Raw genomic sequence first — 99,735 nt, forward strand, 5'->3', positions numbered from 1 at the left:
CTCCGGCAACCCAGCATCCGAATTGAATTTCATTCCCACCACTACCGAAGATGCCAGCTTGACGGATTTCAAGGAGGCAGAAGCCTCTGGAGCCACCGCGCGTAGGAGCATTGCAGTAGTTGGTGCTGGGGTAGCCAGAATTACTCGATCGTAGAGCCCTTCCTCGCCCCCGGATACTCGGTAGCCACGCAGCTCTCGGGTAATTCCGGTAATAAAGGCATCGAGGTGGATATCCGCCTCAGAGGCTTCAGCGAGTGCCTCATAAACCACGGCATATCCGCCTTCGAACCCAGCGAACACCGGAGCAGGCTTATCTTCAGGCTTGCGCTGTGGGCGCGCCGCTTCACAGCGAGCTACCGCCGCAGAAAGAGTGACCTTCTCCCCTGTTTGGGCCAAGGCATCAAGCGCTGCAGCCAACTGCGGGACCGTAGCCCGGACCCCTAAATCATCTGCCAAGCAGGAGTAGACCCCGCCGAGCAACGCAGAAACCACTCGGTCAACGACTTCATCGCCATAGCGTTCGCGCACGAGTCGGCCGATGCTCTGATCTTGGCCGAGCTGCCAGTCAATAGCTTCAGCTTCGCCCTCGGCATCGATCCGCGCTGCGGTATCCGCGCTCACCAGGTGGGCAACTGGTGCTGAGCTCGAAGGAATTCCCATAACTCCGCCAGTAGGAAGATCATGGAGCTGGCCGCCGCTGTAGACGGTGGAACGCAGCCCAGAAGGGCTCACCAGATACTTACTCAACCCCAGGGATTCAAAATAGGCAGTGGCATCAGCACGAATAGCCAAAAACGCCTCCGCCCCCATGTCGGTGGGGCCAGATTCAAACGGCACCGTCAGCAATTTGCCGCCGATTCGATCCTCTGCCTCATAGACATCGATGGTTGCTTCCGGGTCTGCCCGGCGAATCTCAGTAGCGCAGGTCAACCCGGAAAGGCCGGCCCCGATAATGGCATAGCGCACTAGTTTTCCTTGCTGTCGGAATGAATGATGGCCACGGCCTCAGTGACCGCCTCAGCCGGAGTGTTGGGCAAGACGCCATGCCCGAGATTGAAAATGTGCCCAGTGGCATCGCCTGCGTCAATGCCGCGTTGTGCCTCGGCTTTGATGCGCGCTACCTCGGCAGCGACGACGGAGTTTCCAGCAAAGAGCGTCGCGGGGTCCAAGTTGCCTTGAATCACCTTCGGACCACTGGCGGCCCGAATACGGGCTGCGGCAACATCCATGGGCACCCGCCAGTCCACTCCCATAACCTCGGAGCCGGCCTCACTCATGGCACCGAGCAGTTCTCCCGTGCCCACGCCGAAGTGGATCCGCGGAATACCCGCGTCTTCTACCGCCGAGAGGATCTCGATGGAATAAGGCAAAACAAACTCGCGGTAGTCGCGTTCGGTGAGGAAACCTGCCCAGGAATCAAAGAGCTGCATCGCGTCGATGCCAGCGTCGACCTGTAGTTGTAGGAAGCGAATGATCGTCGGGGTTAGGCGCCGCATCAGGGTGTGCCATGTTTCCGGTTCACCATGCATCATGGCTTTGGTCTTCTCGTGGTTCTTGCTCGGCCCGCCCTCGACCAGGTAGCTGGCCAGCGTGAAAGGAGCACCAACGAAACCGATGAGCGCCTGAGAATCAGTGAGCTCATCTAAAATGATCTCGATCCCGGCAGCGACCTCTGGGACATCGGTGTCCAAGATCGGGAACTTATCGACGTCTCCCCGGCTGCGAATGGGTGACTCCAGCACCGGCCCGCGGCCCGGAACGATTTCCACTCCGACCCCGGCGGCCTTGAGCGGCACAACAATATCGGAGAACAAAATAGCTGCGTCCACATCATGCCGGCGCACCGGCTGCATGGTGATCTCGGCCAACAGCTCTGGCATGAAACAAGAGTCGAGCATGTCAATGCCCACACGAGCCTGCCGGTACTCGGGCAGGGAACGGCCAGCCTGTCGCATGAACCACACCGGAGTGCGGGTCGGAGTGCGACCAGCCGCGGCGTCGAGAAGCGGGGCATCAGTCAAATGTCGGCGAGTCATGCTCCCCATTGTGGTCGAGAATCCATCGGAAGGCGAAACCCCTGCCCCCATAGCTCCTCGGCTCAGCGCCGGAAGGTGCGAGCGCGGTTAGAACGAGCCTCGATCAGCAGAGAAGAACCCAACATGAGCACGGTGGCAGCCATCGGGTGCAGGACGCCCGCCACTGAGGCCAACAAGGCCAAGGCGTTATAGGTCCAGGCAAGAATAATGTTGCGATCGATGATCCGGCACACGCGCCGGGCTTGCGCAATAACCTGCGGGATTGCCGAGACATCAGACCTTAAGACGATGATGTCCACGTCTGGGTGTCCAGACTGAGCGATGCGGTCGACCTGGGTGTCAGTGCCCATGAGGATAGCTACGTCAGAGACCCGCAATGAATCCAGGACCGAAACATCCCCGACCATGGCTACAGTCGCTCCGCGAGTGTGCACCGAACGCACCGTCTGAGGTTTGCGGCCCGGCGCGATGCCAGCCAACACTTGATCAATGCCGATCCGGTTGGCAATACGCCTAGCCACCGGATAGGCATCACGGGAGAGCATCATCGTGTCGATGCCCTGATTTTCTAGCTCTGCGATCGCATCCTCTGCGTCCGGTTTTACGGAGTCATAGAGGGTAATGACGCCTCGGTCACGGCCCTTCCAGCGCACCACCAATGGAGTTCCGCCGGATACGGCGGCTACTGCCAGCCGCCCCTCGAGGTCAGCCATATTCCTCGGTCGCCAGAGCATCGCATCGACTTGGTTCCGGTGCTCTACCCCCTCGCTATCAATGCTCGGAAGGTTAATGAGACCAGTGAAATCGCCATCGTGGTTGATCTCCGCATGATGGACGTCAATCCAATGGGGAATATCTTCGCCACCGGCACCAGAATCCCTGGCTTCGCGGGCGGCGCGAACGAGTGCCCGGGAGACCGGGTGATCAGATTCTAGGGCTAGCGCACCGGCTACCCGCAAAACCAGCTCAGGATTTTCTCCCCGATCGGCGGTGATGGTTTCTACCAACATGTCCGGTTCCGCTAGCGTGCCCACGCGGTTGAAGATGACGGTATCGACCATCTCGGTGCGCCGGATAGTAACGCTATCGCGGATAAGGATGCCATTACGGGCAGCTGCCTCGCCGGCGTAGCGAATAGCCAGGGCAGGTGACATGGCCAACGCCACCGGAGCCACGCTGGCCAGCACTGCCAAGGAGGTAGCAAAAGCTGCGTTGAAGTTGCCTGAGATCAATGCCCACAGTAGGAAGTCAATGGTAGCCAGACTCAGTGCTACGGGAATGAGCATGGCGGCGGTCCGCGAAGAGAGCATGGTGGACTTGTTCTGCTTCACGTTCGCATTAGCGGCCCAACGGTGAATAGCTGCCAGCCGAGTGCGGTGGCCGGTGTAGGCGACGCGAACTTTGATTCGGCCGTCGAGGTTGCGGGTACCTGCATAAACGTAGGAATTGACCTTGGCTTCTTCGACTTCTTGCTCACTGGTGGCGATCAAACCACGGCCTACCTTGCAGGAACCACCGACGACGGTCCCATCAACGGGGATAATCTGCCCGGAGGTGACGATGATGTCATCGCCGACATTGATCTCTTGAAGTGGGATCTGCTCCGGCCGAGTTTTTCCTTTGGGCGCACCTGGAGAACGGTGCCGGGGAACCATCAGCACCATTTTCTGAGCGTCTGGTCGGCGTTCCTCTATCTCATCAAGCAGGCTGACGCGACTACGCATAGTCAGCAGCCGACCGGCTAGCAGCAGCAAGGTCATCCCGCAGGCGACGTCTAAGAAGAGTTCGCCGTCAGTAATTCGATCGTGGTTGAAGGCAAACCATTGAGGGCTGGTCCGCCATCGCAGATCTCCCGCAGTGGTAAAGATCAAAATAATCAACGACCAGACATACGCCGCGATAATCGCCACCGAACTAGCAGCGTCCAACGCGGTTAAGCCACGCCGCAGGCCGCCGACCATTGCCCGGTGGAAGGGCCAGGCACCCCAAGTCACTACTGGTGTGGCCAATGCGAGGGTGACCCACTGCCAACCATCAAACTGCATGCTGGGTACATAAGACATCAACAGAACCGGGACGGTCAGGAAGAAAACAATCACCAGCCGGGTTGTGGTCAGCAAACCTCGGGCGGTAAACAACAAATCCTGGGGATGTAAATCCTCTGGTTCGCGAATCCCTTCGATGGGTTGCTTCAAAAAGCCAGCACGTCGAGCCTTCTCGAGGTTTCTTGCCTCATCATCAAGATGCCGGCGGAATTTCAACGACATCCCGCGACGACGCCGCCAGTTGCGTCTTTCTGTGCGCTGGTTAAGCCCCTCCCCTGGCAAGGCGCGTTGCACGCGACGTCGCAGTGAGGAATCAGTCAGGACCGCTGAAACATCGAAGCCAGCAATGATCTCGACGAGCACATCTGGATCCAAAGTATCTGGAGCGGTAACCCAAGCGGTGGCTTCGGGATAGACGATGCGTACCAATACCCCGGGAACCTGTTCCAAGGCAGCTTCGATATCTGCGATATCAGGGGCGTTTTTGAGACCGTCTAGTTCAAAGGCATAGGACACCTTGGGACGATCCGTCGGATCTATGTTCTGATCGAGCTGATGCGGTTGATCGTCGAAACCGGCGGCACGGGCAGCGCTGCGGGCCAGCTCAATGGAGGAGGCCACCTGTTCGTCGTTTCGGTCCATACTGTCGAAGATTAGTTGCTCCGACCGCTCATATGCACGATATAGCGGCTGGCGTCGGGGCGAAACATCAATAGCGCTGCCACTGCCAGCAGCACAACGATGACGATCATGGCTATCCCGCCAACTTGGATGGCGAAAGCGACGACATTACTAAAGATCGTCACAACGATGACCCCGACCAACACTCTTCGTGAGATCACGCTGCCGCTTTTGAGCTGTGCCACCAGCGCTGCGATCACTAGACCGGCAACGATATTAAACACACCCATGAAGCGGACATTGCTCAAAAAGGCATCAATGACTTCTTGGGAGGCCGGTGAACCCGCAGGGTAGGTGCCGGTCAGCAGCACCAAGCCCGAGACAACCATGACGATCGCTGCTGCGACTGAGAGGTAATAGCTCCACTTCAAAGAACGTGGCAAGACATCGGGAGCAGTACGCGGTGACGCGGGAGAACGGTTGAGATCATCCGGTGAGGGATACATCCCGGGGAACATGCTGGGCATGGGGTCTCAGCTCCTAGTGGTTTTGCCGGATTCAATCTCGCGGGTCCAGACGAGTACCTCCGGACGGAAGGAGAATACCAGCCCCATGGTCGCGGCGACGCCTACGAGAATCTGAAGGCTGCCATCGATGAGATACATCGCGATCGGCACGTCATTATCGGCAGGAATGGCGATGAAGATCATCAAAACCCGGAAGCCGAAGTAAATGCCGAAAAACATCAGCATGCGCCGAGCCATTCCGGCCTTTGGAGAGCGATGACGCAACTGTGAAAGCATCCAGGCTAAAAGCGCCATGATCAAGATCCCGACGGTCCCAGCAATGACGATGGAGGCATATACGGAAGTAGACACCGCGGCATCACTGACTGCCTCAGTGTCTGCATCCATGCCTTCTTTGGCTGCGGCGATAAGCACCGAAGGATCCATAAGCCCAATAGCGATATTGAGCAGCTGGTGAACGATTTCACCGCTGATGGCCGCGACCCAGAGGATGAGCAAGAGCCGAACTGATTCCGGCATGCTCTCTTTTTCTGGCGCAGCAGACTTAGGAGCCGAGTCTTTCGTGGGAGTCACTTGAGTCACTGTCCGGATAGTAAACGGGCGGCATCGGTGGCGAAATAGGTCAAGATCTGATTCGCGCCAGCACGCTTGATCGAGGTCAGTGATTCCATCATCACTGCATCCAAATCCACCCAGCCCTTGGCTCCGGCGGCTTGAATCATCGCGTACTCGCCGGAGACCTGATAAGCCGCTACTGGGACTGGGGACATATCTGCGACCGCGCGTAGAACATCGAGATAAGGAAGTGCGGGCTTAACCATGACAAAGTCCGCGCCTTCATCGATGTCTAATTGGACCTCCAGCAGAGATTCCCGGAAGTTTGCTGGGTCTTGCTGATAGGTTCGGCGATCGCCTTGTAAGGAGGAACCGACTGCTTCCCGGAAGGGACCGTAGAAGGCGGAGGCGTACTTTGCGGAATAGGCCATGATGGCGACGTCCTCGAAGCCACCTTCATCAAGCGCTTCACGAATAGCCAGCACTTGGCCGTCCATCATCCCGGAAGGCGAGACCAAATGGGCACCGGCGGCAGCCTGAGCGACCGCCATCCGCTGATAAAGCGCCAAGGTCACATCATTATCGATGACCGTGTTTCCCCGAGAATCCTGTCCCGGCACACCGCAGTGGCCATGGTCAGTGAACTCATCGAGGCAGGTATCCGCCATGATCAGCAGATCCTGGCCGAACTCCGCCCGCAATGCTGATAGCGCACGGTTGAGTACCCCTTCGGGATCCCAAGAAACTGTTCCTTCGGCGTCTTTGTCTTCCTCGCGGGGGACTCCGAACAGATCCACGCAACGCACTCCAGCATCAAGTGCCTCGTGTGCAGCTCGGAGCAAAGAGTCCGGAGTGTGCTGATAGACACCGGGCATCGAGGAAATCGGCCGAGGTTGGTCGAGGTCTTCGGCAATGAACATCGGCAGAATCAGATCCGCTGGCCGAAGAGAAGTTTCAGCCACCATCTCCCGCATAGCCGGGCTGCTACGAAGCCGGCGAGGCCGACGTAGAGGCAACGGCGGGGTGGAAGGCTGTGGCTGGGACGACGTAGTCACTGGAGAGGTCGATCCTTCCTCGCTGATGAGCGAAGTAGTCGGGGCTTGCCGCCCCATCCTAGGCTTATTGTTCTTCGACTACGGAGTCAGTGTCGATGAACTCTTCCACGATCTCTGCCGCCGAATCTTTAGCCACGTTATCAACCGGGGGACTCTGCACCGACTTGCGACGAGCGCGACGCTTTTTCCGCGGCGGAGGCAGCTGCCCTGCCGCACGAAGGTTGGCGACATGCTTTGCTAGGGCGTCGATAAGGTCGGGGACCTCGGCGACCTCCGGGACCACGTCGACGCGAAGCCCCATCTCCTTGGCAGTAGCCGCGGTCATCGGGCCAATACAGCCGATGACCGTGCGCTGATGCGGCTTGCCCGCAATTCCAACCAGGTTTTTCACCGTCGAGGATGAGGTGAAGCAGACCGCGTCGAAACCGCCGGATTTGATCAATTCGCGGATTTCCGCTGATGGCGGAGCAGCACGGACGGTGCGGTAGGCGACGACATCGTCAACTTCCCAGCCGGATTCCAAAAGCCCGTCGACGAGGACTTCGGTGGCGATATCCGCACGCGGTAGCAACACTCTCCCGACTGGATCGAGGTCTTCGATGTAATCCGGGAATACTTCAACCAGCCCAGCTGCGTTTTGGCGGTTGCTCGGCGGCAACAATTCCGGAGTCATACCCAAATCGCGAATAGCTTGGGCAGTTTTCGAGCCAACTGCGGCCAAGTGGACGCCAGCAAACGACCTAGCATCCAGGCCGATCTCGACGATCTTTTCCCACACTGCGGCAACAGCGTTGACAGAGGTAAACACGATCCACTGGTAACGCCCCTCAACGATGCCCTTGATCGCACGTTCCATCTGCGCGGGGTTACGCGGCGGTTCCACCGAAATCGTGGGTACGGACTGCGGAATCGCACCGAAAGAAGACAGCCGAGCGCTCATCGGGCCAGCTTGTTCCTTGGTACGAGGCACCAGCACGCGCCAGCCATAGAGCGGGCGGTTTTCCCACCAGGAGTACTTGGTTCGGTCATCAACGCCCTTGCCCATGGTGACCACGAGTTGGCCGGGCAGATCCACGTCCAAGCGCCCCAAGGTGCCCAACGTGGCATCATGAGTGCGCTGTAGCCGGGTCGTGCCGTTGACGGTGACCGATAATGGGGTCTCCGGGCTCATCCCTCGGGCGATGAGCTCCTGCGCAATGGTGCTCAAATCTTCCGAGGTGGCTTGAAGTACCAGCGGCTGCGGGGCGCCAACTAACTGATCCCAATCGACGTGGCCGCAGGTGACATCGGCCTCGGTGTAGGTCGAGCCGAGTGCGATACCTGCGAAAGACGGGACCGTTGAGGGCAAGGACATTCCAGGAACAACCTGGAATTCCAACCCTAAAGCTGCCACTGCGGCGATTTCCGCCATCGTGGTATCTCGGGTCAGAGGATTGCCCGCGACCAGTCGGACGACATCAGTCGAGGACTCGACGAGTGCGTCCTTGAGCTGCTGGGCGATCCCCGCGGGATCTTGAGCAACTGACACCCGAATATCAGCGGCAGTCGGCGGAGCCGGACGTACCGGGCGACGCCTGGCGCCAGCGGCTTTGGCCTCAGCGCAGATGCGCTCGTAATCAGCCTCTGCTGCGTCGAGCTTGTCTTGAGGAACAGGTAACGCAGCTGCCACGACCTCACGGACACCTGTAAGAACAGATTCCTCGGTGATAGCTATTGTGGTTGCGGCGAGCACCTCTCGGGCACGGACGGTCAGCAGATCGGGGTTGCCGGGGCCAGCGCCGACGAAGACGATCTTTCCCGGCTGGGAGGTCTGAGGGACCATGCTCATACGGATCATTTCTAGTGTCGGGCCCGCCGCCATAAACGGGCCGAGGATGGGTTTCACAACAGGTCAGGACACAAATGCACGCCCATCGCTAGCGATCACGATCAAGACCTTCGTCTCGATCGCCCGGCCCTAAAGGGGCCATATCGCTCACGGGGCGTTCACCGTGTGGTATTCACACCTTAAGTTAGGAACCCCTGAATACGAAAAACGTGGCTTTCGTTACCCGATGTATTGGGTGAGCTGCTGAGCGTAATGCTCTGCCTCAGAGGTAGAGATAATGATGTGATTGACGGTGGCCGAATCCAGATCTAAGACGATCCCTGGACCATGTCCGTGGCAAGCAGAAAAGGTGCTGTCGACGTCGCCTTCGGCCGTGGTGGTGTTGATAGTGCCGGTGACATCGTTAGGACGAGCCTGTGTGCCGCCAGCAGCCTTCTTCAGTGCGCCTGCGACCTCACAAGCATCAGCAACGACGGAGACCCCGGTGATGGCACGAATGGGAACAGACAGATGCGAACGGCGCGCAGAGATCTTCTCCCACCAATCAAGTCGGATGGTTACCTGTTGCTCAGTAATCTGGATTTTCGCCATGATGGGCCTTAATACTAGTAGATTCAGCCCGGATTACTGATTGCCATTACCTCGGCAGCACCGCGCGAGATCAAATCTCTAGCAGCCTGTTCACCGACCTCGACTGGATCCGAACCGGAGACAGTACAGGTCAGTTGGGTGTGCCCATCGAGGGAAAACACGCCAGCGTTCAACGTGATGACACCATTAACGATGCTCGAGTGCGCCGCCACTGGCGCGGTGCAACCAGCTTCAAGGCGATTGAGCACGATCCGTTCGGCAACTGCGCCGGTGTAGGCGACGGAATCAACCAGAGAGTCAATTGCGGCCCGGGCCTGTGCGTCATCGGCACGACATTCAATTGCCAATGCTCCCTGAGCCGGAGCCGGGATGATGGTCTCCGGGGAAAATACCTCGGTAGCTCGGTCGCCCTGCCCTACTCGAGATAGCCCGGCAAAGGCCAACACCACGGCGTCTAGTTCACCGGAGGTCACCTTGCCCATCCGGGTATCGATGTTGCCACGCAAGGGACGGATGTCCAGGTCGGGACGTCGCGCTCGAAGCTGAGAGATCCGGCGCGGTGCAGAAGTACCGACCTTCGCTCCGTGCGGAAGCTGCTCGAGGGTGAGCCCATCACGAGCGATCAGTGCCTCACGGTTATCTGCGCGAACTGGAACTATCAGATGGAAGCGCTCGTCCGAGGCTGTCGGTAAATCCTTGAAGGAATGAACGGCAATATCGCATTCATGATTGGCCAAAGAGTCGCGGAGAGCCTGGGTAAAGACACCGACTCCAATACGCTCGACGGGCGCCATATTGACGTCCCCCGCGGTGGTAACGATGTGCAGCTCTGCAGCAAAACCAGCCGCGATCAGTGCATCACGCATGTGCCCGGACTGAGTGGTTGCCAGCTTCGAGCCGCGCGTTCCAATCTTCAAAGTCATGTTCTCAGAGTTCCTTTTCATTGATGCCGATTTTTCCTTCGGGCAGGTCTGACACATCGACTGCGACGGCGGTGCCCTCCGCTGCTAGCCCAAATAGTTCTTGAAGTGCAGATTCATAGGAAACAACCCCAGATTCAGCAGCGAGCTTTTTCACTCGCACCGTCGGCTGGTGGAGCAGCTTATCGACGACCCGGCGTACCGTCCGAGTTACTTCTTCGAAATCCGACTCTTCCATCGTGCTCGTTCGTGAGCGCAGGCGTTCCAGCTCTGCATCCACCAGCTGAGCAGCATGTCGCCGCAAAGCAGAAACAGCCGGCACAACATCTCGAACTCGCTGTTCGGAACTGTAGGAATCAAGTTCTTCAGCGACGATATTGAGCGCCTCTTGGTGCCCAATCGCGTGTTCGCCGCGGCCGGATATCGTCTGGTGCAGGCGTTCAATATTGACCAAATGAACCCCGGCCAGAGCAGCGGTGTCATCATCGATATCGCGCGGCATAGACAAATCAATCAGCGTGAGACCTGCATGCCTTTGCTCGGGGACATCCGCAGCAGTGATGGTGAAATCATCTGCTCCGGTAGCCGAGACTGCTAGATCAACTCCAGAAAGAGCACCCGCACGGTCTTCGAAATTCACGACTTCGGCTGGCACTCCAGCTTCTCTGGAATGCTCTGCGAGCCGTTCTGCGCGGGAACGAGTTCGGTTAGCGATGACCAGCTGATCAACTCCGAGTTTGCCTAGGTAGGTAGCTGCCAATGAGGCCATCGCACCGGCACCAAGCACCAACGCGCGGCGTCCACGGAGATTGTCCACGCCAAGATGACCTAGCGCCTCATCTACAGCCACCGACACCATCGAGGCGCCCGCATCATCGACATCAGTCTCGGCGTGTACGCGCTTGCCGGTATGCAGCGCAGACTGAGCCAAGGAATGCAGGGCAGGTCCAACGGCACCTTTTCCTGCGGCCTCTTGATAGGCAGTGCGCACTTGGCCAATGATCTGCTGTTCGCCTACGACCATCGAATCCAAGCCTGCAGCCACCACCATCATGTGTTCCGCGGCGGCGTCGGCATAACGAACATAGAGGTAACCACGAAGAGTATCGATATCGACATCAGAGATTTCATGGAGCACCTCCACTACGTCTTGGACTCCCGAGTGAAAAGAACTGGTTACCGAGTAGATCTCCAGCCGGTTGCAAGTGGAGACAATCATCGCTTCACTGAGCGCGGGACGTTGCACGAGCTTGGTGGTGGTGTCATTGCGGATTGTCTCATCCATGCTCAATTTCTCGAGCAAAGCTACCGGCGCCGATCGGTGAGACATTCCCACGACAAGCACACTCACGTTTACCTTCACCGCTTTCAGCATTGACAGACCCCGTGGCGTGGCGCACCTCCGGAGCGGATCAAACAAAAGGATACCCCCGACAGCACTGAAAACCGTATCGATGCCCGCACCCTACACCCGACGGGGGTCTGGAACGGTGTGCGGAGGCTCCCCCACCAGCGCCTGCGCCAATTCCGCATCATCGACTTCCCAGCAAGCAAATTCTTCACCATCAATGACCACTACGGGGACGCGGTCACCAAACTCCACCGCCAAGCCCCGGTCCTCATCGACGTCGAGAATCTCCAAAACTGCACCCGCGGATTCGACTACCGGAGCAATCTGCGCGGCGACCCTGGCGCATGATCCGCACGAGGCTCGAACCATCAGCTCCACTGTGTGTGACATGACTACTCGCTTCCTGCTGTGAACCCGACTAGGCGATCGCGATCTGACCCCTGCGTCATAATGATGTGGAGCCTACGATAGACACGATACCGAGCCGAGGAATGGCCGCCGAACATACGCACGGCAAATCCCCGGAACCGACAGAAAGGCATGGACACCGCAGTGGATCCGATGAACAGCGAATCCTCTTTCCCAGGTTCCCCACAAGAGTTCCTGGCCAGCTGGAGCGCCTCCCGTGGCAACTTGCGTAGGTTCCTCGAAGACCGAGCCCTGCCACCAATCGATGAACAGTCCCAGCGAGCTGCCGGAGAGGCTTCAGCCGCAGCTGCGGTAGAAGAGACCTTCGGCATCGAGCTCGATGCCTTCTCCTCCGGAGTGGATTCGGTTTCCGGCTCTATTCAGGCTGCCGGCGGGATCCATATCAGCATCCCGGACCCGGATATTCCGCAAGATATCGGCGCAGCTGCCTTCTTCGATGTGGATAACACCCTGATTCAGGGCTCATCCATGGTCGTATTTGCACTCGGCCTGGCACGCAAACGCTACTTCCGTTTCTCAGAGGTCGTCCCCATTGCTTGGAAGCAGCTTAAATTCCGATTCACTGGCTCTGAAAATGCGGGAGACGTCGCGATTGGCCGCAATCAAGCCTTGGAATTCATCAAGGGCAAAGATGTCGCCGATTTGGTCGAGTTATGCGAAGAGATCGTGGATTCTTCCATGATCGAAAAGGCTTGGCCCGGCACTCGGGAACTCGCCCAATTGCATTTGGCTGCGGGACACCAGGTTTGGCTGGTCTCTGCGACACCAGTACAGCTGGCCCAGATTCTCGCTCGGCGTTTCGGATTTACCGGAGCATTAGGCACTGTGGCGGAGGTAGAGGATGGAAAATTCACTGGTCGCTTAGTCGGTGACATCCTGCACGGTCCCGGAAAAAAGCACGCAGTGGCAGCTCTAGCAGCCATCGAGCAATTAGATCTAGCTCGTTGTACCGCCTATTCAGACTCGATCAACGACATTCCCATGCTCTCCATGGTGGGCACCGCAGTGGCCATCAACCCAGACAAAAAGCTCAGCCAGGAAGCTGCACGCCGTGGCTGGCAGGTTCGCGATTATCGCAGCCTACGTCGCGCAGTCCGCGCCTTCGGCCTGCCAGCGTTGGCAACCGCAGCATTTAGCCTCGGAAGCTGGCGGATGTTCCACCGGGGCCAGCCGGAGCAGCCGGACCAGCGACCTTCCTAGAAATAGAATTAGCCGCCGCCCACTCCCCAAAGGGAATAGACGGCGGCTAATTTTCAAACCCGAAGGTTTATTTGCCCAATTTACGACGCTGAACGCGGGTGCGTCGCAACATCTTGCGGTGCTTCTTCTTGGACATGCGCTTGCGGCGCTTCTTGATGACAGAACCCATGGGGTTTCCTCATTTCGTCGTGATGTACGTACGTAACCTGCCGACTTATCCACGGATCGATTAAAAATGTCCGTCACCGAGGTGCACGCTCGGCGCAAACGAATTGTCGGCACGAATGGGAACCATCATACCGGCATAGGTGGCAGTGCTAAAAATCCGGGTCACTAAAGGAATGCGAAAAGCCGCCTGAAGCCCCAGCCTCAAGACAAAGGCAGATGCTGCAGACGGCAATAAGAAGCTAAAAAGCCCTCGTTCTAGCCGACCTCGTAGTACGAGGAATCAAGGTAGTCGTTGACTGCCTTCTCATGGACCCGGAAAGACCGGCCCACGCGCACCGCTGGTAGGTCACCTGCGTGAACTAAGCGGTAAACGGTCATCTTAGAAACGCGCATAATCTCCGCAACTTCAGCGACCGTCAAAAACGAACCTTTGTCTACATTAGCCATATACGTTACAACCCTTCGGCAAGCGGCGCGCTGCGGGCTTCCCCTCCCACAGATCGGACACGCGCGTGCTTGGACAAGCTTAGCGTGAATAGTGTGACAGGTGCGACCTAAGAGTCTGAATCTTCGTCAAAATTGCTCTCCCTCGGTGCCTTAGAAGCCTCTCCCAACTTCATAGAACGCTTCGCACAGGCTTCAGTGGCCCGATAGAATGCCCCTCGAATACCGGATTCCTCCAGCTCACGAAGCGCAGCTACGGTGGTTCCAGCCGGGGATGACACATTGGCTCGGAGGGTGGCGGGATCAGATCCCGATTCTGCGAGCATGATGCCGGCTCCGGCAGCCGAGGTGGTCACTAGCTTTTCTGCGACTTGTCGGGTCAATCCGAGAGACACACCCGCGTCGACGAGAGCCTCAGCCACGAGGAAGAAATATGCCGGGGAAGAACCTGACAGGGCGGTAACCGCATCCATATCTGATTCCGCAACGGGGACAACTTCACCGACTGCAGAAAGTAGCGCCGTAGCCTCTTCGGCCTGTTCCTTGGTGACGAAGCGGCCAGTGGCCATTGCGTTCATGCCGCGGCCTACCAGCATCGGAGTATTAGGCATCACCCGAATGATCGGGGTTCCGGCGACTACGACGTCTTCCATAGCCGCTAGAGACAGACCTGCAGCCATGGAAACCAAAACCGTCGGGTCATCGTTGTTTTCCACTGCTTCGGAGATTTCCGCGAGCAGATCCAACACACCTTTGGGCTTGACGCATAAAAAGACCACATCTGCGCTCTCGACAGCCTGCTCGTTGTCCGTGAGGTCTTTGACCCCATAGGTCTCCCGCAGCTGCTGCCCACGATCGCTATTGCGATTAGTCACGGTAATCGATTGGGGATCGATGCCTGAATTGATGAGACCGGCGATTAACGCTTCGCCGATCTTTCCGCCTCCGAGTACTACCAGATTGCTCATGGCAACCACCATGCCACACAGCGGCGACCTTCGCGGTAATCACCTAGCTGCGCGTAAGAAGTCCGCTCTGCTGAGCTTAAAGGGCAACGATAAGCAGTGGACCGAAGGTCATCAGTCCGCCTACGATAGCCGCCAGGAACATTGAGAGCCCATCATTGGCAGTGCGCAGCATCTTTACCGTCCCGACCATGGCAACGGTCACGACAACGGCCAGAGCTGCGACGATTGCCCAGGAGAGGTTTGCCCACAGTAGTTCGAAACCCTTGAACACTACCGCGCCCAACACGACACCGATCAGAGATAGCAACACGACCCCCACTACCGAGGTATGTTCCTGATCGCCGAGACTGTCCTCAGCTTCTTCGGTGGGTGCTTCCTCAGCGAGGCGGTCTGTTGATTCTTCTACAACTAACGGAGTCGGTTCCTGCGCGACTTTCGGGATTTCTCCAGTCTCATCAACTGATAGTCCTCCACGCGGTTCTACAGGCGACTTTGAGACCTGAGCAGAATCTCCTGATGCTGGAGACTCCACATCTTCAATTTTCTGCAGGACAACCGTTGCATCGGTAGCAGGAGTGGCCTTAGCAGTTCCAGTAGAACTGGACTGTTCCTTTGCAGGATCTGTCGACTTCTGCGTGGGCTGAATCGAAGCGGGCTTCGTCTCCTTCGGAGATGAGGCTTCCTCCTTGGCTGGAACTACCGGAGCCTTTTTGGGTTCCGACACTGCTGCCTTTTTCTCAGCAGAAGTACCGGTCGAAGTATCGACGGAAGGAGCAGCCTTGGAAGCCGCTGAGGGGGCCTTGACCTCTGAGGTAGCGGTCGAAGCCTTCGCATCTACGGATTTCGCTGGAGCATCAATCGGGACGGAAGAATGCCTCGACTCGGCAGGTTTTTCTTGGACTGCCGGAATCGAACCGGTGAGCTCAGCAATCGAGATGCCGCCCTCTTCGAGACTGCGGCGACGCCGACGCCGAGGCTTCTCAGCATTCGGGTTGTCATTGCTCGCACGGGCAAGCAATTCGGCAACAGTAAGCTGCTTGTCACTCATAGTCACGTCCTTTCCTGATGGACCGAATCGTCCAGGTCCAAGCCTTTGTCGATCCGACGGAGGATGACCCCCTCCCGCAATGCCCACGGGCAGATCTCGATCTTTTCAATCCCGAGCGCTCGCATACTGGCCTCAGCAACGAGCGCGCCGGCCACGATCTGATGAGAGCGATCAGAACTAATGCCCTCTAATTCAGCGCGGTCAGCAGCAGTCATCCGGGAGATGAATGCGATCAACTGACGAAGTCCTGGTGCAGTAAGCGTGCGCTGAACATAAGGACCAGCCGAACTCGGGGCTGCACCGGTAAGCCTGGCAAGGGTACGGAAAGTTTTAGAAGTGCCCACTGCAACGCCAGGGTCGCCATAGACGCGCATTTGCCGGGCGGGCTCGACCAACCCGGCGTCAATGTAATCGCGCAGCAGATTGATCTTTTTCCTCGCCGGCGGATCGGTATCGAACCACTGGTGGGTCAATCGGCCAGCACCCAGATCCAATGAGACCGCAATATCTGGCAATTCATCAGAACCAGTAGATAGCTCCAAAGAACCGCCACCGATATCTAGGTTGGTGATTCGCCCAGCAGACCAGCCGTACCAGCGACGGACTGCGAGAAAGGTCAACCGCGCTTCGTCCTCACCAGAGAGAATCTCCAGCCGGACCCCGGTTTCTTTTTCCACATGATCCAAGACTTGTATCGAGTTGGTGGCAGAGCGAATCGCCGAAGTAGCAAACGACAGGAGCTCCTGACACCCAAGGGTCTCAGCCAGCTCTGCTGCCTCCCCGACGGCTTTAGTCAGCTTGCGCAGACCTTTGTCGTCGATGGCACCATCGTCGTCGATGAGTTCCACGAGCCGTAGCGTCGTCTTCCAGTCACTCATGGGAGCCGGCCGCCCACCGTTACGGGCGTCCACTGCCACGAGGTGGACAGTATTGCTGCCCACGTCCAATACACCTAGTCGCACACCTATCAGGGTAGACGGTCTACGGTGTGCAAGTGTGAATCACCCGCGCCAGAACCAGGTTTTTCTAGGTTTCCCCAAAACCTCCCCCGCCGGACGCCAAGTTGCCTCAGGCCGCGAGGTTGCCCCCGATTTCCCTCGAGAGTGGTTTGAGTTTGTCAATCCTGACGATCCTCTCCATCTCTTCCACGTCGACCTGACCTGGCTGGAATCGCATTGGAGCTGCCAGTTTGGGACAGAAGCTTGTCCTGGAATCGATGCCCAGCAATCTGATGTTGGTTGCTGCGTCCATGGTGCATATCTTGCCGATGAGACTGACCGGGACCAGCTTTACAATGCGGTTGCCGAAATGCCCGCTAAATACTGGCAACACCGCCCGAACGGGGTTGATGCGCATATAAACCAGGCAGATCCGACAGCTTTAGAGCCGTGGTTGGATTGGGATGAACTCGACGGAGATGACGGGGAACCGGAGCCTGCGCTGAAAACGCTCACCATCGATGGTGCCTGCATTTTTGCCAATCGGAGTGGCTGGGCTACAGGTGCTGGATGTGCAATCCACCAATGGTCGGTTGAAGCAGGTAGAGACCTCACCGTGGATAAGCCAGAGATCTGCTGGCAACTGCCACTGCGTCGCAATGAAGCCTACGAGGACCGCTCCGATGGCACCGAGATCCTGCGCACCGTCATCGGAGAATACGACCGCCGAGGTTGGGGCGGAGGTGGAGAAGACTTTGATTGGTATTGCACCGAGGACTCTGCCTGCCACACCAGCACGAAGCCCTTGTGGCAGGCCCAAGAGGCAGAATTGGTGGCGCTCATGGGCGCTGCTGCTTATGCAGTCTTAGCCGAGCACTGCCGTATTAGAGCGCAATTTCCGATCGCTGCGGCTCCCCACCCAGCCAGCCGTAAAGCAGGAAAAATCTAGCGCTGCCAAGGCAGGCTGCCGAGGCTCTGACTCAGAACATCTCGGCAGCCGGTCCTCCTAACGCAGCTGTTTAGGCCTCAAACTTATAGCCCAAGCCACGGACGGTGACCAGCTGTTTTGGCCGAGAGGATTCTTCCTCGATCTTCGAGCGCAGGCGCTTGACGTGGACATCCAAGGTTTTGGTATCGCCAACATAATCTGCACCCCAAATCCGGTCGATGAGCTGGCCACGGGTCAGTACCCGGCCGGAGTTACGCAGGAGATACTCCAGCAGCGCGAACTCCTTGAGCGGCATCGGAACAGGGCTTCCAGCGACGGTGACAATGTGGCGTTCGATGTCCATCCGAACGCGCCCGCCTTCAAGTACTTGCTCCGCAGCATCCTCGAAGAGAACATCCGAATCGACTCTTCGGCGCAAGACTGCCCGAATCCGAGCAATAAGCTCGCGAGAAGAATAGGGCTTGGTCACGTAATCGTCAGCCCCCAGTTCTAGACCGACGACTTTATCAATCTCGGAATCCCGAGCGGTGACCATAATGACGGGCACTGAGGAGACCGTACGCAATTGCTTGCACACATCAGTTCCAGACATTCCGGGCAGCATCAGGTCAAGCAGGACGATATCGATGTCATTGCGCTCAAATTCCATGAGCGCAGTCTGACCATCACCAGCGACAATGGCTTCAAAACCCTCCTTGCGGAGGAGAAAAGCCAAGGGATCGGCCAGAGATTCTTCGTCTTCGACGATTAGAATGGTCGTCATTATGATTTATCCTTTCGACGGGTAGCCACCCGCGATACCGCTTGACGCAGTGGGCCGGTGGGTACAGGCTCTTCATCCACAACTACCGCAGAGCTTTCTGCTGCCAATTCAGGATGATAGATCGGAAGTTCGAGGGTAAAGGTAGACCCGGTTCCAATCCTCGACCACAGTTTGATATTACCGTTGTGGTTGGCGATGACATGCTTGACGATCGCCAACCCCAGACCAGTACCGCCAGTAGATCGCGATCTGGCCTTATCCACACGAAAAAAGCGCTCAAATACTCGCTTCTGATCCTCGGGAGAAATGCCGATGCCACGGTCAGTCACTCGGATCAGCAGTACATCATTGCCCTTCACTTTCTGTGAGACCGAGACAGGTACCGACTGCGGTGAGTAATTAATCGCATTCGAAATGAGGTTTGAAATCGCAGTAACCAAAAGGGATTTATCCCCCAATACGAACACCCCGGAGTTCTCACCCCGAGCAAGAGTAATCCCAGCAGTGTCAGCAGCAACTTGGTTGCGCGAAAGCGACTCACTGATAACATCGTCGACCGATACTGGCTCCATCTCTGGCAGTGCCTCTGCACCCTGAAGTTTCGATAGCGAGATCAACTCATTGATCATGCTTGCCATTCGGTGGGCTTCTTTATGAAGCCGTTGGCCGAAATACCGGACATGCTCGGGGTCATCGACCGCTTCCATGAGTGCCTCTGCCAGCAGTGCCATCCCGCCCACCGGCGTCTTAAGTTCGTGCGAGACGTTGGCAACAAAGTCCCGGCGCGCGGACTCCATCCGGACGTTTTCACTCTCATCAGTGCTGTAAACAATGACGAAACGATCATCTACCAAGGTCAAAGGCTTAATCAAGGCACGGACGGAGGAAACGCTATTCCCGGTGCGCCGTTTGGATACAGACAGGTCCAAGGTGCGGCTTTCCTTATCGGCGTAGACCTCCCCGGCGACCTTCCACACCTTCTCATTGACCGTACGGTCATGCACCAAGTTCATCTCATGGGCACGGGAGTTGGAGAGGATAATCTCCCCGGAACGATCAAGGACAGTCACTCCAGTGGGAGAACCTTGGATGGCCAGATGCAGGACTTGGCTGACAGTGGTGACTTGATTGTCTTCCAAGGTGGCCGAAGATCGGTGCCGAAGGACTCGCTTGCGCCCCCAGTTCAACGCCGGAAGGGCGACGCCAGCGACGGCGACGCCCAACAAAAACGCAAATGCGACAGACACGCGCTATTTGCTACTTACCACCCTGAGCAGCGACGGCAGCAGCTCCAGCCGCCGCAGCTGCGGGATCAAGGTAGGTGCCACCCGGGTTGACCACGGCGCCATCGGCGTCGAGCTCAAATACCAGCGGGATTCCGGTGGGAATGTTGAGCCCAGCGATATCTTCCTCGGAGATGTTGTCCAAGTACATGACGAGGGCGCGAAGAGAGTTACCGTGTGCGGCAATGAGAACGGTCTCGCCCTTCTCCACGCGCGGGAGAATTTCCGATTCGTAGTAAGGAATGAAACGGTCTACTACGTCCTTGAGGCACTCAGTGCGTGGGACAGACTCTAGGTCCTTGTAGCGCACATCGCTGGCCTGCGAGTACTCGGAATCATCAGCTAGCTCCGGCGGCGGGGTATCGAAAGACCTGCGCCATGCCATGAACTGTTCATCGCCGTACTTGTCCTTGGTTTCTGCCTTGTTGAGACCCTGAAGAGCACCATAGTGGCGTTCGTTGAGGCGCCAATCGCGAACAACCGGGATCCAATGACGATCCGCATGGTTGAGTGCAATGTTGGCAGTGCGGATAGCCCGGCGAAGCAAAGAAGTGTAGAGGACGTCCGGCAGGATGCCAGCTTCCTTGAGCATCTCACCGCCGCGCTTAGCCTCGGCTTCTCCCTTCTCCGTCAGGTCGACGTCCATCCAACCAGTGAACTGGTTGGACTTGTTCCATTCACTCTGGCCGTGGCGAAGCAGAATCAATTTTCCGTATGTCATATTTCCAATATGCCACGTCTACGCCGGTAGTGCCCGCGGACTGGGCTGGCTAATTTACTCCACTGGTGTGTCTTTCGCGACGAGGCTGACAGCCAGCGACCACTGAAGCAAGTGTTTCGGCATAGACGGAGGCTAACTGGGAGGCCGTCGAGTCCCAGGAGTAGTTGGCTGCATGCTCAATAGCCTGCTCCGCCATGCGAATACGGGTGTCATCGTCTGCGAGCAGATCGTCGAGAGCATCTGCCCAGTCTTTAGTACCGTGACCGTCGACAAGCAGTCCGGTTTCGCCCTCTGCGACTGCGATGGGAAGGCCTCCCACCCGAGCAGCAACTACCGGAGTGCCACAGGCCTGCGCTTCCATGGCGACCAGCCCAAAAGACTCGTTGTAGCTGGGCACGGCAACGACATCCGCCGCCCGGTAGATGGTCACTAGCTCTTCAGGGGGACGAGGCTCGAGGAAACGTACACGCCGAGATATTCCCAATTCATGTGCCAGGTCGGTGTACTGCTCGGCAGTAGCGGCTACACCGGAGGCTCCGCCGCAGATAATCACCCGGAGATTGCGTTCCGGATCGCGGGCCATTAGTTCCGCAGTTGCCCTGATCAATACTTGAGGACCCTTAAATTGTTGTAGTCGACCGACAAACGCCACTACCTCAGCGTGCAGAGGAACACCCAGTTCACGGCGTGCACGCTCGGTATTGCGATCAGTACCCGGGGTAAATAGCTCGGTGTCAGTACCGGGGGCAACCACCACGATCTGCGCTGGATCGGCGTCATAGTGCTCGATGAGGTCTCGGGTCTCTTCTGCGGTATTGACCACGAGCACATTGGCATTGTCGACCAATTGTTGTTCGCAGATGCGACGCGCCTCCGATTCCGCGGAGTCATTGGCACTGCGATAAGCATTTTTCACCGCCGCCAGAGTGTGGGCGGTGTGCACTAGCGGGATTGTCCATAAGTCGCGCAGCAACCAGCCCACCTGGCCGGAGAGCCAGTAGTGAGAGTGAATGAGGTCATAGTCAATGTTGTGGCACGTGCGAAAACGTACGATGCCGCCAGCGAAGGCTGCCAACTGGGTCGGCATGGCTTCTTTATTCAGACCGTCATAGGGCCCAGCAACAATGTTAATGACTCTTAAGCCATCCTCGACTTGAACGATCTCGCCTTGGCTGGGGCGTATCGCTCTAGTGAAGATGTCTACGTCAATTCCTTGACGCGCCAGGTGGACGGCGGTGTTGAATATATAGACATTCATCCCGCCAGCATCACCAGCGCCTGGTTGCTGCAGAGGAGATGTGTGCATGGAGATCATTGCGACGCGCATGAACCTATGTTAGAGCCCCGCGACTACTAGCCACCCATCGTTATACTGGGATCACCCCAAACTATCGGAAGGACCTTCATGTCGGCATACGAGACCAAGGCCTGGCTGCAGTACTACGACGAGTGGACCCCACACTCGCTGGATTATGACAACACCACTCTGCTTGACGTCTACGACAACAATCTGGCGATCAACGCGGAGAAGTCCGCCACCTGGTTCTTCGGCCGCACGCAGACCTATGCGGAGCTGGACCGTCAGGTCCGACGCGCCGCTGCTGGTCTACGAGCTTTTGGCGTCCGCCCGGGCGATAAAGTTGCGATCATTCTGCCCAACTGCCCTCAGCACATCGCGGCCTTTTATGCGGTACTCAAGCTGGGCGCGACGGTCGTGGAGCACAACCCGCTCTATACCTACCACGAGCTCAAAGGCCCGTTCGCCGACCATGGGGCCCGGGTCGCGATCAGCTGGGACAAAACTGCTCCAATGCTGGAGAAACTGCGCGATTCCACGTCTCTAGAAACTGTCATCTCGGTCAACATGATCGAGGCAATGCCGCGGGTCAAGCAGCTGGCGTTGCGCCTTCCGATCAAGTCGGTCCGGGAATCTCGTGAGGCGTTGTCCGCGCCAGCACCCAACTCTGTGCCTTGGGAAGCACTCATCGGCTCCGCTATCGGTGGCGAGGGAACAAACCTCGTCTCGGATCCTTTGGTGACCAAGGAGTCCATTGCACTAATTCTCTACACCTCCGGCACCACCGGCGCCCCGAAGGGCGCCCAGCTCAGCCACGGCAATCTGTTTGCCAACTGCCTTCAGGGCAAGAATTGGGTACCTGGACTCGGAGACCAAGACGAGCGCATGCTCGCTGCGCTGCCGATGTTCCACGCTTATGGGCTGACCATGGTGGCCACGCTCTCGGTCTATATCGGCGGCGAAATGGTGCTTTTGCCAGCACCAAAGATTCCACTGATCATGGATGTGATGAAAAAGCACACGCCGACGTGGCTGCCGGGCGTACCCACCCTCTACGAGAAAATCGTTGAGGCTGCTGAAAAGGACAACGTCGATATCTCCGGAGTCCGTAACTCCTTCTGCGGTGCGGCCACCTTGCCAGTGGCCATCGTCGAGAAGTGGGAAGAGGCCACCGGCGGTCTATTGGTAGAAGGCTACGGATTGACGGAGACCTCACCGATCATCGTGGGAAATCCGATGAATGAAAACCGTCGACCGGGCTACGTGGGAATTCCCTTCCCCGATACCGAAGTACGCATCGCCAACCCGGATGATCTCAATGAAACGTGCCCTGATGGCACCGAGGGTGAAGTTCTGGTTCGTGGCCCGCAGGTCTTTTCTGGCTATCTCAACCAGCCAGAAGCCACTGAGGAGAGCTTCCACGGCGATTGGTACTGCACCGGCGATGTGGGAGTCATGGAAGAAGATGGCTTCATCCGCTTGGTGGCACGCATCAAGGAAGTCATCATCACTGGTGGCTTCAACGTCTACCCAGCAGAGGTGGAAGAAGCGATGCGCGAGCATCCGGATATCCTCGATCTAGCTGTGGTCGGCCTGCCCAGAGAAGACGGTTCTGAGGAAGTCGTTGCCTGTGTCACCCTCGGCGAGGGTGCAGCACTCGACCCGGAGGGCTTGAAAACCTTCGCCCGTGAGCGCCTGACCCGATACAAAGTGCCACGCACCTTCTATCACTTCGAGGAACTCGCCCGCGACCAACTGGGCAAGATTCGACGCCGTGAGGTGCAGGAAGAGTTGATCCGCATCACTAATCGCTAACTCTCCGAGCAGATAAGTGAGTGTGAACTCTTGACATGAAGCATACCCCCTAGGGTATTGTCGGTGACGTTGTTAGCGCTTCTTCAGCGCACTCATCTTCATCGACTAGGAGTCAACTCCATGTGCTATCCCGTCAATTGCAATCAATGTGGCAAGACCACCTGGGCCGGCTGCGGTCAGCATGTCGCCCAGGTAAAGGCCAATGTTCCCGCCAACCAATGGTGCACCTGCGAGAAGACCCCCAAGCAGAGTAAGCCCGGCATCTTCTCTGGTCTCTTCGGCCGCTAAACCACCTCTTTCATTCTTCTTCACTCAAGGAGCATTTCGTGACTTCCACTGTCATCGTCGGCGGCGTCGCCGGCGGCATGTCCACAGCAGCACGCCTACGCCGCCGCGATGAGCACATGGAGATCGTGGTCATCGAAGCCTCCGGGTATGTCTCCTTCGCTAACTGCGGCCTTCCCTACCACGTCAGCGGAGTCATCCCGGAGCGAGATAGCCTCCTGCTCCAGACTCCGGAATCGCTCCATGAGCGATTCAATCTCGATGTCCGCGTCAACCACTTGGTTACTGCCATCGACCGCAAGGCCCAGGAAGTAACCATCCGTAACCTTCTCGATGGCAGCGAATCTCGCGTGCACTATGACAACTTGGTGCTCTCCCCCGGCGCGACGCCGATCATGCCGCCTATTCCCGGCATTGAGCGCGCCTTGACGCTACGCACGGTCGAGGACGTCGATAAGATTTTGGCCCACCTGACCGACGACATCACTTCAGTCGCGCTCATTGGCGGCGGTTTCATCGGTCTCGAGCTGGCAGAGAATCTTCATCACCGTGGACTCAAGGTCACCATCATCGAGCGAGCCGAGCAGATCATGGCCCCGCTTGATCCGGAGATGGCTGCTATCGTGACCGATCATCTGCGCAGCAAGGGGCTAACCATCCTCACTGGTGCGGACACCGCTCAGATTGGGGACAAGGGCCTGAGCTTGGCCAGCGGAGAAATTATCGACGCCGATCTGGTCATTGCAGCCATCGGCGTCAAGCCGGAATCAACGCTGGCCCGCGAGGCGGGCTTGGCTATCGGCGAACGTGGCGGCATCAAAGTCGACGAGCAGCAGCGCACCTCCGACCCAGCGATTTTCGCCCTGGGCGATGCCGCAGAAAAGCGCGACGCGGTCTCCGGTGACGATGTCTTGGTCCCCTTGGCACAGACCGCCAACCGCCACGGCCGTTTAGTCGCCGACATCATCACCGGCCGCGACGTTCACCGCACCGCCACCCTAGGAACCTCTATCGTCGGGCTCTTTGATCTGGCCGCAGGCTCAGTGGGCTGGAACGAGAAGCGAGCAGCTTTGATGGGACAGCCGACGCGGATCATCCACGTTCACCCCGCCAATCATGCTGGCTACTACCCCGGCGCTGAGACCATTCACCTCAAGCTCGTGGTCAATCCAGAGACAGACGCCATTCTCGGCGCACAAGCGGTGGGTGCCGCGGGCGTCGATAAGCGCATCGATGTCATTGCCACCGCCATGCGTGGCGGGCTAACTGCCACCGACCTAGCGGACCTGGAGCTAGCTTATGCACCCCAGTTCGGCTCCGCTAAGGACCCGGTTAACTTTGCCGGATTCGTCAACGACAACATGGTCGCTGGCGAGCGCACCTTCCAATGGAACCAGGTCGACGAGGCCATCAACGACGGCTGGACGCTCGTCGATGTCCGCACCCCAGCTGAATTTGCCGAGGGCACCATCACCGGCGCGATTAATCTGCCCCTCGATGACCTGCGCGAGCGATTCGGCGAGCTTGAGTCCAAGAAAACTCTGGTGTTCTGCCGAGTTGGTCTGCGCGGCCATGTGGCTACCAGCTTGCTCACCCATTTGGGGATCGAAACTGCCAACCTCGACGGTGGTTTCATGACGTGGGAATACGCCCAAAAGATGGAGGGCTAGAGTGTGTGAACAAACTCCCCATCAGGAAGGCAGCAAGGGAATGAAACTCAGCCCCGAAGAGGTTAAGCCAGCAGTTACCCGACTCAAGCGCGCTCAGGGCCAGCTCAATGCAGTGATCCGCATGCTGGAAGAGGGACACGAGTGTGAAGATGCGGTCACCCAGCTGGCGGCGGTGGCCAAGGCCATCGACCGGGCTGGCTATCTCGTAGTCTCCACCGGGATGAAAAAGTGCTTCACGGAAGCCGATCCTGAGGACTATGACGAAAAGAAGCTAGAAAAGATGTTCCTCTCGCTGGCTTAAACGCCTGAGCTCAGTCGATGCTAACCCCGACCCACACGGGCTCGGGGACTAGCGTCACGCCAAATTTCTCGCGCACTCCATCGCGTACCGTGCGCGCTAGATCCACCAGATCAGCGGTCTGCGCCGTTCCCCGATTAGTCAAGGCCAAGGTGTGTTTGGTCGATAATCTGGCTGGTGCGGACTCATTAGGAAAACCTTTGTCGAAGCCGGCGCGATCAATCAGCCAGGCTGCCGAGAGTTTCGATGTCCCTTGGCCTGCGGGGAAACGCGGCATTCGTTCTGCGTCACTCTCTCCCCTGATCGCGCGGACTTGTTCCCGCACCGAATCAGCCAGTGCATCATCGACGACCGGATTAGTGAAAAACGAACCAGCTGACCAGGTGTCATGGTCTGCGGGATCTACTACCATTCCTTTGCCTCGGCGTAGTTTCAGGACTTGTTCACGCACATCGGCTACCGGCCATCGTTGACTCGGCTCACTGGCGCCCAGACCGCGTGCTAGCTCACCAAAGCGCAAGGGAGCAGATAGCCCATCCACGTTCAGTTGCAGCTCTACCTCCAACACCACCCCACGAGAGGTGAACTTGAGGTTGGAATGGCGATAGCCCAGATCTAGCTCGGAGGCAGCTACCCACTCCACGGCCCCGGTAGAACGATCGAGCAATCGCACCCGAGTAAGCACATCGGAAATCTCGGCCCCGTAGGCGCCAACGTTTTGGACTGGGGTGGCACCGGTAGATCCGGGGATTCCCGAGAGGCACTCGATCCCGCCCAACCCGGCGGCTACGGTCGCTGCGACCACCTCATCCCAGACAACTCCGGCCCCGGCGCATACGAGGCCCGTGTCAAGGTCAATCTCGAGGGCGTCTTGGGCCATGACCACAGCCACCAGATCGAGCTGGCCATCGGCGACCACCAAATTTGAACCACCGCCGACAATCAGCAGGGCGATATTGGCGGCGTCGAGAGCCGTGACGGCCGACACCGCTGCTGCGGTGGATTCGCACTGCACGGTCAGGCGAGGTTTTCCACCCAGGTGCAGGGTGGTCAGGTCCGAGAATCGCGACTGCTCATCGAGGGCAATACCGGCGGTCTCCCGAAGGCGCGCGAAAATGTCAGGGGTCAGAGATGAATCACTCACCCGCCTAACGGTAGTCTCTAACCTATGGCATCCCGCAGTGAGAACTCCGTATTGATCAATCAGCCGGCCGAGAAGGTCCACGCCGCGCTGACCAACGCCGACTACTGGGCATTTATTGCCGAGAAGCTCTCCCCCGAGCCCGGCGAAGTTAATAGCTTCGAGGCCACCGAAGGTGGCGCTGTAGTTACCCTCTTCGAGGTACTACCGCTAGACATCCTCCCCGAGGCTGTCCGCGCCATGATTTCTCAGGCGCTGAAGGTTAAGCGCACTGTGACGGTCGGCCCGCTGGCCGACAACGCTGCTCATATCACCTACACCGCCGACGTCAAGGGCACTCCCGTTGACTTCTCCGGCGAAATCGCCCTGTCAGGAACCGAGACCACCACCACGTTGGCTTATAACAACGAGGTCATCGTGAACATCCCGTTCATGGGTCCGGCCATCGAGCCGAAGGTTGGCGCAGCACTGGGCGATCTCTTTAACAACGAAGGACAGCTCACCGCCGAATGGATTGCCCAGAACATCTAATTAGCGGCTCGAATTCACCTCAGCTATGGCCGATCACGCCCATAATCTCCGAGCAGAGTTTGGGCGCGGTCGGCCTTTTGGTGTCATCACCCGTGGGACGACTGGGTTCAACCGACTGCGACGTTCCGATCGCTGGACAATTCACCAGCATCAGGTCCGCTCCCTCCTTGCTCACGCTGACTCACCACTAGCCATCGATGTCGGCTACGGAGGCTCTTACACCACGACGGTGGAGTGGTCACGTGCTCTGCGAACCCTGCGGCCAGATGTGCGGACCATCGGCTTGGAGATTGATCCTCAGCGGGTGCTACCTCCGCGTGAGGGAGTGCACTTCGAGTTAGGCGGATTCGAGCTGGCCGGCTACCGACCACACATGGTCCGCGCCTTCAATGTTTTGCGACAATACGACATCAAACAAGTAGAACAAGCGTGGGAGATGGTCTGCTCTCGGCTAGCACCTGGCGGACTGTTTGTAGAGGGAACCTGCGATGAACTCGGGCGTCGCGCGGCTTGGTTGTTGCTAGATGCTCAAGGACCACTCTCGTTGACGCTGGCCTGGGATCCTTTCGACGTTTCTACCCCCTCAGAGCTGGCTGAACGCCTCCCTAAGGCACTAATTCATCGCAACGTTCCCGGCGAGCCAATCCATGCCCTACTTTGCGCCGCCGACCGCGCCTGGGAGCATGCCGCTGGCTGGGAGTCCTATGGGCCGAGGGTTCGCTGGGCACAAGCTCGGCAATTACTTATCCACGACGGCGTTCCGCTCGCCCCGATCCGCCGGAAGATCCGTGACAATGTTCTGACAGTTCCCTGGGAGATGGTTGCCCCAACCGATGGTCATAGGTGACACTGGTCGACATGGCCCGTTCACGCTCGTCCGTCCTCTGGAAAATAATCCTCGGCATCTTGGTTACCCTGCTGGTATTAATGCTGGTTGCTGAGTTCAGCCTCCGGTGGCTCTTTGGCAATCAGCTCCGTGAGAGCTTCAACGCGCAGGCAGAAGAATCTGGGGTGAGCTTGAGCGAGGACCCGACGATCTCCTTCGGTTCCACCCCGCTGATATTTTCGGCACTCTCCGGCAGCGTAAGCCAGATGGAGATCACCACACCCTCGACGTTGAGTATCACCAATCCCGGCGGGGAGGACGCCGCACCGGTAATCGAAGGCGACCCAGGTGCCAACATCCTGCTCGAAAATCTCGATATCTCAGACTTGGACAATCCTGTGGCTGGCCAGATGGTGGTCACTACCGAGATGCCTGAGGAATATCTGCTGGCGACCATACAACAGTCTCTGGCGGAGGAGAATCAGTCTTCGGATGGGGCTTCACAACTTCTCCAGAACCTCATTCAGATCACCGACGTGAACACTAACGTCGAGGCGGGCACCCTGGACGTCGAATTTAGCGGCGGGGTTGCTGAGCTGAGCTTGCGGCCGGTGACCACCAACGATCAGCTGAGTTTCGAGGCCAGCGAAGCTGCGATCTTCGGCATCAGCTTGCCCGATCAGGTAGCGGATGTCATTACTAATGGCCTCGACTCCAGCATTGCGGAGCAAACCGGGGGCCTCAATATTGGGACTTTTGAAATCATTGACGGAGCGGTAAAAATCACCATCACCGGGGAAAACGTCAATCTCAATGAGATTGCGGACTCTGCGTCACTGACTCAATAGCCAGGTCGGGTCCGTCACCGCGACCCGCTCTGCGCCTTGTTCTAATTGTGTGAGCACCCCGCCAAGATCGGCTATCCCCAGCACGGTAGTGGGCAGGATCATGCTCACTGAGCTTATCGACGCCCGCGCATCGACCGCTTGAGCTGCCTCCTCCGGCCACCAGCCACTCGCCGTGACCAACTTGTCAATCCCCGCTAGGCGGGCGGTACGGGCCACTGAGAGTGTCTGCTGTACGGTCCTGGCTGGCAGCTCAAGGAGCACTGCTAGTTGCACTGGATGCGGCACCGATTCACGGACAGCGACAAATTCCGCGAGCAGAGTGTTTTCTTCCGAGATTGCTGGGTCCGGGGCCAGCCAAATCTCCCCGGCTCCCTGTTGGACAGCTAGCCGCGCTTCCGCGGCCTTAACCAAGCTGTGGTGGCGGCCGGAAGGGAAACCAACTACTGAAGCCACGGTCAGCTCTGTATCTTCTGCCGCCGCCACCGCAATGCTCAGCTGAGAAGGCGCGACCGATACACCGCCGAGCCCAAGCTCTGCTGCAACCTCGACGCCTGCTTGAACTTCCGTCTGGGTTATCCCAGGTGAGGTAAGCGAAAAAAAGACGCGGCCATTAAGCCACGCCTGGTCTTCTGTGAGAGCTGTCACCAGTTGTTGCTTCCGTTAATCAACGAACGCAGCTGGGGACGGACATCAAACCAGTACAGGCCGATGACCACCATGCCGATCCACGATAAAAACGGCATCCGAGTAAACACCACGAAGGCGGAAGCAAAGAGGATTCCCACCCAGATCCACTTGGACTTTCGGTCCCCAGCGGGATACGCATCATCACGAGTGGTAGCTGCGAAGAATGCACCCGCCAGCCCTGCCATGGCGATCAGAGAATAGAGGATCAGCTCGAAGGTGAAATAGCCGTTGAGCAAGATAGCGCTGGTCATTTCAGGTTCTAGTCATCCTTAGTAGTAGTCGGAATATCATCAACGCTGATGACTTCTCCGTCGATCATATGTGGCACAGGGCCGGTCTGCGAATCTGTGGAGGCCTCGGCGGATTGACCGCCCTTTCCGGTGAAAGATCCCGCCTTTTTGACCAGATCATCTAGGCGTGCTCGCAGATCATCGATGATCGATTCTTCGGCAGCAGTAGAGTCGGAGCCTTCGCTTCGCTTGGCACGGACCTGAGCCACGGTGTCATCAAAACTCTGGCGGACAGACGCGACCGCTTTGTTCAACGCTTCCCGAGCTTCCACTGTCGCTGCGGAGTCTTTGGTCTCACCGGCCGCGCGCTGAGCAGTAGATGCCAGGTCGCGAATGATTCCCTCGGTATGGCCAGCAAAAGTGGCAGTGACGGAACGATAGTCCTCGGAGGTTTTTGCCCCAGAGAGACCTTCCTTCGCCTGCTTGGCAGCTGCCTTGAATCGACTCAGTGAAGAGTCCGCTTCTTCCTTCGCATTATCCACGGTCTCCTCGCCTTCTTCAGACTTGGAAGGTTTGTGGTCTTCGCGGAGGCGGCCACCAAAATCAGTGACCACTCCGCCCACATGCGAACCTGCGGAGAGCAACGCTTGGAAAGGCTCACGCAGATTCTTCAACACAGAGTTGCCGGTGTCTTCCGGGGTCGTCTCGTCTTTCGGGGTGGTCATGGAAGCTTCCTCCTGGGGGATCTTCTGTTCAGGCTCCGAATAGCAGGTGGTTCCCAGTGTAAATTACCAGGCCCGCTAGCGCACCGACGATGGTGCCGTTCAGTCGAATGAACTGCAAATCTTTGCCTACCATCAGCTCAATCTTGTCGCTTGCTTCCTCCGCATCCCAACGCTCGACAGTCTCGGAGATAATGCCGGTAACTTCTCCGGCATAGTTATCTGCCAAGAAGGCAGCGGCACCGGCAATTCGACGATCCAGGCTCAACCGCAGTTCCGGATCAGTCTGAATGTTGGTTCCCCAGGTCAAAGCCAATTCCGCAATCTTGGTCCGCAAGAGGGAGTTTTCATCATCAGCGGCCGCGATCAAGGAGGTCGACGTCGATGACCAGAGGGTCTGGGCAGCTCCGCGCACTGGGGTCGAACCCATGAGATCTTGCTTGATCCCCTCGACCCGAGCGATCATGGCCTCATCGTGCTGGAGATCATCCGCCAGAGTGCCCAAGAAGCGGCGGATGGAGTCACGTGCTTCATGTTCTGGGTCCTCAGCCACTGCAGCGGTGAAAGCTACCAATTCTCGATAGACCTTGGCACCGACTAAGTTCCGGGCGAAACGAGGCGACCAACTAGGCATCCGCTCATCAATCAGATGGACGATCGTCTCTTCCATCCCCACGATCTTCTTATGCCCCCAGTCAGCAACTTCCTGAATGACAGGTTCCGTGCGGCCTTCCTCAATCAGATCCGCGAGCAAGCGTCCAACTGGTGGGCCCCAGTCTGGCTCGGCGAGCTTGTCGATCAGCTGGGATTGGATCACCGCCTCCGCTTCCTTCGGATCAAGCGCCTTGATCGCATTGGCGCCTAGCCTCCCAGCCTCCCGAGAGACTTTAAGAGCGTTATCCCGGTCGCTGAGCCACTTCCCGATGCGCTCTGGGAGGTTGGCGGAACTGACCTTCTCAGTAATCAATTCGGAGTTGAGGAAGTTCTCCCCCACGAACTCCGATAATGCCTGGCCCAGCTGGTCCTTCTTCTTCGGGATCAACGCAGTATGCGGAATCGGGAGCCCGATCGGGTGCCTAAATAGTGCAGTGACGGCGAACCAGTCGGCGAGTCCACCGATCATCCCGGCCTCGGCGGCGGCTCGGACATAACCTACCCATACTGGAGTCTCACCTGGCTGGGACTGCCACCAACTGCAGGCGAGAAACACCACAGCTGCGACCACCAGCAAACCGGTAACGAAGGCCTTATGCCGCTTGAGGGTACGTCGGCGCTGGGCTTCCACCTCCGGGCTAGGCCCAGGAACCGAACGGTCCTTAGTCGCGTTGCCTTCTTGAGGCGGTGAGGCTACCTCGGAAGTTTCTTCAATGCTGTGTCTGGCCATGTCCTCCATTATGACCAACCAGCGACTTCTCGGGTTCGGCGGTGCGCGCTCAGCTCAGTTCTAGCGCGTACATCAATAGGTTTATGGAGGTAATCAGCACAATAATGCTGGCTAGAACGGTAATAAGATAGCGAGACATCTGTTTAGGATATGTCAGAAAATCTTACAGAAACACGAAACTCCGCCGACCTGCACAAGGCAGGAAGGCGGAGTGTGGAGAACCGAGAGACGTCAGTCCAACAAAATCCTAGTTGCTACGACCAGTGGTCTTGCGGTATTCGCGGTAGTTACGACGACCGTAGTAGATCAAACCGAAACCAGCTGCTCCCAGCACTGCGGCGATGACGATGCCAATCCAGAGGTACAGATTGAGGTTGTACTCTGCGACAGTGACGCCCTGTCCCCACAAGGAGGTAGCGGCAACCCAAATGATGATGCCAATTCCCACCAGTGCGGACAAGAGCAGGCCCATGCCGATCCACGTGGAGCTGCGCTCCAGCGAGGAGTGCCCAGCGTTTAGGGAGGAAGGCTCATAGCCCTCAATGTAGGAATCGTGGATCTTCGGAGCGTAGTTCGGGAAACTCTCCGAAGACTGGTCTGCTACTGCAAAATTATTGGAACTCATGACGTGTTCTCACTTTCGTCTCTCGTGACTCGGTTAATTACCGAGCCTAGTCGTCCTTGCCACGGAACGCTGCACGTGCGCGCTCCTTGGTGATCGCTGCGACCGCGGTCAGCGGGACGCCAGCCGGGCAGACGTCAGCGCACTCGCCGTAAAGCGAGCAGTGACCGAAGTTGGTCTCCATCTCATCGACCATATTACGGGCACGCTTGCCGCGCTCTTCCTTGCCCAACGGCATAAGCGACAGGTGGACCAGCTTCGCGCCGGTGAACAGGTGCGCAGCACCGTTCGGGCAGGCAGCGACGCAGGCGCCACAGCCGATGCAGGCAGCGTGGTCGAGTGCGAGCTCAGCAGTCTCATGGTTCAGGTGCAGGGTATCGGCATCCGGAGCGGTGCCTGCGTCGATGGAGACGTAGCCACCCTTCTGCATAACGCGGTCAAGTGCGGAACGGTCGACGACCATGTCCTTGATGACCGGGTAAGCGGCAGAACGCATCGGCTCCAGCTTGATGACGTCACCGTCGTTGTAGCCAACCAGTCGCTGCTGGCAGGCAGGAGTGTTTTTGCCGATACCGTGCGGGCGGCCATCAACAGTGATGCCACAGGTGCCGCAGATGCCTTCACGGCAGTCCGAGGCGAACATGAAAGGATCCTTGTTCTCCTCGATCAGCCGGTTGTTGACGTGGTCAAGCAGTTCCAGGATCGACATCTGTGAAACCGCGTCCGGGACCTGAACGGTCTCGAAAGCGCCCTTCTGCGTCGGTCCGGCCTGGCGCCAGATCTCAAGTGTCAGCTTCATTACTTGTAGTTCCTTGTCTGCAGCGGGATCGATTCGAAGTTCAACGGCTCTGCGTGACGAATGAACTTGTCTTCGCCAGCCGGCTCCCATGCCGAGACGAAGCACCAGTTCTCGTCATCGCGCTCCGCTTCGCCGTCCTCAGAGAGGTGGTCATCGCGGAAGTGCGCACCACAAGACTCATCGCGGTCAAGGGCGTCGACACACATGAGTTCACCCAGGTCGATGTAATCGGCAACGCGAGTGGCGTACTCGAGTGCCTGGTTCATGTAGTTCTGCTCGCCTGGGATCCGGACGTTGGCCCGGAAGTCAGCGCGGAGCTTACGAATCCGCACGATGGCATCTTCCAGATCCGGAACGTTGCGGGAAACACCGCAGGCGAAGTACAGGATCTCGCCGAGCTGACGATGGTAGTAGTCAGCTCCGTGCGGGTCCGGGCCATCAATGTTCAAGAGGTTCTCAACACGTGCATGGGCACGCTCGACGGCCTCGGCTGCCTCTGGGGAATCCGGCGACAAAGCCTTCTCGCCCAGCAGCGGGGCCAGGTAGTTCGGCACCGTGAACGGGAGGGTGAACCAGCCATCGACGGAAGCCGACAGCAGGGAGTTAGCACCGAGACGGTTTGCACCGTGGTAGGTCCACGAAGCCTCACCGGTACAGAACAGACCCGGGATAGAGGTCATCTCGTTGAAGTCGGTCCACAGGCCACCCATGGTGAAGTGACAGGTGGGAGCGATACGCATCGGGGAGGAGTAAGGGTCCTCGCCAATGGCCTCTTCATACATCTGGAAGAGGTTGGAGTAGCGCTCGCGGATGGTGCTCTGGCCCAGGCGTTCCATTGCGTCACGGAAATCCAGGAATGCGGAGTTATTCAGCGGGCCAACACCGAAACCGGCGTTGATCTGCTGAGAAATCGCACGGGAGGCAACATCGCGCGGGACCAAGTTACCGAAGGCCGGGTAGCGGCGCTCCAGGAAGTAGTCGCGCTCGTCCTCGGGGATCGAGTTCGGCTCACGGTCATCGCCGGGCTCCTTGGGAGACCAGATTCGACCGTCATTACGCAGCGACTCCGACATCAGAATCGTCTTGGACTGCCAGGTCGCATTGACCGGCAAGCCGGTCGGGTGGAACTGGATGAACGACGGGGATGCGAAGTAAGCGCCGAGCTCGTACGCACGCATGAGAGCGGAAGCGTTCGAGTTCTTGGCCAGCGTCGACATGTGATAAACGTTGCCGTAACCACCGGTTGCCAGAATGACGGCATGCCCGGTGTAAGGGGTCAGCTCACCGGTAATGAGGTTACGAGTGACGATGCCGTCGCAGCGCTTCTTGCCATCGCGCTCGGTGACGATCAGGTCAACCAAGTCGTTATGGGTGAAGATTTCTACATTGCCCAAGCCGACCTGGCGGGTCAGCGCAGAAGCAGTCGATAGCTGCAGCTGCTGACCGGTTTGGCCACGGGTGTAGTAGGTGCGGGAAACCTGCACGCCACCGAAGGAACGGGTAGCCAAGGCTCCACCGTATTCGCGGGCGAAGGGAGCACCGATGGCGTTCATGTGGTCAATGACGCGGACGGACTCTACGGCCAAGCGCCAGCAGTCGGACTCGCGGCAGCGGTAGTCGCCACCCTTAACGGTGTCCTTGACGTGGCGGTAGGCACCGTCGTTGTCCACGCGCTTGCCACGGGCGGAGTTAACGCCACCCTGAGCAGCGATGGAGTGCGCACGACGAGAGGAGTCATGGTAGGTAAAGACCTTGACGCTGTAGCCGAGCTCGCCGAGTGCAGCAGCTGCGGCACCACCGGAAAGGCCGGTACCGACGACGAGCACCTCGAACTTACGGCGGTTGAGCGGGGAAACCAGGGACATATGGTCCTTCTGGTAGGTCCACATCTCCTTGGTCGGAACGCCCTTGGGCTCCGCATTGTCAAGAACCCGTCCCGGGCGAACGCCTTCGATGGGCGAGGCTGGGTGAGAGAACTCTGACTTAGTGGCAGTCTCGATGTTGTTCATGTGTATTTTCCCTTCCGACCTAGCTGATCCAGCCAAGTGCGATGGACAACGGCATCGAGATGTTGCCAATCATGACGATGGCCGGCACCAGGTAGGCGACGACGAGCAGAATCTTGCGCCAGCGCTTGCCGGTAATGCCCAGGTCAGAGACCGCGAGCCAAATACCGTGAGACAGGTGCAGGAAGAGCACCACCATGGCAACAATGTAGAAGAGTGCGACAGGCCAGCGACTGAAGCTAGCGACCATGTTCGCGTAGATCTCACCGTGAGCAAAGCTATCGGCAGCAGCCGGAGTGACACCCATCGTCAGATCCAGAACGTGGAAGATCACGAACAGCAGCAAGACGATGCCGGTGATCAGCATCGAGCGGCTGGTGAAAGAGTTCATGCCGCCAACTAGGTTGGTGCGCTTGAACTTGCCTCGGGAAACTCCGGAACGTCCGGATAGAGCGAAAGCACCATGAACGTGCAGGACCAAGGCGGCCAGCAGCACAATACGGAAAATCCACAGAATGGACTCACGCGGGAAGATCGGCGCGCCCATAGAGCGGAGAAATTCTCCATACTCATTAATGGCAATAATGCCGTCATGGTCAGGCATGTAGAGCTTCAGGTTACCGACCATGTGTACCAGGACATACAGTCCGAAGATGAGGCCAGTAACGGCCATCACCAGCTTAATGGCCCAGGTCGGGTACGACGGCCGCTCACGCAGCGGCTTCTCAGTAATCTTGCCGTGTACGATCGCGTCACGGTCTGCATTTTTAACAGTCATGGCACCTCCAGTGTCGCTCATACTTTACGGCGACACCCCCGGCCTGGACCACTTACTCGGACAGCCAATTTTCCGGTTCCCCCCTCCAAATAGCCCTGAAGGCAACAAACTTTAGGGAAGGGTTACCTAATCCCTCTGGGGCAAAACTAGCGCCTGCCACGACGGTTGCCCCAGCTAGACCCGAAACGAACACTCTCAGCCCCCTCTTGTGAGGTTGGTCACTGAACAATGTCCGATATCACTAAATCACCCCGTATGGTGTCAAACTTTCGATAAAGCTCCAGCGTGCACCCTCATGCGATCGCAACATTTACTAAATTTCTCAACTACCCCATGCAAAATTAGCAGAATGGCACTCAAGTGAGCCCGGTCACGCTAGGCTGTCGTCATGGGAAAGACCTATGTGGGTTCACGCCTTCGACAACTACGCCGCGAACGAGACCTCAGCCAAGCCTCATTGGCCTCTACGCTCGGACTGTCCGCCAGCTACGTCAACCAGATCGAACACGACGTCCGCCCGCTAACAGTTCCAGTACTATTGCGCATCACCGAGGCCTTCGGCGTCGACGCCACCTTCTTCTCTCGCGATGATGATTCTCGGCTGCTTGCAGAGATCCAAGACGTGGTCTTAGACAAAGAGCTGTGCCCCAACCCGGTAGAGCTTCAAGAGCTCTCGGAGCTGGTCTACAACCATCCCGCTATCGCCCGAACGATGGTGGACATGCACCGTCGTTATCGGAACGTCCGCGACAAACTCTCCATCGCCACCGATACCCGCAGGTTCGTCGGCCCCCTCACTACCGACGCCAGCACGCAGATCCTGTCTATGCCCCACGATGAGGTCCGAGACTTCTTCTACGCTAGGCAGAACTATCTCAAAGCCCTCGACACGACAGCCGAGGATATCGCCGAGCAACTCGGCGTGGAGCGTTTCGGGATCCGCAGCACCGAGATTGCCCTGGCTCAACGACTGCGCCAATCGCATGGCATCGAAATCACCACGTCCCCGGAGCTCGATGGAACTTTGCATAGCTTCGACCGAGAAACTGGCCACTTGCAATTAGCTAGTCGCCTTGATTCCGGCCAGCGATCCTTCCGCATGGGCATGGAGCTGGCCTATCTCGAGGCCAATGAAACGATCGAAGACCTTGTCGCAGAGGAGCATTTCACCTCCGAAGCATCCAGAAACCTTGCTCGACGTGGACTGGCCAGCTACTTCGCCGCGGCCGTGATCCTTCCCTATCGAACGATTCATGCAGAGGCCGAACGCTCCGGCTATGACGTTGACTTCCTCAGCCAAGTTTTTGGCGTCGGCTACGAAACTGTGGCTAGTCGGCTATCGACTCTGCAACGACCAAATCTCCGAGGCATTCCTTTTACCTTCGTCCGTGTTGATAGAGCCGGGAACATGTCTAAACGCCAATCGGCTACGGGCTTTCACTTGGCTAACTCCGGGGGAACCTGCCCGTTGTGGAATATCTACGAGACTTTTACCAACCCTGGAAGTATCCTCCGTCAAGTAGCTCAAATGCCCGACGGCCGAAACTATCTCTGGATCGCCCGCACCGTCCGACACCATCGTGGTCGCTTTGGCGAAACCGGGAAGCTCTTTGCCATCGGACTTGGTTGTGAAGCCCGCCATGCTGATCGAACGGTCTACGCGGAAGGCCTCAACCTCAGTGATCTTTCCGGGGCCACCCCTATCGGAGCTGGCTGCCGAGTCTGCCCTCGAGAAAACTGCGCCCAGCGAGCCTTCCCTCAGATCCACGAAACAATCGTCATCGACGCCCACCGCTCCTCGGTGGCTCCCTATAATTAGCCTTTCGGTAGCCATCGCTCGTCTGTGTAGCGTCCCTGCCGCATCCGGCGTTCATATTCGCGCAGGTTGTAAGTTGCGCTGCGAATCTCCACGTCTCGGTCAAAATTGGAGCCGAGTGACCCGGCCATAGTGCCCAGCGAAGCGCTGAGCCAAGCGATAGCCAAATAGGTTGGTAGCCCGATATCGCGGCCCAATTCGGTCTCAAGGTAGCTAGCCGGAATCACCACACCCGCGGCCACAAACATCACCAGCAGTGCCAGCAGATAGATCATGAGCACCGTTAGCCCGATAGTGCCGACCGTTGCAAGATTGTCCACTCGCTCTCGCCATCGGGTCTCTTGGGTTCCTCTTCGCTGCCACAACCGATTGTGGACAATCAGCCAAGAGGTTAGGGCGACTACTGAGAGCAGACTGATCAGCAGCAACCTCAGATTGCTAAGCCCTTCGGCCATCGTCCAGATGGAGCCATAGAAAATACCAAAGCCACCGGTGGCGGCAATAGCTGCCAATGAACTTGATAGAACTGGAATGAGATGACCTGGCTGATTTCCTCGCACCATCCCAGCGACCATCTGCAGACTTCTGCCGGGGTGTTCTAGGATTCGAGTGCGAACGTCAGGAGCCTCTGCCGAATCCTCTTTCTCTACTGGGTCGCTACCTTTTCTAAAGACTCCCAGCTTCGGCTCAGAATCCTCGATGAGGCTGATCAGTTCCTTCCGCAAGCGACGGGTGGCTTGGAACGCACCCAGTGCGGGGAGACTGATGAGAATCGCATTATCTTCAACTGCCCGCTGGCTAACCACAGGATGTTCCCACGCAGTCAGCGGAAGATCAGTGATATAAATCAATCGATCCCAACCACGGTCTTCGAGGATCCTGCCAGCGTAATGGGAGATCAAGACATCCCCGTCCGGAGACATCGGCACCGTTTCTGCCCTGATCTCTATTTCCCCAATATCCGGATACTTACCCTTAGTGCTTCGGGTGCCATCTTCTTCAGTCTCGTGCTGGATATCCTCTAGCAACTGCGACGCTATTTTTTGGACTTCTTCCAACGGTTTGCCTTCGTCGGCCAGAATGCCAATAACCTCCACTGCGGACCCCCTGTGTTTTCCGTCGGTCATCAAAGCTCAGAAAATATGAAAACCACGGGACCCGTATAGGGATCCCGTGGTCGGTGAAGCAGTGGCGCGATCCGTCCGAGGAAAGTCCTCGAGCAGATCGCAGCCAAGACCTAGAAGTTGATCATGTGCCCCGAGATACCCTCGGCGGCTTCCTTCATAGCCTCTGAAAGCGTCGGGTGAGTATGGACATTGCGCCCAATCTCCTCGGTGGTCAGATCGAAGCGTTGTGCCAAGGTCAACTCCGGCAGCAGCTCCGAAACATGGGAGCCAACCAAGTGGCCGCCCAAGAGCTCGCCGAATTCAGCATCCGCCACCAGTTTCACGAAACCTGCGGTCTCAGCCAGTCCTGCAGCCTTGCCGTTCGCCGAGAAGGGGAATACGGCTACCTTGATTTCCCGGTCCGCGAACTTCTCGCGGGCCTGGGCCTCGGTGTAGCCGAAGGAGGCGACCTGAGGATTACAGAAGGTGGCACGCGGCAGCATCATGTAGTCACCCAGCAGCTGGGTTTCCGCACCTGCGATAACTTCTGCGGCGACAACGCCTTGGGCCTCGGCAACGTGAGCAAGCTGCAACTTCGCAGTGACGTCGCCGATAGCGAAGATGTGGTCGACGTTAGTGCGCATGTAGTCATCGATGGCGATGGCGCCACGATCGGTGAGCTCAACGCCGGTGTTTTCTAGGCCGAAGCCCTCAACGCGCGGGGCGAAACCGATGGAGATCATCACACGGTCGACGGTGAGGGTGTCAGTCTTCTTGCCGTCCTTGGACTCAACGTCTACCTCAACGCTGTCACCGTTGTCACGGACTCCGGTGGTCTTGTAACCGGTAAGCAGCTTCACGCCGAGTTTCTTGTACTGCTTGGCGATCTCCTTGGAGATATCCGCGTCCTCATTCGGCAGGACTCGGTCCATAAACTCCACGATAGTGACGTCCACGCCGTAGTTAGCCAGGACATAAGCAAACTCCATGCCGATGGCGCCGGCGCCGACGATAACCATAGAATCCGGCAGGTCGCTGTCGAGGATCTGTTCCTCGTAGGAGACGACATTTCCGCCAAGCTCTACCCCGGGCAGTGAACGGACAACCGAGCCGGTAGCCAGGATGCAGTTATCGAAGGTGAGGGTCTTGCCGGCATCCTTGCCGTCGGTGACCTCAATGGTGTTGGCATCCTTGAAGGATCCGAAACCATCGACCTCCGTGATGGAGTTCTTCTTCATCAAGAAGTGGACACCCTTGACGATGCCGTTCGAGACCTGGCGGGAGCGCTTGTGTGCAACACCGAAGTCAAAGGACACCTCTCCGGAGATGCCAAAGGTCTTAGCCTCATGATTGAAAGTGTGCGCAACCTCCGCGTTCTTCAGCAGAGCCTTGGAGGGGATACAGCCCACGTTGAGGCAAACACCACCCCAATACTGCTTCTCGATGACGGCAACTTTCTTGCCGAGCTGGGCGGCACGGATGGCAGCGACGTAACCGCCAGGGCCCGCACCGAGGATTACAACGTCATAATGTTCAGTCACGTCACCCAGGATACGTAAAGGGGGCCCCGGTGTCATCGATTAGGACACCAGAGCCCAGAAACAACAGATCCCCGGCCGACTCAAAAGCTGAGCGGTCCGGGGTGCCAGACGTAGAAGTCCTGTGAAAATCAGAAGAGGCCGAGAGCCAACGCTGTGTTCGAAGATGCGGAGGAACCTGCGTGAACAATCGGGCCAAGGAAGGTGTTCACGGCAACAATAATCTGCTCAATAATAGACATAGCGGACTTCTTTCTCTGGAGTTTCTGAAGGTTTTCGGCCTAGGGAAAACGGCGCAATCGGATCAGTCATTATCAACGCCGCACCCGACAGAAACGTTACAGCGGGAGAGACTCTCCGAATTATGACAGATGAATCACCCTCGATCCACAGCTCCTGACTAAAGCGAAGCACCTTTTCCAACCGGCCCATGCCTCTGAATCACTGTTGATGGCCGCCATCACAGCTGAGTTAGCACTGAGAATCCCAAGCTGTCGGTGGGGAAGATTCCCTTCTTACATACCCCCGAATTGATGTATCTAGCTAATGGCAGGCATAACGGCACTCACTAGAACTCATTATGCGAGTCCCGCTGCCCCACGGAGCCGCTGCTGAGGCCTCAGCCTGCCTAGCCCGGCGCAGTACTTTTATTATTAGTGGATATTCAGTCCTTTGAGGGCTGGCTGCCAGCTCAATGGATATCGAATAAGTTAAGCGCCTTCGGGGGTACTCGGTTAACATCTGCCGTAGCCGTTACGATGTAGCACCATGAGTACATGACAGGGACTCTTAACCTGTCATATTTGTTTTTCTCTCCACCGGGGCCCTTTCATCAGGGCGACGAACGACTACGAACCAGGAAAATAACCGTATGAAGCTTCTTCACAGCATTGCCGCACCAATCGCGGCCGCGTCCATTGCCGCAGGCATGCTGGTCGCCCCGACCGCCGGTGCCTCCGAACTCTCCGCCACCGCTATTAATAATGGCGTTGAGCTCTCCACTATCTCCCAGATGACTGATGCTGTCACCGATAGCTCCCCGGAGTGGTACCAGATTGCGTCAACCGAAGAGCGCATCATTGCGCTCAATGCTTACTCCCCGTCTATGGGCCGTGACATCCCCTTGGCCGTCATCACCCCGGATGGCACCTTCGGGCAGGACCGCCCCACCATCTACTTGCTCAACGGTGCCGGTGGCGCAGAGCAGGACATGGACTGGATCTCCTCCGGCGAAGCCCTCGAGGCCTACGCAGACAAAGACGTCAACGTCGTCATCCCGATGCAAGGCGCGTTTTCCTACTACGTTGACTGGTTGGACCAGAACCTAGACACCCCCTACCTCCAGGGCCCGCAGATGTGGGAGACCTTCCTGCTGCGTGAGCTACCTGGTGCCATCGAACCCACGATGAGCGCTAGCAACTACCGCGGTATCGCTGGCATGTCCATGTCGGCTACCTCCTCCTTGTTGCTAGCCGGCAAGGCTCCGGGCTTCTACGACGCTGTCGGTTCCTACTCCGGTTGCGCCGCTACTTCTGACTTCGCTTCCTACACAATGGCTGACATCACCGTTAACCGCGGTGGCGCTTCCGCAGCCCAGATGCTGGGCCCAGTCGGCGGCGAGTACAACCGCGCCAACGATGCTTTGGTGCTCTCCGAGGGCCTGCGCGGCTCCGAGATCTACGTCTCCAACGCCACCGGCCTAGCTGGCGAACGAGAGATGCCGGGCTACTACATCGAGCAGGGCGTTGATCCGGTTGCTGCTTCCGCTGGTGCAGCAACCCTCATCGTTGAGGGTGGCGTCATTGAGGCTGCTACCAACACGTGTACCCACAATCTCCAGGCAAAGCTCAACTCTCAGGGAATTGACGCAACGTTTAACCTGCGTCCGACCGGTAGCCACTCGTGGAGCTACTGGCAGGATGACCTGATCGAATCTTGGCCGACCTTCGCCCGCGGTTTCGACATGTAAGTTGCGCAAGCCCTGCCAATAGCAGATTAACGGCACCAACCACCTTGTGTGGTCGGTGCCGTATTTTTTTCATCCCCGCGTAGACTGCCTGGCATTATGAACAACCATTATCTTGAAACCATCGACGATCCTAAAGCCCTGGATTGGGCACGAACTTGGTCGGCAGCGACTGCTAGCGGCGTCGATAAGCATGCTGAGCGGGATCTGCTGCGAGGACGGATTCGAGCAGCTCTCGACATCGACGACAAGATTGCCTTTGTCAGCCGGCGCGGAGACTATCTCTACAATTTCTGGCGGGACGCAGACCATGAGCGCGGGCTCTGGCGACGGAGCACGCTCGATTCCTACCTTTCAGAGGAGCCGGAGTGGGAGGTGCTGCTCGACGTCGATAAGCTCGCGGCAGCCGAGGAAGTCAACTGGGTCTGGAAGGGCGCCCACGTACTCACCCCGTCTTATGACCGAGCATTGGTGCGACTGTCTCGCGGCGGCGCAGATGCGGTCGTGGTTCGAGAATTTGATCTCGTATCCGGCAGTTTCGTCAGCGATGATCCCTTTACGCTTCCCGAAGCCAAATCAGACCTCAGCTGGATTGACCGGGATACGCTGCTGGTGGGTACCGATATTGGTAGTGATGCGTTGACCTCCTCAGGTTATCCGGCCCAGGTCAGAGTGTGGCGGCGCGGCCACAACATTGCAGACGCTGAGCTCTACACTGCCGGCCAGCACGAAGATGTCGCCGTGGGCGCTTGGGTAGATAAAACCCCGGGATTCGAGCGGATTGTCACCTCCCGAGCACTAGATTTCTATCATTCTCAGCAATCCGTGGCCGCTGGGTTGTCCCCGAACACCGTCCCTCAGAGGTTGGAAGTTCCGGAGGATTGCGAGACTGTCATCCATCAACAGTGGCTTTTTGTGGCCCCGCGGGAACAGTTCGCAGGTATCCCCGCAGGTGGCCTTGGAGTCATCGAACTCGATAATTTTCTCGCGGGTGATCGTGATCTGCGCGCTGTCTTCACTCCAGATGCTCACGTCTCTTTCCAAAGCATGGCCTTTAGCGCCAACTTCATCATCCTCACCCTGCTTAACGACGTCGCCACCCACCTCCAGGTCCATGAGCTCGCCGATCCAGCTGGCCCGGCTCGTGCGATTGAGTTGCCTGAGTTAGTCACCGCATCGGTAGTAGCAACCAGTCCGCTCGATGGCGATGAGGTATGGCTGGCCACATCCTCTTTCACTCAGCCGGCCACGCTCTATCGGATTGAGCTAGCGGAATCGCTGGTGCCGGAGCCGGTCCGCCAAGCACCCGCCTTGTTCGACACCGCTGGTTTAAGTACTCGCCAGCACTGGGTCAGCTCCGCTGACGGCACTTACCTGCCCTATTTCATCACCGGCGACTTTTCTCGTGGTCCACGTCCCACGTTGGTCGGCGGCTACGGCGGCTTCGAGGTGTCTTTGCAGCCCGGTTTTTCCGCAGTCCGTGGAATTGCTTGGCTCGAACGCGGCAATTTCTTCGTCCAACCCAATCTGCGCGGCGGCGGAGAATTTGGCCCCTCCTGGCACAGCCAAGTGGTCAAAACTAACCGGCACAAGGTCTGGGAGGATCACCAGGCAGTGCTCGAAGATCTAGTTGCCCGCGGTTATGCCACCGCAGAACAGATCTGCATTCGGGGCGGATCCAATGGTGGGCTGCTGACCTCAGGAGCGCTCACCCGCTACCCGGAGGCTTTCGGAGCAGCCGTTATTCAAGTCCCGCTCACCGACATGCTGCGCTATCACACCTGGTCAGCAGGTGCGTCGTGGATGGCCGAGTATGGCGATCCAGCAGATCCTGCCGAGCGCGCATCCTTGGAAAGCTGGTCACCGTTGCACAATGTCGTCGATCAGAAACAACGCCCCTATCCCCCAGCACTGGTGACCACCTCGACCCGTGATGATCGGGTGCATCCCGCTCATGCTCGACTATTCGCAGAGGCGCTGCGTGAAGCTGGGCAACCGGTGGACTACACCGAAAACACCGAAGGTGGCCATGCCGGTGCAGCGGATAATGCGCAAACCGCGGAAGTTGAATCGTTGATCTATACCTGGCTAATTCAGCAGGTCGAGGAGGACAGGTAACATCTGGAGAATCATGACGAGAAACAGACTGCGATCAACCCCCGTCCCCGGTCACCGCGATGAATACACGGGAGTCGACTTCAATCTGGGCTTCCACGTGCGTTCTTATGTCTTGGATTTGAACTACCGAGTGGGCCCGAATCGGCTCACGAGTGTGGCCACCCTTCAACTAGACAACTGGGCTCCCCTGAGTTCACTGACTCTTGATCTAGCCGCAGGTATGCGAGTAACCCAGGTGACTGGGTCCGGGACCGCTGGCCAGAACATCGTGGTCTCCAAGTTTCGGCAGTCTGGCGGAAAGCTCCGGCTGAAGTTCCGTGAAGAGATCCCGGTCGACTCCGAATTCTCGCTGACCATCCGCTATTCCGGCACTCCCCGCCCTATCCGCTCTGCGTGGGGAGAGATCGGTTGGGAGGAGTTGGAAAACGGCTCGTTGGTCGCTTCCCAGCCCTGCGGCGCACCCAGCTGGTTTCCCTGCGATGACACTCCGGATGAGAAAGCCCGCTACGAGATTACGGTCACCGCCGATAGTCCGTATTCGGTCATTGCCAATGGCACACTGATTTCAAAAAAGGTCTCCGGTTCGCGCACTACCTGGCATTATCGCGTAGAACATCCGATGGCCACCTACCTGGCTACCGTTCAGGTCGGTGAATACCAACAGCTCGAGCTCGGCGAGGCCGCAGGTACCGCCGTCCGCGCATGGGTCCCAGCCCAGCTCAAGACTCAAGCCAGTGAAGAATTCGTTCAACAAGCCGACATGCTCGCTCTCTACAGCAGGCTATTCGGCCCCTATCCCTTCGATGATTACACCGTGGTAGTCGTCGAAGATGAGCTAGAAATCCCCCTAGAGGCTCAGGGACTGTCCGTCTTTGGTGCCAACCACATCCGTGGCGATCACGCGTGGGAGCGCCTCATTGCCCACGAGCTCTCTCACCAGTGGTTTGGCAACTCGCTGGGGCTGGCCCAGTGGAATGATATTTGGCTCAACGAGGGTTTCGCCTGTTATTCCGAATGGTTGTGGTTCGAGCACGCCGACAACATTCCCGCCGCGGAGTCTGCTCGCGAGTTTTATGGTGAACTGGCCCGAAAGCCACAAGATCTACTGCTTTCGGATCCTGGAACCCGCGACATGTTCGATGATCGGGTCTACAAGCGTGGCGCTCTTACCGTCCATGCCCTGCGCACCATGCTTGGCGATGAAGCCTTCTTCCGGATGCTTCATCGTTACATCTCAGTCGGACGCCACGCGGTAGTTGAGCTGGTAGATCTCAAGCGAGAGGTGCTCCAAGAAAGCCGAAAGCTAGGAATCCCCGACTCCGAGGTAGATACCCTGTGGACTGTATGGCTGGACCAGCGCGAGCTTCCCGCGTTTCCGGCATGAGCCGGTAGATGAGGTCCTTGGGCCTGGCGACAGTGTTCGCCGCCCTTGCCGGCTTCATCGTCATCTACGTCGCTTCCTGGACGTTAGGTAATGACGGTTATGCTGCCTTCCAGGCATATTGGGGCCTCTTTTTCGCCGCCACCGGATTCCTCGATGGACTGATGCAGGAAACCACCCGGGCAGTCGCTGCTTCACGCCAGTCTGGCCGGGTCGGTGGGGGACGTCCGTGGCGTCTTGGCCTGCTGGTTGCCGGATGTGCCCTCGTCGGGGCCAGCGTGCTCGGTGTGCTCTGGCTACCCACGCTGATTCGTGGTCAAGCCGATACGTCCACCGCCACGGCCTTTTTCATCTTCGGTCTCGTAAGCTATGCCTTCCAATCGGTGCTTTCTGGGATACTTTCCGGGTTGGGGCTCTGGCGAAACTATGCCTGGCTAGTGGCTCTGGATTCTGGAATCCGGCTCTTGTTGGCACTAGTGGCTTGGCGCTTGGGCGGTGGACTGAGCGCGTTCATGCTGATCACCGTGATCGGCGCCCTCAGTTGGCTGCTGATCCTAGCGGCCTCCCCCACCGTCCGTTCACGGTTACTGGCCCCAGTGGATGTAGACCAGCAGGTGTTGCTACGACGGGTGGGCTCAGCAATGCTGGCCACTGGCGCCTCCGCGACACTGATCACGGGCTATCCCGTGTTCGTCCAATCCACCTCCGCACCTGATGCTGGGACCGTGGTGACAGTCGCTGGGATCATCAATGCTGTCACGCTCACCCGCGCCCCGATCTTGGTCCCTTTGCAACGCTTCCAATCCGCGTTGATCGTGCGTTTTGTTAACCAACGCGATCGACTCATTGGCGCGCTAGTAGCTCCAGTATTTGCAGTGTTGGGTGTAGGCCTGCTCGGTGGCGGTGTGGCGTGGTTGTCGGGTCCGTGGATCCTGGAGAACTTTTTCCGGGAAGGCCTCCAAGTCCCCGGCGGTATCCTGGCTATCTTGACCTTCGCTTCCGCCTGCACTGGCACATTGATGGTGACGGGTACAGCCGCCCTGGCAGCCGAAGAGCACCGCGCCTATGTCCTTGGCTGGATGAGCGCCTCTGCAGTGACCTTTGGGGTGCTGTGGTTGGCGCCGTGGCCGCTAGCGGCCACGGTATGCGCCTCGTTGATCATCGGGCCCTTGATTGGATGCCTAGTGCATCTAGGAGCGTTGATGCGGGTGCCCCAGGACCAGACACAGCAGTCCTGGCCCGCGGACGTATAGTTGGGGCCTATGAGGACACTGCTGGTCACCGGGGGCGCCGGGTTCATCGGTTCAAATTTCGTTCATCTGGCAGCACGCCAGAATCCGACAGACCGCATCATTGTGTTGGATAAGATCACCTACGCTGGAAACCGCGATAATCTCAGCGGCCTAGACGTGGAGTTTGTCCAGGGTGATATCTGCGACGGCCCGTTGGTTGATGAGTTGGTCTCACGTTCCGATGTGGTCATTCATTTCGCTGCCGAATCGCATAATGACAATTCTCTGCGCGATCCCTCGCCGTTTGTTGATACCAATCTCGTGGGTACTTTCACCCTGCTTGAAGCAATAAGACGACACGCTCGGCACCTTCACCACATTTCCACCGATGAGGTCTTTGGCGATCTACCCATCGACAGCCCAGAGCGCTTCACTGAAGAAACCCCCTACCGTCCTTCCTCACCATATTCGGCGACCAAGGCTGGCTCCGATCATCTCGTGCGCGCTTGGGTGCGTTCTTTTGGCGTCAGTGCCACGATTTCGAATTGCTCCAATAACTACGGCCCCTATCAACATATTGAGAAGTTCATCCCCCGTCAGATCACCAATATTCTCGACGGTCGCCTTCCCAAGCTCTACGGCACCGGCGAGCAAGTACGTGATTGGATCCACGTCGATGACCACAATGCGGCGGTCCTGCAGATTCTGGACCACGGCAGGATGGGGGAAACCTATAACATCGGTGCTGATAACGACCACGTCAACAACCGTCAGGTCATTGAACTGATCTGTGAGCTGATGGGTGTAGAAGACTATGAGCACGTAGCGGATCGCCCAGGCCATGACCAACGCTATGCCATGGATTCGACCAAGCTACGCCGCGAACTTGGCTGGGCACCGCGCTATACCGATACGGAGACCGGAATGCGCGCAGGTCTAACTCAGACAATCGCGTGGTATCGCGAACATGAGCAGTGGTGGCGTCCATTAAAACAACAGGTCGAATCCGGCTATCAGGAAAGAGGCCAGTAGATGTATATCCACCACACCCCCATTGAGGGTCTGCTGGTTGTCCAACTAGATGTCCACGGGGATAACCGCGGCTGGTTCAAAGAGAACTGGCAACGAGCTGCCATGATCGAAGCTGGCCTGCCGGACTTCCAGCCCATCCAAAACAACATCTCCTTTAACGCCGAGAAGGGTGTTACCCGCGGGCTGCACGCTGAGCCGTGGGACAAGCTGGTATCCGTGGCCACCGGCCAAGTACATGGTGGATGGTGCGACCTAAGAGAGGGCTCCCCCACCTTTGGTCAGACCTACGACATCAGCATCAGTACAGCTAAAGCCGTTTTTGTTCCACGAGGTGTGGCTAATGGCTTCCAAGCCCTCGAGGATTCGACCACCTATAGCTACCTGGTTAACGATCATTGGTCTCCCGATGCTCACTACGAAAATGTCTCCCTCGATCTCATCGACTGGCCGCTAACCCCGACCGAGATCTCAGCGAAAGATCGCCAGCACCCGCCACTAAGCGAGGTCACCCCGGTCGCTGCGCGCACAATTCTCGTCACTGGTGCCGATGGACAATTAGGCCGAGCTTTGCGCAAAATACTACCCAACGCAGAGTTCTGCACTAGGGAACAATTCGATATCACGAACCCACCGGCCAGGCCTTGGCGGCAGTATTCCGCCATCATCAACGCCGCCGCCTATACCGGGGTCGACGCCGCCGAACATGACCGCGCCCAAGCCTGGGCTGTTAACGCCCATGGCCCCGCACAGCTGGCGACTATCGCTGCTGAACATAATCTCACCTTGGTCCAGGTCTCAACTGATTATGTCTTCGATGGCACCGCCGACTCTGCCTATTCTGAAAACGCTCCGATCTGCCCTCTGGGTGCCTACGGGGCGTCCAAAGCAGCCGGGGAACTGGCAGCGGCGACTGCTCCCAAGCATTATCTCGTGCGCACCAGTTGGGTCGTGGGCCAGGGAAAGAACTTCGTCGATACGATGGCTGGCCTCGCGGCCAAGGGGATCACACCGCAGGTGGTTAGTGATCAGCGCGGCCGTCCGACCTTCGCCGAGGACTTAGCCCGAGGTATCAAGCACCTGCTAGATTCGGCCCCCGATTACGGTGTCTACAACATCACTGGCTCCGGCGATGAGGTCGGTTGGGATGAAGTAGCTATGGCGACATTTAGCTCTTTGAGTTTCGATCCCAGCAATGTTCACCCAGTCAGCAGTGAGCAGTACTTCGGGGACACTGCGCACGCCCCGCGACCGTCGAGAAGCACGCTTGATCTGTCCAAGATCGAGGCAAGTGGGTTTTCCCCACAAAATTGGCGCGTCGGACTGGCACTATATCTGTCATGAAGGGCATTGTTCTCGCCGGCGGCTCCGGTACTCGGTTATTCCCGATCACCAAGGGCATTAGCAAGCAGCTGATGCCAATTTACGACAAGCCAATGATCTACTACCCACTGTCCACGCTCATCCAGGCAGGCATTCGGGAGATCCTGATAATCACCACACCGGAGGATCAATCAGCCTTCCGGCGACTGCTGGGCGATGGCTCCCAATGGGGAGTGATGATCGACTACGCCGAACAACCTCATCCGGAAGGGTTGGCACAGGCCTTTATTATCGGCGAGGACTTCATCGGCGAAGACGATGTGGCACTCGTACTCGGCGACAATATCTTCGAGGGCTATCAATTCTCCGGCACCTTAGCCGACTGTCGGAAACCACAGGGCGGAACGGTGTTTGCCTATGAAGTCTCCGACCCTGAGCGCTACGGCGTGGTGGAATTCGATGAAGAGTTCAAGGCAGTGTCTATCGAAGAAAAACCCACCACCCCGAAATCAAACTTCGCAGTGGTGGGCTTGTACTTCTATGACAACCGGGTCATCGATATCGCTCATTCCATCACTCCCAGCACACGCGGCGAGTTGGAAATTACCTCGATCAATGAGACCTACCTGGCGCTCGGTGAGCTCACGGTACAACGACTACATCGTGGGGATGTGTGGCTAGATACCGGTACCTTCGATTCGATGAGTGAGGCTTCCTCTTTTATTGAAGTCATCCAAAAACGCACCGGCACTATCATCGGCAGCCCCGAAGTTGCGGCTTACCGCGAAGGATTCATCGATGCCGCTTGCCTCGAGGAATTGGCCCAGCCGCTGATAAAATCCGGTTACGGCGACTACCTGCTCGGAGTCATCAACGACCGTTGATCACCCCGCGCCGGCAGCCCGCATCGCCACTATCAGTGGCCTCGGCGGATCCATTCCTCTAGGTGAGGAGCCTCCGCGCCTACGGTGGTGTGATCCCCGTGTCCGGTACGCACAATCGTCTCGGCTGGCAGCTCTAAAATAGAGCGCTGCAGAGAAGCGATGATGGTATCGAAGGATGAGTAGGACCGCCCCGTTGCTCCTGGACCACCTTGGAACAGGGTGTCGCCGGAGAATAGCTCCCCTGCCTCAGGTGCATAGAGGCAGCAAGAACCAGGCGAATGGCCCGGGGTATTGAGCACCTGCAGCTCGGTACCGGCGATCTTAAAGACCTGTCCATCAGCCAGTTCTTCCGGTGCTAGGCCAGGGTGAGTCTCTCGCCACAACATGCCATCGCCTGGATGCAGCAGGATTGGGGCGTCGAGCTTCTCGGATAGCTCCGGAGCAACAGTGATGTGATCATTGTGCCCGTGGGTACAAATGATGCCTTTCACCTTGCGCCCAGCCACCTTTTCGATGATCGGTGCGGCATCATGCGCGGCGTCAATGACGTAGACCTCGTCGGAATCACCGACGATCCAGATATTGTTATCTACCGCCCACTCCCCGCCATCAAGGGCAAAGGTGCCGGAGGTTTCAACATGGTCGATGCGCAATCCGCTCATCAGAACATCACCACCGAACGCAGCACTTCCCCGGCTTTCATGGTGGCAAAGCCCTGCTCAACCTCATCGAGGCCAATGCGCTCGGAGACGAACTTATCCAGCGGGAAACGGCCCTGCATATGCAAGTCAACGTAGGTGGGGAAATCTCGCTCAGGCAAGCAGTCGCCGTACCAAGCCGGGCGCAAGGAACCGCCACGGCCATAAAAATCAATGGCAGGGATCTCGATCTTGGAGGTCAGGTTCGGGACTCCGACCATGACCATGCGCCCGGCATGATCGCGCGAGTAGAACGCCTGCTGCCAGGTCGGCATGATGCCTACCGCGTCAATGGAGACATCCGTGCCGAAGCCGCCGGTGATCTCGCGAACCTTGGCCACCACCTCGGAGTCCTCGCCTTGTCCAGCTAGTTGGGAGGAATCAATGGTGTGGGTAGCACCGAATTCTCGGGCCAGCTCGAGCTTTCGCGGGTCAATATCAACGGCAATGATGGTGCTGGCACCAGCCAGCTTCGCACCAGCCACTGCAGCGATGCCCACGCCACCCAGGCCAAACACGGCCACGGATTCACCGCGAGAGATTTCTGCAGTATTCACAGCGGCGCCCAGTCCAGCCATGATCCCGCAGCCCAATAGTCCTGCTGCGGCTGGGTCTTCTGCCGGGTCCACCTTGGTGCACTGGCCTTCGTGAACCAAGCTTTTCTCCGCGAAGGCGCCTAGGCCAAGAGCGGGGGTCAACTCGGTGCCATCAGTCAGGGTCATCTTCTTTGAAGCATTGTGGGTATCGAAGCAGTACTTCGGCTCGCCCTTGCGGCAGGCCCGGCACTCGCCACACACTGCACGCCAGTTGAGGATGACGAAATCCCCGACCTCAACGTGGGTGACATCTTCGCCAATGGTCTCCACCAGTCCGGCCGCTTCATGGCCGAGCAGGAAGGGGAACTCATCGGAAATATCGCCGTCTCGGTAAGCCAAGTCGGTGTGGCACACGCCGCAGGATTGGATGTTGACGATGACATCATTGGGCCCCGGGTCCGGAATGACGATCTCGGTTTGCTCTACTTCTGCGCCTTTGGTTCGGGCGATCACGCCAGTAACGATGGTGCTCACGTGTTGCTCCTCGAGATTTTCTGTCGATTGATAGATACTGCCGAATACTATCCTACCGATTTATAGGCTCCGTGGGGACAATCTCTCAATTCACAGCTCAGCTGGCGATGAGCACCTCGGCAACATGTTCGTGACCTCGCTGGTTGAGGTGTACCGGCTGATGAGAACGGCCACTACTAGCATCGGAAATACTGGTCCACATCCGCTGATCATCCGGCGAACAAAGATGAGCATTAGCCGTTGAAGGCTTGAGATCGACAAACTCAGTTCCCGTGGTTGTTGCCAGTCGCTGTTGCATATCCTGGGCCATCGACTCCCAGGCACCCACCTGAGGGATAGCTACCCGAGCATCTACACCTGGGCCGTGGACGAGACAGACATATTCACCATCGGTGATGCTGGCATAGCCAACGATCTGTATCCGCGCCTGCGGGGCTTGCTCCTGAATACGGCTTACCTGCTCGCTGGCGGCAGCCACAAAGAGCTCTTTGACTTCTTCTTCCGGCAGCTCGGACTGGGAGTAGGTGTCATTGAGCCCCATGGTAATCAAGATTCGCTCGGTATTGGAATCCAATGTGCCCTCGGCCAGTGCCTCATCAACTTGGTCGACGAGCATATCGTTGTCGCCCGAGGCTGATTCTTTAGCAAGCACCGAGGCCCCGTTGCAGGAGAAATCCACTGCTTCCAACCCCAACGCCTCCGCGGTACGAATGCCATAGCTGTTGAGCGAGCTTGGGCAATGCCCCTCCAAAGTGCCAGCAGAAACACCCACTGAGCCGACTCCGATACCTTCTTGAGAGCTCAGCGGTGCCACCGTCTCAGCCACCGCCTGCGAGCTGAGCTTGTCAGCCAGATAAATGCCCAAGGGTGGATCCGCAGATACCGAGTCACCGAAGATAACCATTGTCCCCTCCTCGCCAGAAACTGGCGCCGAGCCGACAGCGGTGGCCGCCGGGATGCCCGACAGCGCTAGCATTGCGGCAGCTAGCGAAGCCCCGGCGCGGGAAAGAAGTCTGTTCAGGGACATTAGTTAATCCTCAGCTTTAGATGTTTTCCCACCGGACAGGCCGCCCGGCCGAATATTGCAGGTAGCGCACTGCTGGGTCTTAAGAGAAACTCTAACCTGCAATTCCTACCCGGACCGTTATTTCCCACAGCGCGCCGAGGCTCAGAAGCCAGCCGGGAAACATGGACTTTTCCCACCGCCAGCGCTCGAGCAGTCGCTATACTTTTCTCAGGAAAATAACCTTTGCTATTCCACCACTCCGGCTGGACTAACATCTGGCGGATATAAGGAGCCTTCTTGAACATCACCGCCCGTATGAAACAGACGGCTTTCACCGCCAAGGCCATCACTAAGTTCATCCCGGCGCTGGTCCATTCCCGCATCCTCCACTTTGGCGACGGCCTCTCCGCTACCTTCGGAATGCCTATCAATCTGGCTCGCTATTGGTTCACTACCGCTCGCGAAGTTGAACAGGGTCATCTGTCGGTGCCCCACCGGATTGCGCTGATCGACGATGACGGACAGCTGACTTACCGCCAGCTGCGGGAAGAGTCTCAAACACTCGCTCGATACCTGATCGCACTCAATCTCGGCGAGATCCGATTAGGCATCATGGCCCGCAATGGTCGTGGCATCGTCTGCCCATTGACGGCCAAAGGTTATGCCGGGGCCACCGTCTTTTTGCTCAATATCGGTTCTTCTCCAGAGCAACTCGCCGGGGTGATCGCCGAGAACGCCATCAACGTCTTAGTCATCGACGATGAGTTCCTCGAGCGACTACCTGCAGATCGCGCCGGACTCCAGGTCATTCTCGGTCATCTCACTGGCCCCCACTCTGGGGAGGTGACGCTCAACGAGATCGTCTCACATCCGGATAAGACTGCCGAGACCGCTTTGCCGCGCTTTCCCCAGCATGGCCCCATCGTCTTGATGTCCTCTGGCACCACCGGAATCCCCAAGGGGGTTGTCCGTCCTGAACCACGATTGCCGCTCGTTCTGGCCGGGATCTTGCAAAAGATCCCGTGGCATTCGGATATGAGTATCCAACTGACCGCCTCGATCTTCCACACCTGGGGTTGGGGAATGCTCAATATCGCGCTAGCTGCCCGGGGCACAGTGGTCACCCACCGAATATTCGATCCCGCCCAGGTACTCGAAGACATTGACACCCATCACCTCCAGGCGATGATTTCCTCGCCGATCTTCCTCAAGCAGCTGTTAGAAGTTCCCGAACACCAGGATTTCGACACCTCCAGCTTGGAGTTCATCCTTTCCTCCGGCAATGCGATTAGCCCCACTTTGATCGCTGCCATGCACGAGCGTTTTGGCCCCATCCTGTGCAATGTCTACGGAAGCACCGAGCTCACCCTCGCTTCGGTGGCCTCCATGCAGGATCTAGCGGCAGATCCCACCGTCTCCGGCCAAGTGGCCTTGGGAACTGAACTAAAAATTCTCGACGAACGCGGCCACGAGGTAGCAACCGGTGTCCCAGGCCGGATCTTCCTGCGCAACTCCACCACGCTGACGGGCTACACCAACCCAGATATCCCGATCACTCGGGCGCAGGGCCTAGTAGAGATGGGCGATCTCGGTTACCTCGACGAACAGGGCTATCTCCGAGTACTCGGTCGCGTAGACGACATGATTATCGTCGGCGGGGAGAATGTTCATCCGCTCTCGGTAACGGCCATCCTCGACCAGATGCCAGGGCTTGCCGACGCCTTCGCCATCGGCGTCGATGATCCCGATGCCTTCCATCGCATCGCCGTTTGGGTGGTCCGCGAGGACAACCCAACAGGTGCTGGCTTAACGGCAGAGCTCATCCAGGACTTCGTCCGCCAGCATTTGGCGGAGCATTCCATCCCCCGAGATGTCCATTTCATCGAGGAACTGCCGCGCAATGCCACCGGAAAGGTTGTCCCCCGGATGCTGCCGGGCGGGGACTAGAAACTGGCACTAGGTCAGTGCCACCCACTACCTGCCAAAACAACGATCCCCCTCACCTATTTTTCCAGGTGAGGGGGATCTTGTGGTGGAGAGCCGCCTGCGAGAATCGAACTCGCGACCTTCTCATTACGAGTGAGACGCTCTACCGACTGAGCTAAGGCGGCGTTTGATACCGATCAAAGGTACCGAGGAACTAGCTTAGCGCACCTCCGGAGAGGGTAAAAATCACTGCTCAGGAGACCCCACAGGCTAATCGGATGCGGCCGAACATGCCGTCGAAGGCGATGACTGGTGTGACGTTCAGATTGATTCGCTCCCGGCACTGGGCCACGGCATCTAGGCACTCCACCAGCCCAGCTCCAGTGACCTGGGCTGCCAGGTCTCGAGAAAGACCCTCAAAGTCGGGGTGGGTGAGCTGCACCTGGGCATGTGATTGCGCCATCACGGCATCCCGGTAGATGCCAGTCAGATCGACCAAGGCCAGATCGAGGGTGTCGCGAATACTGCGGGTAGTGCGCTTTTTCTGCTTCTCCGCTAATTCCTTAAACGCCCCACCTCCACCTTCCATCACCTTCTGGGTACCTTTTCCCCGTCCCCCTTTGCCCAGGGATTGCTCCAGCGTTGCCAGCTCATCAGCGTTTTTCTCTTCTGCTTGCGACTTGATCTGTTTTTCGACACCACGGACAAACACCAACGATGCTTTGAATACTTCATCGCGGTGAAAGACCAATTCGGCAAGGTGCAAAATGGCAGCTCGGCGCTTCTGGTTCTCGGGATCGCTGAGCAAGCGTCTGGCCCGGCCCACATGATGCAAAGAGGCCACTGCAGCTAGTTGTGCGTCCTCCCGAGAAACTGATTGCTCGGTAGTCAGGATCCGAACGATCTCTCCGGTGGAAGGGGAAGGGATAAAGAGGTGGCGGCACCGCGAACGCAGCGTCGGTGAGAAATCCTCCGGGTCGATGGAGGGAGTACACATCATGATGACGGTGTGCTCCGGTGGCTCCTCGACAGTTTTGAGTAGTGAGTTTGCTGCGTCAGCAGTAAGCCGGTCAGCGTCTTCGATGATGATAATTCGCCACGGAGAAATCGTCGGCAGCTTGGCAGCTTCCTTCCGAACCGTCTGCATGGATTCGATACCAATGGATAGCTCAGTGGGCACGATGTGGACCACGTCAGTGTGGGCATCGGCAAACACATCCTGGCAAGACTGACAGCGCCCACACCCAGTTTCTACGGGATCGGTGCATACCAAGGCCGCAGCGAAGGCCATCGCGGCAATAGAGCGGCCGGATCCTGGCGGGCCGGTGATCACCCAGGCATGGGACATCGAATGACCCATTTCTAGCGTCTCTCCACGGGCCTTTGCCTGGGCCTTTTCCCGGGCTGCGCTGGCCGCTGCGAGGATAGTCTCGCGGACGGCGGGGGCGTCGGCAAGGCGGTCGGCAACCGAAACAGGAGAAGTATTCACCCACCCCACCTTATTGACCTCATCCCAGCAGTGCCCGCAGAGGAGGGTAAGGAGGTTAGAGTAAGAAACCATGAGTCGACTGTTGCGGGCATTGAAGTGGTTGTGGGGGACATCCTGGCCGCTCTATGCCACCATCGTGCTGGCCTCGAATGTCCTTGGTGCAGTGGCGATTATGTTGTTCATCCGCTTCCTCATCCCCATGCCGGAGATCAGGAGCTTCACCACTGATATCCCGCATCTCCAGGTCATCGGGCTGACCTACCTGGCTTTCGCTGTGATCGTGGGTATCGCCGCCACGCTCTTGTTGTTCCGCCCGGTGCTGGACTGGCAACGTCACCCGGAACAACACGATCCCAATATGGTGCGCAACCTGGTTATGCGCATGCCGGTCTACCAAGCAGCGGTATGCACCGTGGTGTGGGCTATCGGCATCGTGATTGCGGTTGTAGTGGCGGCGTCGTCAAGTTGGACGATGGCATTGACCATCGGCATAGCCACGTCCTTGGCTTGCATGGTGGTGGTCTTGTTGACCTATCTGGAAGCCGAACGTTTGGTGCGCCCACTAGCGGCCTCCGCATTGGCCAGGCGCTTCGAAGACTCCACCTTGGAGCCTCCCATCACCCAACGACTGCGTCTGACGTGGGCGATGACCACCGCGGTGCCGCTACTAGGTATCTTGTTGCTGGATCTAGGCCAGCTACAGGGATTTTTCATGGATGATGCCAGCGAGATCATCCCCGGAATCATCGCTCTGTCGCTCACCGCGATGGTCACAGGGTTCTTGGGCACGACCTTCGCCATTATGAGCGTCGTCGATCCGATCTTGGAGCTCCAAGAGGCGATCAACCGAGTTCGTCGCGGAGATACTGACGCCGAGGTCGATATCTACGATGGCTCCGAGATTGGCGTTCTGCAGGCCGGTTTCAACGAAATGATGCGTGGGCTGAAAGAACGTCAACGCGTCCGCGATATTTTCGGCCGCTATGTCGGTGCTGAGGTGGCTAAACGTGCGCTAGAAGAACGCCCGACCTTGGGCGGCGAAGATCGCAAGGTCGCCGTGCTGTTTATCGACGTCATCGGTTCCACTACCTTCGCGGTCAACCACTCCCCCGAGGAAGTCGTCGAAGAACTCAATAAGTTCTTCGAGCATGTGGTCGAGGTTGTCCACCGCAACAAGGGCATCATCAACAAGTTCCAGGGTGACGCGGCGCTCGCCGTCTTTGGCGCCCCGCTGCCGCTGCCTGATGCCACCTCGCACGCACTGACTGCTGCCCGCGAGCTTCGACACGAGCTCAGGAACCTGGAGCTACAGGCTGGCATCGGTGTCGCAGCCGGCCACGTGGTCGCAGGCCATATCGGCGGCCACGATCGCTTCGAATACACCGTCATCGGCGATGCGGTGAACTCCGCTGCCCGCCTGACCGAGTTAGCCAAGGACACCCCTGGCCGAGTGCTCACCAACGCCGCAACCTTGCGCAGCGCCAACGAGGCTGAGCAAGCCAGGTGGACAGTCATGAAGTCCGTCGAGCTGCGTGGACGCCGCGAGATGACCCAATTGGCCCGCCCGATTCGGGCGACGATGGCCGACCGCTCCTAGCTATTCGCGAGTGAGCCCGTCTACCAGCAGTAGGTGCCCGATAGCTGCGGTGGTGGTGATTCCTGCGTCGATGAGCCGACACCACGTGTTGTCACCGATAAGGACGGTTTCGCGCAGCAATGTCGCACCCTCTGAGACCAACAGCAGATTGGCTCCGTGCGCCAGGCCCTGAGCTGGCACCGATTCTTCGCGCAGAGCCGGATCGGCTGCCAGCGCAGAAGTAGTCGCGGCCACCGCTCCAGCAATCACTACCGGAGCCACCAAGGACTTCTTGCGGCTGGCAGCAAAGCCGATGCCAGCAAGCCAGGTGGCCGCACGTAGTCCGGCACCAACTCGACTCGGCCGTGCTCCCTTATCCACCAGCAAGAAGGAATAGGCGGCGTGGTTGAGAGCCACGCCGCACATTCCTGCGATCGGGGTGGTCTCAGGGGCACGGAGTTTGGCCAGCTCGCCGACCGTGCCTCCCGCCAGACCTGCCAGGAGTACCGGCTGCAGCCCAGTACGGAGGCTGCCACCAGCCAGGAACGGCAGCATCATCGGGCTGCTCACCGCCCGGATTGTGCGCCAACCAAACAGGCGAGACCACGCGCTCACATCGGCAACACCAAAATAAGCCAAGCGTTCTGGCTCCTTAGTTCCCTGAGAGATAGCGGATAGCAGGGCGTCTGCGCCCTCGCGAGTGCGGATGAGGATCTCATTCATAGCCTCCACGCTAGTCCGTGCGAAGTCCTTCGATCAGGAGCTGCTGGGCACCGGCATAGGTCACGGCCGCCGAAGAATCTAATATCCGATCCACCGCGACACTGGTAGTGCCGGCGGAAGCGACTATCGTACGCACCAGAATCAGAGAATCAGAAAGTAAAAAGAGGTTTCCGCCCAAGCCCAGGCCACGCCCCCGCAACTGAGGATCTGCCGCCAGCGCGGATACCGCAGCAACCATTCCGCCGTAGACCACCACCAATGGCAAACGGTCACCAGCCAGCCGCGCTGCGATGGCCACCGGTAATGCACGAGCTAGTACCTGTCGCGGGTGAAACTTGGCCCCGCGACGTCGCAGCAGGGTGAGGCAGGCGGCGTGATTGGCAGCGAAGGCAAACGCGGCGGGGAGTAAACGATCGTCGCGAAGCAACATAAGATCGCCGATCCATGCTCCGCCCAGCCCCGTGACCGCAATGGCGCGGTCAGCGCGGGGCAGGCGCCCTATCTGCAGGCTCAGCAGCGGCATCAGTAGTGGTTTAGCCACCACCCGCAATCGATCGCTACCAATGGCCCGGGATAACGCGAATAATCCGCCAGCCACCAGATAGGGCAATCTCACCTGCTACTTCTTCCGCGTTCCGGCCTTGATCACACGCTTGGTGGTCTTAGTCGGACGCTTGGCTGTAGTTTTCTTAGCGGTTTTCTTCGTGGTCTTCTTCGTGGTCTTTTTAGCAGCCGTCTTCTTAGCCGGGCTCTTCTTGGCAGCCGTCTTCTTAGCTGGCGACTTCTTCGGAGCTCCACCACCCTCAGCAGCTTCCTTGGCGCGGCGCTCCGAGAGCAGCTCATTGGCACGAGAGTCAGTGAGCGTGTCTGGGCTATCGCCCTTGCGCAACGAGGCATTGGTGGTGCCATCGGTGACATAGGGGCCAAACCGGCCGTCCTTGACCGTCATCGGCTTGCCCGAGACGTCATTGTCACCGAGAGTCTTCAGCGGAGGTTTAGCCGCCGCACGTCCCCGTCGCTTGGGCTCGGCGTAGATCCGACGAGCCTCGTCCAAGGTGACGGTGAAGATCTGCTCCTCATCAGCCAACGAACGCGAATCCGTGCCCTTCTTCAGATACGGACCATAGCGACCATTCTGCGCGGTGATGAGTTCACCGTCAGCGGGATCGATTCCGACCTCGCGCGGCAGGGAGAGCAGCTTCAGAGCCTGCTCCAAGGTGACCTCGGCCGGGGACATTGACTCGAACAAGGAGGCGGTACCCGGTTTAAGGGACTCTTCTACCAAAGCGACAATGCGCTTTTCCTTCTGTGCAGCCGCGGTCTTGGTCTCCCAGTTTTTCACCCGCTTGCCATCGGCAGCACGCTGAGCATCTTCCTCAGCGCGCTCCTTAATCACGATTTCCTCGGCCTGGGCCACCGCACGCTCACGCTCATCTTCGCGCAAGATCTCGGTGACATAGGGTCCGTAGCGACCTTCCTTGGCCACCACCATTCGACCGTTGGCGGGATTAACCCCCAGCTCGCGGCCGCCCTGCGGGGTGGCGAAGAGCTTCTCTACTAATTCCAGCGAGAGCTCATCCGGGGTGGTCGACTCCGGAAGGTTGGCGCGCTGGTACTCCGGCTGACCGTCCTGCTCACCGACCTTGCGCTCGATATAAGGACCATAACGGCCGACGCGCACATAGACCGGACGGCCCTGCTCGTCGTCGAAGAGACGCAGAGAGTTCACCGAGCGAGCGTCGATATGCTCGAGGTTATCGCCGACCAGGGCTTTGAGCCCACCGCTGCGGGCGATGGACTCGGCCATGTTTTCTGAGGCCTCGGTGTTACCGAAATAGAAGCCCGTCAGCCAGGCGGTGCGATCCTCTTGCCCGGCGGCAATGTCATCGAGTTCATCCTCCATCGAGGAGGTGAAGTCGTAGTCAACCAACGTGGTGAAGTTCTTCTCCAGCAGGCCAATGACCGCGAAGGCTACCCAGCTGGGCACCAATGCATTGCCACGAGGGATGACATAGCCGCGGTTTTGGATGGTCTTGATGATCGCGGCATACGTCGAGGGACGACCGATGCCCAGCTCTTCCATCTTCTTAACCAAGCTGGCCTCGGTGTAGCGAGCTGGCGGGTTGGTGGAGTGACCATCGGCTTTGATGGCGGTGGCGGTGAGGCTATCGCCCTCAGCCAGGTTGGGCAGATGCTTCTCCGCATTGTCATCGACATCGCGGCCATCTTCCTGCCGGGTGGTCTCGACATAGGCGCGCAAAAAGCCTGGGAAGGTAATGGTGCGGCCGGTGGCGGAGAACTCCGCGGTCTCACCGGTGGCGGCGGTGCCCGCGATGGTGACCTTGAGCGAGGTGCCCTTGGCATCTGACATCTGGGAGGCGACGGTGCGCTGCCAGATCAGCTCATAGAGTTTGAACTCCTCGGCGTCGAGCTGGGAGTGCAGTTCACCGGGGGTAGCAAAACGCTCGCCGGCTGGGCGGATCGCCTCGTGTGCCTCCTGGGAATTTTTAGACTTACGTGCGTAGTGGCGTGGCTGATCTGCCACGTACTCAGCGCCGTAGAGCTCTTTGGCCTGCTGGCGCGAAGCGGCTAAGCCTTGCTTCGAGAGCGAAATCGAGTCAGTACGCATATAAGTGATGTGGCCGTTTTCGTACAACCGCTGCGCAATACGCATGGTCCGGTCCGAGGTGTACTGCAACTTGCGCCCCGCCGACTGCTGGAGCGTGGAAGTCATAAACGGCGCATAGGGGCGACGGGTGTAGACCTTCTCCTCCACCGAGGCTACGTTCAGCGCAGCGCCCTGGAGCGCCTGCGACAAGGCTTCGGCCTGCTGCTTGCCGACGACCAGCGCGTCACCGGTGAGCAGTCCCTGATCGTTGAAATCGCGACCTTGGGCAACTCGGCGACCATCGATCGTGGTTAGTTTCGCCTTAAAATTACGCGGATTATTCGGATCATTGTCCGTATTGCCCGTGTCTAGTTCAGCCGAAAGATCCCAATAATCTGCGGAGATGAACGCCATCCGCTCGCGTTCACGCTCCACGATGACCCTCGTGGCCACTGATTGGACGCGGCCAGCCGACAGCCGCGGCATGACCTTCTTCCACAGCACCGGGGAGACTTCATAGCCGTAGAGCCGGTCGAGGATACGGCGGGTTTCCTGCGCATCAACCAAGTTGGCATCAAGCTCACGAGTATTTTCCGCAGCGGCAAGAATGGCCGGCTTGGTGATCTCGTTGAACACCATGCGCCGCACCGGCACCTTGGGCTTGAGCACCTCAAGCAAGTGCCAGGCAATAGCCTCGCCCTCACGGTCGGGGTCAGTGGCTAGCAGCAGTTCATCGCAAAGCTTGAGCTTGGCTTTCAGGTCTGCGACCTTGCGCTTTTTATCGGGGCTGACCACATACAACGGTGCGAAACCGTGTTCAGTGTCCACACCTAGGCGCGCCCACGGTTCCTTTTTGTGTTTGGCGGGCACGTCCGCAGCCCCCCGAGGCAGGTCACGGATATGCCCGACCGAGGCCTCGACGATGTAATCCGACCCTAGATAGGGCTGAATCTTCCTGGCCTTAGTCGACGACTCCACAATGACCAGGGTCTTTTTCCCTGATCCTTTCACTGCTGCCACGGGAAATCTTCCCTCTCATTTAGCTGAGACATTGCATGTGCCACGGGTAACACCCATTCTTTTCGGGTGACTCTAGCTGAGTCCCGGTTCTGCAGAACACCGTACACAGTATTTAATGGCCCCATTGCGATCGGCTTAGCCAGTGGCGTGGATTGCTCCCCCCATATCAGGCCACCTGCTCCCCAAGCGGGAGTACCAGATTGCCCATTACACTCAAGCAAATGACTGATCAGATCGTGGCTTGGGTGGAGGCCCTCATGAGCTTAACGATCTTCTACCCAGTGCTCGGGCTGATCGTTATCTCCGATTCCTTGTTCCCGCTGATCCCCAGTGAGGCTATCTTGACACTGGCCGGCGCCTGGGCAGGCAGTCAAGGGGTACCAAACGTTTGGATAGTCATCCAGGTTGCTGTGATTGCCGCCGTGATCGGCGACAATATCTGCTATCTAATGGGCACCCGCCTGATCGGTGTCGTAGAACGCATCCCCGATAGATCTACCCGGGGAAAGACCGTGGAGTGGGTCAGAAAAAATATCCAGCGAAACGCCGCGACCACCATCATTGTGGCCCGTTTTATCCCCTGGGCTAGGTGGTTTATGACGATCACACTCGGATCTGTCCGTTACCCCTGGTTGCGGTTTTTTATCTACGACACCATCGGGGTCATAATCTGGGCCACGCAGGTTACCTTCATCGGTTATCTCGGCGGCTGGCTACTGCAGGACTATCCCCTGCTAGGAATGCTGCTTGGCATTACTCTAGGCACCGTCATAGGCCTATCTATCCAAGTTCTTCAAGGCCGGTTCTTCCGCTGGCGCGACGCCCGGCAAGAAGCGACGGATTCCGCCCCTAAACTGCCCAATTAGCGCGACTTACAAGCTGATGTAGAGCCGTTCTCAACCTGTTTTAAGCAGCAATAATGGCCGCTCACCCCCACAAAGCGGGAATGAACGGCCATTATCGAACGTCAGCAACAAGGCTGAGTTTCCTCTTTAGAGCATTACCTCTTTGGAGCGAATTTTAGAGAAGTCAGCCTTAGAGAGCGCGGACAGCCTGAGCCTGCGGGCCCTTGGCGCCTTCGCCGATCTCGAACTCGACCTGCTGGTTCTCCTCGAGGGTACGGAAGCCGTTGCCCTGGATCTCGGAGTAGTGAACGAAGACGTCGGCGGAGCCGTCGTCGGGAGCGATGAATCCAAAGCCCTTTTCAGCGTTGAACCACTTCACAGTGCCCTGTGCCATGTTAAAACCTATTTTCTTGATATGGAGATTGGTACGGCGTCAGCATCTGCCGACGTCCGGGTCGAAATCGAACCCCCGATTAACAACCCCTCTTTATGGGAGAGGGACCACGGGTGCTCGCGTCATAAATCCCTTGCGAGCACGTAAACGTAACGCACAGAAACCGCGACCAGCACCCAGTGTGTCACGAATCAGTCATCCGCGATAGTCTTGCCAGAAATCAGGAAAGAATTGGCACCTCTAACCCCGCAGACAGGGGTACGTAAATGAACGGAAGCAACAGCTTAGGTGCTGAACTCTCAGAGGCGATCATTCACACCTTTCCGGCTTCTACCTGCACCTTTTCCACTTCCATCGACGCCTCACCCGCCAGCTTTGCACCTTGGCCGGAATGGACAGACCCGGAATTAGTGACCCACCTCACGGGGGTGGGGATTCCACGGCTCTTTAGCCATCAGGCCGAAACTGCCCAGCTGGCTCACGAAGGAATCGACGTTGTCGTGGCCACTGGAACCTCCTCCGGGAAGTCACTCGGCTACTTAGTGCCCATCCTCACCGCCCTCGCGCAGGACCCTTCCGCCTGTGCCCTCTACTTAACCCCCACCAAGGCGCTCGGCTCCGATCAATTAGCCGCAGTGACCCGGATAACCAGCGAGATTGACCATCTCCGCAGCGTCCACCCCGCCCCCTACGACGGCGATACCCCCGCAGAAGCCAGGGCCGGCATTAGAGAACTGACCCGGATGGTCTTTACCAACCCTGACATGATGCATTCGTCGATTCTGGCCAACCATCAGCGCTGGGCCCGGCTGCTGCGCCATCTTCGCTTCATTGTCATCGATGAATGCCACACCTATCGAGGGGTATTCGGAGCAAACGTGGCCTTAGTGCTGCGCAGGCTACTGCGGATCGCCGCCCACTATGGCGCTCATCCCACGGTGATCGCGGCCTCAGCGACCACCGCTGACCCAGCGGCCCACGCCAGCAACCTCATCGGCAGGCAAGTCCGAGCCGTCACCGAAGACGGCGCACCTACTGGCGCACGGACCATCATGTTGTGGGAACCAAGCTTTATCGATGGGGCTGAAGGTGAACATGGCGCCCCAGTGCGCCGGGCGGCCACCACCGAGGCTGCCGAGATCATGGCAACACTGGTGGCAGAAGGCGCCCGGACACTGACTTTCGTCCGTTCCCGACGATCAGCGGAATTAGTGGCACTTCGCGCCGCGGAAGGCCTCTCGGCTTTGGGGCGACCTGATTTCGCCCACAGGATCGCTGCCTACCGGGCCGGCTATCTAGCCGAAGACCGTCGAAAACTCGAGAAAGACCTCGATGAAGGCCTCCTGCTTGGTGTCGCCACCACCAATGCGTTGGAGTTGGGTATCGACGTCGGTGGTCTCGATGCCGTGGTCACTGCCGGGTTTCCCGGCACGGTGGCTAGCTTCTGGCAGCAAGCCGGGCGCGCTGGAAGGCGCGGCCAAGGCTCCTTAGTGGTGCTGGTTGCCCGAGATGAGCCAATGGATACCTACTTGGTTAACCATCCGGAAGCCTTGCTCGAACGTCCCGTAGAAAACTCCGTGTTTAATCCGAAGAATCCCTTTGTCCTGCGCAGTCACCTCTACTGTGCGGCCATCGAGCAGCCCCTCAGCGAACAAGATATCGATGATTTCTCGGCCGGGGAGGTCGTCGCAGAGCTGGAGGAAGCCGGACTGCTCCGGCGTCGGGCCCGTGGCTGGTTTCCCACTCCCCTACCGCCTGGCGAGCTCTCCCCAGAGACCGCACATTCCGCAGTGCAGATTCGGGGCGGCAGCGGTGAGGAGATCATGATTGTCGATGTCTCCGATGGCCGGCTGCTCGGCTCCATCGATTCTGCGCGCGCGGCAACCCAGGTTCATCCCGGCGCGGCCTATCTCCATCAGGGGCAGAGCTTTGTCATCGAGGAACTCGATTTCGAGGATTATCTAGCGCTGGCCCGTCCCGCAAACCCGGACTATTTCACCATTGCTCGCACCGAGACCGAGATCAGAGTACTGAGTAAACCCGATGACGATGAGTTGATTAATTACTCACCCGGATTGTGGGTGGCCAATCTCGAGGTAGAAGTCACTGACCGGGTCGTGGGTTATGTGGTCAAGCTTGCCGACGGCACCACCGCCGATCTGGTGGCCTTGGAAATGCCAGAGCAGCGGCTAACCACCCGGGCAGTGGCTTATACGATCGATCCATTGGCGTTGAGCGCCATGGGAATCACAGCCGCGGACATCCCCGGTGGACTGCACGCTGCCGAACACGCAGCCATTGGATTACTGCCGCTGATTGCTACTTGTGATCGCTGGGACATCGGTGGAGTGTCCACTGCGTTGCATCAAGACACCAACCTGCCCACTGTGTTTGTCTACGACGGTCACCCTGGTGGAGCTGGCTTTGCCGATGCCGGCTTCCAGCGCTTCCCGGAATGGATCGAGGCTACTTTCGAGGCAGTCCGCTCCTGCGGATGCGAATCTGGGTGCCCGTCCTGCGTGCAATCGCCCAAATGTGGCAATGGCAATAATCCGTTGGATAAGGCAGCTGCGTTGAAGCTCTTGGGAGCGCTAGTCACCATGACGGCTAAACCGGACCAGCCGTCGAGCTCACCTGAACTGCCCTGATTTTTACTGCCACCGTGAGATCACTGCCGACAATCTCACAAGAGCTAATCGACGCCCCGTTATCCCCAGCCACTGCTTCAGCCACCGTGCATCCATCCGCACCGCGATAAAGGGCAAAGGCGCCGGCCACTGCCGCCAAGTCTGCGGCGACCTTGGCTTCGTGGTGGGAAATCACCAGCGCACAAGCACCACCCACTGCTGCGCACACGGCTACCAGCGCCGCGGCAAAACCAGCAGTGGCAACGGTGGCATATCCGGCCTCGGAATCTCTCACGGCTGCTCCATGGGAAACACCGCGGTATGACTCATGGTCCCGTAGACCGCGGGGATACTCGCGGTCACGGTGACCAGACCGGCAGATTCGGCAATATCTACCTTCCCAAGCGGTGGTACGTAGTCCACTCCGATGGCATAGGCCCTGGCTGCGGCACCTGCGGCATCAACTGCCACTAGGTGCACGGCCATCGTCTGAATAGCGCCGATAACCAATCCGCAGACCACCACCAGACTCAACAGTGCCAGGGCGGCTTCAACGCTGACCGACCCGCGGTCATTGGACAGCATGACGATCAGCCCGGCGAGTTAGACAGTGCATCAGTGATGATGGATTCAATGGCATCTGAAACACCGCCGGTGGTGACCACGGCATAAAGCACCGCGGCCAGGGCTGCTGCCGCGAGCGAGCCCATGGCGTACTCAATAGTGGACATTCCTTCGTCATTGCTGCTCAGGGCGTGAATTTGATGGTGGATGTTCATGGTGGTTTCTCCTTCTAAGAATCTGCTGATGGGACTATCCGGTTAACAAGGTCGATCCCAAGCTGATGACCACGGGGGCCAGACCTAGGACAAAAAAGGCGGGTAGAAAGCACGCAGCCAGCGGGAGTGCGATGAGAACTCCGGCGCGTTCTCCTTGAGCTGTGGCTTCATCGATGGCTTCGGCTCGCAGGCCACGAGCGATCCGTTCGCTTGCTTGAGCCATCGCCGATCCTGATTGCTGGGAGATCTTCGCTAGGCCGGCGAGTTCTCCCAGCCCAGGTAGTCCTTCTACTTCCGCCCACGCACGATCGGCGGGAACCCCGATCCGCAGCAAGGCAGCAACGGTGTCCCAGTGCTTCCGGGTTGCTTCATCGGTACCCACCGAAGCCAAAGCCACGGTGGCCTCAGCATCCGCAAGTCCCGCTCGAATGCAGGCGGCAAACAGGTCAATATCGGCGGCCACAGCCAATCGATCAAGCCGTGGAGCATGTGGCCTCGGCCCATCGCGTGGAGTCTTCGGCCCACGGATATTGAGTCGCTGAGCTACTCTTCCGGCGGGAATCAGCAATGCCAGGGCAATAAGTAGCAGGCTCATTGGGCAGCCTTCCCGATGATCTTTCTCGACCAGATAAATCCGGTACAGACCAAGCTCAGCCCGAGTACTAACAACACTCCGCCGAGTCCACCGCCAAGGAGTAACCCGAGTGGATCAGCCCCCATTGCGCTGCCCATGGCGATACCCGCCACCGGCAAGAGCGTCAGTGTGATGGCGCTAGCCTGCGGTCCCTGCAGCGTCGCAGAGATGGCATTGCGATGACGCACACGTACATCGATGCCAGATTGTGCTTGTTCCACCAACGGGGCCAGCGGCAAACCGTGCCGATCGGCCAGACCCCAGAGCCTCCCCAGGCCAGCAAGTTCCGGTGCTGTAGTTGATTCCTCGAGCAGTGTGGCCGCAGCAGAACCACCCCGGCGCGCTTGTGCTGCAACGACAGCAACCGCTGCTGAGAACTCGGCAGGTGCGCTCTCTGGGACTTCTTCAGCGGCGCGCACCACCGCGGTAGCGATCGTGGACCCTGCGCGCAGCTGGCCACTGAGATGACCAAGGAAAGCTGCAGCGGCGGCTTCTCGGCGTTTGCTACTGGCTCGTGCCCGAATATCTCGAAGAGTCCAAGCGGCAGTACCGGCGGCGATCACCGCAGCGAGCACAACGCTCAGTTTTCCGATGATCAGGAACGATCCCGCTCCAAGACCGACTATCGCTGGCAGCCACAGATAGATCCGGGGCCCAGGGCTACTAACTAACACCCGTCCGGCTGGGGAGGGCAGAAAGATGGCTGCCGCCATGCTCAGCAAGACCAGCGAGCTCATCCCAGCTCTCCTTGGAATTGTTCGAAACCAGCCAGCGGCCCTTGGTCCGCGTCCCACATCACCTTGGCGTGTACTGGGTTTCCCCTGAGCTCTCCGAGTTGCTGAACTCGACGCTTCCCATCGGATCTTCGATCCATCACCACGACGATGTCCATCGCTGCGGCAAGCTGGGAGTGCAGCGATGTTCGATCCAATCCGCCAAGCGCGGCTAGTGCCTCCATTCGGGCAGGCACTTCCGCTAGCCGGTTGGCATGAATGGTCCCAGCACCGCCATCGTGGCCGGTGTTGAGCGCGGCGAGAAGATCCACGACCTCGGCGCCGCGAATCTCCCCGACCACAATCCGATCGGGGCGCATGCGCAGTGCTTGTCGCAATAGCTCGGACATGGTGATCTCTCCGGAGCCTTCAATATTCCGGGCCCTGGCCACCAGATTGAGCACGTGGGGATGTGGTGGCCGAAGCTCAGCAGTGTCTTCGATGCACAAGATGCGCTCGCGCTGATCCACCTCGGCGAGCATGGCAGAGAGCATTGTGGTCTTCCCTGTTCCGGTGCCGCCGACGATGAGAAAAGCCCGGCGATCGCGGACGATTGCGCGCAATACCGCTGCGATATCGGCCGATAATGTTCCTCGTGCCACCAGCTGATCCAAGGTGGTGGTGGCCTGGCGCAAAACTCTCAAGCTCAGGCAGGTAGCGGTGTCCGCTGGTGGGGACAACAGCGCGTGGAGGCGCACGATGCTGCCGTCTAATCGAGTCAGTCGGCCGTCAGCGAAAGGTTGGGCATCATCGAGTCTCCTTCCGCAGGCAATAGCCAGCCGGGTGGCCAATTGGCGTACTTCCGAATCATCCGAAAAGCTCAGGTCTGCGCGTTCTAGGCCGTGGCCGCGATCAAAGAAGACTTGGTCTGGAGCGTTGACTACGACATCACTAACTCCTTCGATGTTGACAAGCTGTTCCAGCGCTCCGAGTCCGGTGGAATCATGACGAAGCCGGCGCAGCAGCGCTAAGACATCGACATCGGAGATAACCCCTGCCTCTTCACGGATGAGACCAGCCAATTCAGTGGCATCGGTAGCCGCGGTTGGGCAATCAACCAACCGGCGTTGTACTCGTTCCATCAACCCTGGCGTATTCATGCCCGTGCCCCTGCTTCTTCGAGCACGGTTCGAGCAACTGCAGCCAAGAGCCGCGGCAGCGGGGAAGGCAGACCAGAAAGCTCAACAGCTTTGGGCAAACGGGAGAAAGTACTCAACTGTGCGGTGATATCGCAATGGGAGATCTTCGCCAGATCCTTCTCATCTAGGCCAGACCAGCCTCGATGCCGGGCGATTCCCAGCAGCGTGGTCCGACTTTTCCGGAGGTCGGCCACGATTCTGGCTGCGGCGGCAGCTGGCCGGACCTCTGCTGGGATGAGTAGAACTGCTAAGTCGCAGGCATCGATGATCGTTTCTTCGCCCACGTGTCCGCCTGGTGGAAGGTCAATGACTGTTACTCCAGAAAATTCGCGCAGACAGTCCAAGACTGGGCGAAGGGAACGATGGTCCAGACGGAAGGGATCTGCCAAAGTGCTGCGCGCAGTAGAAAGCACCGCGATGCCATCGCTACTGGCTGGCAGTGCTGCGCGCAGGTCCTCAGCGGCAATCAGCCCCTCCCCTAGTCGCAGATCCGGCCACCGCGCACCGGGGGTTTCTTCCAATCCCAACAACAGATCAAGCCCGCCGGAATTGTCCACACCGTCAATGAGCGTGACCTCATGATCGTGAGCTGCTTCGCGAGCAATAGCCGCCGCCAACGTCGAGGTGCCAGCTCCGCCAACCGCACCGGTGACTGCGATGAGAGTGCCAGTAGCAGTCCACGCTGCTGAAGGCTCGTCCGTTCTGGGTTCAGCTCTGGGCATTGCGGCATGACCTAGAGCGCTGAGAAGCTCCGCGGCCTGCGCGGGAAGAAGATAGGCCTGCTCGGCATGGCAGGAAAGGGCCGCCCGCCAATCAAGAGGGCCGGGATCTGCCGCGAGGAGGAACAGACTTGGACGCCTGGTGAGAGTGGCAATGTGGGCGGCAGTCTCGGCATCGAACAAGATCGCGTGGGCGCGGGAGTGAAGCCTACTAATCTCCCGCGGATCGGCGGTATCGATAACGCCGAAACCGGTTGCTGCGGCCACGTGGGTGGCCTCGGGATGAAGAACGGGATCACCGACAGCGACGAGGATATAGGCCTGATCACTGGCCGGTCGGTGGCTAGTTTCGCTCATACCCTCACCCTCTCTCCCCAGGTGAGGGCGCACAAGGCACAACCGCAGCGACTGTGGATAACCTACGGATCTGTTGATTGCTCAACATCTCGCTGTGGATAATCCTGGCGCATCGATGGCACCGCAGAGATGAGCTAGGGCAAGCTAGCGGATGAGAAATTTAGGGACGGCCCGCGCCTCGGGGGGGTGTGCGCGGGCCGTCAATAACCCGGCACGGGGGGGGTGGCCGGGGCAGGCCGCACGGTATATCGGGGCCTTGCACACTAAATTATGACACACCTTCAGTGTGGAGACAATAGAAAACATATGGCGCCCCAACGCCCTGCCGGATTAACAGCTAACAGCTGGTAACGATCTGATCTCTAGTCTCGATATTCCCTTTAGAAACTTCAGTCCCAAATTTCCCAGCGGACACACTTACTTTTCACAGAAGGGCAAACTAGACTCATTGTCCATGACAACTTGGTCGGGATCTACCGAGCTGGCCACCACCCGGCGCGTGGCAGCCTTTTTTGATCTGGATAAGACCATCATCGCCACCTCATCCGCGTTCGCCTTTGGCCGCGAGTTCATGAATAACGGGCTCATCACTCCCGCCGAGGCCCTGCAACTATCGCTAGCCAAGGCTACCTACATGGTTGCTGGACAATCCAGTGAACAAATGGATGCCACCAGAGACCAGCTCGCCTCCATGGTCGCTGGTTGGTCGGTAGAACAGGTCCGCAACATCGCCCGGGACACCATGCACCATGTGGTCACCCCAGCGATTTATGCCGAAGCACGAGAGCTCATCGCCTTCCACCACAACGCCGGCCATGATGTGATCATCATTTCGGCTTCTGCCTCCCAATTGGTTGACCCCATCGCCAAAGAACTGGGCATAGCTACCGTCATTGCCACTGAACTCGAAGTAGCTGATGGGCATTTCACCGGCGATATCCTCTTTTATTGCAAAGGTCCTGCTAAAGCAGAAGCGATCGCGAAGGTGGCCCGAGATCATAACTACGATCTCGCAGCCAGCTACGCCTACTCAGATTCTGCGACTGATATCCCCATGCTCGAGGCCGTGGGTAACCCAGTCGCAGTCAACCCCGATCGATTGATGAAAAAGGCCGCACTAAAAAACAGTTGGGAAATCCGTACCTTCAAAGATCCAGTGCCGCTGTTTCAGATGCCCTCGAGCCGGGAAGTCAGCATTGGCGCAGGTGTGGTCGCCGCAGTGACCGCAGTGACGGTCGGCGGCTTTTGGTGGGCCCAACGGGGACGCCCTGGCTCAGCGTGACCCACAGGCCGGGATCATACTGCCCGGGCGATGGATTCTGCTTCTTGCGCTCCAGCAATCCAGGAGCGCAATCCCAGCTCCATAAAAGCGACTGGATTCTGATCGAAGGTAGCTACTGTTTCTAGGTAGCTACCTCGGTGTCGCGATAGATAAGGCTCAGGCACTGCCAACCCACGCGGATCGAATCCGTCGGCGACTGCTGCCAGTCTGGAGGCTGCCCGAGCGATGGTTCCAGAACGCTCTCCGAAGATCTGCCGACCAAGGATCTCCCCGTGTACTACCTGCGGCAGCAATGCTGCGGGAAGACTTTCACTGGTGATCACCGTGGCCAAGTGATGCAACCTCTTGGTGTTGGAAGGGTCTTCGGGAATCCCCTCACCACCAGAGAGCACATCCATCCGGGCCAGGATCTGCAAGGGGGCCCGTCCAAATATTCCGGCAGAGGTTTGGAGCCGGTCTGGAGCCAGCAATCCATAAACGCTAATAGCTGAGCCGAGGACCCCAGTGGGCTCGTCGATCAGGCGTGTAGCAGGGTCATCAATCAACGCGGAGGTGCGAGCCCCACGCAGTACTGATTCTGCACCGGTGAGATCTGAGCGGCGGAGCGAGACCGGTCGCCGGTGGACAGCGGCAATCGCGGCAGTGGCTTCAGCGGCCAACTTTGCCAGATCACCGAGGGTAAGAAGGGGATGTTGCGGGTCAGCCTCGGACATATCTACTACGATAACGTGTGAGAGGTTGCGCAATCGCTGCGGATCCGTGGCACTATTAGCTGAAAAAGCATGAAACTTGCAGCAGGAAGGCACACCGTGAGCAAAGACGGACTTTTCACCGACGGCCCGAAGGATTTCACCCCACGGGTCAACTCGATTCCGCTGAGCGACGTGGATACCTCCCCCAAGGGAGAAGGATCCATCGGAGAGCTGGTATCGAATGCCACCTCGCAGATGTCCGATCTGTTTCGCTCCGAACTGGAACTAGCCAAAGCTGAGCTGGCCGGCGAGGCCAAGAAGGGTGTTTTGGGTGGCGGGTTGTTCGCCGTCGCTGGCACCATCGCTCTCTATAGCTCCTTTTTCTTCTTCTTCTTTGCCGCCGAGCTGCTCTCTGTGTGGTTGCAGCGCTGGGCAGCATTCCTGATCGTCTTTTTGGTCATGCTCGTCCTAGCCGCCGCCCTGGCACTATTTGGGTGGCGCAAGATCAAGAAGATGGGAGCTCCAAAAAAGACCATTGCCTCGGTCAATGAGCTCACCAAGCTCACCCCCGGCAAGGCCACTGAGAACTTGGAGCCCAAGAACAAGGGCCTCTACAGCTAGTACTGCACGGCCACTAGACTCCGCTCGTTGTCCTCTGGACCGGGCGGAGTTTCCGATGATCCGACCAAGTCTTTTAGCCAGCATTGAAGGAGGAATCAGTGAGCACACGCCGTCAGCGTCACCGACCCCTCCCGCCGTCTGTCGTGGAGCTATCGGGTTCCTACGAACATGAATTGGTACACACCCGCGGTGTGCGTTTGCACGTAGCCACAGCTGGGGAGGACACCAACCCACTCATCGTGCTCCTGCATGGCTCCTTCAGCGGCTGGTTCGAGTTCAGCGAGGTCATTGAGCCTTTGGCGGCAGCTGGATTCCACGTTGCGGCAGTCGACGCCCGTGGCTATGGCATGTCCGATAAACCGCCCGGGACCGCTGGTGACGGGCTGCGAACAGCCACTGGCGATATCGCTGGTCTGATTCTGGCCATGGGTCATGACAACGCAGTGGTGGTCGGATCAGACACCGGCGGCGCTATCGCTTGGACGCTGGCGGCCCAATATCCAGAACGAGTGGCCGCGCTGGTCTCGATTAGTTCTGCCCATCCGACGGATTTGCGTCGGGCGATTGCCGCTCGACCATGGAACTTTCCCTGGTTGCTGGTTCGCAGTACCTTCTCCCGGCTGCCTGCCTCCGTGCTCTGCCGGATTCCAGGTTTAATTCCGATGGCCTATCGCAGGCAACTTCGGCTCAACACCGACGGTCGATTCCAGCAGACTCCAGCCTTTGATGAGGTACTGGAACTGCGGCAAAAGTCAGCAGAGATCGGGAATGCGCTGCCTGCCATCGTTCGTAATAATCGGCTGCTGACCGCCGCGGTGCCCCTTCGCTCATTGGACGGAAAGGTTGCGGCTCCAAGCTTGCTCATCCATCCTGATGTGCGGGCGTGGCGGCATCTCACCATCCGCTCTCAGTCACGAGTATCTGGGCCGGTATCTACTGCCATCGTCCCTCGGACTAAGAATCTGCCCCAGCTCGAAGATCCCGCCGTGCTGGTAGCCAAGATCGTCGATTTCCTCGGCCGTAGGCTCTAAGCCCCGACGCATTCTCGGGTATCAACTGGCGTGTTCAGCAGCGTGATATCTCCGATCTGGCTTTGAACTTCCGCTGCGGTCAATGCGTAGCCGGTATCAGTCTGATCAGTGCTGGCGCCAAAGACCAGTCCTAATACTGCCCCGTCGGTGTTCACCAGCGGCCCACCAGAATTGCCCTGCCGAATGGTGCCACGGACGGTATAGGCTTCGCGCTCAATGCGCCCGGCGGCATAGATATCCGGTCCGGCGATAACCATCTTGTCTCGGATGCGAGCTGGAGCGGCTTCAAAGGGACCGGACTCTGGGAAGCCCATCACAATGGAATCATCACCGGAGACAGCAGCGTCACTAGCCCACGGCAGGGTGGGAAGATTGAGCTCTGGGGAGTAGAGAACCGCAACGTCGACCTCTGGGTTGTAATAGACCACCTCGGCGTCACGAACGCCCAGGACGGTGTCTAAGCGGACGGTCTGGGTGCCAGCGACCACGTGCGCATTGGTGATTACATAATCAGGCGAGGTAACAAATCCAGAGCCGGAGAGTTGACGCTGGCAGGTATCTGAACTGCTCAACACGTGGATGACCGAGGGGCGCATCGCTTCAACGAGCTCGGTATCTTCCACCTGGATATTGGGCGCCTCAACCTCGCGGACCTCAGGTTGGTCGAAGGGAGAAAACAGCGGTGGTAGGCCGGATTCATCGAGCGCGGCGGAAATCTCGTTGGGAAGCTGGTTGAGCCCCGAAGGCGCGTTGCGGTCGACAAAACCCAGGATCCGAGATTGGCCAATGCCTTGGGATGCTTGAGCCGGCAATCCCGAGGCCAGCGGAATAGATACCAGCCAGATAACCAAGAGCGTAGCCGCGGCAGAAAAAGCTGCACCGACGGCGGAATCGAGCGTTTGTGAAGCACGCAGGCGCATCCGGTCACGGACGGAGGACCCCAGCATCCCGCCGACCATGTTCCCTAGTCCGACCAGCATGATCACGGTGCCCAGCCCGAGTAGGAACCGCAGGGCAGAGACATCACTAAATTGCATCGCCCACGGCGCCAGCGCCGAACCAATGATGAGGCCAGCGAGAACGCCTACGGTCGACAGAATCGAGGCGAAAGCTCCCTGCCGCCACCCGCTGGCAATAGCCAACGCGAGAGCCAGGACGATGAGTCCATCAACGATCAGTGCAGGTGTCACGGGCGAAGGGGTGCTTTCTCCAGAAAAGGGTTACCCAGAAAATCGTACCTGTTTAACCTGTGGCTCATTATTACGAGAGTTAGCCAACGCAATTTCCAGGCTCAGAGTCTCATTGCGATTCCACGGCTGCTGCCAACCGGCTTCATCCAACATCGCCGATAATAAGCCGGCGGTAAACCCCCACACCAGATAATCGTTGACCTTAAAAGCTGGTCCCTGCCATCCAGCCCAGCCCACCATCAGCCGGTTAGTCGGATCGATGAGCTGTTGTAGCGGCACGGAGAACACATCATCGGTCTCGGCGGGGCTGGCAACACCCACCGCAGACGGACTGTGCCAATAGCCCAGCACTGGGTGAACTGGATATCCGGAAGGCCGGATATGAACAACATCGAGCTCGGCCATCGGGGTGACCTCACCGCGGTCGAGACCGACTTCCTCCCAGGCCTCGCGCAGCGCCGCATCGACGGGGTTGGCATCGATGGGGTCTACTCGTCCGCCGGGGAAAGCAATCTGGCCGGAATGCGAACGCATCGTCGGTGACCTGTGGGTCAGCACGATGGTCGCGTCATCGGGGAGTCCTTCGCCGCCGTGATCGGAGCCGGCCAGGAGCATGAGAACAGCGGCCCGACGGGCGTCGCTACGCGGGCTTTGTAGACCCCGCGAATCGACGCCGCGAACATCGACGTGCGTGCGTGAGCTGGGGATTGCTTCAATCATGCCGTTGAGCCAGCGCGGGGCGTGCTCGGGGCGTAGTTCGCAGTTGCTGCCGGGCTGGTCGTTGAGCGGAAAATTAACCATTCACATCTCCCACGACTCCGGCAACGGCCGTCTCAAGGTCAGCTGCGGAGTCAAAGGGAGTGGCAAACATTCCCACCTGCTGGCCATCAACAAACACGACGGTAATGGGGATGACCCCGGGCAGTCCGAGATTACCTGCGAAGGAATTGTCATCGTCTTGGTAGCTGGGCATCTCAATCCCCAGCTCGTTGAGCATGGCAGAACCGTTACCTGGATTGGTATCAGCATGAACGCCGACAACGTCGTATTCCGGATGCTCGGCAGCAAATTGATCAAAATGCGGCAGCTCATCACGGCAGGGCCCACACCACCAAGCCCATACGTTGACCACCGTGGTGCCCGCGTCTTGGGCAGCCTCGCCGTTGGCACCGCCGAGGCATTCCAGATCTACCCCTCCGATTCCGGTCGAGGGACAATCAGGCCGCTGCTCAACAAGCGCCTCGGGAGCAACATCGTCGATCGAAGCCTCCGGATCTGCGGTTGATTCCGATGAGGAGTTGATACTGCCCAGCATGGCCACAGCCGCCACGATGACTACCACCGTCAGGATGAGACCTGCGATGGTTATCCAGATGAGCTGTTTTTTCATGGGGTCTCCGCAAACGAAGGACAATCATAGGCAATCGGGCAACGGGCACATTCCGGGTTCCGAGAGTGACAGACCCGCCGCCCATGGAAAATCAACCGGTGAGAGAACATCGTCCACTCCTTCTTTTCAATCATGGACGCTAACGCATATTCAATTTTGACGGGATCGGTCTCGGTAGTCAGCAGCAGCCGACGTACCAATCTAGAGAAATGGGTGTCCACGGTCAGACCTGGTAGTCCGAAGGCGTTTCCTCGGACTACATGAGCGGTCTTGCGCCCTACTCCGGGCAGGCTCACTAGATCATCGAGTGCCTCGGGGACTTGGCCATGAAAACGCCCGACGAGTGCTTCCCCGATCCCCACTAAGTGCCGAGCTTTGGAGTGCTGGAAGCCGGTAGGTCGGATAATCTCCGCGATCTCGGCAGGTGTGGCAGCCGCGTAGTCAGCCGCAGTGGGATAGCGAAGAAACAACTCCGGGGTGACCTGATTGACTCGGACGTCCGTGCACTGGGCGGACAGTACCGTAGCCACGGTCAGCTCTAGCGGATTATGAAAATCCAACTCGCAGCGGGCATCCGGATATTCCTGGGCAAGTGTCCGGTTGATCCGCCGAGCCCGCCGAGTGCGCCCTAAGTCTGTTTCCTGGCCCCTAGCCGCTGGATGGGAACCGGGGCGGCGATGGTCACGCGGAGTAAAGGACATACTCGCCAGTTTAACCACTAGAATGATCCCCCATGACCATGGTTCTAGTTGTTGCAGCGCCGATTGTTATAGCTCTGTTCGCGCTGCAGATGGAGCGTTTGGAATCAGCAATCCTGTCTCCACGCTCTCCAGAGGCGCCCCAACATGCGGAAACGCAGGCAGAGGATGACGCCCCCACGGACTCAGAGACGCATGGAGATACGACATCCGAGAATGGCTAAGAATCACCCCAGTAAGATAGTATCTTTCACGGAAATTGTGACAATTTAACTCGGAAACCGCCCAAGTGACCGATTCCACGCTAAAGTGGTTAGAAACACACTGCGCCGAGAGTCACGGTTGCCCGTCGGGCCACCCACATCAGGGTTCTCCCGGCGCGACGTCGATCAACATCGAGGAGTAGTTAAGTGGAAGGTGTACAGGAGATCCTGTCCCGAGCTGGAATTTTCCAGGGAGTTGATCCGGTTGCCGTGAGCAACCTGACCAAAGATATGGAAACCGTCCGCTACCCCCGAGGAACCACCATCTTCGAAGAGGGTGAACCAGGCGACCGCCTCTACATCATCACCTCCGGCAAAGTGAAGCTCGCTAGGCATGCTTCGGACGGTCGAGAAAACCTCCTGACCGTCATGGGCCCATCCGATATGTTCGGTGAACTTTCCATCTTCGATCCCGGCCCGCGTACGTCTTCTGCGGTCTGTGTCACCGAAGTTCACGCCGCAACAATGAACTCGGAGATGCTCAGGCAATGGGTCACTGACTACCCGGAGATCGCCCAGCAACTTTTGCGGGTACTTGCTCGTCGCTTGCGTCGCACCAATGCCTCACTGGCGGATCTCATCTTCACGGATGTCCCCGGCCGCGTAGCTAAAACGCTCCTGCAGCTGGCTAACCGCTTCGGCAGCCAGGAAGGCGGCGCCCTGCGGGTCAACCACGACCTCACCCAGGAAGAGATCGCCCAGCTGGTCGGCGCTTCTCGGGAGACCGTGAACAAGGCTTTGGCCACGTTCGCCCACCGAGGCTGGATCCGACTAGAAGGCAAGTCGGTGCTCATCGTTAACACCGAGTACTTGGCTAAGCGTGCCCGCTAAGAGCAACGCTAAGAGCAACTAAGCTCATCCCCGCGCTGGCAACAGCGCACATCAAAAGCCCGCGAACAGTAGTTCGCGGGCTTTAGCGGTTTTAGCAGGGACTAGCTATCAGAGAGACTCTGAGCTCTCACGCTCGAGGTAACGCAGAGCCACTCGCGTGGACTGCTCAGCAGCGTGGCGCAAAACTGGATCAACATCATCGTAGATCTCATCGATCAAGGTCTTCAGATCCACATCCTTGCCCAGACGGGCTTGGACCTCTCGGATTTGATTGAGGCGGTAGACACGACGGTCGATGTACTTGCGAGCAAAGGCCGCTAGGTCTTGGCCTTCCGGACCATGCCCGGGCAGCAGCATGATGCCCTGGCCGCGATCCTCCAGCAGCTGAAGGCTCTCAAGGTACTGGCCGAGGTCTCCGTCAGTTTCCGAGATCATTGTGGTGTGGCGGCCGACGATGGTGTCACCGGTAATGACACCCTCAAGATCGGATTCACCAGGCACACCAGACCAGACGAAAAAGCAGACTGAGTCGCCGGTATGGCCTGGGGTAGCCACGACTTCGATCTGCGGGGTGACACCTTCGACAGAGATAACCTCCCCGTCGGTCAGCGCGATACCACCACCCTCGCAGCTGGTGGCGTCGAAAGCGCGAACCGGAACACCGGTGAGCTGACGGAAACGATGCGCCCCATCGGCATGGTCATGGTGGCGGTGGGTAAGCAGTGTCACTGCCACTTCACCGGCCTTGGCGCCGAGGACATTAAGGTGGCCTTCGTCCTCGGGGCCTGGATCAATGACGATGCTGTGGGGATCACCCTCCGCACGGACTATCCACGAGTTGGTCCCCTCGAGGGATGCATAACCCGGGTTTGGACACAGGACAACGGACACAGACTCGGTGACCGGTCGAAGCTGACTGTAGGCAGGATGCTCCATGCCGACCAGTTTAGCCTTGATTGCGATACCCGCCGAACCGAGCGATCCTAGACCGGCGATCAGTCTGCGATCTCCACGATCAGCTCTACCTCTACCGGCGAGCCCAGTGGCAGCTCCGCTACCCCGACTGCGGAGCGGGCATGTGAACCAGCCTCACCAAAGATCTCCCCCACCAGATTCGAAGCACCGTTAACCACGCCTGGCTGGCCGGTGAATCCTTCTGCGGAAGAGACGAAACCGACGATCTTCAGCACTCGAGTGACCTGATCGATGCCTACCAGAGCATCTACCGCCGCCAGCGCATTAAGCACCGCAATCCGGGCATAGTCTTGAGCCTGCTCTGCAGTCACCTCAGCGCCCACCTTTCCGGTGGCCGGCAGCACGCCCGCTACGAAGGGCAGCTGGCCAGAGGTCCACACTTGATTGCCCGTGCGGATGGCTGGAACGTAGGCAGCGACCGGGGCCGCCACGGTGGGGAGGGCAATATCTAGCTGTGCCAAACGCTCAGAGTTGGTCACAGGAGTCACTTCTCCCGTTTCATGTACGCCACAACATTTTCCGGGTTCGGGCCGGGGGTGACGCTGACGAGCTCCCAGCCGTCTTCGCCCCAAGCATCGAGGATTTGCTTGGTGGCATGTGTCAGCAATGGAACGGTCGCATATTCCCAAGTAGTCATGGCGACTACCTTACCTATTTCAGGTCAGACCCCTTCGAGTTCCCCGCCTGCGGCTAGGTACTCGGCCCAGTTAGTAATATGGGGATTTTTGCGCAGCAGGGCACGACGTTGACGCTCAGTCAGGCCACCCCACACTCCGAACTCAACGCGGTTATCTAGGGCATCTGCCCGACATTCCAAGACCACGGAGCAATGCCGACAAACTACTGCGGCTTTGCGTTGCTCAGCACCTCTAACGAAGAGGGCGTCCGGATCGCCAGCACGGCACTTGGCCTGCGTAATCCATTCACCGCGCTCCAGGCAGAGAGTCGACTGATCGTCCGAGGAACTGAGGGTCTCTCCAGTAATTGGTACAGCCATCATGCGCTCCTTTCGACTGGCTCTCATTCTTGAGGCCAAAGGCGTTGTGTCGGTGTAAGTTTATGCAGGGAAACGGCAACAAGTCGAGTGCGTCACACTTCCAGGGGCAATAAATAGTTCCCACCACACCCCTGGCATGCGTAGGGTAATACCCGTGTCTGTTTCAAAAAGCCTGGCAAAAATACTCGCCGCCACCACCGCCGCTGGTGTAGTAGGCGCATTGGCCCTCGTTCCCGTGGCTGGAATCTCTGGGGTCGCTCTTGCCCGGACGAATGAAACCATGCAGTCCAATCTCTCGGATCTGACCACTGGTGACACCCCCGGGGTCACCACCATCACAGATGCCACCGGAGAACCGATGGCCTGGTTGTTTAATCAACGCCGCTATGAAGTCAGCGGCGAGGACATCGCGGTGTCGATGAAACAGGCGATCGTCTCCGTCGAGGATCAACGCTTCTATGAGCACGACGGCGTCGATATCCAGGGCACCGCCCGTGCTTTGGTGACCAACCTCGCTGCCGGCGGCGTCGAGCAGGGAGCTTCAACCCTCAATCAGCAGTATGTGAAAAACTACCTGCTGCTAATCGATGCAGCTAGCGAAGATGAGCAGGCGGCAGCCGTCGAGCAGTCGATCCCCCGCAAACTCCGGGAGATGCGCATGGCCGCAGATCTAGACCGAGAGCTCAGCAAAGACGAGATCCTCACCCGCTATCTCAACCTGGTCTCCTTCGGCAATCATGCCTATGGAATCGAGGCTGCTGCCCAAACCTATTTCGGTATCTCTGCCGCAGAGTTGAGCGTTCCGCAGTCGGCAATGCTGGCGGGCATGGTCCAGTCCTCCGAAGCGCTGAACCCGTATACCAATCCAGAAGGTGCTACCGCCCGCCGCAATACCGTCTTGCAGTCAATGGTTTCCAACGGCCATCTGGACCAGGCCACAGCTGATGCTTATGCCGCCGAGCCGCTGGGAGTCCTCGAATCGCCTGCCACGTTGCCCAATGGCTGCATCGCTGCCGATGACAAGGGATTCTTCTGTGATTACGCGCTGAACTACCTGGATTCCAAGGGAATCAGCTACGAGATGTTGCGCGAGGATGCTTATACCATCACCACCACGCTGGATCCGCAGGCTCAAGAAGCCGCGCATTCCGCCGTCACCACTGCGGTAGACCCGATGGCTACTGGCGTTGCTGAAGTCATGAATGTCATCGAGCCAGGTCAAGATTCCCGAGATATTCTCGCAATGACGTCCTCCCGCAACTACGGTCTCGATCTTGACGCCGGGGAGACGGTGCTCCCGCAGCCCAGCTCCATGGTGGGCAATGGCGCGGGTTCGGTGTTCAAGATCTTCACCGCCGCAGCTGCACTCGACCAAGGCATGGGTCTGGATACCGAGTTGGATGTGCCCACACGCTATGAGGCTCAAGGTCTAGGCAATGGTGGCGCTGCCAATTGCCCTGCCAACACCTATTGCGTGGAAAACTCAGGCACCTACCCTGATCAAATGACATTGCAGGATGCTTTGGCGCTCTCCCCAAACACCCCCTTCGTTCAGCTCATCGGTGCAGTCGGGGTCTCCGAGGTCGTCGACATTGCTGTCAATCTAGGACTGCGCAGCTACGCCGAGGAAGGTAGCTACGACGGGGAACAATCAATCGCGGAGTACACCAAGGCAGCCAATCTTGGCTCCTTTACCTTGGGCCCGAACGCGGTAAACCCGCTGGAATTGGCCAACGTCGGCGCGACGCTGGCCTCATCCGGACGATGGTGTGAGCCCAACCCGATCGCTAAAGTCACCGACCGAGATGGCCAAGAGGTATTCCTCGATCGCCCGGCATGTGAGGACGCCCTCGATCCAGATGTGGCCGACGCACTCACGTCCGGCATGTCCGAGGACCTCAAGACCGGCACGGGTAGCCGGGCTGCACAGAATGCTGGCTGGAGTGGTGAAGCTGCCGCTAAGACTGGCACCACCGAATCTCACCAGTCTGCAGCCTTCTTAGGGTTCAACAGTGGCTTCGCCTCAGCGCCTTATATTTACAACGATGGAACCACCGTTTCTCCGTTGTGTTCTTCGCCGGTGCGCCAGTGCTCCAGCGGCAACCTCTTCGGTGGAAATGAGCCAGCTGCCTCTTGGTTCCAGACCGCCAACCAGCTGCCTGCAGCACTCAACGGCACACTGCCGGATTATGACTCCAAGTTCGATGAGGGAACGTCACAGGCACAGTTGGAAGCAGTAGTAGGACTCAGCGAGAGCAACGCTCGTAGCTCCCTCGAGCGATTCGGATACTCCGTAACCACCAGGACTGTCACTGGTAGTTTCATGCCGCGCGGCTACGTAGTTCGCGCCGTGGCCGAAGATGGCATTCTTCGGGATGGCGGAACGGTGATTCTCGAGATCTCCGACGGTGTGGTCCCCACTCCCACCGCTACCACCACCACGTCAACCCCGACGAGCACTGAGGCCCCCACCTCAGAGCCTGAACCGGCAGATCCACTTCCCGGGGTAACCCAAGAAGACGTCGATAACCTTCGTGAACAGCTACTCGACGCCTTCCGGGGCAACAACTAATTAGCTAGCAAGGCGTGCCCGGACGGCGGTCGACAGCCGCTTTCCGTCTGCCTGGCCGGCGGCTGCTGCGGTGGCAGCTTTCATGACCTGGCCCATCTGCTTCATTGAGACCTCTGCGGGCTCAATACCTTGTTCTGCGGCTACTCCGGCTACCGCACCATCGACGACGGCGGCCAGTGCCACGTCATCGAGCTGTGTGGGCTGGTAGTCCTCCAACACTGCTACCTCGGCCAGCTCCGCATCAGCGAGTTCCTGACGATCGTTGGCAGCGTAGATCTCTGCGGACTCTCGGCGCTTTTTAATCTCCCTGGCGATGACCGTCAGGACGTCTTGGTCGGTCACTTCGTGCTTAGTTCCAGCGGTCTCTTCCGTCTGGATTGCGGCCAGCAACATGCGAATGGTGCCGGTACGTTGTTTGTCCTTAGCCTTCATAGAAGTCTTCAGGTCTGCTCTGATCTTGGCTTTCAGCTCACTCATATCGACCACGGTACCCGCCAGGTAAGATGACATGGATGAAGCTAACGCCCAAGGTGACCAAACGCTTGTTGAACATCGCCTCCGCAATCGGCGCGGCGGGCATTGCTGGGGCAGGCATTGCCGCCTGGGGGCATGCCGAGTTGCGGAAATTTGAGCTCAAACAAGTCTCTCTCCCACTCTTAGCTCCGGGCACGCTGCGCGGTCGGGACGAGTTCACCATTCTCCATATCTCTGACCTGCATATGATCCCCGGCCAAGACACCAAGATCGCGTGGGTTTCTGCCCTCGATGCGCTCAACCCGGACCTGGTGGTCAACACCGGCGATAACCTTTCCGACGCTCACGCGGTACCCGATGTTCTGCGTGCCCTAGGCCCGCTATTGAATCGGCCCGGAATGTTTATCTTCGGCACCAATGACTACTGGGCCCCACGGTTAGCTAATCCCTTCTCTTACTTGTTCAAGCGCCGAAACACCCCTTCCTATGTCGATCTTCCGTGGCGGGATATGCGGGCGGCGTTTATCGAACGCGGCTGGCAGGACGCGACCCACCGGAGGCTGGAATTCCAGGTCGGGCCCGTGCGCATCGCCGCTGCCGGGGTCGATGATCCCCATCACGATCTCGATGATTATCAGCAGATCGCGGGCGCTCCCAATGTCGATGCAGACCTGTCGCTGGCACTGCTGCATGCGCCGGAGCCGCGCGTACTGGCCCAGTTCGCCGAAGACGGCTACCAGTTGTCATTATCTGGGCACACTCACGGCGGCCAGCTGTGCTTGCCTGGGTCCACGGCCATCGTGACCAACTGCGGAATTGATCGTGCGCGTGTCCAAGGCTTGCACACCTTCGGGGGCATGCTCATGCATGTGTCCAATGGCCTGGGCACCTCGAAATTCGTGCCCTTTCGGCTCTTCTGCCGCCCCTCGGCCACTCTCCTGCGAATTAGTGAACGCCCCGACTAACTGGCGTTTTGCCAGTTACGGGCATGTTCGGCTAAGGTATCCCAAGTACGAAACAGTACGCCGGGATATGGCGCAGCTTGGTAGCGTGCCTCGTTCGGGACGAGGAGGTCGCAGGTTCAAATCCTGTTATCCCGACCAATCAACAACCCCCGCTGTCAGATTCTTTGACAGCGGGGGTTGTTCGTAATTCATCGTCTGCTCAGCCCCCAGCCTGGCTGGGAGGCTAGAACGATCAAGCAGCCACAACCTCTTCGGCCTTCTTATTTCCCAGCACCGCGGCCACGATGCCAATCACTGAGAGGGACCCCAGCACTGCCAGCGCCAGCCAGAGTGCTTGGGCCGTGCCTTGGTTGCCCAGCACCGTTAGTGCGGAGGTCGCCCAGTTCAACGGCGAGAGGTTTGCCAGGATCTGCCACAGCACTGACACATTGGTGGAGGCTGCGCTCTTCCACACCCAGCCGACTACGCCCACCTGGATCAGACTGCCCACTGCCACCACTATGGAGCCAGCCACCGGGCCAAAGAGCCGCAAGGTTGCTCGGGTCAGTGCAGCTGCGGCCAGCACCGACAGTGCTAGCACCAGCGCAGAGCCAGCCGCGAGCTGGAGGCTGAACCCGGTGGAGACGATCGCCAGCAGCATCACTCCCAGCGTGCTCAATCCCACTACCGCGCCTGTGAGCAGCCACCAGCCGTGGGCTCGACGTTGGTACAACGCCATCCCGGTGGCAGCACCACCAAGCATGACGATGGCGGCGATGAGCATGGCATAGATCGGCGAGAGAACACTACCGAGGGATTCTTCCTCGGATTGGCCGTCGGTATCTGCCACCTGGACCACCGGCAGCGCGCGTTGGATGGCGTCAATCCTGTCTTGGGTTTGGGTGGCCATGGCGTCGATCCGGGCAGCTCCTTCATCCAGTGAGGAAGCCCCTTCCACTGCGTCGTCGATTCCGGGCTGGGATTGGCTCAGGCCATAGGAAAGGTCTTGAGCGGCTTTGGTCGCGGTGTAGACACCGTCATGGAAGCTATAGCCAGGCACCGAAAGCTGGTTGGCCAGTTCTCGGGAACCATCTTTCAGATCGGTCAACTGCGCGGTTAGCTCGCCATCGATATCAATCAGTTCAGCTTGTCCCCGCAGATCAACCAAGGCTTCCCTGGCCTCGACCAGCCGTGGGTCTACCGTTTCGCCGCTGACATCCTCGGCGGCCTCTAGCTCCGAGATGGAGTAATCAATGGCCTCGATCAGCTGTCCGCGCATGGCACCAAATCCCACCACTTGGTCAACCGCCGTCCCCACGCCATCGGCAACCTCTACTGCTCCGGTGCCGAGTTGGCCTACGCCGGCTTGGAGTTCGACCATGCCATTAGAGAGCAATTGGGCGCCGGAGACTGCCTCACTAAATTGGTCAGGCAAGGTGGTCGCGCCTTCTTGCAACTGACCTGTCCCGTCGAGCAGTTCTCCGGTGCCGGTGGTCAGGAACCCTGCTTGGGAGGCGGCTTCGCCGGCAGCACGGCGGGCGTCGACAAGCTCGGTGGGATCAATACCTGTGGGGCCAGCAGCGGCTGGGGCACCAGCTGGCTCGGCGGCCGAGGTCCAAGAACGCAGCGGATCAAGTCCACCGACGGCCGCTACCACCGCCCCGATGATCAATGGGATCGTCAATAACAAGGCAAGTATCCACTGGCGGGCGCGGGAGTCTGGCAGGCTCATAGCCTAAAATCTAGTGGCCTTAAGGTCTTACCAACTTAGGCGCACCGAATATCGGTCCTGCTAAAGTAATACAGGTAAATTCTGCGAGTTCGGCATACCCCCGATCAGAAAATCGAGCGTGATTCCCCCGTGACCTTGATGGTTGTCATAGCGCTCGCGGCAATGGCGGTTATTTTAGCCCCTCCCGCGGTGCGTGTACTGGACAGAAAGGCGGGATGGCCCCTCGCGGCCCTCTTCCTCGCCGGAGCAACGGTGCTGGGAATACAGCTGCCGGCGATCCTCGATGGCGAGGTGCTGGAGTTCACCCGAGTGTGGGTTCCAGATGTCGTAGCTCCCGGTATGGACGTGAGTTTTGCCCTCCGCGGGGACGCACTCGGTGTGTTCTTCGCCATGTTGGCGCTCGTCATTGGCGCAGTGGTCTTTATTTATTCCGCCGCTTATCTGCCCAAAAAACAAGGCAACACCAGCTTCTACGTCCTAATGACGGCGTTTACGCTCTCGATTTTGCTGTTGGTGCTGGCCGATGACGTTATCTTGCTATTTTTGGCCTGGGAACTGGTCTCCCTAGCTTCGTTCATGCTCATCGCGCGTTCCGGTTCCGGCGGCGAGGCAGGTTCTCTGCGCACCTTGATTCTGACCTTCGTCGGTGGGCTGGCGCTGCTGGTGGCCGTATCCATCGCCGCTACCTCGGCGGGCACGACCAATGTGCAGGGCATTCTCAATAGCAACGTCTGGGCAGATAATCCCACGATGACTGGCTGGGTAGCCGTCTTGATTGCGCTTGCGGCCTTTACTAAGGCTGCACAGCTTCCCTTCCACTTCTGGCTGCCGGAGGCCATGGCTGCGGCCACCCCGGTCTCAGCGTTCCTGCATGCTGCCGCCGTGGTCAAAGCTGGTATCTACCTGCTACTGCGCTTTTCCACCATCTTCCACGACGTGGCGGTGTGGAACTGGCTGCTCATTGTCGTCGGTATGACCACCGCGGTCATGGCTTCTGGCTTCGCGGTACAAAAGACGGATTTGAAGAAGCTCACGGCCTATTCCACCGTTTCGCACCTGGGTTGGATCGTGGCCACCATTGGCGTGGGCACTCCCTTCGCGCTGGCTGCCGCCGTGGTGCACACCGCCGCGCACGCGCTGTTTAAGTCCTCATTGTTCATGCTCATCGGCGTGATTGACCACGAGGCTGGCTCGCGCGATATCCGGCGGTTGGGCAAGCTCTGGGACAAGATGCCGTGGACCTTCGGCTCCGTGGTCATTGGCGCTGCGTCGATGGCTGCGGTTCCCCCGCTGCTGGGTTTCGTCTCCAAGGAAGGCATGCTCACCGCCTTTGAGGACGCCCCAGTAGGCAATGCCGGCGTCGTGATCTTGCTGGTAGCCGCCGCAATAGGTGCGGTGTTGACCTTCACCTACTCCGCCAAGATCGTCTTTGGTGCCTTTATCGACGGCCCGCGGGATATGTCGGATGTCCATGAAGCTCCGGTCTCGCTCTGGCTACCGGCCGCGTTGCCAGGCCTGATGTCCCTGCCGCTGGCCTTGGTCATCGGGCTTTTCGACGCCCCCGTCAATGCCATCGTCTCCTCCATCGGCCTCGAGGCCGATGTGCACTTGGCACTGTGGCACGGAATTAATGTTCCGCTGCTGATCTCCGTGGCCGTACTAATCGTGGGCGTGATCGGCGTGGTCGCTCGCAAGCGCATCTGGCCAGTTTTGGAAGGACGAGAGTTCTTCCCCTTCACTGGTAACCAGGCGCTGCACGCCATCTTGGAAGCTTCCAAGCAGTTCGGACGCGGACTGGGCGCGATGGCTAATAACCACAACCCGGCGCGCCATCTCAAGCCTTTGGTCATATTGGTGATCACCCTGGGTGCTGCCGCTGTGATCGATTCAATCCGCAAGGGTGGCCTCGACGGAGTTGCATTGCAACCTCGCGCAGAGGGCCTAGACAACCTGTGGGATCTCATTCCGCTGGTGATTATTGTCTTCTCGGTCATCGGTTTGATGATCACCCGCAACCGCCTTTCAGCAGCCGTGCTGGTGGGTACCGCTGGCACCGGTATCAGCTTGCAGATGATGTTGTTGGGCGCACCGGATGTCGCTTTGACCCAGCTGACGGTGGAAGCACTGACCGTCATCGTCATCATGATGGTGCTGCGCTACCAGCCGGAACAGTTCCCAGAGGTTAAATCCCAGGCTCGTAAGCTTGGTTCCTTGATCATCGCTTTGGCTGCTGGTGTGGTCGCTTTCCTTGGTGTTTATACCCTCACCGGACGAAGAGAACGCTCTGAGCTGGCACTGTGGTATCTCCAAGAAGCCCCAGAAATTACCAGTGGCCAGAATGTTGTGGCCACGATCTTGGTGGAGTTCCGTGCACTAGATACTCTCGGCGAGCTCTCCGTTTTGGGCATGGCCGCAGTCGTTATCGCCGCAGTGGTCCAGTCGATGCCGCGACAGCCGTTCAAGGAGGGCACCCGCCCAGCACCCTTCGGGCAATCGCAGCTCAACTCCATCCCGATGCGCAAGGTCATCATCTTGGTTATCCCGATCCTGGCGGTGCTGAGCGTGCTGGTGTTTATGCGCGGCCACCAAGACCCTGGCGGCGGCTTCGTCGCGGCCCTGATCATGGGTGCAGCGTTGGGCTTGGCTTATCTCTCTCGCGGCCAAGACTCGATTGTCTTCCGCGAATCCACCCCGATCTGGTTGACCGGTATCGGTATTATCACCGCCCTGGCTGCCGGCTTTGTGGGCCTGTTCAAGGGCTCTTTCCTCTATGCCATTCACGGCTACATCCTCGGCGAGCACATGACTACCTCGCTGATCTTCGACTTGGGCATCTACTTGGCCGTCTTGGGCATGTTGTCTATGGCCATCAACGCCCTCGGCGGTTACCTGCGCCCAGGTGCAGAGGCCGACGAGTTGATCTGGGCACGCGACGGCGATGGCCCACTGCCTGCAACCCCACAGGTCGAGGCAGATCACAACCACACCGAGGCTTACCCCGCCCCGATCAACCCCGCGTCTTCCCCAGTCTCAGTGCTGGGGCAATACCACCGCGCGTCGGAACAACCCGGCACAGGAGCGAGACCGGGGCCGGCTTATGAGTCAGAGACCACCGATGGAAAGGAGAGCAACCAATGATCATGGCCTTGACCATCGGCGTCCTGGTGACCGGCGCCGTATATCTGATCCAACAACGCGGCATGGTCCGCATCGTTTTCGGTATGACCCTGCTGGGACATGCTGCCAACCTCATGCTGCTGACCGGCGGAGTGGGTGCTTGGCGCGGGGAGCCCTTCCCCGACCGCACCTCATTAGCTGATGCCGCCGACCCGCTCCCCCAGGCTTTCGTGCTCACGGCGATCGTGATCGCTATGGCCACAACCACTATCTTGCTCACCCTCTCGGCCCTGGGCCATGACGATGACACTGATGTCGTCGAACCGGTGGACGATAACATCACCGACCCGATCGCTACCTTGGGCCGGGCCGCCGAGAAAGGAGTCCGTGGCTGATGCAGACCGTTGACTGGGTCCTTCCCCTCTTCGTTGCTATTCCGCTGTTGGCCGCCGCTGTTGCGGTACTGCTGCCGTGGCGTCCCGCTCGTGATTTTCTCCATATCTCCATACCCGTGTTGGGCATCATCGCTGGTATTTGGCTATTTGCTTATACGGCTGAAAATGGCGTTATCGCCCAAAGCGTCGGCCTCTACGTCGGCGGCGTAGCTATCCCCTTCGTCGCTGATACGTTCTCCGCGATCATGATCATCACCACGATGATCGTTGCCGCGACCGCGAACTGGTTTGCCACCGTCTCCGGTGAGACGGTCTCGCGCTACTACGCCTCGTTGACACTGATCTTGATTACCGGCGTCAACGGCGCACTGCTTACCGCCGACCTCTTCAACTTCTTCGTATTCATCGAGGTCATGCTGCTGCCCTCCTATGGGCTGATTGTCATGTCCGGCACCTGGTCGCGGCTGGCTGGTGGACGAGTCTTCGTCCTGGTTAACCTGGCGGCCTCAACGCTGCTGCTGGCAGGTGTCGGTTTCGTTTACGCCGTCACCGGCTCGGTCAATATCGCTGCCCTGCAGGGCGTGGCTTCCGGAAACGGACCGGCAGTGGTAGCCATGACCCTGGTGGTTATCGCTATCAGTGCCAAGGCGGGCGTGTTCCCCGTCCACACCTGGCTACCGCGTACCTATCCAGGCACTTCAGCTGCGGTGATGGGCCTATTCTCTGGCCTGCACACCAAGGTCGCGGTGTATATGCTCTACCGCATTTACGTCAATATCTTCGATCTGGAAGATCGCTGGAATTGGCTCATTATCACCGTCATGGTGATCACCATGATCATCGGTAGCTTCGCCGGACTAGCCGAAAATTCCATCCGGCGAGTGCTCGGCTATCAGATGATCAACGGTATGCCCTTCATCCTGGTGATGATGGCCTTTACCTCCGAAGACCCCCAGCGAGCTCTGGCAGCCGGGTTGCTCTACACCTTGCACCACATGATCACCGTGGGAGCGTTGATTCTCACCTCTGGTTCCATCGAGGAAACCTATGCCACTGGCTTGCTCTCCCAGCTCTCCGGGTTGGCTAGGCGAGACACGCTAGTGGCGGTCGTCTTCGCGGCGGGTGCCTTCTCTATCGTTGGCTTCCCACCATTTTCCGGCATGTGGGGCAAGGTCCTAATCATCATGGAAATTGCCCGAACCGGAGACTGGCAGGCCTGGCTAGTTATCTCAGTGATGATCCTGGCTTCGATCGGCGCACTATTTTCTATGCTGCGAGTCTGGCGCAAGGTCTTCTGGGGCAAACCGATGCGCAAATACCCCGAGAACCTCCGCGTTCCTTTCACACTGTTGGCTCCGGCCGCACTGCTGATGGTCGGTTCCCTGGCCATGTTCATCTTCGCCGGACCGCTGGTTGAAGCCGTGATGGTCTCTACCGACGGGCTGCTCGATGTCACCGGCTATGCCGATGCCGTCTTGGGCGATGACCCCATTGGCGTCCCCGACATGACCAACTTGCAGGGAGGAAGCTAAATGCACGTCCCCGTCTATATCCTCTGGTGGATCAAGGAGATCTTCGTCGCCGGTTTCCAGGTGGCCTGGGCTGGTTTCCGGCCCACTGCCGGATATGACCCGGTGGTAGTTCGCTACCCGCTGCGGGTCACCACTGAGTGGCAGATCTTCTGGTTCACCAGCTCAATCACCGCCACTCCTTCCACCCTGTCATTGGGCCTTCGGGAGCCTGCCGAAGCTGGCGATCCCCGCATCCTGCTGGTGCAAGCCGCCTTCGGCTCCGACCCCGCGGAGGTAGTTGCTTCCCTGGCCGATATGGAGCAGCGGATGTCCCCCGGGATCCGGAACATCGATCACGGTGTGCCCGGTCAGGGCGACACCACCACGCTGGATCCTCGCTTCTACGAGTACCCAGTCGGCCGAAAGGAGCAGAACCAATGACCCCCTTCGAATGGCTCATCGCCGGCAGCATTGCTGTCATGACTGTGGCTTTGGCCTCAGGCCTCATTCAGATCTTGGTCACCTCCGACTTTTTAACCCGCGCGGTGCTCAGCGACCTGATCTTCTACGCCATGATCTGTATCTACCTCACCTGGACCATCGGCCGGGCATCCTCGATCTCTTATGAGGTAGCCCTGCTCGCCGCGATCGCTGGCGGCGTCTTGCCGACGCTATCGATGGCTCGCATCATCTCGAAGGGACGTCGCTGATCATTATGACTATCGCCGAAATCATCGTCTCTGTCCTCGTGATAGTTGCCACCATCATGGTGGTCACCACCGCAGTTGCCATGTGGCGCGCACCAGATGCACTAACCCGGGCCAACCTCATCGGCCCGGTCGTGGGTGTGGCCTTTCCCCTGCTACTGGTCTCCAAGCTGATCATCGATATCTCCACCACCGGCTTTGATCTCAATGACTTCATCCGAGCGGTTATTGCTATTGCCGGAGTCTGGATTGTCGGCGCCGTGGGTTCCTATTACTTGGGCCGCTCGATCTATGGGGTCACCGTCGTGGACCGGAAATACCACGATGCTGGCACCGAGAGCACGTGGGGCTAGCCAGCTAGGTTGGCAATGGCGTAGCTGGCCTGCTCTGGGGTAAAGCCTTCGTAAATGAGCTGATCATAGATCCCGGATTCCGACACCTGCCCGCCCGATTGATACTCAAGGGCAATGCTGAGTGCATTCGCATCCCAATCTGCATCGATAGTATCCACCGCATATTGGGTCTGCTCTGGGGTGAACTCTTCATAAATCAGCTGATCATAGAGTCCGGACTCCGATAAGGGCGCATACGTGTCATGGTCCAAAGCCGACCGAAGCGCATTGCCTTGCCAATCCGCGCTCATAGTATCCACCGCGTATTGCGCCTGATTTGAGGTAAAACCCTGGTAAATCAGCTGGCCGTAGAGACCAGCTTTAGACAGTGGGGAACGCTCATCGTAGTCGACTGCAATGGCTAAGGCCTCTTGGGCTCCGGCCCCGGCAGCGGCAGCGGCAGCGGCAACAGACGTGGTGTCCTGGCTAGAGGTTTGCGGCAGCTGTTCGTGCATCACTATGGATGTATTCGAGTCCTCAGGCAGTGCCTTTGCGGCATCTTCTTGATCCACGGAAGAACAGGCCGTGAGAGATAGTGCAACGAAAGATAGGGCGACAATGCCACCCAAGACAATATTCTGCGAGGGTACTGACATAGCTGGCTGCTCCCGATAGATGTGGATCCTTCTTCTAAGCGCCCATGATGCCTTAACCTTCCGTGGCCGACTAGTTGAGTCTCTGCTTGCGCCGCCGCACAGGTGCCATTTGGTTAGCTTTTGGAGTTGCTAAAAGCAGTCTCAGACAAGCATTCTGCCCCGCCACACGGGAATGTTGTGGCGGGGCAGAATCAGGATCAGAGGACAATTTGCGCCTCATCCTGGCATACGAGGGACTAGCTATTTTTGGTGAACTCCGCCTTCACTGCGGCACCAAGCTCCTCATCGACCTGGCTCCAGTACCAGTAACAACGCTCTTCAACCGTCGGGGATACTCCCGCCATAGCACCGGCGATGTTGCTGACGAGGCGAGCCTTCTCGCCGTCATCGTAGACCTCGCGGTAGAGGATGCCAGCCTGGACGAAATCGCCATCCTCGGGGTGCTGAACATAGGCAGCGCGAGTCAGGTCAGTGCCGTGGGAGTCCGGGTTGACGTAGAGATCACCGGCTGCGCCATAGCTCTGGCCCGAGGAAGAATCCTCGCCGTTGTCCAAGAATCCCTGCCCCTTGTCATAACGGTTCGGGGAGTAGGTGGGCTGATCTTTGTCATCGAAGAAGTAGGCCATCGAACCCTGGTTGCTATAGGTATTAACCGGGTTGATGGGCTGGTTGACCGGTAGGTCGCGGTAGTTTGCTCCGATCCGGTAGCGCTGCTGATCGGAGTACGCAAAGATGCGAGCCTGCAGCATCCGGTCCGGGGAGAAGCCGATGCCGGGAACCAAGTTCGAGGGATCCAGAGCGATTTGCTCGATCTGGGCGAAATGGTTGCGCGGGTTGCGGTTGAGCACGAAGTGGCCAACATCGATGCGCGGGTAGTCCTTCTTGGACCAGACCTTGGTCAGGTCGAAGGGGTTCCAGCGGTAGTGCTCGGCTTCGGCAACCGGCATGATCTGAACCTTGACGTCCCAGATTGGGTAGTCGCCGCGTTCGATGGCGTCAAAGAGATCTTGGCGGTGGTAGTCGGCGTTCTGACCTGCGACCTCTGCGGCCTCAGCGTCAGTGAAGTTTTCTACTCCCTGGCGGGAGATGAAGTGATACTTGACCCAGAAGGCTTCGCCAGCTTCGTTGATCCACTGGTAGGTGTGGGAACCGTAGCCGTTTTGGTGGCGGGTGGTCTTCGGGGTGCCGCGGTCACCCATGAGGTAGGTCACCTGGTGGGCGCTCTCGGGGGTGCGGGTCCAAAAGTCCCATTGCATGTCAGCATCGCGCAATGCACTGCCATGGAGGCGCTTTTGGGAGTGGATGAAGTCAGCGAACTTGATGCCATCGCGGATGAAGAACGTCGGGGTGTTGTTGCCCACGATGTCGTAGTTGCCTTCTTCGGTGAAAAAGCGCAGAGCGAAGCCGTGAACATCGCGCCAGGTATCTGGGGAGCCCTTTTCGCCAGCGACGGTGGAAAAGCGTCCACCCATCGGGGTGACGGTTCCCGGCTGGAAGAGTCCTGCCTTGGTGTAGCCGGACACGTCTTCGGTGATGTGCAGTTCACCGAAGGCGCCGTGGCCTTTGGCATGCGGGATGCGCTCGGGAACGTTCTCTCGGTTGAAGTGGGCAAGTTTTTCGATCAGGTGGATGTCATTGAGGACATTGGGGCCCTGCTGCCCGACGGTGACGGAGATGTTCTCCGAGGGCACCGGTGCGCCGTTATGGCGGGTGCTCTGGCCGGTGACGGCGGGGCGGACACCCCGGTCAACGATTCGGTCTGCTGCAGAATTGTCATTCGACATAATTTCTACTCCTCTAGCCAATCAATGCGCTGAACTTATCAACGCCGGTTAATTAATAGCCTAAGTGAAACTGTGAGGGTGTGCAAGGACCAACCTAGTTATGAATCACTAGGCACGACGTTTGCCCTGGTAACCTCAACTACCGTGAGCACGTACTCCCCCCGCGATGACGCCTTCGTCACTGAGCTGGCGCTTCGCGCTGGTCGGGGCGACCGGCCTGCGCTCACAGAGTTCATTCGCGCCACCCAAGACGATGTTTGGCGCTTGCTGGCGCATCTCGGCGGTCGAGACATGGCGGATGACCTCACCCAGGAGACCTATCTCCGGGTCATGAGCGCACTCCCACGCTTTGCCGCCCGGTCCTCCGCGCGCACCTGGCTACTATCACTGGCTAGGCGCGTGTGGGTGGACAATATCCGGCATGACATGGCCAGACCCCGGAAATCTTCCACCGAATATGAAGATGCCGCTGCCAACATCTCTTCTGAGGAGATGAACTCCTCATCCTGGTCAGAATGGATCGACGCCCGGATGTTGATCGATTCGCTGCCGGCAGAACGCCGCGAGGCGCTCATCCTGACCCAAGTGCTCGGCTATACCTATGAGGAAGCCGCCAAGATCGCAGATGTACGCATTGGCACCATCCGCTCTCGGGTCGCTCGAGCAAGAAAAGACCTCCTTGAATCGACCAACCGGGCAGAACGAGACACCAACGACGGCTAGCTCCCCATAAACAAATATCCCCCGTGCCAGCCGCTCAACGGCTAACACGGGGGATGTTTCTGGCGTTCTAGGCTTAAAACAAGCCCGCAGACTAAAGCAGATTAAACCAGCAGCTCAGCAATCTGAATAGTGTTCAAAGCGGCACCCTTGCGCAGGTTATCGCCGGAAACTACCAGCACCAAACCACGATTATCGTCCACGGTCTGATCCTGGCGGACACGTCCCACTAGGGAATCATCCTTGCCAGCAGCAGCCAGCGGAGTAGGCACTGCGACCAGGTCGACGCCGGGGGCAGCAGCCAACAGGGAGTTAGCCTGCTCGACGGTGATCGGGCGCTCAAACTCGGCGTGGATGGTCAAGGTGTGGCCGGTAAACACCGGGATTCGGACGCAGGTACCGGATACCCGCAGCTCCGGGATTCCGAGAATCCGACGAGACTCATTGCGCAGCTTTTGTTCTTCATCGGTCTCGAACGAACCATCGTCGACAAGGTTGCCGGCCATTGGCAGCGCATTGAAAGCGATCGGTGCAACATAAGGGCCGAAGTCCTCGGGTGCCAGCAGGGAGCCGTCATGAGCCAATCCAACGTTTTGGTCCCCAATTTCAGCGACCTGCTTGGCCAAAGCCTCTACCCCGGCCAGGCCGGAACCGGACACGGCCTGGTAGGAGGAGACGTTGAGCTTGAGCAGACCAGCTGCGTCGTGGAGCACCTTCAGCACCGGCATTGCGGCCATGGTGGTGCAGTTGGGGTTAGCAATAATGCCCTTGGGCGGGTTCACTGCCTCCTGCGGATTGACCTCGGAGACCACCAACGGCACGTCTACGTCACGGCGAAAAGCCGAGGAGTTATCCACGACGGTCGCCCCAGCTGCGGCGAATACCGGCGACCACTGAGTAGAGGTGGAACCACCGGCGGAAAACAGTGCGATATCAACATCACTGACTGATTCCTCGGTGACCTGGCTCAGATCTTCCACCTCAATCTCTTGGCCGGCAAAAGTCAGAAGCTTGCCTGCGGACCGAGGAGAGGCGAAAAAGCGAACCTTATCGGCCGGGAACTGACGCTCCTCAAGGATGGAGCGCATTACCTGGCCTACCTGGCCGGTGGCACCCACTACTGCAACGGTCGTCATGGACGAAAACCCTTTCTGGGAAATTCTGGTGCGGTCTGGGGGTTAAGTCTACGCGCCTAGGCAGCCAATTAAGCCACCTCTACGCCCTAATTTAGACAGAGCAACGGGCTAGGAACACAAACCGCGCCACACCAAAGAATGTCTCAGTGTGACGCGGTCAGATTGCCCCGAAAACTCGGACTCAAGCCGATCTAGCGGCCGGTACCGGCGTAAACGGTCACTTCGTCTTCGCCGCCAAGCTCAAAGCGCTCGTGGAGAGCACGTGCAGCAACCTCAAGGTCTGCTTCGCGCATGAGTACCGAAATCCGGATCTCGGAGGTAGAGATCAGCTCAATGTTGACTCCCACATCGCGCAGTGCCTCAGTGAAATCAGCGGTAACACCCGGGTGGGACTTCATGCCAGCGCCAATCAGGGAGACCTTGCCTACCTGATCGTCATAGAGCACATTGGACCAGCCGAGCTCGATCTGAATCTTCTTGAGCAGCTCCATCGCCCGGGGGCCATCCGAACGCGGGCAGGTGAAGGTGATGTCGGTGGTGCCGTCTTCCAAGGTGGAGACGTTCTGCAACACCATGTCGATGTTGATCTCCGCATCGGCGACCGCACGAAAGACCGTTGCGGCCTCGCCCGGACGATCGGGAATGCCAAGGATGGTGACCTTAGCCTCGGAGCTATCGGTGGCTACGCCGGTGAGAACTGCTTCTTCCATGGGAATATCCTCCATCGAACCGGAAATGAGAGTGCCGGGGTCATTGCTATAAGACGAGCGAACTCGCAGGGGAACATTAAAGGCGCGGGCGTACTCGACGCTGCGCAGAACCAGAATCTTCGAGCCGACGGCCGCCAACTCGAGCATCTCCTCAAAGGAGAGCTTTTCTAACTTCTTAGCGTTAGAGACAATCCGCGGATCGGCGGTATAAACTCCGTCGACGTCCGAGTAAATCTCACACACATCTGCGTTCAGTGCGGCTGCCAACGCTACCGCGGTGGTATCGGATCCGCCGCGACCAAGGGTGGTGATATCTTTGGTCTCTTTATTAACGCCCTGGAAACCAGCAACGATACAAATCCGCCCCTCGTCGAGCGCTTCACGCACTCGGCCTGGGGTGACATCAATAATGCGCGCATTGCCGTGGCGCTCAGTGGTCAACACACCGGCCTGGGAGCCAGTGAAAGACTGCGCGTGGGCACCAAAGGACTCGATCGCCATAGCGACCAGTGCATTGGAAATCCGCTCACCGGCAGTAAGCAGCATGTCCATCTCGCGGGCTGGAGGAACCGGGTTGACTTGGTTGGCCAAATCCAGCAGTTCGTCAGTGCTATCACCCATTGCGGAGCACACCACGACTACCTCGTTGCCCGCCTTTTTAGTGGCGACAATTCGCTCCGCTACTGCGCGAATTCGCTCCGCGCTCTCCAGGGAGGAGCCACCATATTTCTGAACGATTAGAGCCACCGGATGGTCGCCTTTCGTCTCGGGTACGTGTCAATTGTTAAAGCTTCCCAATATTTCGTTGTTCACCTTACCTGGCCCAACGACTGCCCTCGCATTAACTTGCCTGGGTACTGCCCGATCACCCTTATCCCGACACCTGAATGGGTTTTCACTATCGTTGACCAAGTGCCTAGCAATCTGCTTGCGATAGTTTTCGCGCTCGCCTCCGCCTTGACCATCGCGTGGGGCACAGTGGTACGTCACCGTATTGCGGAAGAAGCACCCGCTGATGGCTCGTTCAAGGGCTCGCCGTTGTGGAACGCCATCTCTCGTCCGCGCTGGTGGGCTGGCACTGGAACCGCGCTGCTGGGCTACGGGTTGCAGATCATCGCCCTGGGCTTTGGCACCTTGCTGGTGGTTCAACCCATTCTGGTCTTGTCATTGATGTTTACTCTCCCGTTGGCCGCGCGTTACGACGGCCGTCGGATGTACAACTCCGAGATCTTCTGGGCAGGATTGCTCACCATTGCTGTGGCCACTCTGGTCTTATTAGGTCGACCTTTGCAGGGTTCCCCACAGCCCCCCGTAGAAAAGTGGCTGCCGGCGATTCTCATCGGCGCTGTCGTGCTCATTACGGTAGAAAGGATCGCCCAACACCAGAGCAATAGAAATAAAGCCCTGCTGTTGGGATTGGTCACCGGAGCACTATTTGGATACGTGGCGGTGCTATCAAAAGCCTTCGTAGACATTTTCGTCCACAGTGGGTTCTTGGCCATCTTCACCGCATGGGAGAGCTACGCACTGATCTTGGGCGCAACTTTGGGCACCATCGTCCAGCAATACTCTTTTAATGCTGGCGCGTTGAAAAACTCTTTGCCCGCGATGACCATCGCTGAACCCATTGTCGCCTTCACCTTGGGCTATCTCGTGCTGGGCGAGAAGTTCCAAGTGGACACCATCATTGGCTGGGCGTTCATGGCCTTGGCGTTGATCACGATGATCATCTCCACGGTGGTGCTCTCCCGCAAGGGCGTCTAACTACGGTCTACAACTGACCTGTGCGCTGCCTGCCGATATCAACACGCAAAAACGGG

The 99,735-nt window shown here is 58.4% G+C and carries 97 protein-coding genes and 2 tRNA genes (1 of these 99 only partly in view); 37 read left to right on the forward strand and 62 right to left on the reverse strand.

Going from position 1 to position 99,735, the window contains the following annotated elements:
• From C5L39_RS06610 to C5L39_RS06660, 11 genes are all read right to left on the reverse strand, one after another.
• A protein-coding gene (locus C5L39_RS06610; RefSeq protein WP_123048084.1) for a protoporphyrinogen oxidase crosses the window boundary here: on the reverse strand, positions 1-966 show its 5' portion. It extends 426 nt beyond the left edge of the window; 966 of the gene's 1,392 nt are visible here — the first part of the coding sequence; it begins with the start codon at positions 964-966; its stop codon lies beyond the left edge, outside the window.
• On the reverse strand, positions 966-2,036 hold the full coding sequence (gene hemE, locus C5L39_RS06615) for a uroporphyrinogen decarboxylase (protein WP_425453863.1): 1,071 nt from the start codon (positions 2,034-2,036) through the stop codon (positions 966-968). Before hemE ends, C5L39_RS06610 begins: the two co-directional genes overlap by 1 nt.
• 62 nt (positions 2,037-2,098) lie before the next feature.
• A complete protein-coding gene (locus tag C5L39_RS06620) occupies positions 2,099-4,723 on the reverse strand; it encodes a heavy metal translocating P-type ATPase (protein ID WP_123048086.1) in 2,625 nt (874 codons plus the stop codon).
• Positions 4,724-4,734: 11 nt separating this feature from the next.
• The gene (locus C5L39_RS06625; protein WP_126268740.1) at positions 4,735-5,229 is read right to left on the reverse strand and encodes a hypothetical protein; all 495 of its coding nucleotides are present in this window, start codon (positions 5,227-5,229) and stop codon (positions 4,735-4,737) included.
• A gap of 6 nt (positions 5,230-5,235) precedes the next feature.
• The gene (locus C5L39_RS06630) at positions 5,236-5,811 is read right to left on the reverse strand and encodes a hypothetical protein (protein ID WP_126268741.1); all 576 of its coding nucleotides are present in this window, start codon (positions 5,809-5,811) and stop codon (positions 5,236-5,238) included.
• Positions 5,808-6,839, reverse strand: a complete 1,032-nt coding sequence (gene hemB / locus C5L39_RS06635; RefSeq protein WP_342767898.1) for a porphobilinogen synthase — start codon at positions 6,837-6,839, stop codon at positions 5,808-5,810. The genes C5L39_RS06630 and hemB overlap by 4 nt, the downstream gene beginning before the upstream one ends.
• A 64-nt stretch (positions 6,840-6,903) precedes the next feature.
• The gene (locus tag C5L39_RS06640; protein WP_165858001.1) at positions 6,904-8,667 is read right to left on the reverse strand and encodes a bifunctional uroporphyrinogen-III C-methyltransferase/uroporphyrinogen-III synthase; all 1,764 of its coding nucleotides are present in this window, start codon (positions 8,665-8,667) and stop codon (positions 6,904-6,906) included.
• Positions 8,668-8,886: 219 nt separating this feature from the next.
• Positions 8,887-9,258: a hypothetical protein gene (locus tag C5L39_RS06645; protein WP_123048091.1), complete on the reverse strand. Its 372-nt coding sequence runs from the start codon at positions 9,256-9,258 to the stop codon at positions 8,887-8,889.
• 23 nt (positions 9,259-9,281) lie between these two features.
• Positions 9,282-10,181: a hydroxymethylbilane synthase gene (gene hemC / locus C5L39_RS06650; RefSeq protein ID WP_123048092.1), complete on the reverse strand. Its 900-nt coding sequence runs from the start codon at positions 10,179-10,181 to the stop codon at positions 9,282-9,284.
• Between the two features lie 4 nt (positions 10,182-10,185).
• The gene (locus tag C5L39_RS06655; RefSeq protein WP_123048093.1) at positions 10,186-11,529 is read right to left on the reverse strand and encodes a glutamyl-tRNA reductase; all 1,344 of its coding nucleotides are present in this window, start codon (positions 11,527-11,529) and stop codon (positions 10,186-10,188) included.
• A 114-nt stretch (positions 11,530-11,643) separates the two neighbouring features.
• The gene (locus C5L39_RS06660) at positions 11,644-11,919 is read right to left on the reverse strand and encodes a glutaredoxin family protein (RefSeq protein ID WP_123048094.1); all 276 of its coding nucleotides are present in this window, start codon (positions 11,917-11,919) and stop codon (positions 11,644-11,646) included.
• A gap of 150 nt (positions 11,920-12,069) precedes the next feature.
• Between C5L39_RS06660 and C5L39_RS06665 the strand changes: the two genes are divergently transcribed.
• A complete protein-coding gene (locus C5L39_RS06665; protein ID WP_123048095.1) occupies positions 12,070-13,158 on the forward strand; it encodes an HAD-IB family hydrolase in 1,089 nt (362 codons plus the stop codon).
• A 67-nt stretch (positions 13,159-13,225) separates the two neighbouring features.
• Here C5L39_RS06665 and C5L39_RS06670 read toward each other — a convergent pair whose 3' ends face one another.
• The 5 genes from C5L39_RS06670 to C5L39_RS06690 all read right to left on the reverse strand — a co-directional run bounded on the left by C5L39_RS06670 (position 13,226) and on the right by C5L39_RS06690 (position 16,748).
• Positions 13,226-13,327, reverse strand: a complete 102-nt coding sequence (locus C5L39_RS06670; RefSeq protein ID WP_003855542.1) for a 30S ribosomal protein bS22 — start codon at positions 13,325-13,327, stop codon at positions 13,226-13,228.
• Positions 13,328-13,581: 254 nt separating this feature from the next.
• Positions 13,582-13,773: a helix-turn-helix domain-containing protein gene (locus C5L39_RS06675; protein ID WP_123048096.1), complete on the reverse strand. Its 192-nt coding sequence runs from the start codon at positions 13,771-13,773 to the stop codon at positions 13,582-13,584.
• Positions 13,774-13,880: 107 nt separating this feature from the next.
• Positions 13,881-14,738, reverse strand: a complete 858-nt coding sequence (gene proC / locus C5L39_RS06680; protein ID WP_123048210.1) for a pyrroline-5-carboxylate reductase — start codon at positions 14,736-14,738, stop codon at positions 13,881-13,883.
• A 76-nt stretch (positions 14,739-14,814) separates the two neighbouring features.
• Entirely contained in the window at positions 14,815-15,786 is a 972-nt protein-coding gene (locus C5L39_RS06685; RefSeq protein WP_123048097.1) for a hypothetical protein, read from the reverse strand.
• Between the two features lie 2 nt (positions 15,787-15,788).
• Positions 15,789-16,748 (reverse strand): Ppx/GppA family phosphatase, encoded by a 960-nt coding sequence (locus tag C5L39_RS06690; protein WP_123048098.1) that lies wholly within the window; start codon positions 16,746-16,748, stop codon positions 15,789-15,791.
• 34 nt (positions 16,749-16,782) lie between these two features.
• On the opposite strand from C5L39_RS06690, the gene C5L39_RS06695 reads away from it, so the two are divergent.
• Positions 16,783-17,673 carry a DUF3109 family protein gene (locus tag C5L39_RS06695; protein ID WP_123048099.1) on the forward strand — a complete coding sequence of 297 codons (891 nt, stop codon included), beginning with the start codon at positions 16,783-16,785 and terminating at the stop codon, positions 17,671-17,673.
• A gap of 70 nt (positions 17,674-17,743) precedes the next feature.
• Here C5L39_RS06695 and C5L39_RS06700 read toward each other — a convergent pair whose 3' ends face one another.
• From C5L39_RS06700 to mshA, 4 genes are read right to left on the reverse strand one after another with little or no spacing between them, the layout of a single operon-like run.
• Complete coding sequence (locus C5L39_RS06700; protein ID WP_123048100.1) at positions 17,744-18,436, reverse strand: response regulator transcription factor; 693 nt, start codon at positions 18,434-18,436, stop codon at positions 17,744-17,746.
• Positions 18,436-19,683: a sensor histidine kinase gene (locus tag C5L39_RS06705; RefSeq protein WP_123048101.1), complete on the reverse strand. Its 1,248-nt coding sequence runs from the start codon at positions 19,681-19,683 to the stop codon at positions 18,436-18,438. Before C5L39_RS06705 ends, C5L39_RS06700 begins: the two co-directional genes overlap by 1 nt.
• Before the next feature lie 10 nt (positions 19,684-19,693).
• Positions 19,694-20,440, reverse strand: a complete 747-nt coding sequence (locus C5L39_RS06710; RefSeq protein ID WP_123048102.1) for a phosphoglyceromutase — start codon at positions 20,438-20,440, stop codon at positions 19,694-19,696.
• Positions 20,441-20,489: 49 nt separating this feature from the next.
• The gene (gene mshA / locus C5L39_RS06715; protein WP_123048103.1) at positions 20,490-21,767 is read right to left on the reverse strand and encodes a D-inositol-3-phosphate glycosyltransferase; all 1,278 of its coding nucleotides are present in this window, start codon (positions 21,765-21,767) and stop codon (positions 20,490-20,492) included.
• A 78-nt stretch (positions 21,768-21,845) separates the two neighbouring features.
• On the opposite strand from mshA, the gene C5L39_RS06720 reads away from it, so the two are divergent.
• From C5L39_RS06720 to C5L39_RS06730, 4 genes are all read left to right on the forward strand, one after another.
• The gene (locus tag C5L39_RS06720) at positions 21,846-23,552 is read left to right on the forward strand and encodes a long-chain-fatty-acid--CoA ligase (protein ID WP_123048104.1); all 1,707 of its coding nucleotides are present in this window, start codon (positions 21,846-21,848) and stop codon (positions 23,550-23,552) included.
• 120 nt (positions 23,553-23,672) lie between these two features.
• Positions 23,673-23,840, forward strand: coding sequence for a hypothetical protein (locus C5L39_RS10725; RefSeq protein ID WP_165858002.1), 168 nt, complete (start codon positions 23,673-23,675; stop codon positions 23,838-23,840).
• A gap of 38 nt (positions 23,841-23,878) precedes the next feature.
• Positions 23,879-25,507 (forward strand): FAD-dependent oxidoreductase, encoded by a 1,629-nt coding sequence (locus C5L39_RS06725; RefSeq protein WP_123048105.1) that lies wholly within the window; start codon positions 23,879-23,881, stop codon positions 25,505-25,507.
• A 40-nt stretch (positions 25,508-25,547) separates the two neighbouring features.
• Positions 25,548-25,808: a metal-sensitive transcriptional regulator gene (locus C5L39_RS06730; RefSeq protein WP_123048106.1), complete on the forward strand. Its 261-nt coding sequence runs from the start codon at positions 25,548-25,550 to the stop codon at positions 25,806-25,808.
• Positions 25,809-25,818: 10 nt separating this feature from the next.
• On the opposite strand, the gene C5L39_RS06735 is transcribed toward C5L39_RS06730, so the two are convergent.
• Positions 25,819-26,949 (reverse strand): UDP-N-acetylmuramate dehydrogenase, encoded by a 1,131-nt coding sequence (locus C5L39_RS06735; RefSeq protein WP_123048107.1) that lies wholly within the window; start codon positions 26,947-26,949, stop codon positions 25,819-25,821.
• Positions 26,950-26,973: 24 nt separating this feature from the next.
• Between C5L39_RS06735 and C5L39_RS06740 the strand changes: the two genes are divergently transcribed.
• The 3 genes from C5L39_RS06740 to C5L39_RS06750 are packed head-to-tail and all read left to right on the forward strand — an operon-like array spanning position 26,974 to position 29,151.
• Positions 26,974-27,477, forward strand: a complete 504-nt coding sequence (locus tag C5L39_RS06740) for a DUF2505 domain-containing protein (RefSeq protein ID WP_123048108.1) — start codon at positions 26,974-26,976, stop codon at positions 27,475-27,477.
• 25 nt (positions 27,478-27,502) lie between these two features.
• Positions 27,503-28,324: a class I SAM-dependent methyltransferase gene (locus C5L39_RS06745; protein ID WP_123048109.1), complete on the forward strand. Its 822-nt coding sequence runs from the start codon at positions 27,503-27,505 to the stop codon at positions 28,322-28,324.
• Positions 28,325-28,335: 11 nt separating this feature from the next.
• Positions 28,336-29,151, forward strand: a complete 816-nt coding sequence (locus tag C5L39_RS06750; protein ID WP_123048110.1) for an LmeA family phospholipid-binding protein — start codon at positions 28,336-28,338, stop codon at positions 29,149-29,151.
• On the opposite strand, the gene C5L39_RS06755 is transcribed toward C5L39_RS06750, so the two are convergent.
• From C5L39_RS06755 to C5L39_RS06790, 8 genes are all read right to left on the reverse strand, one after another.
• On the reverse strand, positions 29,137-29,796 hold the full coding sequence (locus C5L39_RS06755) for a 2-deoxyribose-5-phosphate aldolase (protein ID WP_123048111.1): 660 nt from the start codon (positions 29,794-29,796) through the stop codon (positions 29,137-29,139). The two genes, C5L39_RS06750 and C5L39_RS06755, sit on opposite strands and share 15 nt — an antisense overlap.
• The gene (locus C5L39_RS06760) at positions 29,793-30,089 is read right to left on the reverse strand and encodes a DUF2516 family protein (RefSeq protein WP_123048112.1); all 297 of its coding nucleotides are present in this window, start codon (positions 30,087-30,089) and stop codon (positions 29,793-29,795) included. Before C5L39_RS06760 ends, C5L39_RS06755 begins: the two co-directional genes overlap by 4 nt.
• An 8-nt stretch (positions 30,090-30,097) precedes the next feature.
• Positions 30,098-30,793, reverse strand: a complete 696-nt coding sequence (locus C5L39_RS06765; protein ID WP_123048113.1) for a CGLAU_01105 family protein — start codon at positions 30,791-30,793, stop codon at positions 30,098-30,100.
• 28 nt (positions 30,794-30,821) lie between these two features.
• A complete protein-coding gene (locus tag C5L39_RS06770; RefSeq protein WP_123048211.1) occupies positions 30,822-32,174 on the reverse strand; it encodes a DUF445 domain-containing protein in 1,353 nt (450 codons plus the stop codon).
• Positions 32,175-32,421: 247 nt separating this feature from the next.
• Positions 32,422-32,799, reverse strand: a complete 378-nt coding sequence (locus C5L39_RS06775; RefSeq protein ID WP_123048114.1) for a hypothetical protein — start codon at positions 32,797-32,799, stop codon at positions 32,422-32,424.
• 46 nt (positions 32,800-32,845) lie between these two features.
• The gene (locus tag C5L39_RS06780; RefSeq protein WP_123048115.1) at positions 32,846-33,595 is read right to left on the reverse strand and encodes a succinate dehydrogenase/fumarate reductase iron-sulfur subunit; all 750 of its coding nucleotides are present in this window, start codon (positions 33,593-33,595) and stop codon (positions 32,846-32,848) included.
• Positions 33,595-35,604 carry a fumarate reductase/succinate dehydrogenase flavoprotein subunit gene (locus C5L39_RS06785; RefSeq protein ID WP_123048116.1) on the reverse strand — a complete coding sequence of 670 codons (2,010 nt, stop codon included), beginning with the start codon at positions 35,602-35,604 and terminating at the stop codon, positions 33,595-33,597. The genes C5L39_RS06780 and C5L39_RS06785 overlap by 1 nt, the downstream gene beginning before the upstream one ends.
• Positions 35,605-35,623: 19 nt before the next feature.
• On the reverse strand, positions 35,624-36,379 hold the full coding sequence (locus tag C5L39_RS06790; RefSeq protein ID WP_123048117.1) for a succinate dehydrogenase cytochrome b subunit: 756 nt from the start codon (positions 36,377-36,379) through the stop codon (positions 35,624-35,626).
• A gap of 388 nt (positions 36,380-36,767) precedes the next feature.
• On the opposite strand from C5L39_RS06790, the gene ramB reads away from it, so the two are divergent.
• Entirely contained in the window at positions 36,768-38,198 is a 1,431-nt protein-coding gene (gene ramB, locus C5L39_RS06795; protein ID WP_123048118.1) for an acetate metabolism transcriptional regulator RamB, read from the forward strand.
• Here the strand turns inward: ramB and C5L39_RS06800 are convergent.
• Together C5L39_RS06800 and lpdA are read right to left on the reverse strand one after the other, a co-directional pair.
• On the reverse strand, positions 38,195-39,322 hold the full coding sequence (locus C5L39_RS06800) for a hypothetical protein (RefSeq protein WP_126268742.1): 1,128 nt from the start codon (positions 39,320-39,322) through the stop codon (positions 38,195-38,197). The genes ramB and C5L39_RS06800 overlap by 4 nt on opposite strands.
• Before the next feature lie 110 nt (positions 39,323-39,432).
• Positions 39,433-40,842: a dihydrolipoyl dehydrogenase gene (lpdA, locus tag C5L39_RS06805; RefSeq protein WP_197714726.1), complete on the reverse strand. Its 1,410-nt coding sequence runs from the start codon at positions 40,840-40,842 to the stop codon at positions 39,433-39,435.
• Between the two features lie 868 nt (positions 40,843-41,710).
• On the opposite strand from lpdA, the gene C5L39_RS06810 reads away from it, so the two are divergent.
• The 7 genes from C5L39_RS06810 to rfbA all read left to right on the forward strand — a co-directional run bounded on the left by C5L39_RS06810 (position 41,711) and on the right by rfbA (position 50,772).
• The gene (locus C5L39_RS06810) at positions 41,711-42,808 is read left to right on the forward strand and encodes an alpha/beta hydrolase (RefSeq protein ID WP_123048121.1); all 1,098 of its coding nucleotides are present in this window, start codon (positions 41,711-41,713) and stop codon (positions 42,806-42,808) included.
• A gap of 96 nt (positions 42,809-42,904) precedes the next feature.
• Positions 42,905-44,923: a prolyl oligopeptidase family serine peptidase gene (locus C5L39_RS06815; protein ID WP_123048122.1), complete on the forward strand. Its 2,019-nt coding sequence runs from the start codon at positions 42,905-42,907 to the stop codon at positions 44,921-44,923.
• Positions 44,924-44,936: 13 nt separating this feature from the next.
• Positions 44,937-46,307, forward strand: a complete 1,371-nt coding sequence (locus C5L39_RS06820) for a M1 family metallopeptidase (protein WP_123048123.1) — start codon at positions 44,937-44,939, stop codon at positions 46,305-46,307.
• Positions 46,308-46,315: 8 nt separating this feature from the next.
• Complete coding sequence (locus C5L39_RS06825; RefSeq protein ID WP_123048124.1) at positions 46,316-47,557, forward strand: polysaccharide biosynthesis protein; 1,242 nt, start codon at positions 46,316-46,318, stop codon at positions 47,555-47,557.
• Positions 47,558-47,566: 9 nt separating this feature from the next.
• A complete protein-coding gene (gene rfbB, locus C5L39_RS06830) occupies positions 47,567-48,568 on the forward strand; it encodes a dTDP-glucose 4,6-dehydratase (protein ID WP_123048125.1) in 1,002 nt (333 codons plus the stop codon).
• A complete protein-coding gene (gene rfbD, locus C5L39_RS06835; protein ID WP_123048126.1) occupies positions 48,569-49,909 on the forward strand; it encodes a dTDP-4-dehydrorhamnose reductase in 1,341 nt (446 codons plus the stop codon). It abuts the gene before it with no gap.
• Entirely contained in the window at positions 49,906-50,772 is an 867-nt protein-coding gene (gene rfbA, locus C5L39_RS06840) for a glucose-1-phosphate thymidylyltransferase RfbA (protein ID WP_123048127.1), read from the forward strand. The genes rfbD and rfbA overlap by 4 nt, the downstream gene beginning before the upstream one ends.
• A gap of 32 nt (positions 50,773-50,804) precedes the next feature.
• Here the strand turns inward: rfbA and C5L39_RS06845 are convergent, their stop codons facing one another.
• The 3 genes from C5L39_RS06845 to C5L39_RS06855 form a co-directional block, all read right to left on the reverse strand.
• Positions 50,805-51,434, reverse strand: a complete 630-nt coding sequence (locus C5L39_RS06845; RefSeq protein WP_123048128.1) for an MBL fold metallo-hydrolase — start codon at positions 51,432-51,434, stop codon at positions 50,805-50,807.
• Positions 51,434-52,540 carry an S-(hydroxymethyl)mycothiol dehydrogenase gene (locus C5L39_RS06850; RefSeq protein ID WP_123048129.1) on the reverse strand — a complete coding sequence of 369 codons (1,107 nt, stop codon included), beginning with the start codon at positions 52,538-52,540 and terminating at the stop codon, positions 51,434-51,436. The genes C5L39_RS06845 and C5L39_RS06850 overlap by 1 nt, the downstream gene beginning before the upstream one ends.
• A 97-nt stretch (positions 52,541-52,637) precedes the next feature.
• On the reverse strand, positions 52,638-53,567 hold the full coding sequence (locus tag C5L39_RS06855; RefSeq protein ID WP_123048130.1) for a GDSL-type esterase/lipase family protein: 930 nt from the start codon (positions 53,565-53,567) through the stop codon (positions 52,638-52,640).
• A gap of 294 nt (positions 53,568-53,861) precedes the next feature.
• On the opposite strand from C5L39_RS06855, the gene C5L39_RS06860 reads away from it, so the two are divergent.
• Positions 53,862-55,493, forward strand: a complete 1,632-nt coding sequence (locus C5L39_RS06860; RefSeq protein ID WP_123048131.1) for an AMP-binding protein — start codon at positions 53,862-53,864, stop codon at positions 55,491-55,493.
• 91 nt (positions 55,494-55,584) lie between these two features.
• Here C5L39_RS06860 and C5L39_RS06865 read toward each other — a convergent pair.
• Positions 55,585-55,657, reverse strand: a tRNA-Thr gene (locus C5L39_RS06865).
• 68 nt (positions 55,658-55,725) lie between these two features.
• Positions 55,726-56,961 carry a DNA polymerase III subunit delta' gene (locus tag C5L39_RS06870; RefSeq protein ID WP_245974923.1) on the reverse strand — a complete coding sequence of 412 codons (1,236 nt, stop codon included), beginning with the start codon at positions 56,959-56,961 and terminating at the stop codon, positions 55,726-55,728.
• 70 nt (positions 56,962-57,031) lie between these two features.
• Between C5L39_RS06870 and C5L39_RS06875 the strand changes: the two genes are divergently transcribed.
• The gene (locus C5L39_RS06875; RefSeq protein ID WP_123048133.1) at positions 57,032-58,558 is read left to right on the forward strand and encodes an adenylate/guanylate cyclase domain-containing protein; all 1,527 of its coding nucleotides are present in this window, start codon (positions 57,032-57,034) and stop codon (positions 58,556-58,558) included.
• Here C5L39_RS06875 and C5L39_RS06880 read toward each other — a convergent pair whose 3' ends face one another.
• The 3 genes from C5L39_RS06880 to topA are packed head-to-tail and all read right to left on the reverse strand — an operon-like array spanning position 58,559 to position 62,888.
• Positions 58,559-59,260 carry a lysoplasmalogenase family protein gene (locus tag C5L39_RS06880; RefSeq protein WP_123048134.1) on the reverse strand — a complete coding sequence of 234 codons (702 nt, stop codon included), beginning with the start codon at positions 59,258-59,260 and terminating at the stop codon, positions 58,559-58,561.
• Positions 59,261-59,270: 10 nt separating this feature from the next.
• Positions 59,271-59,876 carry a lysoplasmalogenase family protein gene (locus tag C5L39_RS06885; RefSeq protein ID WP_123048135.1) on the reverse strand — a complete coding sequence of 202 codons (606 nt, stop codon included), beginning with the start codon at positions 59,874-59,876 and terminating at the stop codon, positions 59,271-59,273.
• A 3-nt stretch (positions 59,877-59,879) separates the two neighbouring features.
• Complete coding sequence (gene topA / locus C5L39_RS06890; RefSeq protein WP_123048136.1) at positions 59,880-62,888, reverse strand: type I DNA topoisomerase; 3,009 nt, start codon at positions 62,886-62,888, stop codon at positions 59,880-59,882.
• A 221-nt stretch (positions 62,889-63,109) separates the two neighbouring features.
• On the opposite strand from topA, the gene C5L39_RS06895 reads away from it, so the two are divergent.
• On the forward strand, positions 63,110-63,754 hold the full coding sequence (locus C5L39_RS06895; protein ID WP_123048137.1) for a DedA family protein: 645 nt from the start codon (positions 63,110-63,112) through the stop codon (positions 63,752-63,754).
• A gap of 169 nt (positions 63,755-63,923) precedes the next feature.
• Here the strand turns inward: C5L39_RS06895 and C5L39_RS06900 are convergent, their stop codons facing one another.
• Positions 63,924-64,127, reverse strand: coding sequence for a cold-shock protein (locus C5L39_RS06900; RefSeq protein ID WP_123048138.1), 204 nt, complete (start codon positions 64,125-64,127; stop codon positions 63,924-63,926).
• A 266-nt stretch (positions 64,128-64,393) separates the two neighbouring features.
• Here C5L39_RS06900 and C5L39_RS06905 point away from each other — a divergent pair, with 266 nt between their 5' ends.
• Positions 64,394-66,775 carry a DEAD/DEAH box helicase gene (locus tag C5L39_RS06905; protein WP_123048139.1) on the forward strand — a complete coding sequence of 794 codons (2,382 nt, stop codon included), beginning with the start codon at positions 64,394-64,396 and terminating at the stop codon, positions 66,773-66,775.
• On the opposite strand, the gene C5L39_RS06910 is transcribed toward C5L39_RS06905, so the two are convergent.
• Genes C5L39_RS06910 through ssd form a run of 7 tightly spaced genes read right to left on the reverse strand, consistent with a single transcriptional unit; the run spans position 66,735 to position 71,155 of the window.
• Entirely contained in the window at positions 66,735-67,049 is a 315-nt protein-coding gene (locus C5L39_RS06910; RefSeq protein WP_123048140.1) for an Rv3654c family TadE-like protein, read from the reverse strand. The two genes, C5L39_RS06905 and C5L39_RS06910, sit on opposite strands and share 41 nt — an antisense overlap.
• Positions 67,046-67,339 carry a hypothetical protein gene (locus C5L39_RS06915; RefSeq protein ID WP_123048141.1) on the reverse strand — a complete coding sequence of 98 codons (294 nt, stop codon included), beginning with the start codon at positions 67,337-67,339 and terminating at the stop codon, positions 67,046-67,048. The genes C5L39_RS06910 and C5L39_RS06915 overlap by 4 nt, the downstream gene beginning before the upstream one ends.
• A gap of 5 nt (positions 67,340-67,344) precedes the next feature.
• Positions 67,345-67,533: a DUF4244 domain-containing protein gene (locus C5L39_RS06920; RefSeq protein WP_123048142.1), complete on the reverse strand. Its 189-nt coding sequence runs from the start codon at positions 67,531-67,533 to the stop codon at positions 67,345-67,347.
• A 34-nt stretch (positions 67,534-67,567) separates the two neighbouring features.
• Positions 67,568-68,128 carry a type II secretion system F family protein gene (locus tag C5L39_RS06925; protein WP_123048143.1) on the reverse strand — a complete coding sequence of 187 codons (561 nt, stop codon included), beginning with the start codon at positions 68,126-68,128 and terminating at the stop codon, positions 67,568-67,570.
• Complete coding sequence (locus tag C5L39_RS06930; RefSeq protein ID WP_123048144.1) at positions 68,125-68,904, reverse strand: type II secretion system F family protein; 780 nt, start codon at positions 68,902-68,904, stop codon at positions 68,125-68,127. The genes C5L39_RS06925 and C5L39_RS06930 overlap by 4 nt, the downstream gene beginning before the upstream one ends.
• Positions 68,901-70,040, reverse strand: a complete 1,140-nt coding sequence (locus tag C5L39_RS06935) for a TadA family conjugal transfer-associated ATPase (RefSeq protein ID WP_123048145.1) — start codon at positions 70,038-70,040, stop codon at positions 68,901-68,903. The genes C5L39_RS06930 and C5L39_RS06935 overlap by 4 nt, the downstream gene beginning before the upstream one ends.
• Complete coding sequence (ssd, locus tag C5L39_RS06940) at positions 70,037-71,155, reverse strand: septum site-determining protein Ssd (protein WP_123048146.1); 1,119 nt, start codon at positions 71,153-71,155, stop codon at positions 70,037-70,039. Before ssd ends, C5L39_RS06935 begins: the two co-directional genes overlap by 4 nt.
• Positions 71,156-71,609: 454 nt before the next feature.
• Here ssd and C5L39_RS06945 point away from each other — a divergent pair, with 454 nt between their 5' ends.
• On the forward strand, positions 71,610-72,437 hold the full coding sequence (locus tag C5L39_RS06945; RefSeq protein ID WP_123048147.1) for an HAD family hydrolase: 828 nt from the start codon (positions 71,610-71,612) through the stop codon (positions 72,435-72,437).
• Between the two features lie 14 nt (positions 72,438-72,451).
• On the opposite strand, the gene C5L39_RS06950 is transcribed toward C5L39_RS06945, so the two are convergent.
• Positions 72,452-73,150 (reverse strand): hypothetical protein, encoded by a 699-nt coding sequence (locus C5L39_RS06950; protein ID WP_123048212.1) that lies wholly within the window; start codon positions 73,148-73,150, stop codon positions 72,452-72,454.
• 96 nt (positions 73,151-73,246) lie between these two features.
• Between C5L39_RS06950 and C5L39_RS06955 the strand changes: the two genes are divergently transcribed.
• Both C5L39_RS06955 and C5L39_RS06960 read left to right on the forward strand, forming a co-directional pair.
• On the forward strand, positions 73,247-73,750 hold the full coding sequence (locus tag C5L39_RS06955) for a phage holin family protein (protein WP_165858003.1): 504 nt from the start codon (positions 73,247-73,249) through the stop codon (positions 73,748-73,750).
• A 98-nt stretch (positions 73,751-73,848) separates the two neighbouring features.
• Positions 73,849-74,781, forward strand: a complete 933-nt coding sequence (locus C5L39_RS06960) for an alpha/beta fold hydrolase (protein ID WP_123048149.1) — start codon at positions 73,849-73,851, stop codon at positions 74,779-74,781.
• Here the strand turns inward: C5L39_RS06960 and C5L39_RS06965 are convergent.
• Genes C5L39_RS06965 through nth form a run of 4 tightly spaced genes read right to left on the reverse strand, consistent with a single transcriptional unit; the run spans position 74,778 to position 78,062 of the window.
• A complete protein-coding gene (locus tag C5L39_RS06965) occupies positions 74,778-75,971 on the reverse strand; it encodes a MarP family serine protease (RefSeq protein ID WP_123048150.1) in 1,194 nt (397 codons plus the stop codon). The two genes, C5L39_RS06960 and C5L39_RS06965, sit on opposite strands and share 4 nt — an antisense overlap.
• 30 nt (positions 75,972-76,001) lie before the next feature.
• Entirely contained in the window at positions 76,002-76,772 is a 771-nt protein-coding gene (locus tag C5L39_RS06970; protein ID WP_123048151.1) for an NUDIX hydrolase, read from the reverse strand.
• On the reverse strand, positions 76,765-77,361 hold the full coding sequence (locus C5L39_RS06975) for a TlpA family protein disulfide reductase (RefSeq protein ID WP_123048152.1): 597 nt from the start codon (positions 77,359-77,361) through the stop codon (positions 76,765-76,767). Before C5L39_RS06975 ends, C5L39_RS06970 begins: the two co-directional genes overlap by 8 nt.
• Complete coding sequence (gene nth, locus C5L39_RS06980) at positions 77,358-78,062, reverse strand: endonuclease III (RefSeq protein ID WP_123048153.1); 705 nt, start codon at positions 78,060-78,062, stop codon at positions 77,358-77,360. The genes C5L39_RS06975 and nth overlap by 4 nt, the downstream gene beginning before the upstream one ends.
• A gap of 32 nt (positions 78,063-78,094) precedes the next feature.
• Here nth and C5L39_RS06985 point away from each other — a divergent pair, with 32 nt between their 5' ends.
• Both C5L39_RS06985 and glxR read left to right on the forward strand, forming a co-directional pair.
• Positions 78,095-78,283: a hypothetical protein gene (locus C5L39_RS06985; RefSeq protein WP_123048154.1), complete on the forward strand. Its 189-nt coding sequence runs from the start codon at positions 78,095-78,097 to the stop codon at positions 78,281-78,283.
• A 186-nt stretch (positions 78,284-78,469) separates the two neighbouring features.
• The gene (gene glxR, locus C5L39_RS06990) at positions 78,470-79,153 is read left to right on the forward strand and encodes a CRP-like cAMP-activated global transcriptional regulator GlxR (RefSeq protein ID WP_123048155.1); all 684 of its coding nucleotides are present in this window, start codon (positions 78,470-78,472) and stop codon (positions 79,151-79,153) included.
• Positions 79,154-79,261: 108 nt separating this feature from the next.
• On the opposite strand, the gene C5L39_RS06995 is transcribed toward glxR, so the two are convergent.
• From C5L39_RS06995 to C5L39_RS07010, 4 genes are read right to left on the reverse strand one after another with little or no spacing between them, the layout of a single operon-like run.
• On the reverse strand, positions 79,262-80,089 hold the full coding sequence (locus C5L39_RS06995) for an MBL fold metallo-hydrolase (RefSeq protein ID WP_123048156.1): 828 nt from the start codon (positions 80,087-80,089) through the stop codon (positions 79,262-79,264).
• Between the two features lie 59 nt (positions 80,090-80,148).
• A complete protein-coding gene (locus C5L39_RS07000; protein ID WP_123048157.1) occupies positions 80,149-80,607 on the reverse strand; it encodes a RidA family protein in 459 nt (152 codons plus the stop codon).
• 5 nt (positions 80,608-80,612) lie between these two features.
• Complete coding sequence (gene sp36 / locus C5L39_RS07005; RefSeq protein WP_123048158.1) at positions 80,613-80,765, reverse strand: Sp36 family protein; 153 nt, start codon at positions 80,763-80,765, stop codon at positions 80,613-80,615.
• A gap of 24 nt (positions 80,766-80,789) precedes the next feature.
• The gene (locus tag C5L39_RS07010) at positions 80,790-81,125 is read right to left on the reverse strand and encodes a WhiB family transcriptional regulator (protein WP_165858004.1); all 336 of its coding nucleotides are present in this window, start codon (positions 81,123-81,125) and stop codon (positions 80,790-80,792) included.
• A gap of 154 nt (positions 81,126-81,279) precedes the next feature.
• Here C5L39_RS07010 and C5L39_RS07015 point away from each other — a divergent pair, with 154 nt between their 5' ends.
• Positions 81,280-83,697: a transglycosylase domain-containing protein gene (locus tag C5L39_RS07015; RefSeq protein ID WP_123048159.1), complete on the forward strand. Its 2,418-nt coding sequence runs from the start codon at positions 81,280-81,282 to the stop codon at positions 83,695-83,697.
• Here C5L39_RS07015 and C5L39_RS07020 read toward each other — a convergent pair whose 3' ends face one another.
• On the reverse strand, positions 83,698-84,174 hold the full coding sequence (locus C5L39_RS07020) for a GatB/YqeY domain-containing protein (protein WP_123048214.1): 477 nt from the start codon (positions 84,172-84,174) through the stop codon (positions 83,698-83,700).
• A gap of 35 nt (positions 84,175-84,209) precedes the next feature.
• Here C5L39_RS07020 and C5L39_RS07025 point away from each other — a divergent pair, with 35 nt between their 5' ends.
• Positions 84,210-85,136 (forward strand): metallophosphoesterase, encoded by a 927-nt coding sequence (locus C5L39_RS07025; protein ID WP_123048160.1) that lies wholly within the window; start codon positions 84,210-84,212, stop codon positions 85,134-85,136.
• A 61-nt stretch (positions 85,137-85,197) separates the two neighbouring features.
• Positions 85,198-85,274: transfer RNA gene (locus tag C5L39_RS07030), tRNA-Pro, on the forward strand.
• A gap of 94 nt (positions 85,275-85,368) precedes the next feature.
• Here C5L39_RS07030 and C5L39_RS07035 read toward each other — a convergent pair.
• Positions 85,369-86,847 carry a YhgE/Pip domain-containing protein gene (locus C5L39_RS07035; protein WP_123048161.1) on the reverse strand — a complete coding sequence of 493 codons (1,479 nt, stop codon included), beginning with the start codon at positions 86,845-86,847 and terminating at the stop codon, positions 85,369-85,371.
• A gap of 129 nt (positions 86,848-86,976) precedes the next feature.
• Here C5L39_RS07035 and C5L39_RS07040 point away from each other — a divergent pair, with 129 nt between their 5' ends.
• The 6 genes from C5L39_RS07040 to C5L39_RS07065 are packed head-to-tail and all read left to right on the forward strand — an operon-like array spanning position 86,977 to position 92,930.
• Positions 86,977-89,985, forward strand: coding sequence for a DUF4040 family protein (locus C5L39_RS07040; protein WP_123048162.1), 3,009 nt, complete (start codon positions 86,977-86,979; stop codon positions 89,983-89,985).
• Positions 89,982-90,359: a cation:proton antiporter subunit C gene (locus tag C5L39_RS07045; RefSeq protein ID WP_123048163.1), complete on the forward strand. Its 378-nt coding sequence runs from the start codon at positions 89,982-89,984 to the stop codon at positions 90,357-90,359. Before C5L39_RS07040 ends, C5L39_RS07045 begins: the two co-directional genes overlap by 4 nt.
• A complete protein-coding gene (locus tag C5L39_RS07050) occupies positions 90,359-91,891 on the forward strand; it encodes a monovalent cation/H+ antiporter subunit D family protein (protein ID WP_123048164.1) in 1,533 nt (510 codons plus the stop codon). Before C5L39_RS07045 ends, C5L39_RS07050 begins: the two co-directional genes overlap by 1 nt.
• Positions 91,892-92,311 (forward strand): monovalent cation/H+ antiporter subunit E, encoded by a 420-nt coding sequence (locus C5L39_RS07055; protein WP_123048165.1) that lies wholly within the window; start codon positions 91,892-91,894, stop codon positions 92,309-92,311.
• Positions 92,308-92,580, forward strand: coding sequence for a cation:proton antiporter (locus tag C5L39_RS07060; protein ID WP_123048166.1), 273 nt, complete (start codon positions 92,308-92,310; stop codon positions 92,578-92,580). Before C5L39_RS07055 ends, C5L39_RS07060 begins: the two co-directional genes overlap by 4 nt.
• A 5-nt stretch (positions 92,581-92,585) precedes the next feature.
• Positions 92,586-92,930 carry a Na+/H+ antiporter subunit G gene (locus C5L39_RS07065; RefSeq protein WP_123048167.1) on the forward strand — a complete coding sequence of 115 codons (345 nt, stop codon included), beginning with the start codon at positions 92,586-92,588 and terminating at the stop codon, positions 92,928-92,930.
• Here C5L39_RS07065 and C5L39_RS07070 read toward each other — a convergent pair.
• On the reverse strand, positions 92,927-93,565 hold the full coding sequence (locus C5L39_RS07070) for an Ltp family lipoprotein (protein ID WP_123048168.1): 639 nt from the start codon (positions 93,563-93,565) through the stop codon (positions 92,927-92,929). The genes C5L39_RS07065 and C5L39_RS07070 overlap by 4 nt on opposite strands.
• Positions 93,566-93,801: 236 nt before the next feature.
• A complete protein-coding gene (locus tag C5L39_RS07075; protein WP_123048169.1) occupies positions 93,802-95,349 on the reverse strand; it encodes a catalase in 1,548 nt (515 codons plus the stop codon).
• 144 nt (positions 95,350-95,493) lie between these two features.
• Here C5L39_RS07075 and C5L39_RS07080 point away from each other — a divergent pair, with 144 nt between their 5' ends.
• Positions 95,494-96,072 (forward strand): RNA polymerase sigma factor, encoded by a 579-nt coding sequence (locus C5L39_RS07080; RefSeq protein WP_123048170.1) that lies wholly within the window; start codon positions 95,494-95,496, stop codon positions 96,070-96,072.
• Between the two features lie 101 nt (positions 96,073-96,173).
• Here the strand turns inward: C5L39_RS07080 and C5L39_RS07085 are convergent, their stop codons facing one another.
• Positions 96,174-97,205 carry an aspartate-semialdehyde dehydrogenase gene (locus tag C5L39_RS07085; protein ID WP_123048171.1) on the reverse strand — a complete coding sequence of 344 codons (1,032 nt, stop codon included), beginning with the start codon at positions 97,203-97,205 and terminating at the stop codon, positions 96,174-96,176.
• A 191-nt stretch (positions 97,206-97,396) separates the two neighbouring features.
• Positions 97,397-98,662, reverse strand: a complete 1,266-nt coding sequence (locus C5L39_RS07090) for an aspartate kinase (RefSeq protein WP_123048172.1) — start codon at positions 98,660-98,662, stop codon at positions 97,397-97,399.
• Between the two features lie 165 nt (positions 98,663-98,827).
• Here C5L39_RS07090 and C5L39_RS07095 point away from each other — a divergent pair, with 165 nt between their 5' ends.
• A complete protein-coding gene (locus C5L39_RS07095; protein ID WP_123048215.1) occupies positions 98,828-99,679 on the forward strand; it encodes a DMT family transporter in 852 nt (283 codons plus the stop codon).
• Positions 99,680-99,735: the final 56 nt, after the last annotated feature.

This window comes from Corynebacterium alimapuense (assembly GCF_003716585.1).
Lineage (GTDB): Bacteria > Actinomycetota > Actinomycetes > Mycobacteriales > Mycobacteriaceae > Corynebacterium > Corynebacterium alimapuense.

Excerpts from the sequence above, each read along its gene's own strand:
- hemE (WP_425453863.1), bottom strand. The coding sequence starts at position 2,036 with ATGACTCGCCGACATTTGACTGATGCCCCGCTTCTCGACGCCGCGGCT.
- C5L39_RS06620 (WP_123048086.1), bottom strand. The coding sequence starts at position 4,723 with ATGGACCGAAACGACGAACAGGTGGCCTCCTCCATTGAGCTGGCCCGC.
- C5L39_RS06625 (WP_126268740.1), bottom strand. The coding sequence starts at position 5,229 with ATGCCCAGCATGTTCCCCGGGATGTATCCCTCACCGGATGATCTCAAC.
- C5L39_RS06640 (WP_165858001.1), bottom strand. The coding sequence starts at position 8,667 with ATGAGCATGGTCCCTCAGACCTCCCAGCCGGGAAAGATCGTCTTCGTC.
- C5L39_RS06645 (WP_123048091.1), bottom strand. The coding sequence starts at position 9,258 with ATGGCGAAAATCCAGATTACTGAGCAACAGGTAACCATCCGACTTGAT.
- hemC (WP_123048092.1), bottom strand. The coding sequence starts at position 10,181 with ATGACTTTGAAGATTGGAACGCGCGGCTCGAAGCTGGCAACCACTCAG.
- C5L39_RS06660 (WP_123048094.1), bottom strand. The coding sequence starts at position 11,919 with ATGTCACACACAGTGGAGCTGATGGTTCGAGCCTCGTGCGGATCATGC.
- C5L39_RS06665 (WP_123048095.1), top strand. The coding sequence starts at position 12,070 with ATGGACACCGCAGTGGATCCGATGAACAGCGAATCCTCTTTCCCAGGT.
- C5L39_RS06670 (WP_003855542.1), bottom strand. The coding sequence starts at position 13,327 with ATGGGTTCTGTCATCAAGAAGCGCCGCAAGCGCATGTCCAAGAAGAAG.
- C5L39_RS06675 (WP_123048096.1), bottom strand. The coding sequence starts at position 13,773 with ATGGCTAATGTAGACAAAGGTTCGTTTTTGACGGTCGCTGAAGTTGCG.
- proC (WP_123048210.1), bottom strand. The coding sequence starts at position 14,738 with ATGAGCAATCTGGTAGTACTCGGAGGCGGAAAGATCGGCGAAGCGTTA.
- C5L39_RS06685 (WP_123048097.1), bottom strand. The coding sequence starts at position 15,786 with ATGAGTGACAAGCAGCTTACTGTTGCCGAATTGCTTGCCCGTGCGAGC.
- C5L39_RS06700 (WP_123048100.1), bottom strand. The coding sequence starts at position 18,436 with ATGACGACCATTCTAATCGTCGAAGACGAAGAATCTCTGGCCGATCCC.
- C5L39_RS06710 (WP_123048102.1), bottom strand. The coding sequence starts at position 20,440 with ATGACATACGGAAAATTGATTCTGCTTCGCCACGGCCAGAGTGAATGG.
- mshA (WP_123048103.1), bottom strand. The coding sequence starts at position 21,767 with ATGCGCGTCGCAATGATCTCCATGCACACATCTCCTCTGCAGCAACCA.
- C5L39_RS06720 (WP_123048104.1), top strand. The coding sequence starts at position 21,846 with ATGTCGGCATACGAGACCAAGGCCTGGCTGCAGTACTACGACGAGTGG.
- C5L39_RS10725 (WP_165858002.1), top strand. The coding sequence starts at position 23,673 with ATGTGCTATCCCGTCAATTGCAATCAATGTGGCAAGACCACCTGGGCC.
- C5L39_RS06730 (WP_123048106.1), top strand. The coding sequence starts at position 25,548 with ATGAAACTCAGCCCCGAAGAGGTTAAGCCAGCAGTTACCCGACTCAAG.
- C5L39_RS06740 (WP_123048108.1), top strand. The coding sequence starts at position 26,974 with ATGGCATCCCGCAGTGAGAACTCCGTATTGATCAATCAGCCGGCCGAG.
- C5L39_RS06745 (WP_123048109.1), top strand. The coding sequence starts at position 27,503 with ATGGCCGATCACGCCCATAATCTCCGAGCAGAGTTTGGGCGCGGTCGG.
- C5L39_RS06750 (WP_123048110.1), top strand. The coding sequence starts at position 28,336 with ATGGCCCGTTCACGCTCGTCCGTCCTCTGGAAAATAATCCTCGGCATC.
- C5L39_RS06760 (WP_123048112.1), bottom strand. The coding sequence starts at position 30,089 with ATGACCAGCGCTATCTTGCTCAACGGCTATTTCACCTTCGAGCTGATC.
- C5L39_RS06765 (WP_123048113.1), bottom strand. The coding sequence starts at position 30,793 with ATGACCACCCCGAAAGACGAGACGACCCCGGAAGACACCGGCAACTCT.
- C5L39_RS06770 (WP_123048211.1), bottom strand. The coding sequence starts at position 32,174 with ATGGCCAGACACAGCATTGAAGAAACTTCCGAGGTAGCCTCACCGCCT.
- C5L39_RS06775 (WP_123048114.1), bottom strand. The coding sequence starts at position 32,799 with ATGAGTTCCAATAATTTTGCAGTAGCAGACCAGTCTTCGGAGAGTTTC.
- C5L39_RS06780 (WP_123048115.1), bottom strand. The coding sequence starts at position 33,595 with ATGAAGCTGACACTTGAGATCTGGCGCCAGGCCGGACCGACGCAGAAG.
- C5L39_RS06785 (WP_123048116.1), bottom strand. The coding sequence starts at position 35,604 with ATGAACAACATCGAGACTGCCACTAAGTCAGAGTTCTCTCACCCAGCC.
- C5L39_RS06790 (WP_123048117.1), bottom strand. The coding sequence starts at position 36,379 with ATGACTGTTAAAAATGCAGACCGTGACGCGATCGTACACGGCAAGATT.
- ramB (WP_123048118.1), top strand. The coding sequence starts at position 36,768 with ATGGGAAAGACCTATGTGGGTTCACGCCTTCGACAACTACGCCGCGAA.
- C5L39_RS06800 (WP_126268742.1), bottom strand. The coding sequence starts at position 39,322 with ATGACCGACGGAAAACACAGGGGGTCCGCAGTGGAGGTTATTGGCATT.
- C5L39_RS06810 (WP_123048121.1), top strand. The coding sequence starts at position 41,711 with ATGAAGCTTCTTCACAGCATTGCCGCACCAATCGCGGCCGCGTCCATT.
- C5L39_RS06815 (WP_123048122.1), top strand. The coding sequence starts at position 42,905 with ATGAACAACCATTATCTTGAAACCATCGACGATCCTAAAGCCCTGGAT.
- C5L39_RS06820 (WP_123048123.1), top strand. The coding sequence starts at position 44,937 with ATGACGAGAAACAGACTGCGATCAACCCCCGTCCCCGGTCACCGCGAT.
- C5L39_RS06825 (WP_123048124.1), top strand. The coding sequence starts at position 46,316 with ATGAGGTCCTTGGGCCTGGCGACAGTGTTCGCCGCCCTTGCCGGCTTC.
- rfbB (WP_123048125.1), top strand. The coding sequence starts at position 47,567 with ATGAGGACACTGCTGGTCACCGGGGGCGCCGGGTTCATCGGTTCAAAT.
- rfbD (WP_123048126.1), top strand. The coding sequence starts at position 48,569 with ATGTATATCCACCACACCCCCATTGAGGGTCTGCTGGTTGTCCAACTA.
- rfbA (WP_123048127.1), top strand. The coding sequence starts at position 49,906 with ATGAAGGGCATTGTTCTCGCCGGCGGCTCCGGTACTCGGTTATTCCCG.
- C5L39_RS06845 (WP_123048128.1), bottom strand. The coding sequence starts at position 51,434 with ATGAGCGGATTGCGCATCGACCATGTTGAAACCTCCGGCACCTTTGCC.
- C5L39_RS06855 (WP_123048130.1), bottom strand. The coding sequence starts at position 53,567 with ATGTCCCTGAACAGACTTCTTTCCCGCGCCGGGGCTTCGCTAGCTGCC.
- C5L39_RS06860 (WP_123048131.1), top strand. The coding sequence starts at position 53,862 with ATGAAACAGACGGCTTTCACCGCCAAGGCCATCACTAAGTTCATCCCG.
- C5L39_RS06875 (WP_123048133.1), top strand. The coding sequence starts at position 57,032 with ATGAGTCGACTGTTGCGGGCATTGAAGTGGTTGTGGGGGACATCCTGG.
- C5L39_RS06880 (WP_123048134.1), bottom strand. The coding sequence starts at position 59,260 with ATGAATGAGATCCTCATCCGCACTCGCGAGGGCGCAGACGCCCTGCTA.
- C5L39_RS06895 (WP_123048137.1), top strand. The coding sequence starts at position 63,110 with ATGACTGATCAGATCGTGGCTTGGGTGGAGGCCCTCATGAGCTTAACG.
- C5L39_RS06900 (WP_123048138.1), bottom strand. The coding sequence starts at position 64,127 with ATGGCACAGGGCACTGTGAAGTGGTTCAACGCTGAAAAGGGCTTTGGA.
- C5L39_RS06905 (WP_123048139.1), top strand. The coding sequence starts at position 64,394 with ATGAACGGAAGCAACAGCTTAGGTGCTGAACTCTCAGAGGCGATCATT.
- C5L39_RS06915 (WP_123048141.1), bottom strand. The coding sequence starts at position 67,339 with ATGCTGTCCAATGACCGCGGGTCGGTCAGCGTTGAAGCCGCCCTGGCA.
- C5L39_RS06920 (WP_123048142.1), bottom strand. The coding sequence starts at position 67,533 with ATGAACATCCACCATCAAATTCACGCCCTGAGCAGCAATGACGAAGGA.
- C5L39_RS06925 (WP_123048143.1), bottom strand. The coding sequence starts at position 68,128 with ATGAGCCTGCTACTTATTGCCCTGGCATTGCTGATTCCCGCCGGAAGA.
- C5L39_RS06930 (WP_123048144.1), bottom strand. The coding sequence starts at position 68,904 with ATGAGCTCGCTGGTCTTGCTGAGCATGGCGGCAGCCATCTTTCTGCCC.
- C5L39_RS06935 (WP_123048145.1), bottom strand. The coding sequence starts at position 70,040 with ATGAATACGCCAGGGTTGATGGAACGAGTACAACGCCGGTTGGTTGAT.
- ssd (WP_123048146.1), bottom strand. The coding sequence starts at position 71,155 with ATGAGCGAAACTAGCCACCGACCGGCCAGTGATCAGGCCTATATCCTC.
- C5L39_RS06945 (WP_123048147.1), top strand. The coding sequence starts at position 71,610 with ATGACAACTTGGTCGGGATCTACCGAGCTGGCCACCACCCGGCGCGTG.
- C5L39_RS06950 (WP_123048212.1), bottom strand. The coding sequence starts at position 73,150 with ATGTCCGAGGCTGACCCGCAACATCCCCTTCTTACCCTCGGTGATCTG.
- C5L39_RS06970 (WP_123048151.1), bottom strand. The coding sequence starts at position 76,772 with ATGGTTAATTTTCCGCTCAACGACCAGCCCGGCAGCAACTGCGAACTA.
- C5L39_RS06975 (WP_123048152.1), bottom strand. The coding sequence starts at position 77,361 with ATGAAAAAACAGCTCATCTGGATAACCATCGCAGGTCTCATCCTGACG.
- nth (WP_123048153.1), bottom strand. The coding sequence starts at position 78,062 with ATGTCCTTTACTCCGCGTGACCATCGCCGCCCCGGTTCCCATCCAGCG.
- C5L39_RS06985 (WP_123048154.1), top strand. The coding sequence starts at position 78,095 with ATGACCATGGTTCTAGTTGTTGCAGCGCCGATTGTTATAGCTCTGTTC.
- C5L39_RS06995 (WP_123048156.1), bottom strand. The coding sequence starts at position 80,089 with ATGGAGCATCCTGCCTACAGTCAGCTTCGACCGGTCACCGAGTCTGTG.
- sp36 (WP_123048158.1), bottom strand. The coding sequence starts at position 80,765 with ATGACTACTTGGGAATATGCGACCGTTCCATTGCTGACACATGCCACC.
- C5L39_RS07010 (WP_165858004.1), bottom strand. The coding sequence starts at position 81,125 with ATGGCTGTACCAATTACTGGAGAGACCCTCAGTTCCTCGGACGATCAG.
- C5L39_RS07020 (WP_123048214.1), bottom strand. The coding sequence starts at position 84,174 with ATGAGTGAGCTGAAAGCCAAGATCAGAGCAGACCTGAAGACTTCTATG.
- C5L39_RS07025 (WP_123048160.1), top strand. The coding sequence starts at position 84,210 with ATGAAGCTAACGCCCAAGGTGACCAAACGCTTGTTGAACATCGCCTCC.
- C5L39_RS07035 (WP_123048161.1), bottom strand. The coding sequence starts at position 86,847 with ATGAGCCTGCCAGACTCCCGCGCCCGCCAGTGGATACTTGCCTTGTTA.
- C5L39_RS07045 (WP_123048163.1), top strand. The coding sequence starts at position 89,982 with ATGATCATGGCCTTGACCATCGGCGTCCTGGTGACCGGCGCCGTATAT.
- C5L39_RS07050 (WP_123048164.1), top strand. The coding sequence starts at position 90,359 with ATGCAGACCGTTGACTGGGTCCTTCCCCTCTTCGTTGCTATTCCGCTG.
- C5L39_RS07055 (WP_123048165.1), top strand. The coding sequence starts at position 91,892 with ATGCACGTCCCCGTCTATATCCTCTGGTGGATCAAGGAGATCTTCGTC.
- C5L39_RS07060 (WP_123048166.1), top strand. The coding sequence starts at position 92,308 with ATGACCCCCTTCGAATGGCTCATCGCCGGCAGCATTGCTGTCATGACT.
- C5L39_RS07065 (WP_123048167.1), top strand. The coding sequence starts at position 92,586 with ATGACTATCGCCGAAATCATCGTCTCTGTCCTCGTGATAGTTGCCACC.
- C5L39_RS07070 (WP_123048168.1), bottom strand. The coding sequence starts at position 93,565 with ATGTCAGTACCCTCGCAGAATATTGTCTTGGGTGGCATTGTCGCCCTA.
- C5L39_RS07075 (WP_123048169.1), bottom strand. The coding sequence starts at position 95,349 with ATGTCGAATGACAATTCTGCAGCAGACCGAATCGTTGACCGGGGTGTC.
- C5L39_RS07085 (WP_123048171.1), bottom strand. The coding sequence starts at position 97,205 with ATGACGACCGTTGCAGTAGTGGGTGCCACCGGCCAGGTAGGCCAGGTA.